Raw genomic sequence first — 113,331 nt, 5'->3', positions numbered from 1 at the left:
CGACGAGCTCGACCGGGCCCAGGAAGGCGGCGGCTTTGGTGGTAGCGGTCTCGGGGGCGGGCTTGGCGGCCTGCTCGGTGGGCTCGGCGGCCTGCTCGGCGGCGCCTCCTCAGGCACGATCGTGCAAAACGGGCTTTCCGAACTGCTGGAGCGCTTCCGCCAGAACGGCCATGACGAGGCTGATTCCTGGGTCGGCACGGGCGAGAACCGCGAGATCGACGACCGCAATCTCGAGCATGCCATCGGCCCCGACGTGCTCGAGACGCTGGCGCAGCAGACCGGCCTGTCGCGCGAGGAATTGCTGGCGCGTCTGACGCGCACCCTTCCCAAGGCCGTGGATGCCTACACGCCGAACGGACGGGTGGAAGCCGCGTAGTTGCGTCTATGAGGTCAGGGCGCGCGCGGTCAGGGCTTCACAGGCACCTGCCGCGTAGCGGTACGGCGTGAAGCCGCGCTCAGGCGTTCCCCGGTCCCGACGTCGCGATGGTGGTGAAGCGGGCGTCGGCGAGGCGCGCCTCGGCCTCGGCCAGCGCCTCGGCGAGCTGGCGCACCTGCGAGGGATCGAGCACCAGTTGCAGCGCCGGCACCGGCTCGCCGGGCTTCGGCTGCTGGGTGCCGATCTCGATGCGAAGCCCCACTTTCTCCGCCCCGAACAGAGCGGTGGTGAAGGCGAGCATCGGCCATACCTTGAGGTGCCCCTTGTCGTCCTTCTCCCAGTCGTCGAACCGGCCCACCATGGCGGGTCTCCCTGTCTTGTCCCGTGCCGGCGCCGCGCGCCGTGTCGGGCGTTTCACTAACACCGACAGGGCCCGCGCGCGACAGGCCGTCCTCAATGGAAGTCGCGCGACTTCGGCATGATGCGCACCTGCCGCGGATGGCCATGGCCGGAGCGCCGGCCGGCCAGCATGTGTCCCGACCGCGGGCGCTCGTCCTGTCCGGAGTCGATTTGCGGGCGCGGCAGGCGCGCTGGGCCGTCGAACAGGCGGGACAGTTCCGAGGAACGGTCGAACACCCGCTCGCCCATCACATGCACGACGCCCTCCTTGCTCTTCTGCACCCGCCCTTCCACCACGACGAGACGCGATCCCATCACCTGCGCGCGGAAGCGCTCGAACAGCCGCGCCCAGAGCAGCACGTTGACGATGCCGGTCTCGTCCTCCAGCGTCATGAAGACCGCGTTGCCCTTGCCCGGCCGCTGGCGCACCAGCACTACGCCGGCCGCACGCACATAGGTGCCGTCGCGCAACGCCGAGACCTCGGCACTGGAAGCGACGCCCTCTGCGGCGAAGACCTCGCGCAGCATCCCCATGGGGTGACCTTTGAGCGACAGCCGCGTGGTCTGGTAGTCGACGGCGATCTGCTCGGGCAGCGGCATGAGCGGCAGATGCGCGTCGGCGTCGGCGCCCAGTTCGCGCGCCTGCGCGGCGGCGAAGAGCGGCAGCGGCGCGTCGTTCGGCAGCCGACGCACGATCCACGCCGCCTCGCGCCGGTCGAGCCCGAGCGAGCCGAAGGCGTCGGCATCGGCCAATTTGCGCAGCGCGCCGACGGGAAGGCCGGCGCGGCGGAACAGCGTCTCGATGTCCCTGACGAAGCCGCCCGCTCTCGCCTCGACGAGCCGTTCCGACCATTCCTCGCTGAAACCGTCGATCTGCCGCAAGCCCAGCCGCAGTGCGAGTGACTCACCGGGAGCATCGCGCTCCAGCGTATTGTCGTGGAAGCTGTAATTGACGTCGGGCGGGCGGATCTCGACGCCGTGCTCGCGAGCGTCGCGCACGATCTGCGCCGGAGCATAGAAGCCCATGGGCTGGGAGTTCAGCAGCGCCACGGCGAAGGCGGCCGGGTGGCGGCATTTGATGAAGGCGGAGATGTAGACCAGCTTGGCGAAGGAGGCGGCGTGGCTCTCCGGGAAGCCATATTCGCCGAACCCCTTGATCTGCTCGAAGCAGCGCTCGGCGAAGGCGCGCTCATAGCCGCGCCGCACCATCCGGCCGATCAGCATGCCCTGGAACTTGCCGATGGTACCGAGATTGCGGAAGGTCGCCATGGCGCGGCGCAGCTGGTTCGCCTCCTCCGACGAGAACTCGGCGGCGACCATGGCGAGCTTCATCGCCTGTTCCTGGAACAGCGGCACGCCGAGGGTGCGTTCGAGAACATCATATAGCTCGTCCTGCCGGTATTGCGGCCCCGGCGAGGGATAGACGATGGGCTCACTTCTTTCGCGCCGGCGCAGATAGGGATGCACCATGTTGCCCTGGATCGGGCCGGGGCGGACGATGGCGACCTGGATGACGAGGTCGTAGAGCTTCCGCGGCTTCAGGCGCGGCAGCATGTTGATCTGCGCGCGGCTCTCCACCTGGAACACGCCGATGGAATCGCCCTTCTGCAGCATGGCGTAGACATCCGGCTGCTCCCTCGGCACCTCGGCGAGGCCGTAGTCGATCCCTTCGTGCTCGCGCATCAGGTCGAGCGCCTTGCGGATGCAGGTGAGCATGCCGAGCGCCAGCACATCGACCTTCAGGAGGCCGAGCGTGTCGATGTCGTCCTTGTCCCATTCGATGAAGGTGCGGTCCTTCATCGCCGCATTGCCGATCGGCACCGTCTCGTCGAGCCGGTTCTGGGTCAGCACGAAGCCGCCGACATGCTGGGAGAGGTGGCGCGGGAAGCCGAGCAGGCGCACCGCCAGGCCGATGGCGCGGGCGACCATAGGATTGGAAGGATCGAGCCCAGCCTCGCGCGCCTGGCTGTCCTTGATGTCATCGCCCCAACTGCCCCACACTGTGCCGGCGAGGCGGGCGGTGACGTCCTCGGTGAGGCCGAGCGCCTTGCCGACATCGCGTATGGCGCTGCGCGGACGATAGGAGATGACGGTGGCGACGATGCCGGCGCGGTGCCGGCCATAGCGCCGATAGACATACTGGATCACCTCCTCGCGGCGCTCATGCTCGAAATCGACATCGATGTCGGGCGGCTCCCGCCGTTCCTTCGAAAGGAAGCGCTCGAACAGGAGCTCGCTCTCGAACGGATCGACGGCGGTGATGCCGAGCACGTAGCAGACGGCGGAATTGGCCGCCGAGCCGCGCCCCTGGCAGAGGATGCGTTCCTTCTCGGCGAATTCGACGATGTCCCGGATGGTGAGGAAATAGGAGGCATAACCGAGTTCGCCTATGAGGGCGAGCTCGGTATTTAGCTGGCCTACCACCTTATCCGGCACGCCCTCGGGATAGCGGATGGCGGCGCGCTGCCAGGTCAGCTCCTCAAGCTTGGCCTGCGGCGTGTAGCCGGGCGGCACCGGCTCCTCGGGATATTCGTATTTCAGATCGCCCAGCGAGAAGTCGATGCGGGCGAGAAAGTTGCGCGTTTCCTCCACCGCCTCCGGCGCATCGCGGAACAAGCGCACCATCTCCTGTGGCGGCTTGAGGTGCCGCTCGGCATTGGCGTCCAGGAGGCGCCCCGCCGCCTCGATGGTCACGCCCTCGCGGATGCAGGTGAGCACGTTTTGCAGGTCGCGCTCGGCGGGGTGGTGATAGAGCACGTCATTGGTGGCGAGGAGCGGCACGCGGGTCTTCGTGGCGAGCGCCTTCAGCGCCGCGAGGCGGCGGCGGTCGTCGCCCTTGCGCACCATGGCCGCGCCGAGCCAGAGCGAGCCGGGCGCCGCCTCGTCGAGCTGCGCCAGCACATCCTTGAGGCCGGCGAGCCTCTTCGCCGGCACGTCGCGCGGCGGCATGAGGATGAGCGACAGGCCCCGCGCATCGGCGAGGAGATCATCGAGCTTGAGGATGCACTCGCCCTTGGCGCCGCGCAGATTGCCGGCGGTGAGCAGGCGGCAGAGCCGCCCCCAGCCGTCGCGGTCCTGTGCATGGGCGACGATGTCCGGCGTGCCGTCGGCGAAGACCAGCCGGGCACCGACGACGAGGGTGAAGGGGGGTAGCTCCGGGCCGAGGCCGGCATCGGCCGCCGCCTCGGCCCATTGGCGAATGAGGCGCGTGACCTCATCCTCCTCGCCCTTCTTCGGCTCTTTCCTCTCCTGCTTCGGCACCTTCCAGAAGCCGGTAAAGCGCTCGCCGATATCCTTCAGCGCCGCATAGGCGCGTACCACGCCGGCTACGGTGTTGCGGTCGGCGATGCCGATACTGGCATGGCCGAGGAGCAGCGATTGCAGCACCAGCCACTCCGCTTTCGACGCGCCGCGCAGGAAGGAGAAGTTGGAGGCGGTGACCATCTCCGCGAAGAAGGGGGGGCTCGCGGAAGTCACGGGAACAGCCCGTGCAGGAACCAGCGCGGCTGGTCCGTCTCGCGGCCATAGAGACCGGCGCGGAACAACCAGAAGCGGCGGCCCTCGCGGTTCTCGACGCGGAAATAATCGCGCGTGGGCGCGGCGGGCGCGCCTTCCTTCTGCCGCCACCATTCCGGGGCGATGCGCTCCGGCCCTTCGGCGCGGGCGACCTCGTGCACCACCCGCCGCCAACGGAAGCGCAGAGGCGGGCCGTCCGGCACCTCGGCCATGGCCTCGACCGGCTGGGGCGGATCGAACAGGGTCAGCGGCCGGGGGAGACTGTCGGGCGGCGCGGTATGCGAGGCCGGCAGATCGCCGGCAGGTACGAGGGTACTGGCGCGGTCGGGATCGTGGGTGTCGCGCAGCATGAAGCGCAGCACCCGTTCGCGCCCGAGCCGCACGGCCAGCCGGTCGACCAGCGCCGCCACCTCCTCCTCCTCGACCGCGCGGCCGTCGAGGCTCACCTGCGCCGGGGTAAGTGCCTCGGCCCGCAGCACGGAGAGGCGCACGAGATCGAAGCCGAAGCCGGGATCGATGGGATCGGCCAGCGCCTCGATCTTCTCGCGCCAGAGCCGGGCAAGTGCGCGCGCATCGCGCGAGGGCCGCGCGGTCTCGACCTTCAGCCGGCGCACCGCGCCGTCGGCGCGGAAGAAGGAGGCTTCGAAGGCCCGCCCGCCCTCGCCGCGCGCCTCCAGCATCAGAGCGAGATCGTCGACCAGAAGCGCCAGCGTGCCGTCTATGTCCTCGGCGCGGGCGATGGGCTCGGGGAAGCGCCGCTCGGCGATCGCCGCCGGCAGCGGCCGGCGCGGCACGATGCGCACATCCTCGCGTCCCAGCGTGCGGCGCAGCCGGGCGAGCAAATCCTCACCGAAACGGGCGGCGAAGGGCGTGCCGGGCCGCGCGGCGAGATCGCCGATGGTCTTGAGGCCGGCACGGGACAGGCCGGTGACGATCTCCTCGCCCACCCCGAGCAGGGCGACGGGAAGCCCCGCCACCGCCTGCGCCTCGCCGCCCGGCGGAACCACCCCACCCTGCCCTACCCGCGCCAGCGCCCGCGCGGCGTCGGGCGTGCCGGCGATGACGGCGAAGGCGCCGAGGCCGTGGCGCTCCAGATGGGCGAGCAGACGCGCGCGCATCGCCGCATCGCCGCCGAAAAGATGGGCGCAGCCGGTGATGTCGAGGGTCAGCCCGTCCGGCGCGTCGAGCGCGACCAGCGGCGTCCAGCGGTCGCAATCATCCGCCACCTCCTCCAGGAAGGCGGCGTCGGCATGCGCGTCATGCTCCACCACCGCGAGGTCGGGGATGCGCGCGCGGGCATCCGCCAGCGTCAGGCCGGGCGCGAGGCCGCGCCGCCGCGCCAGCCGGTCGACGGCGGCGAGGCGCAGGGCGTTCTCCGCCTTCTCGACGAAGACCAGCGGCGCGCGCGCGAGCGGGTCGTCAGCCGGCGCGACGGAACGCGGCAACCTCGCCCCACTTCTCGCCCCGCTTCTCCGCTGCCGGATCCGCTCCAGCCGGTCGGCCGGCAGGAATGGGAACCACAGCGCGAGATAGCGGGGGGAGGTCGCGGAAGGAACGTGTCTCATGGTCCCACTCCAGATTCCATGTGCCGCCCTCGACCGGGCGGGCGCCCTCGCCGCCGCGATGGCGCAGCAAGGTGACGGCGAAGGCCGGGTAGCCGGGCACATCGACGCCCCAGTCGCCATCCAGCGGCGAAGAGACGGCCGGCGCCACGCGCCAGCGCGTCGCCACCGCGGTCGGCGCGGCGCGGGCGGCGGCGCGCAAAAGAAAGCTCGTCACGCCGGAGGCGGCGGCGCGCAGCGACAGGCGCCGGGTGGCGGTGAGGTCGAGCGCCTTGGGCTCGCCCCAGGGCTCGATGACGAGCGCCCCAAGGCCGGGGCAGCGCACCGCGTCGCCCGCCGTCCGCAGCACCTCGACCGCATCCGGCGCCCGCACCAGGATCAGCCGAGATGGGTCGAGCCCGAGCGCGGCGAGGCCCAGCGCCTCGGGCCGGCCGAGCTCGGCCTCGGTGAGGTCCTGCCGTATCCACAGGATCGGCCGAGCCTGCGGACCCGCCGCGCGCAGGGCCAGCGCCAAGGTGAAGCCGGCGGCGGCCTGCAGGTCGGCGCTATAGCTCGCCTGCACCTCGTGCAACGCGCCGCGGGCGAGCGCGATTTGCGCCGGCCCGGCGGCGCCGAGGGAGAAGGAGGAGGCCACGCCAGGCAGGCGCTCCGCCTCCAGCCCGGCGAGCTTCTGCCTCAGCGCGGCGATGTCGCGGACGGTGTCCATGATCGGCGCACTCAAGATCGTTCATGTTTTGTTCTATAGAACGACTCTTTCCGGCCCGAGAGTCAAGACGCCCTTCACCCCTCCCCGGCGCGGAAGGTCCACAGCGCGTTGCCGGCATAGTGCCACAGCACCAGCAGGCCGGTGACCAGCACCTGCGCCGGCAGATAGGGTGCGGCGAGCGGGCCGGTGAGCAGCGCCATCAGCGCGGCGTTGATGACGAGGCCGATGCCGGCGATGAGGAAGAACTTGGTCATCGCCTCATGGTGAGGCTTGGTCGAGCGGAAGACGATGCGGCGGTTGAGCTGGTAGTTGGTGAGACCGCCGACGAGAAAGCCGGCGGTCGAGCCCGCCACCGGCCCGGCAACGCCGCCCTGCACCAGCCCGATCAGCACGGCGTAATGGGCGAGCGTGCCGATGCCGCCGAGCGCGGCAAAGAGCAGGAGATGGCGGGCGCGGGCGACCAGCGCCGGCCACCGGCCCGCCGCCCCGTCCTGCTGCACCATGCCCGCCATGACACGCTCCTTACGGCCAACTCTATGGCTTCGCCTTGGCCACCTGCGGGCCGCCATCCTTCAGCGATACCGCCGGGGCATTCAGGTCGAAGCCGGGAGTGTCCTTGCCGGCCGGCAGTGGCGTCTCGAGCGGTGCATGGCGCAGGCGCATATCCAGCGTGGTGGCAAGCGGGACGCCCATCCGGCTCACCGTCGCATAGGCGAGGCCCGGCGCGTCGTCGCAGCCGGTGTTGCGGGCGGTCATGAGGAAGTCGGCGGCGTCCCAGTCGTCGACCATGTCGAAATCCGGCCCGAGATAGGTCGAGGCCTGCACGTCCTCGGCGCAGACCGCCACCTTGTAGCGGCGACCGGGCGGATGGCCCTCCTGTTCCAGGCTGTGGCGCAGGGCCAGCGCCGCCTCGCGCAGGCTGGTCGACCAATAGTCGCCCTCGAACCGGCCCCACGCACCGGCGGTGCCGCCGACGAGCTGGTTATAGGCGACATATTCGTAAGGATGCAGGCGCAGGAAGGTGGTGGCATTAAAGGTGACAATTGCCAGCGCCGCGGTGGCGAAGCCGAGGCCGAGCACGTGGGAGCGCCGCCACAGGTGGCGCCACGCCGCCTGCAGGCCGAGCGCGGCCAGCACCGTCACCGGCGGCAGCACGAAGAGGAAATGGCGGATGCCGTTATAGAGCGGCGGATCGTCGGTGAGCGTGAAGACGATCGGCACGAACACCGCCAGCAGCAGCGGCAGATAGCCGATCAGCCGGCGCGGATGAAGCTGCGTCGCCTGCGTAGTGCGGTGGGCGAGCACGAGCCGCACGCCCGAGACACCCGCCATCGCCAGCGCAGCGAAGAGGCCGAGCAGCGTGATCTCCGGCAGCTTGATCAGCAGATATTCCGACATGTAGGTCGGCGGCACCTGGCCGATCGGCACCAGCTTGCCGTTGAACAGCGTGCTGAGGTCGAAGGTGAAGTTGTTGAACGCCCCCATCGCCGCGAACAGGTTGGTCGGGGGCAGCATCGACCACGGCCAGGCGAGCGCGGTGATGGCGAAGGAGACCGCCGCGGCGGCGATAAGGCGTGGCAGCACCCGCAGCGGCAGGCGGATGTCGCGGAACACCAGCGTCGCCGCCGCGATGGTCAGCACCAGGTAGAACACCCCGAACACGCCGCCGACCCGCAGGCCGAGGGCGCAGCCGATGGAGACGCCGAGCCCGAGGGCGGCGCGCCAGCTCGGCGCCACTGGGAGCTGCACCACGCAGGCGGTGATGAAATAGAGGCTCCACGCCATGGCGGCGGCGAAGGGCACGTCCTTGGTGTGGGTGAACATCGCCCCGCCATACATGCCGGTGAAGGCCAGCATGAGCACGGCGAGGATGCCGGCCTTCTCGCCGCTGAGCAGCTTGGCGAGGCGCCACACGCCGATCAGCCCGACGAATCCGAAACCGGCGGAGAGCAGGTGCCGCCACTCATAGAGCGGCAGCGGCACATAGGGCTCCAGCCCCGCCGCGATCAGGTCGAACAGCCCGCCATAGAGATAGAGGTTGATGTAGTGGAAGGCCCGGTCGTCGGTGAAGCCGCTGGCGTACCAGGCGAGCAGCAATTGCCCGTAGGTGTGCTGCACCGGCTCGTCATTGCTGATGCCGTAGTCGCGGAAGCTCAGCACGATCCACGCGGCGATGACGGCGAACAGGCCGATGCTGGCGACGCGCCCGAGCACCGCGGAGCGCCAGGCGCGCCCGACGAGGAGGGCGGGCCATTCGGCCGCCGCGGGAGAAGCCGATATGCGTGAGATCACGAGGCGAAACCGTCGGGCACGAGCGAGGGGACATGCCGGTCGCCGGCATGAGCGGAAAGAGATTGGGCGGAGGGAGGAAGAGCCGTCGGAGGCGCGAAGCCGACCTCGTCGGCGACGAGGTAGAGCGGGCGGTGCTTCACCTCGGTGAAGATGCGCCCGACATATTCGCCGATGACGCCGAGGCTGATGAGTTGCACGCCGGAGACGAACAGCATGCTCACCATGATCGTCGGGAAGCCCGGCGTGCGCACGCCAAGCACCAGCACCTCGCCGAGGATGTAGATCCCGTAGAGGCCGGACAGGCCGGCGAGGATGACGCCGGCCAGCGACCAGACGCGCAGCGGCACCATGGAGAAGGAGGACAGCCCGTCTATGGCGTAGCGCAGCAGGCGCAGCGTCGAGAAGGAGCTGACGCCGCCGGCGCGCTCGGCCACCTCGAACTCGATCTCCTCCTGACGGAAGCCGACCCAGCTGGTGATGCCCTTCATGAAGCGGTTGCGCTCCGGCAGGGCGTTGATGGCGTCGACCACACGGCGGTCGAACAGGCGGAAGTCGCCCGCCCCTTCCGGGATGTCGACCTCACAGAGCGCGCGGAAGAAATGATAGAAGCCGCGGGTGAAAAGGCGCCGGCCGAGCGGATCGGTGGTGCGCGAGCGGCGCACGGCGATGACCATCTGCGCGCCGTCCTGCCAGCGCTCGATCATCTGCGGAATGACCTCCGGCGGATGCTGCAGGTCGGAATCCATCAGCACGACGATGTCGCCCACCGCGGCGCGCAGGCCGGCGGCCATCGCCGATTCCTTGCCGAAGTTGCGGGCGAAGCGCAGCGCCTTGACGGCGGGATCGCGGCGACCCAATTCCACCAGCATATCGAAGCTGCCGTCGCGGCTGCCGTCGTCGACGAAGATGAACTCGCGCTGCACGTCGGGATGGTGATCCAGCACGGCGCTCAGCCGGGCGTGCAGCGCCTCGAGGCAGCTCGCCTCGTTATAGACGGGGACGACGACCGATATCAGGTGAAGTGACCTTGGGGAAGAATTCGTCATGCTGTCGACGCCAGTTTTACTTCCACACCTGCCGGAGCGGCAGGCACCTTCCTAATTCTTAGGATGATTTCTGCTTCTCAGGAGCGCATGATGACGTATGGTCTGATTGTGATAATTGTTGGGCTCGCCAATACCCGTGTATGAGTACCGCAAATCCATAGTAATTTGCGCCGACGATTACGGCTTGAGCACGGGCGTTTGCGACGCCATCGAGACCCTGATCGAGAAGGGCAGGCTTTCCGCCACAGGCGCGATGACCGGGATGCCCGCCTGGCGCCGCCGCGCCGAGGGGCTGCGCGCACTGGCGCGCGCCCATCCGGCGGATATCGGCCTGCATTTCACCCTGACCGGGCAGCGTCCGCTCTCCCCCGCCAGGGGGCTGGCGCGCGACGGAAGGCTGCCTGAAATCGGCGCATTGGCGCTGCGCGCGCTTGCCGGCGTCCTGCCGCGTCCGGCGATACGGGATGAACTGCGCGCGCAGCTCGACGCCTTCGAGGAAGAATGGGACGCGCCGCCGGATTTCCTCGACGGCCACCAGCACGCGCACGCGCTGCCGGGCATACGCGACATCGTCATCGCGGAATTGAGCGCGCGCTATGCCGGCCGGCTGCCCTGGCTGCGCAACTGCTCGGAGCCGGCGGCCCGGGCACGCCGGCGTGGCATCGGTTTCAGGAAGGCAATTATCGTGGGCACGCTCGGCGCCGGCACGGCGCAGGCCGCGGCGAAGGCGGGCATTGTCAGCAATGACAGCTTTCGCGGGCTCTACGGCTTCATGCCCGAGCCGCCCTATCGCGAGGTCTTCCGCGCGGCGCTGGCCGGACCGGGGGAGCGCATCCTCGTCCACTGCCATCCGGGCGTGGTCGACGAGGAATTGCGCGCGCTCGATCCGCTGCTGGAGCCGCGCGAATGGGAACTCGCCTATCTCGGCTCGGACGCGTGCGGGGAGGATATGGCGGCAGCCGGCGTACAACCGGCGCGCTTCGCCGAGACGGGCGAGAGGTCAGTTGTGCGGGGCTGAGCCGGGCGCGGCCGGCGGGTCGACCATGATGAGGCGACCTTCCTCGGCCTTGTAATAGTACTGGCTGGCGACGAGCCACCCCTTCAGCGGCCGCAGCGGCGGGATGCAGGTGATGAGCAGCACCGGCAGCGTCGTGATCAGGTGGACCCAGTAGGGCACCTGGAACGCGACCTCCAGCCAAAGGCCGAAGATCACCGCCGGAACGCAGACGAAGCAGATGACGAAGAAGGCCGGGCCGTCCGCCGGGTCGGCAAAGGAATAGTCGAGCCCGCAGACCTCGCAGCGCGGCGCCAATGTCAGGAAGCCGTTGAACAGATGTCCCTGGCCGCAGCGCGGGCAGCGCCCGCGTATGCCGCACTCGAAGGGCGAGAGCTTGGGATAGTCCTGGGCGGCGGTCTCGGTCGGGGCGCGGGCAAGCATGGCGGCGTCTCCTGAATGCGATCAATATATGGAATTGAAAGCATACAATGTCAATACAATGAAGTATTGAATGCATATTGACTGTATATTGATGGGGGTGGCCAGACCCGGAGAAAGCGGGTTCTTCGCCTCTCCCACAATGCACCGTCATCCTGAGGTGCGAGCCCACGGGTCTTGCCTACGGCAAGCCCGAGGACAGGCTGCGCGAGCCTCGAAGGATGGTCGCTACAGCGCATCCTGATGAGCATCCTTCGAGGCCCGGCTGACGCCGGGCACCTAAGGATGACGGTCATCGGGATTGAAAGTCTGTCGCGAAGGCACTCCCGTTGCGCTGGCGACTGCGTGCCTGGAACCCCGCCCAAACGTGCATGTAATTCTGTAGTCGGCGGACGCCTGAAGCGTCGTCATGGCCGGGCTTGGCCCGGCCATCCACGCCTTCGGTACATCTCGGCGCATCCGGCAAGTCGTGGATCCCCGGGTCAAGCCCGGGGATGACGGCCCGACCGCGGTAGCGTCATTCCCAAGTTGGCCACGCGCGAGCCCCATTCGGATCGCTTCCCAGCGGACACCTCTTAAGAAAATCGCACACGATCTAATCGCTATCGATCGTTCGCATGGCAGCCATGCGCAATTGTGTATCGTCACCGATTAGATCGTGTGAGATACATATTTCCACACCGAGCCGGCAGTCACCGCCGGCGCCAAGATCCAACGCCTTCGGACCCGATAGCGGGGCGAGGGTCGAAACAAGGAGAGACCGCAATGACCAAGACCAGCACCGCCGCCATCCTGTCGGCCTTCATCTCTCTCGCCACTCTCTCGGGCGCCCATGCCGCCGAGGTGCGCGATCCGGCGGAAGTCGCCGGCTACAAGGCCGCCATCGCCAGCGCGTCCGCCTTCAGGGCGCCCGCCGTCGTCGAAGGCCGCAATGCCACCGTGAGCGCGCGGAGCGGCATCGCCGCCAACGCCGAGCGCGCTATCGAAAACGCCGAGCGTCAGGTCCGCCGCTGACCCGACCGCCGGCGCGGCGCATCGCCCACCGGCTTCCTGAAATCGTCCAGCCCGCAAGGGGCTGATCCCAACGAAGGATTTGCCATCATGACCAAGTTCGCTACCGCCGCCATCCTGTCGGCCATCGTCTCTCTCGCTGCCTTCTCCGGCGCCCATGCCGCCGAGGTGCGCGATCCGGCGGAAGTCGCCGGCTACAAAGCCGCGATCGCCAGCGCGTCCGCCTTCAGGGCGCCCGCCCTCGTCGAAGGCCGCAACGCCGCGGTGAGCGTGCAGAACGGCATCGCCGCCAATGCCGAGCGCGCCATCGAGAACGCCGAGCGTCAGGACCGCCACCGCTGACGCGAGGCCGGGCGGACCCGGCTCCCTCCCCCACCGTGTCCGTCCGTCGCGGCCCGCTCTCTTCCCGGAGAGCGGGCCGTCGCGGTAATGGGAGGGGGCGTTAACCAATTGAGGGCATCGTTCCGCAACGCCGCCATTGGCGATTCGCGCACACGAGTCTTCAGTTTGAGATGAGTAACGTCATTCCGTTCCCCGCCCGCGTCGCGGCGCCCGAGCCCGAGCTCGACATCGACCTGTTCACCGCCGTCGACGTCGCCATACGCGACCTGCGCGACCTGGCCCTGCGCCTGCGTGGCGACGAGACCGGCCATGAGCAGGCCCGCGAATGCCTGGAAATGCTCAGCCGTGCGCTGGAGAGCGCCCGCGCCACCGGGTGAGCCGGGCCGTCAGCCCAGCACGCTGTGGATGACGAAAAGCGACGCCTTCACGAAGGCCCAGACGACGCCGGACACCACGCCGAGCGAGGTGAGCGCGATCGCCATGCCGACGAGGATCCAGATCCCGTCGCGCTCGAGAATGCCCAGCGCCATGATGCAGATGGCCAGCGCCGGCAGCATGTTGCCGAGCGGGATGGGCAGCACCAGCACCACCGACAGGACGAAGCACACCAGCCCGACGATATATTCCGCCGGCGGATGCGCCAGCGCGCCGAGGCGCGGCTGAAGCAGGCGCTCGGCCTTGGCGAGCCAGGGCGTGGCCTTGCCGACGAAGGCGGCGAAATCCTTCCGGGCGATGGAACGCCGCGCGATGATCGGCGGCAGCCAGGGCGATCGGCCGAGCGCGAGCTGCGCCGCCAGGAACACCAGCGGCGCACCGAGCACGGAAGAGGTGCCCGGCGGCGTCGGCAGCACGTTGGGCAGCGCGAAGATCAGCATCAGCGGCCCGAAGGCGCGCTCCTGCATGGCCCTGAGGAAATCGCCCACCGCGATGCGATCGCGCTTCGGATCATTGGCGATCCGGGTCAGCACGTCGGACAGCCGCGACGCGTCGTGCAGCCCGCCAGCCGGATCGGCGTTCTCGTCGGTCGGCGAATTGGACAGCACGGCGGACGCTACTCCTCCCGGGGGGATCACAAGGCGGCCCGTTGCGGAAGGGCCTTCCGCGTCAGATAGGCGCTGAATGTGACAAAGGCCAGAAGGAAGCGGGGGAATACGTCGCCGCGGCGTCAGGTCCAGCTGAACAGGAAGGCGCCCACCGCGATCAGGAGGATCACCACCGCGGCGATCGAGTGCTTCATCGTCCAGTCATGCATCGTCACGGAAATATCCCCCATATGGTTCGCGCCAAGCTGTGGCCCGTGCCGCGCGCGCCGTCAACATGATGTCAGTTGATGCCGCGGCCCGAAGCCTCTAGGAAGGCGCCCCTTCGGGCGCCCTTCGCGGGACCCTCGACTGCGCGGGAGTTCGGCATGGCGTTCTGCGGCCTCGATTTCGGCACCTCCAACACCACGCTGGGGATCTGGCGCGATGGCGCCCCGGCATTGGCGGCGCTGGAGGACGGCAAGGACACGGTGCCGAGCGCCGTCTTCTACGACCGCCGGGGCGTGCTCACCATCGGCCGTGCCGCCATGGCGCGTTATGTCGGCGGCGAGGACGGGCGGCTGATGCGCAGCCTCAAGGCCGTGCTCGGCAGCGCGCTGATCGACGAGAAGACGCAGATCGGCCGCCGCGCCATCGGCTTCCGCGACGTGATCGCCGACTATATCGGCGCGGTGAAGCAGCGCGCCGAGGCCGATATCGGTGCCGAGCTCGACGAGGTGGTGCTCGGCCGGCCGGTATTCTTCGTCGACGACGACGCGGCGGCCAATGCCAAGGCCGAGGACGCGCTGCGCGCCATTGCCACCTCGCTCGGCTTCCGCGACGTCTCGACCCAGTACGAGCCCATCGCCGCCGCGCTCGACTACGAGCAGCGGGTGACGGGCGAGGAGATGGCGCTGATCGCCGATATCGGCGGCGGCACCTCCGACTTCTCCATCGTCCGGCTCGGCCCGGCGCGCCGGGCGAAGGCGGACCGCGCCGGCGACATCCTCGCCAATGACGGCGTGCGCATCGGCGGCACCGATGTCGACCGGCATCTCAGCCTCGGCACGCTGATGCCGCTCATCGGCTATCGCAGCCCGATGAAGCGTCCCGGCCGCGACGTGCCGAGCGGCTATTTCCACGAGCTGGCGACCTGGTCGAGCATCAACCGGCTCTACACCGCCAAGACCGTGCGCGAGCTCAACGAGGTGCGGCGCGAAGCGGCGAAGCCGGAACTGGTCGAGCGGCTGATAAGGGTGATCGAGGAACAGCGCGGCCACACGCTGGCGATGGAGGCCGAAGGGGCGAAGATCGCGCTGGCCGAGACCGCCCGCGCCGAGGTCGACCTGGGCTGGCTGGAGGCCGGCCTGTCGGTCGGCATCACGCCGGAGGAACTGGTGGCGCACACGAGGGCGCTGGCCGAGCGCATCGCCGCGCGCGTCGGCATCTGCCTTGATCAGGCCGGGCTGAAGGCCGACGACATCGACGCGCTGTTCCTCACCGGCGGCTCGACCCGGCTCGTCCACGTACGCGCGGCGATCCGCGCGGCGGTGCCGCAGGCGCGGGTGGTCGAGGGCGACACGTTCGGCTCGGTCGGCACCGGCCTCGCCATCGAGGCGGCGCGGCGCTATGGCGCGCTCACCCGTGCCGCAGGTGGAAGGATTTCGGCCGCGTGAGCATCTCGAAGCCGATGCGCGACAGCGAGGCGCCGCGTCCGGTCTCCTTCACCCCCGTCCAGGCAAGGCCCGGATCGAGATAGTCGCAGCGGTTCATGAAGACGGTGCCGGTCTCGACCTCGCCGCCGATCCGCTCGGCCGCCTCGAGGTCGGCGGTCCAGATCGAGGCGGTGAGGCCATAGACGCTGTCATTCATCAGCTTCAGCGCCTCGTCGTCGTCCTTCACCTTCATGATGCCGACGACCGGGCCGAAGCTCTCCTCCCGCATCACCGACATGGAATGGTCGACGCCGGTCAGCACCTGCGGGGCGAGATAGGGCGTGCCCTCGCGGTTGGCCGGGAAGGCGGCGGGGTCGAGATGGGCCTTCGCGCCCTTGGCCACCGCCTCCGCCGTCTGCCGGCGGATCAGCTCGGCGAAACGGCCTTGAGCCATCGGGCCGAGGGTGGTGGCATCGTCGAGCGGGTTGCCGAGCACGTATTTGCCGGTCAGCGCCACGAAGCTGTCGACGAAGCGGTCGTACAGGCTCTCCTGCACATAGATGCGCTCGATGCCGCAGCAGCACTGGCCTGAATTGTAGAAGGCGCCGTCGACGAGGTTCTCGACGGTGAAGTCGAAATCGGCGTCGGCCCGCACATAGGCCGGGTCCTTGCCGCCGAGCTCCAGCCCGAGCGGGGTGAAGGTGCCGGCCGCCGCGCGCTCGATAGCTCTGCCGCCCTCCACCGAGCCGGTGAAGTTGACGAAGTCGACCGCGTCCGAGCCGATCAGCTTTGACGTCTGATCATGGGTGAGCACGAGATTGGCGAACAGGCCCTTCGGCAGGCCGGCCCGGTCCATCGCCATCTGGAAGCGCTCGCCGACGAGGATGGTCTGGGCGGCATGCTTGAGCAGCACGGCGTTTCCGGCGATCAGCGCGGGGGCGATGGTGTTGACCGCTGTGAGGTAGGGGTAGTTCCACGGCGCCACCACCAGCACGATGCCGAGCGGGTCACGGCGGATATAGCGGGTGAAGCCGGGGCGCTCGTCATGCGGCACGACGGGCGCGAGCGCATCCTCGGCCATGTCGACGACATAGCGCACGCGCTCCTCGAAACCGCGGAACTCGCCGCCATAGCGCACCGGCCGGCCCATCTGCTGGGCGAGCTCGGGCACGATCTCCTGGTTCATCGCCAGCATGGCGTCGAGGAAGCGCAGCACGTAGGCGGACCGTTCCGCGATCGGCACCTTCAGCCATTCGCGCTGCGCCGCGCGGGCGGCCTCCAGCGCCTGCGCCAGCGCTGCCTCGGTGGCCGCCGGGCGACGGACAAGCTCGGAACCGTCGATCGGGGAAATGCAGACAATGTCGCTCATGGTTCACCGCGCACGGTGCCTCGACGGGCACCCGGAATAGTGGAAGGATATAGCCTGGAGGTGACGGATAGGTCTATCAGGAGGCTCGCCCCCTCCGGCGCATGATATTTGCGGTAGCAACGAATCTCGCTTAGGTTACATCGAAAATCGGACTAAATGGTCTTATCCCATCTAGTGGCGTCCTGCCTATCGAACCCGCGTTTCCCGAGCCGCCATCAGCGTGCCGTCGCGAACACTCCCCCAGCGTGGGCTGGCGTGGTCCATCATGAAGCCGAGTAAGACGACGATGCCGCAGCTGGAAGACGAGGTGGACGCTCCGGCCTCGGCCAGCGACCATGTCGAGATGTTCGAGCTGGCGCCGATCTCGCTCTGGCTGGAGGACTTCAGCGGCGTCAAGCAGCTGTTCGACCATTGGCGGGCGCAGGGCGTCTCCTCTCTGCGCGACCATCTGCGCGGCCGGCCCGAGCGGGTGGCGGAATGTTCGCAGCGCATCAAGGTGCTGAAGGTCAACCAGCGCACGCTGAGCCTGTTCGAGGCCGACAGCCTCGACCACCTCGTCGACAATCTCGACAAGGTGTTCCGCGGCGATATGCTGAAGACCCATATCGAGGAGCTGGCGCAGCTCTGGGACGGCTACACCAGCTTCGCCAGCCAGGCCGTCAACTACACGCTGAGCGGCCAGCGCCTCGACATCCAGCTCAAGGGCCTCGTCCTGCCCGGCCATGAGGAGACGCTCGAGCGCGTGCTGCTCTCCGCCGAGGACGTCACCGAGCGCGAGACGGCCCGCCGGCAGGCCGCCCGCGCCGAGGAATATGCGCAGGGCCTGTTCCAGCATTCGCCGGTGTCGCTGTGGGTCGAGGACTTCTCCACCATCAAGCAGCTGATGGACGATGTGCGCCTGCGCGGCATCTCCGATTTCCGCGTCTTCACCGACGTGCACCCGGAATTCGTCCAGCGCTGCATCAGCGAGATCCGCATCATCGACGTCAACCAGCACACGCTGGAAATGTTCGGCGCCGACAGCAAGACGCAGCTTATCGCCGACACGGCGAGCGTATTCCGCGAGGACATGCAGCGCCATTTCCGCGAGCAACTGATCGATCTGTGGAACGGCAAGCTGTTCCACGCGCGCGAGGTGGTGAACTACACGCTCGGCGGCGACGAGCTGCACGTGCACCTGCAATTCTCGGTGCTGCCGGGCCACGAGCACGACTGGTCGCTGGTGCAGGTGGCGCTCACCGACATTACCGCACGCAAGAAGGCCGAGGCCTATCTCGAATATCTCGGCAAGCACGACGTGCTGACCAAGCTCTACAATCGCTCCTTCTATGTCGACGAATTGAACCGGCTGGAGCGGCGCGGTCCGTTCCCGGTCACCGTCATCATGATCGACCTGAACGATTTGAAGCAGGTCAACGACCAGCTCGGCCACGCCGCCGGTGACACGCTGCTGCGCCGCGCGGGCGAAGTGCTGGGCAAGGCCATCGACAAGCCCAACTGCGCCGCCCGCATCGGCGGCGACGAGTTCGCCGTGCTGCTGCCGGGCGTCGACGAGGATGGCGGGCTGGCGGTGATGGAGAACATCACCCAGCTCGTGGTGCTCAACAACCAGTTCTATTCCGCCTCGACGCTGAGCCTTTCGATCGGCATGGCGACCAGCACGCCGGGCGAGCGGCTCGAAGTGGTGGTCAAGCGGGCCGACGCGCTGATGTACGAGGCCAAGCGCAACAGCGATATCGCGCGCTGAACCCGCAGGCTCTCACGCCCCCGCCCGCACCGTCAGATGCTCCAGCTCGGCCATGTGCACGAAGCACAGCTTGTTGCCTTCCGGGTCGCGGCCATAGGCGCCGTAATAGTCCGGCGCGTAGTTCGGCCGCAGGCCCGGCTCGCCTTCGTCGACGCCGCCATTGTCGACGAGGGCCTGCCAAGCGGCATCCACCGCCGCCGGCGATGGCGCGGCGAAACTCACCTGCGTGCCGTTGCCCCAGGTGGCGGGCAGGCCGTTGAACGGCAGCTGCACGAAGAATTGCGGCCAGTGCTGGCCGGGCAGGGTCCACATCGCGCCGGCCGGGCCGCCATCGTCCTCGACATCGACCCGCACGAGGCCGAGCGGGGCCAGCACGGCGTCGTAGAAGGCGGTCATCCGCGCAAGATCCCGCGCGCCGAGATTGATGTGGCTGAACATTGATCCTCCTCATGGCCGGCCGAGCCCGAGCTACACATGTTCTTTCCATAGCGCGTCAGCACGCAAGCAAGGGTCGACAGCGGACCGAATGCGCAGTAAACCGGGCGCCCGGAACTACATGGACTTCCAGTTTGTTCGGAAGTTTCCACTTATATGGATTGTAAATGAGCAATCTCCATCACGAGCGCGTCCTGTCCGTGCACCACTGGACGGACAACCTGTTCACCTTCACCACCACGCGCGACCCCGCGCTGCGCTTCAAGAACGGGCAGTTCGTGATGATCGGCCTCCCGGTCGACGGCAAGCCGCTGCTGCGCGCCTATTCCATCGCCAGCGCCAATTACGAGGAGACGATGGAGTTCTTCTCCATCAAGGTGCCGAACGGCCCGCTCACCTCGCGGCTACAGCATCTGAAGGTGGGCGACGAGATCATCGTCGGGCGCAAGCCGACCGGCACGCTGCTGGTGGACTATCTGGTGCCCGGCCGCCGGCTCTACCTGCTGGCCACCGGCACGGGGCTCGCGCCCTTCCTCAGCCTGATCAAGGACCCGGAGACCTACGAGAACTACGAGAAGGTCATCCTCGTCCACGGCGTGCGCACCGTCGCCGAGCTCGCCTATCGCGAGCTGATCGAGGAGGAGCTGCCGCAGAACGAGTATTTCGGCGAGTTGGTGCTGGAGAAGCTGGTCTACTACCCCACCGTGACGCGCGAGCCCTTCCACAATCAGGGCCGCATCACCGACCTGATCACGTCGGGCAAGCTGTTCCAGGACCTCGACCTGCCGCCGCTCAGCAAGGAGGACGACCGCATCATGCTGTGCGGCAGCCCGCAGCTGCTCGACGACATGCGCGTGATCCTGAAGGACAAGGGCTTCGAGGAAGGCTCGACCACCGAGCCGGGCGACTTCGTGATCGAGAAGGCCTTCGTCGAGAAGTGAGGCAGCCGCGCCTCAGCGCAGGCGCCGGTCCGGATCCCAGCGTTCCTCGTCCGCCCGCGCCGCCTCTTCCGGCGACAATACGCGGTATTCGGCGTCGATGATGGTCGGCCCCGCTTCGGTGCCGGCGCGCTTGCGCCCGCCGAACAGGCGATAGGCGAGGCCGGCGATCACCACGATGGGGAAGACAACGAGGAACACGCTCGCCGCCACCACCGCCAATGCGGTGCCGATGGCCAGCGCAACGGCCACGACGAGCGCCACCTGCCACCAACTCACCCGGCGGACGGTGAAACGCATGCGATCGAAGGGATCGGTCGAGCTCATTGCCTTGGTCTTTCCTCCTCAGCGGCAGCGCCGCGAAAGTTGGATATGGGGAGGCGGGAGCGTCATGCCAGCGGCGGGCGTGGAAAATAGCGGCCTGCCCGCGTAAGGTGAACACCATGATGCTACGCGACGCCGTCGACGCCGACCTGCCCGGCATCCTCGCCATCTACAATTACGCGGTGCTGAACTCGACGGCGATCTGGAACGACACCCCGACCGATCTTTCCGGCCGGCTCGGCTGGCTGCGCGACCGGCAGGCCAAGTCCTATCCGGTCATCGTCGCCGAGGAGGCCGGCGAGGTGCTCGGCTATGCCAGCTTCGGCGATTTCCGCCCCTTCGAGGGCTTCCGCATCAGCGTCGAGCATTCGGTCTATGTGGCCGAGCATGCGCAGGGTCGCGGGCTGGGGCGCCGGCTCGTCGAGGCTCTGTTCGAGCCGGCGCGTGCGATCGGCAAGAAGGTGATGATCGGCGGCATCACCGCCGGCAACGAGGCCTCGCTGGCGCTGCATACGAAGCTCGGCTTCGTGCAGAGCGCCTACATGCCCGGCATCGGCATAAAGTTCGGGAACCGGCTCGATCTGGTGCTGATGCAGAAGGAACTGTGAGGCCACAAAAAAGGGCGCCGCGAGGGCGCCCTTTTCCGTCGTGGATCGATGTCGATCAATACCGATAGTGGTCCGGCTTGAACGGGCCCTCGACCGGCACGCCGATATAATCGGCCTGCTCGGGACGCAGCTTGGTCAGCTTCACGCCGAGCTTTTCCAGGTGCAGCGCGGCGACCTTCTCGTCGAGGAACTTCGGCAGGGTGTAGACCTTCTTCTCGTATTTGCCGGGGTTCGCCCAGAGCTCGATCTGGGCGAGCGTCTGGTTGGAGAAGGAGGACGACATCACGAAGGACGGGTGGCCCATGGCGTTGCCGAGGTTCACCAGACGGCCTTCCGACAGCAGGATGATGCGGTTGCCGGACGGGAACTCGATCTCGTCCACCTGCGGCTTGATGTTGTTCCACTTGAAATTCTTCAGGCCGGCGACCTGAATCTCGTTGTCGAAGTGGCCGATGTTGCAGACGATCGCCCGGTCCTTCATCTGCCGCATATGGTCGACGGTGATGATGTCGCGGTTGCCGGTGGCGGTGACATAGATGTCGGCGCGGGAGAAGGCGTCCTCGATGGTCGCCACCTCATAGCCTTCCATCGACGCCTGCAGGGCGCAGATCGGATCGACCTCGGAGACGATGACGCGCGCGCCGGCCTGGCGCAGCGAGGCGGCCGAACCCTTGCCGACATCGCCGAAGCCGGCGACGAAGGCGACCTTGCCGGCCAGCATCACGTCGGTGCCGCGGCGAATGGCGTCGACCAGCGATTCACGGCAGCCATAGAGGTTGTCGAACTTTGACTTGGTGACGCTGTCGTTCACGTTGATCGCCGGGAACAGCAGCTTGCCCTGCTCGGCGAGCTTGTAGAGCCGGTGCACGCCCGTGGTGGTCTCTTCCGAGACGCCCTTGATCGACTTGGCGACCTCGGCGAACCAGCCCTTCGGCTTCTCGGCCAGCAGCTTCTTGATCAGGGCGAAGAAGATCACCTCTTCCTCGGACTCCGCCTTGTCGAGGAACGCCGTGTCGCCGTTCTCGGCGCGCAGGCCGTGATGCACGAGCATGGTGGCGTCGCCGCCGTCGTCGAGGATCATGTTCGGGACACCGCCGCCGTGCCAGTCGAACAGCTTGGCGGTGAAGTCCCAGTATTCGGTCAGCGTCTCGCCCTTGAAGGCGAAGACCGGCGTGCCGGCGGCGGCGATGGCGGCGGCGGCATGGTCCTGGGTCGAGAAGATGTTGCACGACACCCAGCGCACATCGGCGCCGAGCGCCTTCAGCGTCTCGATCAGCACCGCGGTCTGGATGGTCATGTGCAGCGAGCCGGCGATGCGCGCGCCCTTCAGCGGCTGCGACGGGCCGTATTCGGCGCGGATGGCCATCAGGCCCGGCATCTCGGTCTCGGCGAGGTCGATCTCCTTGCGGCCGAAATCGGCGAGGCCGATGTCCCTGACGATGTAGTCGCTGGCGATGGCCATGTGCGGCGTCCCTTCTGCCTTGGCGCGCAGCTCGCGCGGATGAGCTTGCCGGGTGATAGCAGCCCGGCCAGGGAAACACAATAACGATATAAAGATGTCTTTATGTGACAGTCGCAGCCTATGGCGCGAGGTTTATTCGCCCTCGCCGAAGCGGTCGGCGACGAGCGCGTCGAGCGCCTCGAGCGCCGCCTGCGCGTCCGGCCCGCTGGCCTCGACCAGGATGCTGGTGCCGGGCGCGGCGGCGAGCATCATCAGCCCCATGATGGAGGTGCCGCCCACGGTCTCGCCGGCGCGGGTGACGCGCACCTCGGCATTGAAGCGCTCGACCGTCTGAACGAACTTGGCAGAGGCGCGCGCATGCAGGCCACGCTTGTTGAGGATGGCGAGTTCGCGCCGGACCGCGGTCATCGTCACGGTCATTTCCCCGCCAGCACGCGGCTGGCGATATTGATGTATTTGCGCCCCGCCTCCTGCGCCTGCGCCACCGCCTCGGGCATCGGCACCTCGGCGCGCACGGTGGCGAGCTTGACCAGCATGGGCAGATTGATGCCGGCGACCACCTCGATATCGGGCGAGGTCATGACCGAGATGGCGAGGTTGGAGGGCGTGCCGCCGAACATGTCGGTGAGGATGACGACGCCCTCGCCGCTGTTCACCGCAGCGACCGCCTCGACGATGTCGAGGCGCCGCCGCTCGATGTCGTCATCCGGACCGATGGTGATCGTCTCGATCTGGGATTGCGGTCCCATCACGTGTTCGAGCGCGGCACGGAACTCGCTGGCAAGGCGTCCGTGCGTTACAAGTACGAGGCCTATCATCCTGCTCCGCCGCGCGCCCATCCGGCGCGACTTGCACATTCTTTTGCGGGGGCGCCCAAGATCGCCGATCCGCCCGCCCCCTTCGCGGGGCGCACATCATCGTTGCACCGCACACGAATGGCAAGTGCCGCTGGGGAAAAACCGTCGACACCTTGCCGTGGGCACCCTGCGCTTGCCACGCACATCCTTGCTCAGCTCAGGGCCGGCCCGGTGAGCAGCAGCGCCAGCACCTGCTGCAGCGGATCACCCCCGGTAAACACCGGCAGGCGTTCGATCTCCACTCCCTCGATCTGCGTGCGCAGCGCCTCCGGTGGCGGCAGCCGGGCGGCGTCCGGCGCCCCGAGATCGACGACAAGGTCGACCGCCGCCTCGGCAAGAGGCGGTAGCCGCCTGAGGCCGGCGCCCCTTATCTCGATAAGGCCGGCGAGATTGTGCGGCGCGGCGGCGAAAAGCCGCGTCCCGCGCCGCGTCAGCACGACGCGGTCATCGGCAACCAACTCTGCCGGCGGCACGAGGCCGGAACGGCCGGCGAGGATCAGCGCGAAGGCGAGATGGGACTTTCCGGCGCCCGACGGTCCGCGGATCAGCACGCCCTGCGCGCCCACCCGCACGCAGGAGGCGTGAATGGTGGCGGCCGGTGGCAGCTCGTCTGCCATCTCAGCTTGCCGGCAGGCGGACGATGAAGCGCGCGCCGGCGGGCTTCTCCGCGGGAGTGGACGCGCCGGCAGATTTGCTCTTCGCCTTCGACCGGACCTTCTTGGCCTCGGTCGGCCGGTTCTCCGCCCAGATCCGCCCGCCATGCGCCTCGACGATCTGACGCGAAATCGACAGGCCGAGACCGGAGTTCTGGCCGAAGCCCTGCTCCTCCGGCCGGTCGGTGTAGAAGCGCTCGAAGATACGGGTCAGCGCGTGCGGAGGGATGCCCGGCCCGTCATCGTCGACGATGATCTCCACCGCGTCGCGGTGGCGCCGGCAGGTCACGCGCACCTCGCCGCCCTTGGGGGTGAAGGAGCGGGCATTGTCGATCAGATTGTTGATCACCTGGCCGAGCCGGGAATCGTGGCCCGGCACGATGAACTCGTCGCTCGCGCCCGGCGCATGCTCGAAGGCGACCGACACATGCACGCCGTCGCCGCGCACCACGTCATTATGGACACCGGTGACAGTGTTGAGCAGGCGCACGAGGTCGACCGGCTCCGATTCCTGGCGCTGCAATTCGGCGTCGAGCCGCGAGGCGTCGGAGATGTCAGTGATGAGCCGGTCGAGCCGCTTCACGTCGTGCTGGATCACTTCCATGAGCCGCCCGCGCGAGGAATCGGTCTTGGCCAGCGGCAGCGTCTCCACTGCCGAGCGCAGTGAGGTCAGCGGGTTCTTCAATTCGTGCGAGACGTCGGCGGCGAAGCTCTCGATCGCCTCGATGCGCGTATAGAGCGCGTCGGTCATGTCGCGCAGCGCGCCGGAAAGGTGCCCGATCTCGTCCGAGCGGCTGGTGAAATCGGGGATCTCGACGCGCGAGCGGGTACGCCGGCGCACCCGCTCGGCCGCGTCGGCGAGCTTGCGCACCGGGCCGGCGATGGTGCTGGCGAGCAGCAGCGACAGCACCACCATCACCACCATGGCGACGATGAAGACGCGCACGATGACGAGGCGCTCGGCCGCCACCGCCTCGTCGATCTCGCCGCCCTGCGTCGAGAGCAGCAGTGCGCCGAGCACGGCGCGGAATCGCTGCACCGGCACCGCTACCGAGACGATGACCTGTCCGCGGTCATTGACCTGCACGGCGCTCGACTTCTGGCCCAGGAGCGCGGCGGTGACCTCGGGATAGCCCTTGCCGTTGTTCGGTCCGAGCTCCTTGTAGAGCGGTAGGTCGCCGCGCTCGAACCACATCTTCATGGCGTTCCAGCCGCGCTCCATCCAGCTCGGCTTGGGCGCGTTGGGAGCGGGCATGTCGAAGCGCAGGATTTCGCCGCGTGAATAGAGCGAGCGCGAATCCAGCAGCAGCGCACCGTCGCGATCATAGATGCGGGCGCGCGTGCCCGTCGGCTCGACCAGGCGCTTCAGCACCGGGGCGACGCGCTCGGGATTGATCGGGAATTCGAGCGGCGCGAAGCCTTCCTCGCCCGGCCCATAGCTCTCGCCGGCCTGCAGTTCGAGCAAGCGCTCGGGATCGATGGTGATGGCGTTGGTCTCGACCTGCGCCGAGGCGGCGATGGCGCCGGCGATGATCTCGCCCTGCACCAGAAGGCTCTGCACGCGCGCGTCGATCAGCCCGGCGCGGAACTCGGACAAATAGAGAATGCCCGACACCAGCGCGCCCATGCCCACGAGATTGAGCAGCACGATGCGGCGGGTGAGGCTGGAAAAGCTCTTGAAGGCGACGAAGTTGCGCACGCGGCGCAGCGCGCCGAGCACCCCCGCGCGACGCTCCGGACCGGAGGCGTCCGCCGTCTCCTCGGGGCCCGTGTCCAGCCGGTCGTCCTCGGCCGCGACGCGGGTCGATTCGGGGTCGAGCAAAGAGCCGCTACTCCTTGAAGCGGTAACCGACGCCATAGAGCGTCTCGATCATCTCGAAATTGTCGTCGACGACCTTGAACTTCTTGCGAAGCCGCTTGATGTGGCTGTCGATGGTGCGGTCGTCGACATAGACCTGGTCGTCATAGGCCGCATCCATCAGCGCGTTGCGGCTCTTCACCACGCCGGGGCGGGTGGCGAGCGCCTGCAGGATGAGGAACTCCGTCACGGTCAGGGTGACGTTCTCGCCCTTCCAGGTGCAGGTGTGGCGCTCAGGGTCCATGCGGAGCTGGCCGCGCTCCAGCACCTTGGCGCTGTCGGTCTCGCGCGGCAGGGTGCCGTCCTTCGGCGCGACGCGGCGCAGCACCGCTTTCACCCGCTCGACCAGCAGGCGCTGCGAGAACGGCTTCTTGATGAAGTCGTCGGCGCCCATCTTCAGGCCGAAGAGCTCGTCGATCTCATCGTCCTTGGAGGTGAGGAAGATCACCGGCATGTCGCTCTTCTGGCGCAGGCGCCGCAGCAGCTCCATGCCGTCCATGCGCGGCATCTTGATGTCGAAGATGGCGAGATCCGGTGGATTGGTCTTGAAGCCGTCCAGCGCCGTCGCGCCGTCCGTGTAGGTCTGGATCCGGTAGCCTTCGGATTCCAGGGCAATGGACACGGAGGTGAGGATGTTGCGATCGTCGTCGACGAGAGCGATGGTCGGCATCTGCGCACTTTCCTGTTCGGCGGCGGTACACGAGGCGGTGAACCGTGCCGGCGTGGCCATAATGTGACACGCAAATCGATTCAACCGAAAATAGCGCGATTCAAGGCACATAGCCAATCCGGCATTCCCACCGCTTGACGCTGCCGCCGCACAGGCTCACCTCTCAGGCGTGCAGTGCGGAGGTGAATACCGTGTCCTCGATCGCCCAGCCTTCCAACGATTTCGATCCCGTCGCCACCGTGAAGCGTCTCGTACGAGAAACGCAGACCGGCGCGCTCGCCACCCTCGACGAGGATGGCGGCCCCTATGCCTCGCTGGTGCAACTCGCGACGCTTCCCGACGGCGCGCCACTGCTCCTGCTCTCCAGGCTCGCGCGCCACACGCGCAACATCGGGCGAGACACGCGTGTCTCGCTTCTCGTCGACGAGAACCGGGCCGGCGATGAGCTGCAGGGCGCCCGCGCCGGGCTCAAGGGGCGCATCGCGCGCCTCACCGAGGAGGACGACATCGCCACCGCGCGCCGCCGCTTCCTGGCGCGGCATCCCGACGCGGCGGGCTTCGCCGGCTTCTCCGACTTCGCCTTCTACCGCGTCGAACTCGACGGCGCCCATCTCGTCGCCGGCTTCGGCCGCATCGTCGACGTCGATGGGGCGGCGCTGCTGACCGAGACCGTCGGCGCTAGCGAAGTGCTCGAGGCGGAGGAGGACGCCATCGCCCACATGAACGCCGACCACAAGGACGCCGTGCAGCTCTACGCCATGCACCTCCTCGGCACCGGTCCCGGCAACTGGAAGATCGTCGGGCTCGACCCCGAAGGGTGCGAATTGATGAGCGGCACCAGCGTGCGCCGCCTCGGCTTCGGCCGGCGCATCTCCAGCACGCGGGAGATGCGTGAGGTTCTGGTCGAACTCGCTGCGAAAGCGCGCAGCGTCGCCATCTGATCAACGTGCGATGAGACCATTGAAGGTGCGCGGATAGGTAGCGGCGGGCGCGCCGTCACGTTTTCGTCACAGAATGGACCCGGAATCTCAGCCAAATTGCCCGAGTGGGCTCCCAAGGTGACGCTGGTTGTAATGCGTCAGGAGGGAGCCGCCTTGAACCAGACCGGCACACGAAACGAAGACCACGGCGCCGAGGCGATCGGGCTTTCCGGCACCGGCCGGGTGTTCTGGAACCTGTCCGAGCCCGTGCTGTGCGAGCGCGCCGTCGCCCGCGGCGAGGCGAGACTTTCGGTCGACGGAGCGCTGGTCGCCGTCACCGCCCCCCATACCGGCCGCAGCCCGGACGACCGCTACATCGTCCGCGAGGAAGCGACCGAGGAGTCGATCTGGTGGGACAATGCCAACGCCCTGACCCGCGAGAATTTCGAGACGCTGAAGACTGACTTCCTCGCCTATGCGGGCGGGCGTACCCTGTTCGCGCAGGATCTCGATGCCGGCGCCGACCCGGCCCAGCGCATCGGCGTGCGTGTCTTCACCGAGCATGCCTGGCACGCCCTGTTCATCCGCACCATGCTGCGTGCCCCCGAGACGGCGGCGCTGGCTGGCTTCACGCCGCAGCTCACGCTGGTCTGCGCGCCCGGCTTCAAGGCTGATCCGGAACGTCACGGCGTGCGCTCGCCCACCGTCATCGCCTGCGACTTAGCGCAGGGCCTCGTGCTGATCGGCGGCACGCTCTACGCCGGCGAGATGAAGAAGTCGGTGTTCAGCTATCTGAACTACACCCTACCCGAGCGCGGCGTGCTGCCCATGCACTGCTCCGCCAATAGGGGCAAGGACGGCGACGTCGCCGTGTTCTTCGGCCTGTCGGGCACCGGCAAGACCACGCTCTCCGCCGACCCGGCGCGGGCGCTGATCGGCGACGACGAGCATGGCTGGAGCGACAAGGGCGTCTTCAATATCGAGGGCGGCTGCTACGCCAAGACCATCCGCCTCTCCGCCGAGGCCGAACCCGCCATCTATGCCGCCTCGCGGCGCTTCGGCACGGTGCTGGAGAACGTCGTCCTCGACGGCGAGACCCGCATGCCGGACTTCGACGACGGCTCGCTCGCCGAGAATGCCCGCTCGGCCTATCCGCTCGACTTCATTCCCAATGCCCGCACCGACGGGCGCGGCGGCCTGCCGAAGAACGTGGTCATGCTGACCTGCGATGCCTTCGGCGTCATGCCCCCGCTCGCCCGGCTGACGCCGGCGCAGGCGATGTACCATTTCCTTTCCGGCTACACCGCCAAGGTGGCCGGTACCGAGGCCGGGGTGAGCGAGCCCAAGGCGACCTTCTCCACCTGCTTCGGCGCCCCCTTCATGCCGCGCCATCCTTCCGTCTACGGCAAGCTGCTGGGCGAATTGATCGCCAAGCACGGGACCGAATGCTGGCTGGTCAACACCGGCTGGATCGGCGGGCGCGCCGGCATCGGCAACCGCATCCCGATCGAGACCACGCGGCGCCTGCTCGACGCAGCTCTCTCCGGCGAGCTGGCCGAGGTCGAATTCCGCACCGACCCGCATTTCGGCTTCGCCGTGCCGGCGGCGGTCGAGGGCGTCGATGCGCGCCTGCTCGATCCGGCGCGCAACTGGCCGACCCGCATCGACCATGCCATGACCGCCCGCAAACTGGTCGGCATGTTCTCGGCCAATTTCGTCCGCTTCGAAAAGGCGGTCGACGACGAGGTCCGTGCGGCCCAGCCGGGTATGGCCATCGCGGCGGAATAGGGCGACACTCACCGATCCTCGCCTGAGCGGAGGTCCTCGATGTCCCCGAAGATCACTGGCCTGACCGGCAGCGCCCTGGCGCTGGCGGTGGCCCTTGCTGTTGTGCCTGCCTTGCCGGCCGGCGCGCAGGCCGCGACGACGGTCACGTTCCTCAACCCCGAAAAATACCAGGACGGTAACCTGTCCTGGGGGCCGGTCGACCAGCGCCTGACACTGGAAGGACTGCAGCGCATCATCCAGCGGTTGGCGCGCGAGCGCCTGCCGGCCGGCTACGAGATCGACATCGCCGTGCTCGACCTCGACCTCGCCGGCAAGATCAACCCGATCCGCTCGCGCACCGGTGAGCTTCGGGTGATGCGGCAGGACACATGGCCGTCGATGAAGCTCAGCTACACGCTGCGCCGCGGCGGCAAGGTGGTGGCACGCGGGCAGGACACGCTGCGCGCGATGAACTACCTGCTCGACCCGGCGGCCGTCCGCTCGGGCGAGCCGCTGGCCTTCGAGAAGGCCATGCTCGACCGCTGGTTCCGCACCCGTTTCGCCGGCCTCAAGGCTGGCCGGCTGGCCAGCTGATCAGAGGAAATAGAGCCAGGTCAGCAGGGCGAAGCAGGGCAGGAGAAAGATGCCCGACCACGCCATGTAGCCAAAGAAGCTCGGCATGGCGACGCCGCGGCTCTTGGCGATGGCCAGCACCATGAAGTTGGGTGCGTTGCCGATATAGGTCAGCGCGCCCATGAACACCGCGCCGGCCGAGATCGCCTCCAGCGTCACCGCGTGCGTCGTCATCAGCTCCTGCGGGTCGCCACCGGCGAGGTTGAAGAAGACGAGGTAGGTCGGGGCGTTGTCGAGGAAGCCGGACAACAGGCCGGTCATCCAGAAATAGCCGGCGTTGAACGGATTGCCCGCCTCGTCGGTGACCATGGCGACGAGCGGCGACAGCGCGCCCTCGGAACCCGCCTTCAGGATCGCGATCACCGGGATGATGGTGAGGAAGATGGCGGCGAAGAGCTTGGCGACCTCGCGGATCGGCTCCCAGTCGAAGCCATTGCGCTCGCGGATGAATTCCGGGGTGATGCGGATCGAGACATAGGCCAGCACGAGCAGCGCGACGTCGCGCACGATCGAGGGCAGCGGCACATGCGTGCCGAGTATGTCGAACTCGATGCCCGGCTGCCACAGCGCGCTCATCAGGATGGCGGCGATGACGCCGGCGAGCAGCGGTAGGTTGCGCCGGCCGCGCAGGCCGAGCCGCTCGGTCTCCGGCGTCGGGTCGACCTTCGCCGGCAGCCCCTCCTCGCGGGCGTAGAAATAGCGGTCGAGCAGGTAGAACACCCCGAGCAGGATCGCCGCGATCACCGCGGTGTCGTGGAACAGATACTCCGTCGTCCAGAAGAAGCTCACGCCCTTGAGGAAGCCGAGGAACAGCGGCGGGTCACCGAGCGGGGTCAGCGAGCCGCCGATGTTCGACACCAGGAAGATGAAGAAGATGACGGTGTGGGCGTTGTGGCGTCGCTCGTCATTGGCGCGCAGCAGCGGGCGGATCAACACCATCGAGGCACCGGTGGTGCCGATGAAGCTCGCCAGTACGGTGCCTATGGCGAGCAGCGCGGTGTTCACCCCCGGCGAGCCCTTGAGATTGCCGGTGAGCAATATGCCGCCGGAGATGGTGAACAGCGTGAACAGCAGGATGATGAAGGGGATGTATTCGAGCAGCGCCGCATGCGCGACCTCGTAGACCGCGAGGCCCGAGCCGAAGACGGCGATGAAGGGCACGAGGAAGGCCAGCGCCCAGAACAGCGCCACCTTGCCGTAATGATGATGCCAGAAATGGCCCGCCAGCAGCGGGATGACGGCGATGGAGAGCAGCATGCCGACGAAGGGCAGGCCCCAGAGAAGCGGCAGGCTCGCGCCGTCGATCCCCTTGCCTTCCGCCGCCAGCGCGGGCGACGCCGCGCAGACAGCGAGCACCGCTACGGACAGGACGATACGGGCGGCGGCTTTCGTCGTCGTCATCAGGCTCCCCCAGCGGCGCATTGCTTTGTTTGTTCCCCGGTTAGCAACGCCCTCCCCCAGTGTCGAGCAAAACCGGTCGCCCCTTGTACCGATGTGATCGAGCCGCAGCACGGCTCCTTCACGCAGCGCTTGGCGCGCGGCGCAAGGCTGCGCTATGCCGAATGCAGGAGCCGGGCGTTTTCGCCGGCCACGAGGATGCCATGCCCCGCGCCGTCGCCGGCCCCGAAATCGAACGCCTGATCCAGCTGCTTGCCCGCGTGCCGGGGCTCGGGCCGCGCTCGGCGCGGCGCGCGGCGCTGCACCTGATCAAGAAGCGCGAGCAGTTGATGAGCCCGCTCGCCAGCGCCTTCGAGGAGGTCCTGGGCAAGATCTCCACCTGCCGGGTCTGCGGCAATATCGACGTGCGCGACCCTTGCTCGATCTGCGTCGACGAGACCCGCGACCCCACCCTGCTGGTGGTCGTCGCCGACGTCTCGGACCTCTGGGCGCTGGAGCGCGCGGGCGCGATTAACGCGCGATATCATGTGCTCGGCGGCACGCTCTCGCCGCTCGACGGTATCGGGCCCGAGGACCTGAACCTGAAGACGCTCATCGAGCGGGCGCATGACGGCACCGTCAAGGAGGTGCTGCTCGCGCTCGGCGCCACCGTCGACGGCCAGACCACCGCCCACTATGTCACGGAAATGCTTCGCGATTCCGGCGTGGCGGTGACCCGCCTCGCCCATGGCGTGCCGGTCGGCGGCGAGCTCGACTATCTCGACGAGGGCACGCTGGCGGCGGCGATCAAGGCGCGCACCAGCCTCTGAGCGAGGTCGCCGCCCCCGGCTCCACTACCGCCTCACGGCCCCTTGGCTGCCAGCTCGCGGAAATGGCCGCGCGCCTGGAGCCAGGCGAGCAGGGCGAGCCCCGGCAGCGCGGCGAGCGCCGTCACCGCGAAGAAAAGCACCCACCCGGTCTCCTGCGCCACGAAGCCGGCCGAGGAGGCGAGGAAGGTCCGCCCCACCGCGGCCAGCGCGGTGAGCAGGGCGTATTGGGTGGCGGTGTGGGCGCGGTCGCCGCAGAGCGCGGAGATATAGGCGACGAAGATCACCGTGCCGATGGCGCCGGTGAAGTTCTCGACGATGATGGTCAGCGTCAGCGCGCCGAGATTCACCCCCATCCAGGCCTGCCAGGAAAAGGCGAGGTTGGAGGCCATCTGCAACAGGCCGGCGATCCACAGGCTGGTCGACAGCGGCAAGGCGCGGGCGATGAGGCCGCCGGCGAAACCGCCGATCAGCGCCGCGGCGAAGCCGACGCCCTTGACGATGCCGGCATAGGCCGCCTTGTCGAAGCCGATGTCGATGACGAAGGCGCCGGTGAGCACACCGGCGAAGGCGTCGCAGAACTTGAACAGCACCACGAAGAGCAAGATGGCGATGGCGCTACGCCGCGACAGGAATTCGCCGAAGGCGCCGACCGCGGTCTGGCCGATGCGCTTGAGGACGTTCTCCTCATGCTTGATGACCGGCGCGCCCTCCGGTTCCTTGGCCAACAGCGAGGCGATCAGGCCGACCACGACCATCGCCGCGGCGGCGAGATAGCCATAGGCCCACACGTCGCCGCGGGCGACGCCGATGGCCTCGAACCACGCCACCAGCAGCACCACGCCGGCGCCCGAGGCCAGCATGCCGACGCGATAGGCGGCGACATAGCCGGCCATGCCGGCGGCCTGCTCGCGCGTTTCCAGGCTCTCGACGCGGAAGGCGTCGACCACGATGTCCTGCGTGGCGGAGGCGCAGGCGACGAGGAAGGCGCCTAGCGCCACATGCCAAGGGAAAAGCACCGGGTCCTGGAAGCCGAGCCAGACGATGGCGACCGCCAGCAGGAGCTGCGTAAACACCAGCCAGCCGCGCCGCCGGCCCAGCCAGCGCCCGAGCAGAGGCACGTCGAGCGCGTCGACCAGCGGTGCCCAGACGAACTTGAAATTATAGGGCACGCCGACCAGCGCGAAGAGGCCGATGGTGGCGAGGTTCACCTTGGCCTCGGCCATCCAGATGGTCAGCGTCGCGCCGGAGAGCGCCAGCGGCAGGCCGGAGGAGAAGCCCAGCAGGATGACGATGAGCACCCGCGGGCGCAGATAGACCGCGAGGCTGGCGAGGAAGCCGTCATCCTCGTCGCGGGCGGGCGCTTGTGGGCGGGCGGTGTCGGTCATGGGGCATCCATGGCGATTCGGGCGGCGTGGGTGCCTATCTCTAACCCGCCCGGCGGGCCGTGTCGCGAGAGCGCCCTACCCCTTCCTCTTCTCCGCCGCCGGCTCCGGGGGCAAGGGAATCACGTCGACCGCGACATGCAGTTCCTGCTTGCCGGAGCCCAGCACTACGCCCCCGATGGGTGCGACGTCGGCATAGTCGCGGCCGACCGCCAGCACGACGTGGTCGGTGGAGACGATCAGCGCATTGGTCGGGTCGAGCCCCTGCCAGCCGATCTCCTCGCCGCACCACACCGACACCCAGGCATGGGTGGCGTCGGCGCCCTGCAGGCGCTCCTGGCCGGGCGGCGGCTCGGTGCGCAGGAAGCCGGAGACATAGGCGGCCGGCAGGCCGAGCCCGCGCAGCCCGGCGATCATGATGTGCGCGAAGTCCTGGCACACGCCGGCGCGCATCTCGAAGGCCTCGATCGGCGGGGTCGAGACGTCGGTGGCGCGGGGATCGTAGGTGAACTCGGCATGCAGCCGGTTCATCAGGTCGATGGCGCCGGCAAGCATGGGCGCGCCGGGCGGGAAGCTCTCCGCCGCCCAATCGGTGATGGGGCCGGCGAGCGGGACGGCGGGGCTCGGGAAGAGGTGATGCGCTGGCGAAGCGGCGGAGAGGTCGAGCCAGGCGGCGGCGGCCTCGCGCACGTCTTCCCAGCTGGGGCCACTCGTCCCCTCGACGGGTACGGGAGGCTCCACCTCCACCCGTGCGCGGGTGTGGACGCTGAACTCGGTGTGCGGCGTCTCGATGCGGATATGCACCACGCGGTTGCCGAAGAAGTCGCGCGCCTCGGTCCATTCCACCGGCTCGGGCTCGACGCTGACATGGCTGGCGACGACGCGCTGGGTCACTCGGTCGACCGGCACCATCCGCAGCACATGCCGCGCCACGGGCACGAGCGAATCGTAGGAATAGGCGGTGGTCTGGTGGATGTCGTAGATCATGCCATCAGATCCCAGGGCGTATCCACCGGCTGGCGGTGGATGAAGTAGCGCTCGGCGATGTCGTTGGACAATTCCATGAGCTGGGTCTCGACCTCGCGCAGCCGCTCGTCGTCGAACTCGGCAGCGTCGAACGCCTTCATCGAGGCAGCGAGCCGGGCAGCGAGGCGCTCCTCCGGCGGGGGCGGCTCGTCGCCGAGATGGCCGGGCAGCACGTCGAGATGGTGGACCAGCGCGTCGATCTGGAAGGCGAGCGAGCGCGGATTGACCGGGTCGAGCAGCACGAGATCGAGCACTGGCGCGCGGCTTTCCACCATCACATAGCGCGAGCGGTAGGTGATCTGGCTGTCGCAGAGCTCCAGCAACACGTCGAGCGTGCCGGCAGTCGGCGCCTCGCCCAATGTGCGGGCGAAGCGGCAGGTGGCGATGCCGCGCTCGATGCGCCGGCCGAGATCGAGGAAGCGCCAGCCGGCGAGGCGGTTCATGTTCTCCGAGGCGAGGCCAGAGAAGGCCGCGAGCGCGCGCAGCGCGCGGTCGGTGCGCTCATAGGCGTCGGGCTCGGCGCTCGCCGCCGGCACCGGCTCGGCCAGCATCAGGGAGAGGTCGGCCAGCGTGCGCCAGGCATCGGGAGAGAGGCGGTCGCGGATGACCGACGCGGTCTGGCGCGCGGCCTCGATGAGGTTAGGCAGCGCGCCGGGCAGGTCGCGCCGCGACATGGCCGCCAGCACATGGCGCACCGGCTTGGCGCGGGTGACGTCGTCCGGCGCCGCTCCCCAGGCCTGCAGGAGGTCGAGCAGCTTGGCAACCGAGGCTCCGCCGCCCTCGGCGGTGGAGGAGAGCCGGCCGGCGAGGGTACGTAAGAGGCGCAGCGTGCCCTCGGCGCGCTCCACATAGCGGCCGAGCCAGAAGAAATTGTCCGCCGCGCGGCTCGGCAGCGGGCCGGTCTGGCGCTTGATCTCGACCTTGTCGGGCGAAGGCAGCAAGGTCGTTGGCTCGACGGGGGCGGCGTCCAGCACCCAGACATCGGCGGAGCGGCCGCCGCTCTGCATGGTCACGGCGCGGGCGTCGAGGCTGTCGGAGACGCGGCAGAAGCCGCCGGGCATGACGGTCCAGCCATTCTCGCCGGCGGCGACGAAGATGCGCAGGATGAAGGGGCGCGGTTCCAGCCGCCCGTTGCGCCAGACCGGCGTGGTGGAGAGACGCACCGCCTCCTGCCCGACGATGTCTACGCCGCGGGTGCGAATGGCGGCCTCGACCGCGGCGCGCTGCTTGGGATCGAGGTCGGCGCCGATTACCGGGCCGTCGTCGAGCACGCCCGGCAACGGGCGCTGGAAGGCGGGGGCGATGACGAGGTCGTCGAACTCGTCGAGCACGCGCGCGCGCTCGGCCTCCTGCCCGCACCACCAGGTGGCGATGTTGGGCAGGATCGGCTCCTCGCCGAGCACATGGGCGCCGATGCGCGGCAGGAAGCCCATCAGCGCCGGCGCCTCGACCACGCCGGCGCCGATGGCGTTCGCCACCGCCACGCCGCCGGAGCGGATCGCCTGCATCAGGCCGGGCACGCCGAGCTGCGAGCGCGGGTTCAGTTCCATCGGATCGGCATAGTCGGCGTCGAGGCGGCGCAGCAGCACGTCGACGCGCTTGAGGCCGGCGACGGTGCGCACATAGACGACGTTGTCGCGCACGGTGAGGTCGTCGCCTTCGAGCAGCACGAAGCCGAGATAGCGGGCGAGATAGGCGTGCTCGAAATAGGTCTCGTTGAGTGGGCCGGGGGTGAGCAGCCCCACCCTGCCCTCGCCCGAGCGGTCGAGCTTGGTGAGCCCCACGCGCATCGCCTGGAAATAGCCGGCGAGGCGCATGACGTTGAGCGAGCGGGCGAGGTCCGGCAGCGCGCGGGCGATGGCGAGGCGGTTCTCCAGCGCATAGCCGGCGCCCGACGGCGACTGGGTGCGGTCGGAGAGCACCCACCAGCGCCCGTCCGGACCGCGGCCGATATCGGCGGCGTAGACCTTCAGGAAGCTGCCGCCATGCGGATCGACCCCGACCATGGGGCGCAGGAAGTCCGGATTGCCGGCCACCGCCGCGGCGGGCAGCGCGCCCGAGCGCATGAGGTTGGCCGGGCCGTAGAGGTCGGCGAGCACGGCCTCCATCATCTGCGCGCGCTGGATCAGCCCGCGCTCCAGCGCCCGCCATTCCCTTGCGTCGATGACGAGGGGGAGGTGCGAGATCGGCCAGGGTCGCTCGCCGCCGTTCGGGTCGTCATAGACGCGGTAGAACACGCCGGAGCGGTAGAGGTGGCGGTCGGTGGCCTGGAAGCGGCGGTTGACCTCGTCGACGCCCATCTCGGCCAACGCCGCTAGCAGCGAGCTCCAATGCGGGCGCACGTGCCCCTCGGCGTCCACGAGCTCGTCATGGACGCCGGGCAGCGGCTGGTATCCCGCCAGCAGGGCTTCGACCGCTTCCTCCTCGAAGCGGCGCGTGAGCGCCTGCGGCTCAGTGCGAGCGGCCATGGCTCCCTCTCGGCGCGCGCATAGGGCGCCGTGTCAGATCCGTGCCGGGCGCCGCAGGTCGAGCGTCGCCGGGAATTCGGCGGACGCCTCCTCGGGCGGCACGAACAGGTAGCCGGGAGTGTGGCCGTAATCCTGGAAGCGCGCCAGCCGCCGGGCCTGCGCCTCGTAGGAATTCACCGGAAAAGTCTCGTAGTTCCGCCCGCCTGGATGGGCGACATGGTAGACGCAACCGCCCAGCGAGCGGTTCGACCACAGGTCGACAATGTCGAAGGAAAGCGGCGCGTGCACGGGGATGGTGGGGTGCAGGCCCGAGGCCGGCTGCCACGCCTTGAACCGCACGCCGGCGACATATTCGCCGAAGCGCCCCGTCGGCAGCAGCGGCAGGCGGCGGCCGTTGCAGGCGACGACATGGCGGATCGGGTTCAGCCCCTCGACGCGGACCTGCAGGCGTTCGACGGACGAATCGACGAAGCGCACCGTGCCGCCGACGGCGCCCTCCTCGCCCAGCACGTGCCACGGCTCCAGCGCCTGACGCAGCTCCAGCGTCACCCCGCCATGCTCGACCTGGCCGAAATAGGGGAAGCGGAACTCGCGCTGCGCCTCGAACCACATCGGGTCGATGTGGTAGCCGGCGCGGCCGAGGTCGTGCAGCACGTCCATGAAGTCGGCCCAGACGAAATGCGGCAGCATGAAGCGGTCGGCGAGCGCCGTGCCCCAGCGGGCGAGCACGCCTTCCTGCGGCTCGCGCCAGAACCACGCAATGAGCGCGCGCAGCAATAATTGCTGGGCGAGCGACATGCGCCAGTCCGGCGGCATCTCGAAGGAGCGGAACTCGACCAGGCCGAGCCGTCCCGTCGGCCCGTCCGGCGAGAACAGCTTGTCGATGCAGATCTCGGAGCGGTGGGTGTTGCCGGTGACGTCGGTGAGCAGGTTGCGGAACAGCCGGTCGACCAGCCAGGGTGGCGGCGCCTGCCCCTTGCCGGGCGCCGGCACGTTGGCCATGGCGATCTCCAGCTCGTAGAGGCTGTCGTGCCGCGCCTCGTCGATGCGCGGCGCCTGGCTGGTCGGCCCGATGAACAGGCCCGAGAACAAATAGGACAGCGAGGGGTGGCGCTGCCAGTAGGTGACGAGGCTCTTCAAGAGGTCCGGCCGGCGCAGGAACGGGCTATCGGCCGGGGTGGCGCCGCCGACCACCACATGGTTGCCGCCGCCGGTGCCGGTGTGGCGGCCATCGATCATGAACTTCTCGGTGCCGAGACGGGAGAGCCGCGCCTCCTCATAGAGGTCGCGGGTGATCTCGACGCAGGTCTTCCAGTTCGCGGCCGGATGGACGTTAACCTCGATGACACCCGGATCGGGCGCGACGCGGATGACGTTGAGGCGCGGGTCGACCGGCGGCGTGTAGCCCTCGATATGGACGGGGAGCTTCAATTCGGCCGCCGTCACCTCGACCGCGGCGAGCAGCTCCAGATAGTCCTCCAGCCGCTCGGTCGGCGGCATGAACACGCAGAGCCGGCCGTTGCGCGGCTCGATGGAGATGGCGGTGCGCACCGCGCCGGAGCCGGTGAGCACCTGGTCGACCTGCTCCTGCTGCTCCTCGTCGGTGGTCACGCGGCGATAGAGCTGGTGCAGCGTCTCGGCGTCCGGCAGGTCGCCGGCGATGGATGTCGGGTCGGCGGGGTTCACATAGGGGTAGGCCGCGGGCGGCACCCAGGGCAGGGCCGCCAGCGGCAGGCGGAAGCCGACCGGCGAATCGCCGGGGACGAGGAACAGCTTGCCGCGCCGAAAGCGCCAGCGCTCGCTGACCCAGCCGCGATTGGCGCGCGCCTGCCAGCGCTGGACGGGCAGCACATAGCCGCTCGGCCGGCCGAGACCGCGCTCGAAGACGCGGGCGATGCGGGCGCGCGCCTCGGGGTCCTCCAGCTTGGAATCGAACGGGTCGACATTCTCGGGAAGGTCGTTCTCCTTGAGGATCCAGTGCGCCGGGTCCTCATAGGCGGGAACGGCGAAGCTCGAGCCGATGCCCAGCCGCTCGGCGAGGTTCTCGGTGAAGACGCGGGAATCCTCGGTGGTGGCGCCGGCCAGGCTCTCGGTGGCGATCAGCTCCGGGTCGCGCCAGATCGGCTTGCCGTCCTTGCGCCAGTAGAGCGAAAAGGTCCAGCGCGGCAGGCTCTCGCCCGGATACCACTTGCCCTGGCCGTAATGCATCATGCCGCCGGGCGCGAAGCGCTTCCGCAGCCGGCGGATCAGGTCGTCGGCGCGCATGCGCTTGGTCGGGCCGACCGCGGAAGTGTTCCACTCGGCGCCCTGATAGTCGTCGATGGAGATGAAGGTCGGCTCGCCGCCCATGGTGAGGCGCACGTCCTGCGCGGCGAGATCCGCGTCGACCTTGTCGCCGAGCGCATCGAGCGCCGCCCAGGCCTCGTCGGAGAAGGGCAGCGTCACGCGCGGCTTCTCGGCGACGCGCGTGACCTTCATGTCGAACTCGAACTCGGTCTTGGTGCCCTCCGCCGCCGAGAACCCGCCGGTGATCGGCGCGGCGGAGACGTAGTTCGGCGTGGCGCAGAGCGGCAGATGGCTCTCGCCGCACAAAAGGCCCGAGGTCGGGTCGAGGCCGATCCAGCCGGCGCCGGGCAGGTAGACCTCGCACCAGGCGTGCAGGTCGGTGAAGTCGACCTCGGTGCCGGTCGGGCCGTCGAGCGCCTTCACGTCGGGCTTGAGCTGGATGAGGTAGCCGGAGACGAAGCGGGCGGCGAGGCCGAGCCGGCGCAGGACCTGTACCAGCAGCCAGCCGGAATCGCGGCAGGAGCCTGCGGCGAGCGAGAGCGTCTCGTCCGGCTTCTGCACGCCCGGCTCCATGCGGATGAGGTAGCCGATGCGGTTCTGGAGCTTCTGGTTGAGGGCGACGAGATAGTCGACGGTCGGCGCGCCTTCGGGCGGGCGCACCTCCTCGACGAAGGCGTCGACGAGCGGGCCGCCCTCCTCCAGTTCCAGATAGGGGATCAGCTCCTTGGCGAGCTCGGCCGTGTAGGCGAAGGGCAGCTTCTCGGCATATTCCTCGATGAAGAAGTCGAACGGGTTGTAGACCGTCATGTCGGCGATCAGGTCGACCTCGATGCGGAACTCGGTCGCCTTCTCCGGGAAGACGAAGCGCGCCATCCAGTTGCCGAACGGGTCCTGCTGCCAGTTCACGAAGTGGTTGGAGGGCGTGACCTTGAGCGAATAGCTCTTCACCGGTGTCCGGCAATGCGGCGCCGGGCGCAGCCTGATGATCTGGGGGCCCAGGGCGACCGGACGGTCGTACTTGTAGGCCGTGACGTGATGCAGGCTGGCGAAGATTGTCATAGGCACCAACTGACAGGCAGGATCGGCTCCGCGCGATACCGCTGCCGCGCGGCGCCCCCGGGACGCGACAGCGAGGAGGAACGCAGGAATCGTGCCGCGCGGATGCGCGGGGTCCCGAGCCTGCCTTGCCCGTGATCGTCGCGGTCGGGAACTGTATCCAATCCGCGGCGAACGCCTAGGGAAACATCACGGGGTTGCCGCAATTGCAGGCGCCCGCGACCGCCGGCTGGCTTACGGCGCCGGGCTCGGCTCGCCACCCGCTTCGCTCGCGGCCGGCGCGGACGGAGCCTTGCCGTCCTTGCCGCGTGCGCGCCATTCCTCGAAGCGCTGCAGCACGGTGTAGAAGGACGGCACGAACAGCACCGCGAGGCAGGTCGAGGCGAGCATGCCCGAGAACACGGCGATGCCGATCGACTTGCGCGAATTGGCGCCGGCACCGGTAGCGAGCACCAGTGGCAGCACGCCCAGGATGAAGGCGAAGGAGGTCATCAGGATCGGCCGGAAGCGCAGCCGCGCCGCCTCCACCGCCGCGTCCATCAGCTCCATGCCCTCCGCCCGCTTCTCGCGGGCGAATTCGACGATGAGGATGGCGTTCTTGGCGGAGAGCGCGATCAGCAGGATCAGGCCGATCTGGGTGTAGAGGTTGTTGGCGACGCCGAGCCCGGTCAGCGCGCCGACCGTGCCGAGAAGGGCGAGCGGCACGGCGAGCAGCACGGAGAGCGGCAGGACCCAGCTCTCATACTGGCCGGCGAGCACGAAATAGACCAAGAGGATGGCGAGGCCGAAGACGTAGTAGACCTCGTTGCCGACCACCTTCTCCTGGTACGACATCGCGCTCCAGTTGAAGCCCATGCCCGGCGGCAACGTGCTGTCGGAGATCTGCTCCATGATGTCGAGCGCCTGCCCGGAGGAGAAGCCGGTGGCCGGAGCGCCGAGGATGGTCGAGGCTGGGTACAGATTATACAGTGTGATCAGCGGCGGGCCGAGCGTCGGCTTCACCTCGGCCAGCGTGCCAAGCGGCACCATCGTGCCATCCGGCGTGCGGATCTTGAGGTTGAGGATCTCCTCCGGCGTGCGGCGATAATCGGCCTCGGCCTGGATATAGGCCTGGAAGGTCTGGCCGAACCGGTTGAACTGGGTGACGTAGCTCGAGCCGACATAGCCCTGCACGGTGGAGAACACCTGGCCGACCGTCACGCCCAACGTCTCGGCCTTGATGCGGTCGATGTTCAGCTGGAGCTGGGGCACGGTCGCGCGGAACGAGGTCGAGAGCCGCTGCAGCGCCGACTGGGTCGAGGCGTTCTGCACGATGGCCTGGGTGAAGCTCTGCAGCTCGACGAAATCGAAACTGCCATTCTTGGACTCCAGCATCATCGTGAAGCCGGAGGCGTTGCCGACGCCCTGGATCGCCGGCGGCACCAGCACGAAGGTGGTCGCCTCGTCGACCTGCTGAAGCTCCTTGTTGAGCGTCTCGTAGATATAGAGCAGCCCCTGCCCGGCCTTGTCGCGCACGCTCCAGTCCTCGAGGATGACATAGGCGACGCCGCCATTGGGCAGGGTGGCGTTGTTGTCGAGCACGGAGACGCCGGAGACCGCGACGACGTTCTTCACGCCCGGCGTCTTCATGGCGATCTCGGAGACCTGCTGCATCACCGCCTCGGTGCGCTGGAGCGAGGCGGCGTCGGGCAACTGCGCCCCGATCAGCACGTAGCCCTGATCTTCCGTCGGCAGGAAGCCGGTGGGCACGCGGGTGAGCCCCCATATGGCCACGCCGATCAGCACCAGGCCGACGAGAGTGACGAACCCGGCCGCATGGACCATCCGGCTGATGAGGCGGGCGTACCAGTGCTCGGCGCGGTCGTAGACGGCGTTGAAGCCGCGATAGAAGAAGTTGCGCTTCTCCGGCGGCACCGGCGGGCGCAGCCAGAGCGCGCACTGCGTCGGCTTCAGCGTCATCGCGTTGATCGCTGAGATGAAGGCGGTCGCGGCGATGACGAGGGCGAATTGCTGGTAGAGCTGGCCGGTGAGGCCGGGCATGAAGGCGGCCGGGATGAACACCGACATCAGCACCAGGGTGATGCCGATGATCGGGCCGAACAGCTCGTCCATCGCCTTCTCGGCGGCGAGCCGCCCGGGCAGCCCCTTCTCGATGTGCCGCGCCACGCCCTCGACGATGACGATGGCGTCGTCGACCACGATGCCAATGGCGAGCACGATGGCGAACAGGGTCGACAGGTTCACCGTGAAGCCCATCGCCGCCATGGCCGCGAAGGTGCCGATGATGGTCACCGGCACGGTGGTCGCCGGCACCAGCGTCGCGCGCCAGTCCTGCAGGAACACCAGGATGACGATGAGCACGAGGATGCCGGCCTCGAACAGCGTCTTGTACACCTCGTTGATCGAGGCGTTGACGAAGACGGTGGTGTCGAACGGAACCGCGTAGGCGAGGCCGGGGGGGAAGGCCTTGGCGAGTTCCTCCATCTTCGCCTTAACCTCGCCGGCGACCTGGAGCGAATTCGCTCCCGGCAGCGGATAGATGCCGAGCGAGGCCGATGGCTTGCCGTTGAAGGTGAAGACCTGGCTGTAGGTCTGCGCGCCGAGCTCGACGCGGCCGACGTCGCGCAGGCGCGTGATGCGCCCGCCATCGGCATTCGAGACCTTGACGATGATGTTCTCGTAGTCGGCGGCGTCGTTGAGCCGCCCGTCCATCACCAGCGTGTACTGGAAGTTCTGCCCCTTGGGCACCGGCGGCATGCCGACGACGCCGGAGGCGACCTCCTGGCTCTGCTGCTGGATGGCGCTGATCACGTCCTGGGGCGTGAGCTGGCGCGTCTGCAGCGCGTCCGGATCGAGCCAGACGCGCATGGCGTACTGGCCGGCGCCGAGGATCTGCACATTGCCGACGCCCTGCAGGCGGGCGATCTCGTCCTGCAGGTTGATCACGCCGTAATTGGCCAGGAACAGGCTGTCGTAGCGCTCGTCCGGCGAGTAGAGGGCGACGAATTGCAGGACGGCGGTCGACTTCTTCTGGGTGGTCACGCCCTGCAGCTGCACCGCCTCCGGCAGCGAGGCCATAGCGATCGCCACGCGGTTCTGCACCAACACCTGCGCGAAGTCCGGATCGGTGCCGATGGCGAAGGTGACGGTGAGCGTGTAGGTGCCGTCGCTGGCGCTGGTCGACTGCATGTAGAGCATGCCTTCGACGCCGTTGACCTGCTGCTCGATCGGCAGCGCCACCGTGTCGACCAGGGTGCGCGCGCTGGAACCGGGATAGAGCGTCGTCACCTGCACGGTCGGCGGCACGACGTTGGGATATTGCGCGACCGGCAGGGTGATCAGCGCCACACTGCCGATGAGCACAAGCACCAGCGCGAGCACATTGGCGAGAACCGGCCGTTCGATGAAGAAGCGCGAGATCATGTTACGGGCCTTCGGTTCGGGCGATCCGGTTCAGGCGTTCGTCGGTCAGTTGGCGGGCTTCGGCGCCGCAGCAGGCGCGGCCGGCGCCGGAGCGCTGGCAGGCGCACTCGCCGGCGCATCTGCCGGGGCGCTGGCGGGCGCCGCGCTGGCCGGCGCCTCCTCCGGGTCCACCTTGGAGCCCGGCGTGGCGCGCAGGATGCCGCCGACCACGACCCGGTCGTCGTCCGCAAGGCCGGATTCGATCACGCGGTACTGGCCCTGCTTCTGGCCGATGGTGACGATCTTCTGCTCGACCACATTGTCCTTGTTGACCACCAGCAAGTAGCGGCCCTGCTGGGCCTGGCCGATGGCGGTGTCCTCCACCAGGAAGGCGTCGGGGATCCTCTGGACCGGGATGCGCACGCGCGCGAACAGGCCGGGCAGCAGCGACAGCTTCTCGTTCTCGAACACGCCGCGCACCAGCAGCGTGCCGGTCGCCGGGTCCACTTCCGGCGAGACGTAGTCGAGCCGGCCCTTGTGCGGGTAGTCGTCGCCCTCGTTCTGCAGGCCGATGTCGATCTCCACCTGCTTGACGTCCTCGACGGTGCGTCCCTCCGCGGCGAGCGTCTGCTTGATGCGCAGCACCTGGTTCTCGCTGAGGCTGAAATAGGCGTAGATCGGGTTCATCTGCACGATGGTGGCGAGCTTGGTCGGCTGGCCGTTGCCGACGAGCTGGCCCACATCCTGGAGATGACGGGTGACGATGCCGTCGAACGGCGCGATCACGGTGGTGTAGCCGTAATTGATGGTGGCGATCTCGATGCTCGCCTTGGCGGCGTCGACCGAGGCCTGCGACTGCTCCATCGCCGCGCGGGCCTTGTCGACGGTCGCTTGCGAGGAGAAGTCCTGCTGGCCGAGCGTCTGCTGGCGCTGATATTCCGCCGAGGTGTTGGTGAGCTGGGCGTTGGCGGAAGCGAGCTGTGCCTTCGCCTGGTCTAGGTCGGCCTGGTAGGTGTCCTGCTGGATCAGGAACAGGCGCTCGCCCTTCTTGGCCACCTTGCCGTCCTGGTAGTCGATCGACATCAGGAAGCCCTCGACGCGGGCGACGAGGTCGACCGAGTTGATGGCGGAGGTGTTGCCGGTGAGCTCGAGATAGCGCGTCACCTCCTGCTTGAGAGGCTTGGCGACCGTGACCTTGGGCGGCGGGGGAGCGACGTACTGATTCTGTTCGGAGCAGGCCGCGAGCAGCAGGGCCACCGCCCCGATTCCGAGCAGGCCGGCTCCCATGCGCCGCCGCCCCGCCAGACATACGCTCGGCCCCATCCCGTTCCCCTATCGTCCGTGATCCCCGCCGTCGGACTATACAGTCGGCGGGTGGGTTGTCTAGCAGCAACTATTTGTGTGTATTGATGAATATAGTCGTGACGGCATGATGAAATTTTGACGACGAGCGGCGGCCCGGCGCCGCAGAATCACCCGCCACAGGAAGCTCTTCGACGTGATGACCATTGCCGTGTGCAAGCACAGTGCCGCCGCCCGCCGGGTCGCCGCGCCCCTGCCATCGCCGGCAACCACGCGCACCGAAGTTTCCGCAGCGACGGCGACGCCTCGTCTCGACTTTTGCCGCGCTTGCTCTAGGCTGCCGCGCGCGGCGACATCTCTGTCAGGACGACGGCCCGGCTGCCGCCGACGGGCCGCATCGGGGCGCTTCATGTATCTCGTCGCACGGCAGGCGTTCGCCCTGCTCGCGGTATCGACCCTCGCCACCGCCGCCTATACGGCGGAGACCGGCCTCACGCTCCAGCAGGGCGACATCTTCACCAACGACGTCGGCACGGTGATGGCCGTTTCCGTAGTCAACGGCACGGCGAACACAGTCGGCTCGGTCGCCGTCAACTGCGCCTTCACCGCCGGCGGCAAGGCAGTCGGCTCAGCCGGCACCACGATCTACAATGTCGTCGCCGGCGAGAAGGGCCAGGACCAGGTCCACCTCATGGGCGCCAAGGCCGACGCCGCGAGCTGCACCATCACCTCCACCACCGCCCCGGCGAACTGAGGGAGCGGGCCGAGGGGGCCCGCTGCGTCGCCCGGAGCGCCGGGCGGCAGATCGCGGAGCCCGACGGAAAAAGGCGCCGCCATCCTTAGGCGCGAGCGGAGCGAGCCTCGAAGGATGAATTTCCGAGGTGCACGGACAAGCATCCTTCGAGGCTGGCCTTCGGCCAGCACCTCAGGAAGACGGTCAGGTTTCAGGTTGTCCGCCATCCGCCGCGCTGGTTGGGCCGACGGACCGGACTGCTCGGGATTTGCCGCGATCACGCCGGCAGGTCGGAGGGCTAGGAGGGCGAGCAAAGCCGGACGCGCCTGTGGAGGATCGCGGCGGAGGAGACGAAACACGTCATCGCCTTCCGCGACGGCTTGCCAGCGTGACGGGCTTCGCTATATTCCGCGCCTCTTCGACGGGGCGGCCTCGCGGCCGCTGCCGGCCGAAGCCGCCGGGCCGCAGGCCCGCGGACGGAGGGGTGGCCGAGTGGTTGAAGGCGCACGCCTGGAAAGTGTGTATACGGGAAACCGTATCGCGGGTTCGAATCCCGCTCCCTCCGCCAGCCGACTTCTCCTAAGCTATTGTCATCGCACAGGAATCGTTGCCAGCGCTTGACTCTGGCCGTGCGAGGTGTCCAACATCGCGTCCAACAATTTGACCAACACGACACGGTCGGAGGGCGGGATGGCGAAGGAAATCACAGCACGCGCACGGTTGGTTGCTGATCGGTTGGACCTGCAGACCAACGCCAAATTCGAAGGCGTCTCCGTTGAGGAGGCGATGCTGCTCCGTCAGCTGTCCGACGAGGTGGAACGGCTGCGCGAGGTCGAGCGCATCGTTGTTGAGCTTTGCGGCATGTGCGCCGCGGCTGGCGTGACATCGCCCTTGGCGGCGCGCCCCACGTAATGGCGCGAGTTCGCTACCTCACGCGGCGTTCCGGGTTCTGGGTCTACGCGCGCCGTGTCCCGCTGGAGGTCGCCGATCGCGATCGGCGCGGAGTCGTGAAGGTATCGACCGGAATCCGTATCGCTGATGACCCGAGAGGCATCGCTGCCGCCAAGGCAATCGCGCGCATCGACGCGGACCACCAGCTGTACTGGCGTGGACTTGCCGCCGGCGACACCGAGAACGCATCAACGACCTATGCGGCAGCGCGCGCCACGGCGAGGTCACTCGGTTTCGAATACGTGCCTGCGGCCCAGCTGGCCCGTTTCGCGGACGTCATGCCCCGCGCGGCAGCGCTCATGGACAAGCCCCTCGACGAAGGTACAGCCAAGGCTGCGTTCGGTTTGGTCGGAAAGCCAGAGATGAGGCTCTCAGGGCTTTTCGAGGAGTATGAAAAGCTTTCGCGCGCGTCGCTCGTGGACTTATCGCCGGACCAACTCCGGAAGTGGGGGAACCCGAAAAAGCGGGCCCTGGCCAACCTGATCGAGGTCATCGGCGACAAGGCCATTGCCGATATCACCCGGAACGACGCGCTAGATTTCCAAGGGTGGTGGCAGGACCGAATATTGTCCGAGGGCGTCGAGATCGCGACCGCGAACAAGGACGTGGGCCACCTTAATCGAATGTTCCGCACGCTGGACCAGCGGCACCGGCTTGGTCTCGAAGCCGTCTTCGCTCAGTTGCGCATCGACGGAGAACGAACGGCCAGTCGAGCAGCGTTTGAGGCGAAGTTCGTGCAGGACAAGATTCTTGCCGACGGCGCTCTCAGCACCCTGAACCCTGAGGCGCGGCGAGTGCTGTACCTCATGGCGGAGACGGGCCTGCGGCTGTCAGAAGCGTGCAATCTCACCGCTAACCGCATCATCCTGAAAGCCAAGGTGCCGCACATCCAGGTGCGACCTGACGGGCGTCGGATGAAGACCGAGCAAAGTGAGCGGGACGTGCCGCTGGTCGGCGTGGCGCTGATGGCTATGAAGGCGCAGCCAGAGGGCTTTCCGCGCTACCGCGATAAGGCAGCTAGTCTGTCGGCGCTCGTCTCGAAGTTCTTTGAGAATAACAAGCTGCGACCGACGCCGCAGCACTCGGCCTATTCGCTGCGCCACACCTTTGAGGATCGATTGACGGCGGTCGAAGCTCCCGAAAAGCTCATCGCCGCCTTGATGGGGCACAAGTACTCCCGCCCAAAATACGGCGCTGGGCCTAGCTTGGAGCAGAAGGCGACTTGGTTAAGGAAGATCGCCTTCAAGCCGCCAGCCTCCGTGTAGCTGCGATATGGCGAGCCCTCTCGACCGCACTTCCGCGCACGCGGCGCTGCTCGAGTTCGCGCTCGACTATAGAGAAGAACGGGACAAATTCATCACCTAGCTCAACCACGCACTCGGCGAGGAAGTCTCGCGCGCGTTCGACTTCAGCGTCAGTCCACTTGCGGTTGTCGTTCAACGGCAGGCCCCTATTCGCTGGGGTGAGCGGTGCCCGAAGGCGGCGTCGGCGCCGTCACGCGGCGCCAGGTAGTGCTAGGTAAGTAGTGTTCCAGCGCGAAAAGTGCGCGTCGAAATCGTCTAGATGTGCCGCGCTGTGAACAGGTTTGTGGTGCTGGCGCCAACGGTAGCTGTGCATAGCGAGGCACATGCAGAGGTGAAGCAGCACGGGAGTCGGAACCCACTGCTATATTAGTACGCAGATCGGAAGCGGCGCGCAGACGTCACTTCGAAGCCGCCCCTTAGGGCAATCCATCCTCCGCATTGGAGGCCTTCCATTGAAAGTACTCAGTATCCACCCGGCCCTGCCAGGTGGGGACGCACTGGCGCGCTTTGACGTCGAGTTGCCAGGCCGCCTTCGTTTGTTCGGCCTGACGTTGAAACGAACCCGCACCGGCGAGCTCCGCGTGTGGCCGCCCAACTGTGGCGGCCGGCACGCCGCTTCGCTTCACCCTGAACTTGCACTCGAGATCGCGCAGGCCGCTATGGCCGCGCTTGGGAGCCGTGCGCCTCATGATCGCAGCTAAAGATATCGACCACGAGCAGCAGCTGCGTGCCGCGTGGATGAAGTTCCGGCCCTTTTGCGAGAAGCTGGTCGGAGATCCTGTCCTCGTGCCATTTCAGCACGGCGAACCGGACTGGGATGGCACCGATCGGGATACACTTACGAAGGTATCGTCCTGGGCCGATCTCACGGTCTCGGATATCGATCGTCTCGCCGCCCTGACGGATGGGTTCGGCCGCTGGATTCAGACCAGCGACGACATCAGCATCGTCACGCTATGGCGCGATGGCACGCCAGAGGTGGTGCAGATCGAAGGTCGCACGAACGTCGCCGCGCTGGATCTAATTCAGGATGTCATCGCCGGCAACGTAGTGCTGGACGAGGCCGAAGCCCTGAAGAGGGAGCGCCTTCGCGAGCGGCTTGAAACCCTCCGCGCACAGTTCGGGGGTGAGATCCGTGCCGGGCATGACGGCCGGCCGTGTCTCTTCGGCGCCGACTTCGGCGGGCGCCTTGGCCAGTTCTGGATCTCGCCGGGAGGCAGTGAGCACTTCTTTTCAGCGCACCCAGAGCCCGATGATGACGACGAGCCGGACGAAGAGGAGCCCGCGTCCGCTGCGCCAGCACGGGCCGCGAACGACAATGCCCCGCTCGGCGCCATCGACGCGGAAACCCTTCTAGGCCTCGATTTTCCACCCGTGGAGTACGTCGTGCCCGGATATGTCACTGAAGGTCTCACCATCCTTGCCGGCCGCCCGAAGCTGGGCAAGTCGTGGATGGCACTTGGGATGTGTGTTGGCGTGGCTTCGGGCGGGCAAACGCTCGACGTCGACTGTGAACCCGGCGACGCGCTCTATCTTGCGCTCGAAGACAACCGGCGCAGGCTGCAAGATCGCTTGAAGGTCGTGCTGCCCCGCCACCAGCGGCCCGATGTCCGCCGCCTGCAACTCCTCACCGAGGCGCCGAAGGTGAACGCCGGCCTGCTGCAGCGTCTGGATCAATGGCGCACATCGGTTGCCGCGCCGAAGCTCGTGGTGGTCGACACCCTCAGCATGGTCCGCCCGCCGAAAAGGGCGAACCAGGACAGCTATGCCGCCGACTATGACGCGATCTCGCCGCTACAGAAGTGGGCCGGTGAGCACCGGCTGGCCGTCGTCGTGGTGCACCACGTTCGGAAGGCCGAAGCCGATGATCCACTGGAGTCGGTGTCGGGCACCAACGGCCTGACAGGCGCGGCCGACACAATCCTGGTTCTAAACCGCACGACCGACGGGCCGAAGCTCTATGGCCGCGGGCGCGACATCGAGGAATTCGAGAAAGCGCTGCGCCTCCAGGACGGGCGGTGGTCGGTGCTAGGCGACGCCGATGACGTAAAGCGATCCGAACAGCGCAAGCAGATCCTCGGCGTGCTGCAGGAAGCTACGGGCGCCATGACGCCAGCGGAGATCGCGAAGGAGACCGGGACTCTGGTCGGCAGCGTGAATTATCTTCTGCGTGCGATGGTCAAGGCTGGAGAGGCTGAGAAGATCGGCTATGGCGCCTACAAGATGCCGGGCCGATAGCGCTCTATACACCCCCCTAAGACCCCTCAGACTCCCAAGTCTTAGGAGTCATAGGACTCTTGGGGGGGGGAGCGGAAACGGCAATTCGGCGACAATAATTACTCACCGGATTAAAGCCACCGCTCTCTTATCATCGGGAGAAGTTTCTCATAGATACTAATGGGGCCATGGGTCAATATAGTAACTGATTCACTGTCTTTCATTTCAGCAAATGCGACACCGGAAAATAGGCGCTTGGAAAATTTTATGCCATCGCCTGCCTGTGTGAAGCAAATGTTCCAAAACCCACCTCCGCTGGTTCCGGCGAACGATGATGGCAACTTACCGTCTGGCCCTGGCAGTGGCTGAAACTTCAAATAATCATAATCATATATAGAATATCTATCGGTAATATTTCCAATGTTAATCAATCCGTTAAAGGTCGTGACGCCATAGTTAGATTTTTGAGGGCCAGGAGTGGTGCGCTCATCCACGACACCGCACAAAACTGAGGTCGAAGGCGTCTGATAACCAACTCTCTGGTACTCATCCGATTGGATGTCCATGTTCAAAACAACAGAGTGCAGTTTAATATCTTCCTCGTATTCCAGAGGAATCTTAACGAAGCCAAGATCTGGCCCATGGTATGGGTGGCTTTTGTAATCTTCGCCAATCTGAAAAAATTCAACGACATTTCGCTTGAACTTAAGTCTTTGATATTCGCTGGGCCGTACTGGAAAAAAGCACAATCCAAACTCGTCGAGTTCTTTAAGTACTTCAACTACATGACCGCAAGTTATAACACCTAGAACCGATCTATATTTTATTAAAGTCCCGGAACCAAGCGACGAAGCTTTCGTCTGCTCCAGTTTCACCCAGCCGACGGTACAGCGTCCTAGCCGAGCTTCGAGCAACTGGCCAACTTCATCCGTTTCCACTCCAAGCCTCCCAGAACTGCCAACGAGTTTGGCGTCAGCATTATACCGAAGCGGTGTGGCAGTTACATGGGGGGCCTCCAAACTCCGTGCCCCCCGCACCAGGACCGGCCGGGGTCCGACAGTATCTGGTGTTTTGCACGACACAATGCATATTATGGATTTATGGCGGCTCAGATTGATGTTTTTATCGATAGTTGCGCTTGGAATGTGCTGTACGATCACGGCGTAGACGTTGCGAGCGAAATGCAAGCTCATAATATTAGATTGGCCGTGAGCCCTGAACTACTTATAGAGGTCAACGCCATTCCAGACACGAAATCTAAGCTTCGTGGCTTTATATTGAATAATATCGATGGGTGCCATGAAGACCTAATTTTTGGGTTTGATGTTCCAAGCGTAACATTCGGGCAGCGCCGTTGGGGAGGCTTCGACAACGGGAGGTGGGCTACTCGCGACGAGCGCATCATCCACCAGACCGAACAAGCAATGGGCCGGTCAAGACGACCACATGGACTTAGAAAACACGAAACTGATGCGGGCTTGGCCGGGCGCGCCTACCACTCCGTCGTGCTCTCAACCGCACACCAAGCTGCATCTGTTCCGATGAAGTTGGTAGATAAGTCGCGCTCCAACATCCTCATCGTCGAAGATTATATTGTTTCTGGGCAGCGGCTCGGCGACTTCATCGCGTCCCGCATCGGGCGCCTGTTGGGCGCATCGCATGATGCTGCTGCCACCCGCAAGAAAAAGAACTCATAGGTCATCGTGGCGGGGGGCACCCTCAATCTCTCCCGCCGTTTTCCCTACGACCGGTCGCTGCAATCGCGCGTTAAATCCCGCAGGTTTTCATGTTTATTTTTCGGTCCGTCTGAGCAGAAACAACCACTTAACAGCCGCCGACGGTAAAAACCTGAATTTCCGATTTTGCGGAAAACATTTCGTACGGAGGGCCGCCGGTCGGGGATCTGATGGTGGGCAACCCGTGGACACCCCCTAGGGGTACGCCGAACCCTGCCGCCCCGATTTCCGCCTACCGGTCGGCTCCAGCAGCGCGAACGCTAATACAGGTATTTCGACTCACGCGTGCGCAAGCGCGCGAGACGATTCCTGTGCACACCGGAGGGGTTCCGCACGAAATCGACCGGCGTTTTCCCGCGAAAACAACACTTACAGGTCAGAAGCCCCCGCGGAGACGGGCCGGCACTTGGAGCTCGCCATGACCGCTACCGCACGACGTGCGCGCCAAGACGCGGCTCTCGCCGCCAACGACAACACCCGCCGACCCGGCCAGCACGAGTGGCCGGCACGGGACCGGCTGGCGGCCAGCAGGCTGTTCAGCACGCCATCAGCGAACAACACCGCGCTCCACGCTCTCCTGCGCTTCCGGCAAGACCTGGACGCCGTGGCCGGGCGGGAATATTGGGCCGCGTTCGGTGACGATGCCGGTACGGACGAAGACACCGGCTGGGGCTATGGGCGCGACATGGTCCGCGAGCGCGTTACGGCGGAGCACTTGGTGGCGCTGCATCTAACCGGATCGCTGGAGTATCGCACCGTCGGCGGCCATCGGCAGGTGGTGGAACGGGATGGCTGCCGGATCTTCGAGATAGAGGACCGCCTCCGCGGCGAGCGTGGTCCTGCTGCCCCTATGCATCCGCCGACGGTGGCTCGCGAGCTAGCCAGCCGCTACGCGGGCGCCGCCTGGCCGCGCGACGCCAGCAAGCCGACCGACATTTTTATCGGCGCGCAAATGCGCCGCTGCCACGAAGACCGCGCTGCCGCCAGTCCCGAGGATCGACTGCTTCGTGCCGCGTTCGCTCGGCGGACGCTGGCATTCATTCGAGGCGGCATGCCGGCCGGCTTGTTCAAAGTGCTCGTCGACATTGCTGACGGTGCGGGCGCCGAAGAAATTGGGACTGCTCGTGGCCACAGCGACAAGCGAGCATCCGCAGTGGGCACGGAGCTTATGCGTGTCGCCCTCGAAGGTCTCGTCGAGTGCTACAGCGAATATGACGACGCTGCCGCAGCGTAGGTGCACCCAAAATCGTGCTAGTAACCTTTGTAGGCGTGGAGCTTTGGCGAGCTCCTGTATCCCCAACTGTAGCCCGGCTTCGGCCGGGTTTTTTTCGCTTCATCATCCGCAACTCACAAGGATTTCTCGTTGCGATGTCTACTTTGAACGAAGCCATCGACGTCATAGAGCGTCGACTGGGCTTCCCCTCCAGTCGTGCCCGCACCGTGGCGCGTAGACTGCAGGAGGCCGGCATTGTGCCGTCAGGGGCACCCGGCTTGCCGCCTGAAGTCGGCTTGCGCGGCTTCGTTTCGCTGGTGCTTGCGCTGGCGACAGACGCGCCACTGCACCTCGTGGCATCAGCGGTTGAGCAATATCGCGGCCTCGGGCTGCCCGGTCACAGCGTCGGCGGCATGCCGGTTGAACTGGCCGAACGTTACGCTCCGGCCGGCGTCCACCTCGACGCGCTCGCGGCCGGTGTTGTCGCTGGTGATCCTGGCGCGGCGCCGCAGATCGACGTTGTCGGCAACTGGCCGGAAATCACGTTGCATTGGCCCGACGGCACCTTCGACCGCTTCCGGGAAGCGGACGCGCTTCCTGGACACTGGGGCGCGAGCAATCATCGCAAATCCATCACTATCAACGGCTCGGCGTTCGCCGCGGCCATTGGCGACCTTTTTGGGAAGTGACCATGGCGAAAGCAACCACCACCGACTCCGCCTACCGCGTCCCGCCGCTCACCAGCGTGCCGGCCTACGCCGCGCTCGCGGCCAAGCGGGCCGAGATGCAGGATCTGCAGACCGCTTCCCGGCGGGAGCTTCGCAAGCTCGAACGTGAACTGACCGAAACTCCCATGCCAGCCCTTCGTGCAGGCGTTGCGGCGCTCCTCGGCGAGGCGACGGTCGAGCAGAGCGGCGTGCATGAGCGGATCGCCGATCTCAAGCGGACCGACCGCGACGCTACGGCGGCTCTCACCGTCATCGATCAACGCCTGCGCGAGGCCCGCAGCAGCGCTAGCCGCGTCGTGTGCGACGAGGTCCGGCCGGAGTACGCCCGGCGTGTGGCGGCTCTGTGCCGCGCGCTCGAGGCGCTCGCGGCGGAACGGAAGGCCTATGACGATCTGAGGGGCCAGCTGGAGGCGGAAGACATCGCCTGGTCGACGCTCAACCCGATGAGCCTTGGGTGGCTCGGCAATCCCGTCGACGGTGGCCACATCGGCGTGTTCCTGAAGAGCGCGCGGGAGGCGGGTTATTATGGCAACTGAGCGCGCCGACGCTAAACCGGCAAAGAAGGTCCGCAAGATCACCGTGCGCGGCAAGGCTTTCAGCGGATCGGACAAGGACCCGATGGCCATCGCGCTGTCGCTGCGGAGCGACGAGATGGCGAAGCGCATCGCCCGCCTTGAGGCTGCGGAGCGGAAGGTGCGCGGTGGCAAATGATCTAGAGCGCCGCGCCGAAGCGGCGCCTGAGACCAGCGGCAACTTCATCACCGGCCATGCCGCCCGCTTCAATAGCCCGGCCATCATCGCAGGCGCCTTCCGGGAGTTCCTGCGGCCCGGCTGCTTCAGCCGTAGCCTACGCGAGACGCCGGACGTGCTGGCCCTCCTCCACCACGATCCTGGCCGCATTCTGGGGCGGGTGTCTGCAGGCACATTGCAGTTGCGCGAGGATGCCCAGGGGCTGCGTTTCGAGCTCGAGGCGGACCCGTCCACCCCGGACGGGCAGACCGCCATAGGCACCGTCTCGCGTCGGGACATCAAAGGGTGCTCAATAGGCTTTCGCGTTGTCGAGGAAGATTGGGACACCGATGGTGCTGGCTTTCCGGTGCGCACCATCCTCGACGTCGATCTCCTCGAGATGAGTCTGGTCGGCTGGCCCGCTTACGAAAGCACCAACGCCGAGATGGTGAAGCAGCGCAACGCCAACGGCGCCGCTGAACGTCTCCGCCGGAAGGCCGAGGCAGCGATGCGACTGCGGGGGATTCTATGACCGGGCGCTACCAATTGCGCCGGTCGCTCCCCAGACAATAGCCGACGAGCACCCCGGCCAGCGCCGACATTACCATCGCGGGAATGACGTCGACTCGGCTCGCCACGGCAGCGTTGCCGGCCGTGTAGGTCTCGACGGCGCGCTCGCCGGCCTGGCCCAGCGTTTCCTTGGCCGTATCGGCCGCTGCTCGCGCCCTGTCCGCGATGGTCTCGTTAGCCACCAGGGCATCCGCGCTCGACGGCGCGCCTTGGTTCATTTTCCTGATGTCGGCCATGGGCTTCCTCCCAGATGTGTGCGCATCAACGCTCCTGCACGGCCGGCGTTCCCCCATTTTTACTGGAGGGCTCATGCCCGACAATCTCACGTCGCTCCACGCGACGTTGCCTGCGCTCGTGCGCGAGCGGCTTCTCGCCGGTGACGATGCCGTCGAAGTTGGCCGCGCCTTGATTGCGGCCGGCACCGCAGCGCTGGCTGGCGCGCTTGGCGCCAGGATAGCCTGCCCCGTCGCCATGCTGGTTGTTGCCGAGGCCGCGGAGGTGGCGGATGGCAAATGATCTTGAGGCGCTGGTACTCACGCTGTCGGCCGATACGCGCCAGATAAAGCGCTCGCTCGACCGGCTCGACCGCGACGTAAACCGCAGCGCGACGAACATCGAGAAGCGCTTCGCCGGCGCGAAGAGGTCGATGGACGTCTTTGCAGCGTCGGTTTCCGGTGCTGGCCGCGGCCTGCTTGCCAGTCTTGGGGTGGGCTTCGCCGCGCAGGACTTCCTGAAAACGGTTCAGAGCGTCGACAGCCTTAGGGCCAGCCTTAAGGCCATCACCGGCGGCTCCGCGGCAGCCGATAGGGAAATGAAGTTCATTGGCGAGACGGCGGATCGTCTTGGGTTGGAACTGCTCTCGGCCGGTCAGGCATATTCGTCGCTGCTGGCGGCAACCCAGGGCACCAATCTCGCCGGCGAGGAAACCCGCAGCATCTTCACCGCCGTCGCTGGGGCCATGTCGGCGCTCGGCAAGAGTGCGGCCGACACCGAGGGCGCGCTGCAGGCCGTGCAGCAGATGGTCTCGAAGGGCACGGTTCAGGCGGAAGAACTCCGCGGTCAGTTGGGTGAGCGCCTTCCCGGCGCATTCCGTATCGCGGCCGAGTCGCTCGGGCTGACGACGGCCCAACTGAGCAAGTTGCTCGAGAAAGGCGGTCTCGCTGCTGATGATCTTTTGCCGCGTCTCGCGGACAGGCTGAATGAACTGTACGGCTCCGATCGACGCAGCACGCTTGTGACCGAGATGAACCGCCTGAATAATGCGGTGACTGAGCTATATACAACAATTGCTGACGTCGGCGCCCTCGGCCTTGCAATTGACGGACTGTCCAGTCTTCGCGACATCGTAAAGGAAATCAGCGTTTACACTGGCCTTATTGGCAACGGTCGAATTGGTGATGCTTTGGCGCTGGACGCTGACTCCGTCGCCCGCATGCGCCTCCGCCTTGGCCAGGGCACATCGCTCACCAACGCTCAGTCTGCCGAGTGGGACAGTGCCTTCGGCATGTCCGGCGGCGCGCCCACAAAGGTGACCGTAAAGCCAAAGCCGGCGTTCCAGCCCTCTGGTGGCACCAGCAAGGAAACGCTCGACGCCTACGAGCGCATGACGCGGATGATCCAGGAGCGCACGCAGGCGCTTCAGTACGAGACGTCGGTTCAGGCCACGCTCAATCCGCTGGTGAACGACTACGGCTTCGCGATGGAGAAGGCCCGCGCCGAAGCGGACCTGCTCAACGCCGCGGAGCGCGCCAAGATCGAGATCACGCCGGAGGTCCGGCAGAACATAGACGCGCTGGCGACGGCCTATGCCGAAGCCACGGTTGAGGCCGAGCGGCTGCGTGAGCAGCAGGAATATCTCGTCGGCCAACTGGCCGACTTGAACGACCTCGGCAAGGACGTGCTGGGCGGGTTCATCAGCGACATGCAGAACGGCGTGTCGGCGGCCGAGGCGCTGTCGAACGCGCTGGCCAAGGTCGGCGACAAGCTGCTCGGCATGGCGCTGGACGGCCTGTTCAACCCCGTCGGCAGCGGTCCTGGTGGGCTGCTCGGCTCGCTCCTGGGCTCCTTCGGCGGCTCCAAAGCCGTCGGCGGGCCGGTCAATGCGGGCCAGATCTACCGCGTCGGCGAGCGCGGCCCGGAGATGTTCGTGCCGGACGTGGCGGGCCGCATCGTGCCGAACCACGCCATGGCGGGCGGCGGGAGGGGTGGTGCGATGGCGGTGACTTACGCGCCCCATATCACCGTCGAGGCGGGCGCCTCCGCCGAGGCTGTGGCGCAGCTTCAGCGGGTCCTGGCGGAAGACCGGCGCTCGTTCGCGAGCCGTACCGTTCGCGTGGTTCAGGATGCACAGCGGCGGAACGTGCGCGTCTAGGGCGGCGACGCCTGTCCTAAACGCCGATAAGCGGGCAACGCCCGGAGCGCGAATTCCACCAACTGGTCTTCGTCCTCTTCGCCAGCGTTGGCTGCCTCGATGAGCGCGAGGGCCAGCACGGTGCGAAGCCCGGCACCATTGGCCTCGATTCCATAGCTGACCGCCACGTCCTGCGCCCTCGCCAGGCATCGATCCAATTTGGCTATCGTCGCTGGCTCCAGTTCCAAGTTCCGAAAGGGCATTTGAGCCTCCCGAAAATGCACGACCGGCGCCGCATGTAGGTGCCCCCAAGCGGCGCGCAAGAGCCGCTCTCCTTCCCCCTCATCCATATTTCGAACCGCGCCCCCAGCGGCGCCAAGGATTCCCCATGCCAAACTACTACAACACCGGCACCGTGTCGGTGGCCAATGGCGCCACGACTGTTACCGGCTCCTCGGTGCTGTGGAGCGACCTGCTCGCCGGCGACACGCTCGAGCTCGCCGGTCAGCGGGTAACGATCGCCTCGGTGACGGATACGACGCACTTCGAGCTTGCGACGGCTTGGTCCGGCACCACGCAGAGCGGCGCTGCATATCTGGTGCGCTTCGACGCCCCCTCCCGCTTCACCTCCGGCTACCTTGCCGAGCAGGTGCGCGCCCTTGTGGCGCGTGCCGGCATTCTGGAGGCGGCCCGTCCGAACTACGAAGTGCAGAGCCTCGGCGCCAACACGCCGCCCGGCTCGCCCGTCACCAATGACATGTACGTCGTGGGAACCTCCCCGACTGGTGCGTGGGCCGGCCACGCCAACAACCTAGCGCAGTGGACCGGGTCGGCGTGGCTGTTCACGGCGGCTGACCATGGCATGTCGGTGGTCAGCGTGGCGACGGGCGATCTTTACGTCTGGAACGGCACGTCGTGGCTGGCCTATGTCGCGCCCACGTCGTTCATCCAGACGCTAATGGATGATACGACCGCCGCCGAGGCGCGGACCACGCTTGGTGCAACGGCATTCCGGGCCATGGGCACGCTGACCGCAGCCGCGGGCTCGTTCGCCAGATTCACCGGCACAGGCGGCGCCGACGCCGTCATGCAGGCCATAGCCGGCACGGTGAGTCAGAGCGGCGGCACGCCGACCGGGGCGCTGTTTGAGAAGGGTTCGAATGGCTTGGGCGACTTCATCAAGTTCGCCGACGGCACCATGATTTGCTGGGCTACGTTCACGACGCGCCAGGTCAACATTGCCAGCTCTGCTGTTATCGGCGGGTTTCGTTCGGCTGCAATCACGCCGACGTTCCCGGCGGCATTTGCCGCAGCTCCCGCCGTCGTCACCTTTTCGACGGGTGGCACGGGTAGCGGCGGCGATGCAGTGGGTGCGGCTACCACAGTCAACAATACGCCGGCTACCACGGCGAGCGGTTTCTCATTCTACCTCGCCGCCTCGCAGAACACCGCCGTGGCCGCCTGCGGGTATGTTGCCATCGGTCGTTGGTTTTGACGGCCGGCCGCCGGGCTCGATGGCGTGGGGCTCGGCGGTTATAGTTCCCTTTTTGTTCTTTTCCAAATAGGCTCACTTCTTAACCACATTGACTCAGCATGTTGCTGGGTAATGGAGGCCGCCATGGCTGAAACTTCAATCGAGTGGACGGACGTCACGTGGAACCCGGTGGCCGGCTGCAGCATCATGTCTGCCGGTTGCACCAACTGTTACGCGATGCGCATGGCGGCCCGGTTGGAGGCTATGGGGGTCGAAAAATATAAAGGCCTGACCCGAAAGAGCGGCGGCCGCGCAAAATGGACCGGTAAGCTCAATCTGGACTACGGCGCGCTAAAGGCTCCCCTTAATTGGAGCAAGCCGCGGCGGGTCTTCGTGAACTCCATGTCCGACCTTTTTCATCCCGATGTACCTGCCGCCTTCGTCAAGGAGGTGTGGTCGGTGATGGCCGATACACCGCGGCACACTTACCAGATCCTGACCAAGCGACCCGACCGGATGGCGGAGATTCTCCGCACCGACGGGTTCGATGTCCTGCCCAACGTCTGGCTTGGGACAAGCGTAGAGGATGACCGCGTTCTTCATCGCTTAGATGAACTGCGTGAGGTTCCCGCTGCTGTTCGGTTCGTGTCGTACGAGCCGCTAATCGGTTCGGTGGCGGGCGGAAGCTTACGTGACATTCATTGGGCGATTGTCGGTGGCGAGTCAGGCCCCAACGCTCGCCCCATGGACCCCAAATGGGTCGACGAGATTTTCGACCAATGCACCGACGCTGATGCGGCGTTCTTCTTCAAGCAATGGGGTGGAAGGAACAAGAAAGCGACGGGCCGGGTCTATCGCGATCGAGAATGGGATGGCTTGCCAGAATTGAGGATATGACCGGCTATTTTCTTTGCAAGGCCGATAGCCTTCGGGTCTTTGTTAGATAGAGCAAAATACAACGAAAATATCTGAGGTCGTCGAACTGGTGGAAGGGCGAAGGGCTCTAGAACCATTGGAAATATGGTTCTCAGCCGCCGGGTAACATATCGCTCCAAACCGGCAACATCCGCGATCCTCTGGCGTTCGTGCTTGCTCTCTGTTCCAAAGAGATCGGTGAACACCTCCTCCCGCTGATATAGCTCTGACTCCCATTCACTCGTGCCCAGCATCCGGGTAATTGCAGCCCTCTTGTGCTGATCGATTCCGGAAATGTTGCGAGCGGCTTGTCGAAATAGCCCTGAAAGGGAGAAGAGATACCATACGTCGATAGCACCCGTGGCCGCTATGCATTCAAGCGTCTTCCAATCGACATTCATCCCGTAGGGATCCAGAAATATGACTGCCCTGGTGCCACGCCAGTCTGCGAGGTGTAGCTGGCTTTGAATAATATCGTTGGCGTCTCCCTGTAGAACAAATATATCCCGTTGAGGATGCTGCTGCCTTAGTTCCATGAGCGCATCGTAATGCTTCTTTCTTTGCTCCATAAAGATGAGTCGATCAAAATGGGGCTGAACATCAAGAGCTATGCGTGCCGATCCGCGCTTCCGGTCGACGGTTTCCTCCTTCGCCTCACCAAACATATTGGCATCTGTCGCACCGATCCTTATCGTTCGGGAGCCAGTCCCTGCGAAGGCGTCGATATACCAGATGCGAGGAAACTTTCCGCGTAGCGCAGTTGCAAAAGCCTGGATGTACTCCTCGAGGAGGCGTAGCTTCGTCTCTGTGACGTCCTCGGACCCAAATTCGTGACTGTCATCTACTTCAGTCATCGGGCGCTCCCAGCGATTCGCTGAGAATACCCGGACAGCACTATGGTAGTCGACAAGAACTCGCTCATTGGCGCTAGAGCGCCAGGAGCCGCCACGCCAGCCCCTGGCGCTACGGCAAGATGGAGCGCACCGTCTCCCCACGATACGCTCCATCTCCACAGACATGACTGTCCGCGGCCCGCCTTGCGGCAAGCGGCCGGAAACTACAGATGCCGAGCATGCCGTAAGGTTGCCGTAGAATGAAGAAGTAGTAACGGTAAGGGGTGGCCGATCTGCTCTATGGCTTTGCAAGCCGTTATTTCCCCTCACCGCCGCTTTTGCGCCGCGTACCCCACAGCAGCGCCGATCGCCGCGCCCGCGCCAATGCACGCGGCCGAGTTATCGAACGCGACGCCGAGCACGGCTCCAAACCCGATGCCGATAGCGATGCCTAGTGCCATTCCGTGGGGATAAGAGCGATGGAGCGGGATGGTCAAGCGACTAGCAGGGCGCCTAATACCCTAAGTCCGTCCGCCTGCCCGTACCCTCCACCATTCTGCGCTGCCACTTCAGCGGGTCTTCCCACCACGGCAGGTCTCGCCACGCCTGCGGCACCGGCAGGGTGTTGATCGCGTCGATGAGCGGCTGCTGCGGCACATGGGTGTAGTGCCGGCTCATGTCATCCACCGCGTGGCCGAGGATCTGATCCTTGATGTGCGGGTGCACGCCGTTCACCACTAGCTGGGTCGAGACGGTATGTCGGCCCGTGTAGGGGCTGATGCCATTGATGCCGGAGCGGCGACGGGCGCCACCAACGGACGATTTCAGCTGACCCCCGCCCTCATCCTTCGGCGTGTACGGCTGCCCTTTGGGACTACGGAATACGGCACCGGCTCGACCGGCGAGCGCCTGGAACAGGGGTACGAGGAACTCATGCATCGGCACGCCCCGCGGCTCTCCCGTCTTGGTACTGAGTAGGGTTATCCATCGCTCCTCGACGTTGACGCTCGCGGCATCTAACCCGAGCATCTCGATCGGCCGCATGCCGGTGTAGAACAGCGCCGTCATGAGCATCGCCGGTCCAGGCGACATGGCCGCGACGAACTCTACAGCGCGGTCGTAGGACGTGGGCACGGTGCCAGCGCGGCTGACAACCCGCCGAACTAGCGTGCCTTGCCTGGGCTTCCGTGGACGAGCCCAGGTTCGGGAATGCACCCACTCCTTACGCGCCGCGAAATTCCAAATTGCGATGAAGGGCGTGTAGAACTGCCGGTTCAACGTTTCGCTTGTGACCTTGGGATAGATCTTCTTAGCGGCCTCGTCGACAACGTCTTGGCGGAGCGTTCGCGCCCGAACGCGGCCGAGCTTACTCACGATTGGTTCGATGAAGCGGGCCGAGGCGCCGTCTGCGAGGTATGCGTCAGCGATCTCCTTGAAGGTTCGGTCCCGGAGGCTGCGGATGTCGGCCTCGATTTCCCGAAGCCGCTTCTTTGCGTGCTGCAGCTCCGTCTCTTTGGTCGAGCGGATAATCGTGGTGCCCAGGAGAGTGCCGCGAACGTACCAGTTCGGGGTGCCCGCACGGCGAACCAATTTGAGCGCCACAATAGCCTCCTTAATCGAGAGGCTCTTGAAGTTAACGACGTTCCGCTTCCGAGCAACAGAAGGGAGTGGTCGTAGGTTCGCAAAAATGCGGCTTGTGCACAGGCGCTCCCGTTGCTTCGCAGCGCACAACGCAAAACAGCCGCCCGACGTAGGGCGGCGCTTGCGCAAATCAAGAATCGGTAGCAACGTGGTCCGTGGGCTTGAACACCCGGACCGAAGATATGGCCACTCCCGTTTGGCGACGGTGAGTAGCTGAAGCGCGAAGCCTCTTGGCGGAGGCTGGACGCATGCGGCGCCTTGGCGGGCGACCGAACCTGGCCATCAGTATGGCCGGGAGCGGTGCGCCATGTCCAGAGGGTAATACCTTAAAAGCGCAACGGCCTGTCTCTTCGGCAGGTGTTCAACTCCCGGCTGCCTGGTCTGTCACCAGGCGCGGCCTTGAACAGCCGATACCGAAGAGACCAACACCATGACCATCCACACTCCCACCCCCCGCCTTGTCGATCGCGCCACCGAGACCGAGGTCCGCATCATTTGCGAGCGCCAGATCGCTGCCAAGATTTGCGGCATGCTCCCGGCGGACGAGAATTCCGCCCAGCGCATCCTCGCGAACGCCAGCAAGATGTTCGAGCAGTTCCTGTCGCTGGAAGCGGTTCGCGCCGACTGGGTGGAGGGCTGATCATGAACCTTCAGACCCGCACCGACATCGACCGCGCCATCGAGGCCGCGTGCGACATGCACGACCTGCGCGCCGGCCAGACCGGCACCATCCGCACGCCGCATCAGCCGAGCTACGACCAGCCGGTCGACCAGCCGCCGATGGAGCTCACCGCCGAGGAGGACGACAGAACCGTTCCCGCCCTCGCGGCCGACTACTGGCGTCGCCGCGCCGAATGGCTGCCCCTAAAGGCGCGCTGGGAACCGATGCACACTGTGGCCCTTAATGCCGCCGAGGCCGTCATTAAGGTGCTCGCAAGCACCACCGGCATCCCACCGGGTTGCGGCAGTGGAGCATTGTGGAGGCAATCTCCGACGCCACCGGCGCGACGGCTGCCGGCCGGGACGACAGCGCCGCCGAGGAGCGCATGAACGCAGTGCTCGGGCGTCTCATCGATCGCCCTGCGGCTTCGCTGCCGGAGTTGGCGATCAAGATCAAAATCGCGTTGCTCGAGCTTCACGACATCGAAGACGCCAGCGCCGTGGACATCGCCGAAGCCGATTGGCCGGTGCACGTTTGGACGCGGATCTACCAGGACGTGGAGCGGCTGGCCGCCACCGCGTGAGCACCCAACCCCATTGCCGCCGCGTATTGTTCTCCTCCGCGGGCGGCGATCATCGCCAGTTGGACGGGGTCCCCAGCAGGTGATGCAGCCCCGTCGCCCTAACCGGCGGCGGGGTAAAATATTTCTGCAGCCCTCCATGTCCAACATAGCGTCCAACATTATGCGGCACATTTGGGCCTAACATCGTTGATTCTAAAGAATTTTTTGTAGGGTTCGAATCCCGCTCCCTCCGCCATTCAGTCTGCCGCAATCCGCCCCGCCTTGGCTTGAGCCCGCAAATCCCGCGTGTCTGCGGGTTTCCCGGCGTTGCATTTCTCTCTGTGGTACGGAATTGGCGCTCTCAGGGCGCGGAAATAGCGCTTTCTCTCTCGGCCGAATTTTCCAGTACGGAATTTCCCGCCGCGCGACTTAGCGGGTGATGCTGATCTGGTGCAGCGCGCGCTGGGCGGACCAGAGTGCGGGAACGGCATCGGGAGCGCGCAGGCTGTCGAAGGTGAGAGCGACAGGCGCGGTGCCGGAGATGATCTGCTGGACGATCGCAGGATCAAGGAAGGCGAGACGCAGCACGCGGGTGACCCAGGATTCGGTCACGGCATTGGCGGCGGCGAGGTCGGCGATGCGCAGCTTGGGATCGGCCATGAGCTGCTTCCACCATTCGCGAGCCGTGGCGATGACCTTGAGCAGACGATCGTCGGTCTGAGGGAGAGCAGCGTTGCCGTTCGGCAGAACGAGACGAAGCGCGAAGCTGGCGCGCTTGAGCTTGACCGCTATGGCGATCTCGATCGGCTGAGCATCTTCAGCCGAGGCATTGATGTTCAGTGAAGCAGCTATGTTGTTGCGGTCGAGCTTGATGGTGATGCCATCGGGTCGGACTTCGATGCGTTCGACCACACTGGCGATCAGCTGTGCGATGGCGGGGTGATCAGCACCGCGCAGGACGGCCACCGTGTCGCGGCAGATGGCGATGATGTTGCTGATGCTGTCGGGAAGCGAAAGGCCCGGATTGATCTGCTCGATCAGCGCGACCGGATCATCGAGCCGCTCGGCCAGGCGGGCGCAGACTAACTGCTCGATCTCCGCTGCCGGAATACGCAGTCCGTTGGCTTTGGCATCCTTGCCGCCCAGCTGCAGATCGCGGCTGACATAATAGCGGTAGCGCCGGGCGCCCTTGCTGGCGTGGGAGGCAACAAGCGGCTGTCCATCCCCATCGACCAGCTTGCCGACTAGCAGGCTGCGATGCGCGGCCGACCGGATGTGGCGCTCGCCGGTGCGCTGGTCCTTGAGCTGTTGCTGGACGGCGTCCCAGACCGGCGGATCGATGATTGCCGGATGCAGGCCTTGATGGAGCACGCCCTTGTGCTGGATACGGCCGATATAGATCGGGTTGGAGAGCAGGGCATAGAGCTCGCCGCGGCCGAAGGGCCGTCCCCCATGTTCCTTGCCAGCCTTCGAGAGCCGGAGGGGCTTCGCGATGCCGCGGCGATCCAGCTCGTCGCAGACAGCGCGGACGGTGCCGAGGTCGAGATAGAGCTGGAAAATCGACCTCACGAGATCGGCATGCTCCTCGACGATGGCGAGGCTGCGGCCATTCGGTTCATAGCCCAGCGGCGGGGTGCCTCCCATCCACATGCCGCGCGCCTTGGACGCCGCCAGCTTGTCGCGAATGCGCTCGGCGGTGACCTCGCGCTCGAACTGCGCAAAGGACAACAGCATGTTCAGCGTCAGCCGCCCCATGCTGGTAGTGGTGTTGAAGGACTGGGTGATGGAGACGAAGGAGGTGCCGGTCTTGTCGAGCGCTTCGACCAGCCTGGCGAAGTCGAGCAGCGAACGGGTCAAACGGTCGACCTTGTAGACGACGACGATGTCGACCTTGCTCGCTGCGATATCCGTCAGCAGGCGCTGGAGCGCGGGACGCTCCAGCGTGCCGCCGGACAAGCCGCCATCATCGTAGCGGTCCTTCAGCAGTACCCAGCCTTCGCTGGCCTGGCTCGCCACATAGGCCGAGCAGGCACCGTATTGCGCGTCCAGCGAGTTGAAGTCCTGCTCCAGTCCCTCCTCGCTCGTGACCGCGTTGACGCGGCGCGATGGCACCGCCTGTATCAATGTGAATCCAGCATTCCGCCGTCGAGGACTCCAAAACTGGTTAATCGCTCACGCGGGCTGCGCCGGAAGCGGACCTCTCGAACCTCTGCAGGTGGTCACTTCAGGACGCCGCGTCGGTTAATCACGACCGCCGCTTTGACTGGTCTGACGCCAAAGGCCGCCATTCCGCATACGGCCCCGATTGCGCCGTTGCGCTGGTCTTGGGTATCTCCCGCGGCGATGACCGGCTGGGGGTGGAAACGGGACATCACGCTTGGCGCGGCGGAGCGGGCGAGAATGCTTGGCCGGATCTTTCGAGCGCCGCACCGAGGTGATCCACGATGGCCCGGACTTTCGCTGACGGCTTCGGTCCCGCTGGAAAGACAGCGTAGACTTCGGCGGGCTCGAGCCGATAGTGGCCCAGCAGTTGTACAAGCTGGCCGCTGCGCAGTTCTTCTCCAGCCATGACGCGGGTCGCCAGCGCGACGCCTAGGCCAGCGACCGCCGCCGCCAGGACGCCGGGCGCCGAGTTGATCCAGAGCTTCGCCGACAGATCGACGGACGTGACGGTGTGACCGTGCGCAAAGCGCCAGCTTTCGCGACCGAAAAAAACGCCCTGCTGGATGATGCAATCGTGCCCGGCGAGTTCAGCGGGAGTGGCCGGCTCGCCGCGTGAAGAGAGATAGGCCGGCGCCGCGACCACCAGCCGCTCGACCTGGGCCAGCTTGCGCGCGCCGAAGGTGGAGTCGTCGAGCGGCCCGACGCCCAGGCGTATGGAGACGTCGACCCCGTCCACTACGAGGTTTTGTCGCGCGTCGGTCATGATGATTTCGACCCGAAGGTCCGGATGCCGAGACAGGAACGGCGCCAGCGCCGGGATGACCGCTCGCGCGCCATAGAGCACCGGCATGGCGAGGCGGACGACGCCGTGCAGCGAGTCGACCCCTCGGGTCGCCTGCTCAGCCTCTTCCATCTCCGCCAACAGATATCTCGCACGCTCCAGGTACAGGGCGCCGGCTTCAGTCAGGGATATGCTGCGGGTCGTGCGCAGCAGCAGCGTCGTGCCCAGCCGCGCCTCCAGCCCACCGACGATCCGTGATACCGAGGGCTGCGACAAGTTCAGCTCGCGCGCCGCTCGCGAAAGGCTGCCTCCCTCGGCCACGCGCACGAAGACGGTCATTTCCTGCCAACGATCACTCATTCGGAATCCGGATATAAGCTGTTCGAATTGGATGGATACACGTCCTTTGGTGGAGGTCCTAATTCCTGTCTCACGGCGTTTCCGCCGCGATCCGAGAATGACCATGACACTCCAAGACAAGCTCGACGCTATGCGCGACGACTTCGAGAACGGACGTTTTCCGCTCGTGCCCACCCGCGCCCAACTGCAGACGATGCAGCGCGCGACCCAGGCGCTGATCGACAGCGGACAGGCCGAGAACGCCTTAAGGGCCGGCGATCGGGCGCCGGAATTCATGCTCCAGGATGCGAACGGCGACAGCGTCAGCTCGCGCGCCTTGCTGGCGCGCGGAGCGCTTGTCGCGACCTTCTATCGCGGCGTCTGGTGCCCCTACTGCAACTACGATCTGCAGGCTCTGGAAGAGGTCCGCGCCGAGGTCGAAGTTCGCGGCGCCAGCCTCGCGGCCCTGTCGCCCCAGACCCTGGCGAACAGCCGAAAGTCACAGCGTGACACCAAACTCGGTTTCCCGATCCTGAGCGATCCCGGCGCCGCCGTCGCCGCCGAATTCGGCCTGCGTTTCGCGTTGCCGAACGACCTGATCGAGGTCTATCGGCAGTTCGGCAACGACCTGCCGAAGATCAATGATGACCCGGCCTGGGTGCTGCCGATGCCCGCGCGCTACGTGATCGGGATGGACGGCATGATCGCCTATGCCGAGGTCAATCCCGACTACACGCAGCGACCCGATCCGGCCGAACTACTGCCGGTGCTCAATGGCCTGCGCGCCCGCACCCAAGCCTGAAATTCAACCACCCAAAACAACGAGTGAAATCAGATGTCGATCAAGGTCTACGGTGACCCCGGTTCGGGAAGCCTGCGTCGCGTCACGTCAGCGGCCGCCGCCATGGGCGTAGCGATCGAACGCGTGAACATCGACCTCTTCAAGGGCGAGAGCCACACGCCAGAGTTCCTGGAGCTGAACCCGCACGGGCTGTCGCCCGTGATGGTGGACGGCGACTTCGTTCTCTACGAGTCTTCGGCGATCAACCTCTATCTCGCTGAAAGGGCGGGAAGCGACCTAGCCGGCGCCACGACGCGCGAGCGGTATGAAATCCTTCAGTGGATGTTCTGGTCGGGCGAGCAGTGGCGAATTTTCGCGACGCTCACCTTCGATGAAGTGCTCGGCAAGCGCTTCATGGGCCTGCCCCAGGACGAGGCCATCGTTCAGCTGGCGTTCGCCAAGATCCGGGCCGCGGCCGCCGTGCTGGACGCCCATCTCGCGGACCGACAGTTCATCGTCGGCGATCGGCTGACGCTGGCCGACTTCGACATTGCGGGCCCCTTCTCCCAGAACGAGCGGACCAAAATCCCGCTCAATGAATTCCCCAACCTGGTGGCCTGGCAACAGCGACTGCTGAAGACCGCGCCGAGTTGGGCCGCCACGAAACAGGAGGTCGATGCCCGCATCGACGGCGCGCTCGACGCGGCCGGCATCGCACTGTGAAGCCTGGCGCCGACGCCTACGGCGTCGGCGCACGTGCGTTCGAACCGAGCCGCGCGGGCCAGCGGGCAACGCCCACATACCCGAGAGGAGAGCTGGCCAACGTCCGCAATGGGGTCGGCTGCAGAACGGCGGCTATCTGCACAGCGACAGCGAACAGGCCAGTCCGCTTCCGGCCCCATATCGGCGTTCAGAAACTCACCTGGAGGGTCGGCTTCTGGCGCACTGACGTCATTGCAGATTCACAGTCCTGGGTGAGGTCGATTTGGTGCCCACCGAAGCTGCGGCTCCGTGCCATTCTCGTAGAGTGCGAGAATCTGCTCACTGGATAGGCGGAGCGTAGTTCTGAAAATGCGGCGTCGCGCGATGCGCGGCGACTGCGTCGGTATCGGCATAGAGCTCATCGAGAACGAACCGATCGGGATCGGTCGGGTCCCGCCAGAGGTCGTAGCGCAGATTGCCCGGCTCCTTGCGGCTCAAGGCGACCATGCCGTCGATCAGGCTTCGGAGTTCTTCGCTCTTGTTCGGCCTCGCGACCAGAATGGCTATGACCTTCACGCGATTGGACATGGTAATGTTCCTTGTCAGAGAGCGGTCCCGGTGGGCCGCCGACGGAGCGTCGCCGGCGGCCATGCCCGTGCTCAGGCGGCTTCGCGGTCGAGATCAAGCGCCTCGACCAGGCTCGTCGCGAGCAGGTGATCCGAGCCTGGGTTCTGACCGGTGATCAGTTCGCGATCGACCACCACATTGGGTGCGAAATCGACCGGGTTGGTCGTCACCTGCCCACCGGCGAGCCGCAGGGCCTTGGGCATGTCGAAGTACAGCTTGCCGCCGAGAAGGTTGTTCTCCGCCGCTGTCTCTTCGCTGGCCGAAAAAACCGTCATCCGGTAGCCGGCGTATGCCCACCCCTTTGCCAGGTCCACGGCCTTCGCCTCGTCGCCGGCGACGAGTGCCGCACGGAATTCGCGGGCGGCGGGCAGCGCCGCGACGATAGCGACCGGGCCATGGCAGAGCAACGCGGTCGGCTTCGCTGCCTCATGGAAGTGGCGAAGGATGATTTCCAGCGCGTCATCCTGCATCAGGTCGACGACCGGAGCGTGGCCGCCGGGCACGAACAGGCCGGCATAACCATCGAGCCCATCATCGATCACGGAGCGCAGCGTGCGCACCTCGTTCATCGAGGGATGGTCGGCATAGAAGCTCCTGGCGCGCGCATAGGCGTCCTCGTCCCCGCCGAAATGCTGCGCGGAGTCCGACGCTTCGTCGATATGCGGCTTGCTTCCGTTCGGCGTGGCGAGCACGACCTCGTAGCCGGCGTCGATCAGGGCCATCGCGGGCACCACGGTTTCATTGAGATATTGGCCGATCGCGGCGGAGCCGCCGCCCTGCAGCTCGATCCGCGTCGCGTTGGAGCCGATCACGAGCACCGTACCCTTGGTCATTTGAGCCTCCGTTGTCTGCTATGTCCGCTGAGGACGAGAACAACATGGCCCCTGGAGATATATTCCAGAACTTTATTTCCTTGATTTCAGATATATCTTCGGCAGTATATCTGATGCGCTACGATCTGAACCTTCTGCCAATCTTCATCGCCCTTATGGAGGAGCGTAGCGTCACGCGTGCGGCAGAGCGGGTCGGCATGACGCAGCCGGCGCTCTCCAATGCACTCGGGCGGCTGCGCACCCTGCTGCAGGACCAGCTGTTCGTCCGTGAGCGCTACGGTATACAACCGACGCCGATCGCCCTGGAGCTTGCCCCGTTCATCGCGGACGCCTTGTCGCGGCTCGATGATGCGGTCATTGGCCAGCAGGACTTCGATCCGGCCAAGGCCGAGCGTCTGTTGACGATCGCGCCGAACGGTTATGTGGAGTTCGTGCTGGTCCCCGCCATAGCGTCAAGGCTCCAGCAAGCCGCGCCCGGCATCCAGCTCAGCCTTACTCCCTACGGCAACGATCTGGTGGATACCGGCGTCGTCTCGGGTACCACGGCACTGGCGCTCGGGCGCATCGTCGATCCGCCGGACAATCTGGTTGTGCAGCACCTGATGGACGAGGGCCTCGCCTGCGTGGTTCGGGCGGATCACCCCGACATCGGCGAGACCATCACTCGCGATCAGTTCGAGCGGCTCAAGCACATCAATGTCGTTTCACCCGGCCGCATGCGCGCCGGGCTATTTCAGGTTCTGGCGCAACAACAGGTCACGCGCGAGGTCGCAATCTCGGTCACCAATTTCTTCGCGGTCGCCGAGATGGTCGCCGTGACGGACCATATCGGAACGCTGCCCAAGCTGATCTGCCACAGGCTCGCCCTTGATCCTCGGCTGAAGGTGTTGCCGGCCCCGATCGACCTCGGAACCTTTCCGGTTGAGATGGCCTGGCATGTGCGCTACCGCCATGATCCGGCCCACCGCTGGCTAAGGTCGTTGATTAGCGATGTAGCGGCGAAGCTCACGGTCGCGGCGTCGGGTTAATTTCGATCCCAACGCTGCGTTCGTCCATGAGGGCGACCAAGATTGGCAGCAGGTTAGGTCAAAGCGCTCGATTTGTAATCTTAAAGATCCTCGCCAGCGAAGCGGAGCGTAGGGAGGATCGGCGTCCCTATTCCTCGACAAGGCTGTATGCGGAGGAGCGCTACTACGCCACGCTCAAGGAGAAGCGAATGGAGGCCAGACTTAAACCAAATGACCTCCGGCCGCGTCCGCAAGCGCCAGGAACCAGTGGGCGTTCAGACATTCGCTCCGGAAGCGCCGTTGAACGCCTCGATGAAGGCGTTGTCGGTGGGCTTTCCGGGACGGGAGAAGTCCAGCGTCACCCCCTTCGTGTAGGCCCACAGATCGAGGTCGCGGGAGATGAACTCGCTGTCCTGGTCGACCCGGATGGTCCGCGGGTAGCCGACCTTCGCGCAGACCCTTTCCAAGGTCGCCACCACATGCTCGGCCCTATAGCTGAAGCGCGGATCGACCACCGGCGAGAAACGCGAGAAGGTGTCGATCACGGTCAACACGCGGATCTTGCGGCCGGTGGCAAGCTGATCGTGGACAAAGTCCATCGCCCAGACATCATTCGGCCGGGTGGCGGGTGCCCGGTCTTCCCGCAGCTTCGCCTTGACCCGAAGCTTCGGCGTCTTGTTGCGCAGCTGCAGACCTAACTCATTGTAGATCCTACGGGTTCGCTTCTGCTTGATCACCCAGCCCTCCCGGCGCAGCAGCACTTGCACGCGCCGATAGCCATAGCGCACTCGGGTTTCGCGGATCGTCTTGATGCGGGCCGCCAAAAGGGCCTGGTCGGGTCGGCAGGACTGGTAGTGGTAGGTGGACCTGTCGAACTCCAGAGCCGCACTGGCCCGGCGGATCGACACCTGCCACTCACCACACATCATGCCGACGAGCTCGCGCTTGCGACCAGGCCTCAGATTTTTCGGCGAATGACGTCCTGCAGTATCTCCCGGTCGAGCGACAGGTCGGCAACGAGCTTCCTCAGCTTCGTGTTCTCGTCCTCGAGCTGCTTCAACCGCCGCATCTCAAGGGGGGCGAGCCCCTCATACTTCTTCTTCCAGTTGAAGTAGGTCGCCTGGCTGATCCCAGCCCGCCGGCAGATATCCGCCACCGGCACGCCGTCTGCTCCCTGCTTCAGGATGAACGCCTTCTGCGCGTCCGAGAACTTCGATGCCTTCATTGTCTTCCGCTCCTCCCAGCCCAGGGATTTTGACGCGGAAAACTCCAGCTTCAAACGGTCCAGTTTTCGGGGATCAGATCAACGTTCGGCGCTCTACCGTCGCAATCTAAGAGCTGACATTTTTCGTCGGGAGTTGCGATGCGCAGCCGAACGCATCGGCGAGCTTTGTAAGGTCGCGCATTGTGTCGTCCGGCAGGCGCAGGCCATCGCGGCGGTCGCACAGGTCATTGCGGGCTTCAAGTTCGCCCGGATAGACGATCTCGTCATATCCCTTTGCCAGCGGCACGGCTTTCAGTTCGGCGATCAACTGTTCCATGCGCTTGCCGAAGGCATCCAGCGACTGGAACGCCGCGATGTTGAGTGCGATGATGAAATGGCCGGTGCCGCCGCGCTTTTTCGCCTGATACGGGCCGGTGACGCCGATGCCGAACGCACTGCCGCTGAGCACGCCAGAGAGCATGTCCATCATCACGGCGATCGCATAGCCCTTATGTTCGGCCATCGGCAGGGTCACGCCGCCGAGCGCCTCCTCGGGATCGGTCGTCGGCTCGCCCGCCGCGTTGATGGCCCACCCTTGCGGGATCGCCAGCTTCTTCTGTCGGGCGAGGTAGATCTTGCCGCGCGCAACCCCCGTATTGGCGATGTCGAGCACCATCGGGGCGTGCTGGCCGGCAGGGGCGGCCCAGGACCATGGATTGGTGCCTACCGTCTTCACTCGCCCGCCCCAGGGCGCCATGGCCGGACTGGCATTGGTCGACAGGAAGCCAACACAGCCGGCTCGTGCCGCCTCCAGCGTGAAGTACATCGCCGTGCCGAAATGATTGGAATTGCGCAGGGCAACGGCACCGACACCGTGAAGTTTGGCGCGCCGGATCGCGTCTTTCATGCCGAAAGCCGTGACGACCTGACCCATGGCGTCCCGACCATCGACGACGGCGACCGCGCCGGCATCGACAACAAGCTCCGGCCGGGCATCGACCTTCACCACGCCCGATTTCAGCCGCGCCACATACCAGGGCAGCCGCATCACGCCGTGGGACTGGTGCCCCCAGAGATCGGCCTGCACCAGTGTATCCGCGCAGAGTTCGGCGTCTGCCCGGTTCAGGCCGGCCGCCATGTAGATCGCCGTCGAGAAGTCGAGCAGCTCGGCGACCTTGATGGTGTGGGAATTGGGCATGGCAGGTCTCAAGCCGTGATCTGTTTCGCCCGTCGCCGACGCAGCAGCACCGGCACGACGACGAGGAGAAGGCCGGTCAGCAGCAGCCCAAGCGAGATCGGGTGGGTGACGAAGACCGAGAGGTCGCCCTGGCTGATCGCCAGCGCACGGCGGAACTGCTGCTCCGCCATCGGGCCGAGGATCAGGCCGACAATGCAGGGCGCGACGGGGATGTCGAGCACGCGCATGCCGAAGCCGATCAGCCCGATGACCCAGAGGATCACGAGGTCGACCAGATTGTTATTGAGCGTGTAGGCACCCATGGTCGCGAAGATCAGGATGCCGGCATAGAGCCAGGGGCGCGGGATCGCGAGCAGCTTCACCCATACGCCGGCCATGGGCAGGTTCAGCACCAGCAGCAGAACGTTGCCGATATAGAGGCTGGCGATCAGGCCCCAGACGAGGCTCGAATTGTTTTCGAACAGCAGGGGGCCGGGCTGAAGGCCATATTGCTGGAACGCGGCGAGCATGATGGCTGCGGTGGCCGAGGTCGGCAGGCCGAGCGACAGCAGCGGCGCCAGCACGCCGGCGGCCGACGCATTATTGGCCGCCTCGGGTCCGGCGACGGCCTCGATCGCGCCATGGCCGAACTCCTCGGGGTGCTTGGAGAGCCGCTTTTCTGTCAGATAGGACAGGAAGGTCGGGATTTCGCTGCCGCCCGCAGGTAGCGCCCCGATGGGAAAGCCGATCAGCGTGCCGCGCAGCCATGGCTTCCATGAGCGTGCCCAGTCCTCCTTGCTCATCCATTTGGAACCCTTGAGATCGTACATCTCCTCAGGCTCGTAACGATGCCGCGCGGCATTGTAGAGCGTCTCGCCGACGGCGAAGAGGCCGACCGCCACCACGACCACGTCAATGCCGTCGAGCAGTTCGGGTACGCCGAGCGCGAAGCGCGCCTGCCCGGTTTGCAGGTCGATGCCTACGAGGCCGAGCGCGAGGCCGAAGAACAGGCTGGCGAGCCCACGCGGCAGGGAGTCGCCCAGCACGGCGGTGACGGTCGTCAATGCCAGCACCATGAGGGCGAAGTATTCCGCTGGTCCGAAAGAGAGTGCGATGCGCACCATCAGCGGTGCGACGAAAGTCAGCGCAACCGTCGCGATGGTGCCGGCGACGAAGGAGCCGATCGCCGCGGTCGCTAGCGCCTGCGCGCCGCGTCCCTTGCGAGCCATCGCGTGCCCGTCGAGCGCGGTGACGATGGAGGCGCTTTCGCCGGGAGTGTTCAGCAGGATCGAGGTGGTCGATCCGCCATACATGGCGCCATAGAAGATGCCGGCGAACATGATGAAGGCGCTGGTGGGATCGAGATTGTAGGTGACGGGCAGCAACAGGGCGACGGTAAGCGCCGGACCGATGCCGGGCAGGACGCCGATCGCAGTTCCGAGCGTCACCCCGATCCCCGACCACATCAGATTGTAAGACGTGAGCGCCACGGAGAAGCCGTGGAACAGGGCGCTGAGCGTATCCATGATGATCTACTTCTGAAGGCCGTCGAACAGCGGCTCGAAAAGCGAACCGACGGGAAGCTCAAGATCCAGACCCAGGTCGAACACCAGAAGGGTGAGCGTCGTCAGCGCCACTCCGATCAGGATATTCGCGAGATAGCGACGGCTGCCGAAGGCGCGCGCCGTCATGACGAACAGCAGTGTGCCCGCAACGATCCAGCCGAGCGTTTCCAGCAGCACGATCTGCAGCAGCAGGCCGCTCGCTACCAGCGAGAAGGCGGGCCAGTCGATCTCGATGCCTTCGGCGTCGACCGGCCCGGTGGTGACGGCCTCAAGCTGCAGCCAAAGGCCGACAAAGATCAGTCCCGTGGCGATCAGGCCGGGGAACAGGCGGGGGCCAACCGTCGTCGCGGCCCCCACCACAGGCATCGTCCAGGTTTCAAAGGCGATGAAGACGCCGAGCGCCAGTACCGCCAGGCCGAAGGCGACTTCACCAAGGCGCAGGCTCTTATCCGTCGTCATCCCAGTACTCCCTGACCGGACTAATGGGTGAGGCCAACGTCTTTGAGCGCCGTCGCCACGCGGACCTGTTCCTGCTTCAGGAAGCTCGCGAACTCGGCGGGCGGAAGGTAGGTGTCGACCCAGCCGCGCTTCTGCAGTACCGCCTTCCATTCCTCGGTCTTGACCATCGCAGCGATCATCTCGGCGAGCGACTTCTTCTCCTCCTCCGAGGTGGACGCATGAACCGCGAGGCCGCGCCAGTTCATGATGGCGAGATCGACCCCGCCTTCCTTCAGCGTAGGGACATTGATGCCCGGCGTGCGCTCGCCTGACGAGATCGCCAATGCGCGGAGTTTGCCTGCCTCGATCTGGCTGCGGAATTCCTCGAAACCGCTGATGCCCACGGTGGCATGGCCGCCGAGCGTGGAGGCGAGCACTTCGCCACCGCCGGCATGGACGACGTAGTTGACCTTCGTCGGGTCGACACCCACGGCCTTGGCGATCAGGCCCACCATCACATGGTCGATGCCGCCGATGGAACCGCCCGCCCACGACACCGCCTGCGGATTGGCCTTCAGCTTGGCGATGAGATCCGCGAGCGTCTCGATGTCCGAACTTTCGGGAACAACGATGACATTGGCTTCGCCCATCAGGCGCGCAAGCGGCACGACCTGATCGAGATTCACCGCCGACTTGGTGGTGATGATGCCGCCGACCAGCGCGAAGCCGAACACCAGAATGCTCGGCGCGCGCTTGCGGCTGGTGATGAACTGCGACAGGCCGACCGTGCCGCCGCCGCCGGCAACGTTCTGGACCTGAACGCCGGAAGCAAGTTTCTTCTCCTGAAGCACGGCCTGAATGCTGCGCGCGAGCTGGTCGTAGCCGCTGCCCGGGGCGCTGGGCGCGAGCAGCTCGAGCCCTTTCACCTCATCGGCGAGAAGCGGCGGCATGCCGATGGTCAGCGTCGAGATGGCGGCAGCGGTGAGAAAGGCAAACTGGCGGCGATCGAGAATGATCATTGTTCCCTCCCAGGGAATATGTGCTTGTTCAGATTGGCGTTTTGTTAGTTGGGAGGCCAGCTGGACCGACCTCCTTCAGCGCGCCTATTTGGCGTCGTGTTCCGCGTCGATGGTGCGGGTATCGCCGGTCGCGACGATGGTGCGGGTCGCGTCCACGGAAGCGTAGGTCCAGAAGATTTTCATCGGCTCGGTTGCCGAGGCGTTGCGGAAATTGTGCGGCACGTTGGCCGCGATCCAGGTTGTCTCCTGCGGACCGAGATGGTGCTCGACGCCGTCGAGCGTTGCGATGGCATGGCCTTCCAGTACCATCACGCTCTCTTCGCAGTTGTGGGTGTGGGTCGGGATTGACGCGCCACCTTCGAAAGCGGTGATGCCGTTGATCAGGCTGGTCGAGCCGATGCGGCGTGTCACGAGCGGCACGGTGCGTGCGCCGCCACCGCGCTCGCGGGGCTTGATCTCGGAGGGACGCAGCACCGCGCCGGTCGGACGAGTATCTGTCATTTCAGGCTGCCTTCACGGGACCGACCCAGAGGGTCTTGAGGTTCACGAATTCGCGGATGCCGTACGAACCGAGCTCCCGGCCATAGCCGGACCGCTTGATGCCGCCGAAGGGCAGGCGGGGATCGGACGCGACCATGCCGTTAATGAAAACGGCACCGGCATCGATGCGTCGTGCGAAACGCTGCGCCTGCTCGACATCCCCGGTCCAGAGCGCCGCGCCGAGGCCGAACTCGGTGTCGTTGGCGAAACGGATCGCTTCTTCCGGCCCATCGACGCGGATGATGGCGGCGACCGGGCCAAAGGTTTCCTCGCGGAAAGCCGCCATCTCCGGCGTGACATCGTCGAGGACGGTGGCCGGATAATAGAAGCCCGGTCCGTCGACGATCTGACCGCCCATCCTGAGGGTGGCGCCGGCGGCGATGCTGCGCTCGACCTGATCGTGAAGCGTGGCGCGCAGATTGGCGCGCGCCATCGGGCCAATGGACACGCCCTGCTGGAGCGGGTCGCCCATCCGGAGTGCCGCGGCATGGCGGCAGAACGCCTCCACGAAGCTGTCTGCCACCGCCTTGTCGACGATGAAGCGCTTCGCGTTCACGCAGCTCTGCCCAACATTCACATAACGCGCCTTCACCGCCATGGCGGCGGCGGCCTTCACGTCGGCATCGGCGAGCACGATGAAGGGATCGGAGCCGCCGAGCTCCAGAACCTGCTTCTTCAGTGCCTTGCCGGCCTGCGCCGCGACGATCGCGCCGACTTCGGTCGAGCCCGTCAAGGTGACGGCGGCGATGCGGTCATCCGCGATGAGGCCCGCGACGGAACTCGGCTCGATGAGCAGCGTGCGGAACAAGTCCTTGGGACAGCCCGCCTCGCACATCACCTCTTCGATGGCCAGCGCACAGCCCGGCACGTTATTGGCGTGCTTGAGAATGGCGCCGTTGCCCGCCGCCAGCGCCGGCGCCGCGAAACGGAAGAACTGCCAGAACGGGTAGTTCCACGGCATGATCGCCAGCACGACGCCGAGCGGGTCGAACACGACAGCACTGTGAGAGGCGGACGAGGCGATGATTTCATCGGCGAGGAAGACTGGCGCTTCATCGGCATAGAAGTCGCAGTTCCACGCACACTTCTCGATCTCGCCTTCCGCCTCGACCAGCGGCTTGCCCATCTCCTTGGTGATCATCCGGGAATAGGTTGCCTTGTTCGCCCGCAGCGCGCTCGCCATCCGTCGCAGCAGACCGGCGCGTTCGAAAATGGGCACCTGCCGCCATGCCGCCTGTGCGGTCGCGGCGTTGGCCAACGCGTCTTCCACTTCCTGCGCGGTGTGGAGCGGATAGCGCGCCAGTTCGGCGCCATCGGCGGGGTTGATCGATACGAGCATTTCGGAACCGTCAGTTTGAACGTGGAACTCAGGCGGCCCGACCAGCGGCTGACGAGCGTGTAATGGCCGCGCGCACTGCGTCGGTGAAGGCTTCCGTGGAGAGCGTGCCGCCGAGATCGGGGGTACGGGTCGCGGGATCGACAAGGACTTTGCTGACCGCCTGGTCGAGTGCCGCCGCAGCGTCGATCAGCGGCTTGCTGCCATCACGGCGTCCACGCCAATCCAGCAGCATGGCTGCGGAGAGCATGAGCGACGTCGGATTGGCGATGCCCCGGCTGGCGATATCCGGTGCCGAGCCGTGCTGTGCCTGCGCCACGCAGACGCCGTCGCCGATGCTGATGGACCCGGCGAGGCCGAGGCTGCCGCAGAGCTCGGACGCTTCATCCGAGAGGATGTCGCCGAACATGTTGGTGGTGACGATGACGTCGAAGCTGTCCGGCGTGCGTATCAGATGCGCGGCGGTGGCGTCGACGATCAGCTCTTCGAGCGCAACGTCCGGATAGTCGGCCGCGACTTTGCGCACCTCGCGCAGGAACAGGCCGTCGGAAAGCTTCAGTACGTTCGCCTTGTGAACCGCCGTGACCTTCTTCCGTCGCCCACGGGCGAGTTCGAACGCGGCGCGGGCTACCTGCCCGGAAGCGCGCGCAGTAATCTTGCGCACCGAGAGCGCCATGTTCTCGTCCGGCATGAGCTCGCCGGTGCCGGCCGCCATGCTGCGGTCGGAGTAGAACCCTTCCGTATTCTCGCGCACGATGATGAGATCCATCGGCCGGCGAAGAATGCTGAGATCGCTGAGGGAGCGGCAGGGGCGGATATTCGCGAACAGCTCGAAGCGGGTGCGCAGTTCGCCGGAAGGGTTGATGCTGCCTTCCTGCCGTGACGGGTACTCGTAGTGTGACACGGGACCGAGCAGCACACCATCGGCGGTCTGGACACCATCGATAATGGCGCCCGGCAAGGTCGTGCCTTGCTCGCGCAGCGACTTCAGTCCGATGTCGGCCTCGCTCCAGCGGACATCGACGGCGCAACGATCGTTCAACACATTGAGCGCGCGAAGCGTCGCGGCGGTGATCTCAGGCCCGATTCCATCACCCGGCAAAACGAGCAGCTGCACCGCCATTCCTCCCACATCGCTTGGTCTTTTATTTTGTTGAAATACCTCATAGGGTCATTTTTGGCACTTTGCAAGCCAAAAATACCAAATGGGATTTATGCCTTGGGCGGTCTATGGCAAAAAGGGGCCCGAAGGATTCCACGGCGATGCAGATCACACCCCTGACCCAACAACTGGCGGCCCAGATCGCCGAGCACATTCGCGCCGAGCGTCTGGAAGAGGGAGCGCACCTCACCGAGCGCGGGCTGGGCGAACTGTTCAAGGTCTCGCGCTCGCCAGTGCGGGCCGCGCTCAAGCTGCTGGAGAGGTCTGGGATCGTGCGACCGGGCGAGCGCGGTGGTTTCGTAATCGCCCGGCCGGACGCGGAGAACTTCCACAAGATCGATCACGTCCCGAACTATGACGATGACCAGATCTATCTCGATATCGCGGATGATCGCGTATCTGGTCGGCTACCTGATCGCGTCACCGAAAACGAGCTGTTGCGGCGCTATAAGCTCACGCGGGCGCGGCTGGCTCACATTCTTCGGCGCATGGCGAACGAAGGATGGATCGAGCGTCTGCCCGGCCATGGCTGGGAATTTCTGCCGGTGCTGACGTCACTTCAGGCCTATGAGGACAGCTACCGGTTCCGGCTATTGATCGAGCCAGCGGCCATCCTGGAACCGCGCTTCCTTCTCAACCGCCCGGTGCTGGAGCATTGCCGCGACCAGCAGCAGTGGCTGGTCGACGGCGCGATCTATGAAGTGTCGGATGCGCGGCTTTTCGAGCTCAACAGCGGGCTGCACGAGGCCATCGTCGAGTGCAGCCGCAACAGTTTCTTCATCGACGCGCTCAAGCGGATCGACCGACTCCGTCGCCTCATCGATTATCGGCAGATGCTCGATCGTGACAGCGCCCGCGGTCGATGTCAGGAGCATCTCGTCCTGGTCGATATGTTGCTCGCCGGCAAGCGCGTCGAGGCGGCGGAGTTCATGAAACAGCATCTCGAAGAGCTTAGCACGCTGAAGGTGCGTGCCCGCAATACGCAACCTGATTCGGAAAAGCACATGGCGCTTCGAGGCCGGTCGATCTCGTCCTAGGCCAATTAGCCGTAAGTGCCGTGGTCTGACCCCGAAAACTGAAGCCACCGTTCCGCTCTCGGCCCCACACCGTTCGCGCGACCCGGTCTATAAGCAGGCCCCAAAACCGACGTTCCCACGGTCCGCTGCGGGCCAGATTTTTTGCCACGGTCGCTCGTCGGCAATATGTCCGCTTCTCGTTTGAAGTCCCCCAATAGCGAATAGTCCGCCACCGGCCCTGAGCAGTAGCGCCCCTCGACGTTTGGCCCTAGGCCAATCAAGGCCGAGGAGAACTCACATGGTGAACCGCCCCGCGTTTTCTAGACGCCCTCGGCTTTGGCTTTGTGCTGCCGTTCGAACTCGATGGGCGACAGCATCCCGTTGCGTGCGTGCTTCCGGGTGGGGTTGTAGAACATCTCGAGGTAATCGAACACGTCCCGGCGTGCCTCGTCGCGCGTGCGGTAGACTTTGCGGCGGATGCGTTCGCGCTTGAGCAGGTTGAAGAAGCTCTCGGCCAGGCATTGTCGTGGCAGTTGCCACGACGGCTCATGGAAGGCTGCAGATCGTGGTGTTTCAGGAACGAAGCCCACTCCATGCTGATGAACTGGCTCCCCTGATCCGAATGCACCAGCACACGACCCTTGCCGTACCATTTCTTCCACTCGTAAAGCGAGTACTTGCTGATCCCCAGCCGCGCAGCCACCTCCGCAACCGGATAGCCCCGCTCGGTGATCTGAACGACCGCCTCGCGCTTGAAGTCCTCGGTGAAGTTCGCTTTGCCTATCGGGCGCCTCCTTGCCTCAAATTTAGGGAAGAAGGCGTCCAGAAATCTAGGGGCGGTTCACTCGGAATCATACCCCCTCAACAGACAAAAACGGCAGGCTTCGAATAGAAGCCTGCCGCTATATTGCTGTGCGCCCTTCCGATATGGACGGCGCTGGCTTCAATCGCGAACCGCTACACTTGCCATCAGCAACCCGCCGCGGGGCCTGTCATCGTTGAAGGCGAATGCCGGCTTCACTCCGAGCTTCACATCCGCTGCCCAGAGCCATCGTGAAAGAGATGGGACTGTCCCGGGTATGGGCTAACGCGAATGGTTTCACCGGGAGTGAAAGCGAGCCGCTCACGGAACAAACAGGTGATGTCTTGTCCCGCCACGCCCCGCTCATCGAGCAGGCTCGCGACAACGAGTATCTCCGAACCTGTCGGCTCGGTTACGACGACACGCGCAGAGATGCCGGATGTATCAAGCCGCATATGCTCGGGCCGAATGCCAAAGCTGACATTCTGCCCGTCCTGAACACCACGAGCCTCTGGTAAGGGAAAGTGGATACCGTGAGCGATTTCGACACGGGGGCCGCCCTGCAATCCGACCTTGCCCTTGATGAAGTTCATCGACGGTGACCCGATAAAGCTGGCCACAAACTGGTTTGCAGGACGGTCGTATAGATCAAGCGGCGCTCCAACTTGCTCGACAATCCCATCGCGCATGACCACGATCTTATCAGCCATTGTCATCGCCTCGATCTGGTCGTGCGTGACATAGACCGTCGTTGTCTTGAGCCTTTGGTGCAGTGCCTTGATTTCGGCCCGCATCTGAACGCGCAGCTTAGCGTCGAGGTTCGAAAGAGGCTCATCAAAAAGGAACACCTGCGGGTCGCGTACGATTGCACGCCCCATCGCCACACGCTGGCGCTGTCCACCGGAAAGCTGACGCGGATAGCGGTCAAGCAGATGGGACAGACTTAGGATCTGCGCAGCACGCTCAACACGCTGTTTGATCTCATCTTTTGGCGCTTTCCGCAGCTTGAGGGAGAAGGCCATGTTCTCCGCGACGGTCATATGCGGATACAGCGCGTAATTCTGGAACACCATGGCGATGTCACGATCCTTGGGCGCCACGTCATTGATGACGCGGCTGCCAATTCGGATCTCGCCACCCGATATATCTTCCAGGCCAGCGATCATCCGCAGCAAGGTTGATTTACCGCAACCGGACGGACCGACGAGAACGACAAACTCTCCGTCTTCAATATCAACGTTGACGCCATGGATTACCTGAGTAGATCCATATGCCTTTTTAACTTCCTTGATCGTGACGTTTGCCACGGCGTCCTCCTATTGTTTTTTGTCGGCGATGAGCGATGGCAGCTTTACGTCAAGCTTACGTATTTTTTGACTGTGTAGCCTTCCAAACCCTCAACGCCGCCCTCGTGCCCGGAGCCACTATCTTTAACGCCTCCCATTGGCGTCTCGGTAAGCGCCAAGGAAAGGCTGTTCACAGCGACCATGCCCGCCTCCAGAGCCGCGCTGGCCGCAAGCGCCGTCTGCGTGCTCTTCGTGAAGACATAGGCCGCAAGACCGAACGGTAAGGCGTTGGCTCGGCCGATGACCTCGTCAAAACTGTCAAAGGCGACGAGAGGCGCGATGGGACCGAATGGCTCCTCTGTCATGACACGCGAATCGTCGCTGAGGCCGCAAACAACCGTAGGCTCAAAAAAGAAGCCGGCGTTTCCCGAGCGTGAGCCACCACAGAGAACATCGGCGCCGCGCGTCCGGCAGTCGTCCACAAACGCCTCCATGGCCGACACTCGCCGGGCATTTGCCAAAGGACCCATTGTCGTTTCGGGGATGAGGCCACTTCCGAGCCGGATACGTGCGGTTTCAGCGAGAAACGCGTCGAGAAATGGCTTTTCAATGCCTCGTTGGACAAAAAACCGGGTCGGCGCGATGCACACTTGGCCCGCGTTGCGGAACTTGCCCGCGACCAGCGTTTTCGCGGCGGCCACAGGATCCGCATCGTCAAACACGAGGACGGGTGAATGCCCTCCCAGCTCCAACGTCGCACGCTTGAGGCCACCCGCAGCGAGAGTAGCGAGATGCCGGCCGATCGGGACCGAACCCGTGAAGGAAATCTTGCGAACGATCGGGCTGTTGATCAGGTGTCCCGAAACTTCGGCGGGTATGCCAAAGACGAGGTTGGCAGCTCCTTTTGGGATGCCGGCCTCTTCGAAAGCCCGCAGGATCTCGACCGCTGTACCCGGGGTTTCCTCTGAAGCCTTGACGATGACCGTACAACCGGCCGCCAACGCCGTTGCCAGCTTCCTCGCTGGGGTAGTTGCGGGAAAGTTCCAGGGCGTGAACCCCGCCGCCACACCCACGGGCTCCTGGATCATGAGCTGGCGGATGTTGTCACTTCGGCCCGGGATGACCCGGCCATAAGCCCGGCGCCCTTCCTCTGCCGCCCATTCAATGATGTCCGCGGCAGCATCAACCTCCGCGCGCGACTCGGTGAGAACTTTACCCTGCTCCAGCGTCATTATGCGGGCGATGGTGTCTCTGCGCTTTCGCACAATGTCGGCGGCATCGCGCAGAATCCGTGCCCGATCATACGCTGACACCTTGCGCCACGAGGCAAAAGCGCGGTCCGCGGCAGCAAGTGCACGATCAAGATCCGCTCCACTTGCATGCGGAAGATGACCCAATGCCTCTCCCGTGGCTGGATCGATCACCGCCTCCAAGACATCGGCGTCATAAATCCATTCCCCGTCGATGAATAATCCCAGCTGGGTATACATCGGCTGTTTCCTCGCTGATCTCTTCAGGATGCCGCGCGCAAATTGTTTTGTGACTGCGCCTCACGGAGCAGATCAGAGGCCTTCTCGCCAATCATGATTGAAGGCGCGTTGGTATTTCCTGAGATCAGCGTTGGCATGATGGACGCATCAGCGACCCGAAGCCCAGAAACGCCATGAACCCGAAGTTTGTCGTCGACGACTGCGTCCGGACCGTGTCCCATCATGCAGGTGCCCACGGGATGATAGACCGACATCGCCTTTGCCTTCAGGAAGCTGAGCAGATCCTCGTCGCTCTGAACGTCCGGTCCAGGGTCGCGCTCGCACTTTATGAGTTTGGCCAGAGGTTGGGTCTGCGCGACCAGCCGCGCGACACGCAGGCCAACTGCGATCGTTTGCCCATCTCGAGGATCGGTCAGGTACCGCGGATTGATGAGCGGAGCCGCCAAGGGATCGCTCGACTGAATCGTCACCTCGCCGCGAGAGTATGGCCTCAGCTGACAGACGGTAAGGGTAAAAGCAGAGAAGGGGTGCAACTCCGGCCGATCTTTACGGTCGGTCGAGAAGGGATACAGGTGAAACTGCACATCGGGGCGAGTGAGATCTGGCCGGGTGCGGATAAAAGCTCCCGCAAGGCCCGCCCACCATCCCAGCGGCCCCTTGCGGAACAACGCATAATCGAGACCCATTTTGATCTGCCGGGCAAAGCTGGCCAGGTCGTCGTTGATGGTGATCTTGCCGCGAGTCTCAAACAGAAGCCGTGCCTGCAGATGATCCTGGAGATTGGCGCCGACACCTCCGAGATCTTTCACTACGTCGATGCCATGACGCTTCAGAAGGCTGCCCGGGCCTACGCCTGACAATTGCAGGATCTGGGGCGACTGGATCGCGCCTGCAGCCACGACGATCTCGCATCGAGCCCTTACGGTGATATCCCTGCCATCGCGGCGGAACACCACCGCATCGGCATGCAAACCATCAAAAAGAATACGGGTTACGCGGGCTTCGGTGGCAAGCGTCACGTTCCCGCGGCGAAGTGCCCGCGCGAGGAAGGTCCGGGCGGTACTCTTGCGGAGGCCGTTGCGGGCGGTTGCCTGGAAATGACCAATGCCTTCCTGCTCGGCGCCGTTGAAGTCATCATTGCGTGGGATTCCAGCCGCCACACCTGCTTCAATGAACGCATCAGCGATCAAATGCGGCTCTCGCAGGCTCGAGACTGGCAGCGGCCCTTTTACACCGTGCCAGGCGTTTTCGCCGCGTTGCTGGTCTTCGCTGCGTCGAAACAGGGGCAACACATCTTCATACCGCCACCCCTCGTTGCCGAGATCATGCCAACCGTCATAGTCCTCTTTCTGACCCCTGACATACAGCAGCCCGTTTATCGAGCTTGACCCGCCGACGACCTTGCCACGCGGTTGTGCAATACGTCGCCCCTGCATACCGGGCTGGGGTTCGGTCTCGAACATCCAGTTGACATTGCGGTTGAAGAAGGTCCGTCCATACCCCAACGGGATATGGATCCAAATATTCCGGTCTTTGCCGCCGGCCTCAATCACGAGGACGGAATGCTTGCCGTCCTCAGAAAGCCGGTCGGCCATGACGCACCCTGCCGACCCTGCGCCAACGATGATGTAATCGTAAGTCTCTTTTTCCATTTGGCTGCTCTGTTCAGAACATGCGCGCCACAAACGACGGCGCTGATTCAGTTGGCCAGTCCGCTCGTCTGGAAGCCGCGAACCAGGTACTTGCGCCCAAACAGCACAAGAAGCAGTCCGGGAACGGCAAGCAGGAAATTGGCGGCCTGTATGACGGCCCAGTTGAGCTCTGTTTGCTGGACGAAAAGGCTCATCGCGATCGGCAAGGTAAAGTTTTTGTCGTCGCGGATAAGCATCAGCCCCAGAACGTAGTCGTTCCATGACGCCGCAAAAGCGAAGATAAAGACCGCAGCCAGCGCCGGTAATGAAAGAGGCACCATGACCAGGAGAAAGACCTGAAATCGGCTAGCGCCATCTATCTCCGCCGCCTCTTCGTAAGACTGAGGCAAGGACTGATAGAATTGCCACATAAGCCAAAGCCCGAATGGGAGGCTGAGGGTGATGTGTGCGACAGCAAGTCCCCCCAGGGAATTGATAAGCCCCATCTTCTGAAACATGGCGAAGAAGGGGATACCCAAGAGAACCTCGGGGAACATGTAGGAAAACAGCACCACCTTAGCGATGAGCGCCTTATGGGGCAGATTTCCCCGAGCCAGCGCGTAGCCTCCCAATGCACTACAACAGACGACGAGAATGCTGCTGATGAGGGCTACCTGCAGGCTGTTAAGCGCGTTGGTCGCAAAACTAGTGGAATGAATAAGTTCTGCGAAGTTGTTGAGCGAAAAACCGCGCGGCAGGAGGTGGGGATTGTACACATCCTCGGGCCGCTCCAGCGCAGACTTAAGTATCCAGTAGAACGGGAAGGCGGCGGGGATCAGATAGAGCCCAATAAGGACCGTCGGCAGAATGGAACGTCGCGTGCTAGCCACGAGCGACCTCCTTTTCTGGCTGGAATACGCGGATGTAAATGATTCCGAACACCAGCAAGATCATGAAAATGATAGTAGATGCCGCTCCGGCAAGGCCATAGTCATTGTTGCCGAAGGCCTGGACGTAAGCGTATAGCGGCAACGTGGTAGTTGACCCCAGCGGCCCACCCGATGTGAGAAGCCAAATCACATCGAACCGATTGAACATCCAGATGCCGCGCAGGAGGATGACCAGCAAGATCGACGCCCGAATGATGGGGAGGGTAATGTAGATGAGCTCCTGCCACCAATTCGTGCCATCTACTTTGCCAGCCTCGTAAATACTAGAGGAAATGGTGCCGAGATTAGCTAGAATAACCAGCACGACAAACGGCGTGAACTGCCATACGCTCGCCACCACTACCAGTGACATTGCAAGTGCACCGGAACTTGTGAACTCTATAGGTGCGCCTACCAGCCCCCATTTCATCAACATGACGTTGAAGATACCGTTGAGGCTGTCGGTCATCCAGCGCCAAACGAGGGCGGTCGTCACTGTTGGGATCATGTAGGGCATCAGGACGAACGTCGTCGCGGCCGCATGTCCGTACCTGAAGATCAGGATGGCGATGGCAACTCCGAGAACCACCTCCAGAACGGTGCAAACGACCGCGTAGATTGTGCCGATCAGCAGCGCCCGCCAGAAGGCTTCGTCGGCAAAGGTGTCGACGAAGTTGCTGAGGCCAGCATAGGTCAGGCGTGCACTGAACGGCCCGCTGTTCGTAAATCCAAGGATGATCGCCCAGGTGACCGGAACGATCATCACCGCAAGAAAGAGGCCAGCGACCGACACGAAAGCAACCGTCGTAAAGTCGGGTCGCCGCCATTTTGAAACGGAAAGATTCGTCATGCCGTCAGCCGTTTTTCAGAAGTGACTTGGCTGATTTTGCCGCCTGCTCGATGGCTGCATTGGGATCGCCGCCGGCCTGAATGACCGTTGCCAGCATCTTGTTGTAGACCGTGCTGGTGTAGATCCGCGCGCGCTGCCAGGCAGCCTTCTTGCCGTTGAGGTCATAGACCGGATTGCGCGCCACATCCCACGAGGCTTCCACCACCTTGGCGATGTCCTGATGGTCCCGCACGAACGGGTCCTGCTGAAAATCGCCGAGGAACGCCTCTTTGGTCGTCGGCAGCACGTGGAGAGGGATTGACCAAAGATAGTCGAAGTAGCGACGCCCTTCGCGCAGATAGACGGCTATGGCTTTCGCGGCTTCCTTATTGGGCGCGTTGCGGAAGACCATGAAGCCTTCGGCCGAAAGGCGATTTGCAGGTGACTTCCCATAAGGCTGGACGAACGGTTTTGTGAACTGCGCGAGAGCGGGATTATTCTGCGCAACCACGGAGTACAGACGCGAGCCGATATAATCGGCCATCGCGACCTTGCCCGAGGCGAACGAATTGATGATGTCGCCCCAGGTAAATCCGGCGCCACTTGGCGAGAATTTCGACATTGCTGCCAAGAAGCGAAGTGTATCGGCAAGGGCCGCCCTGTTGTCACCTTCGGCGAACAGGATATTCCCGTCGTCATCGATGAAGTTCACGCCATTCGAGAACGCGTAGCTAAACAGCGTGCTAACCGGCTGGTCGCCAGTTTCATTGGAGTTGACGACGTAACCATACTGTCCGTTGCCCGTCAGTTTAGCAGCTGCGGACTGAAACTCGTCCCAGGTCTTCGGCGGAGTAAGGCCAGCCTTCTCCAACAGGTCCGAGCGATACCAGCTGTAGGTGAACTTCACGCCCATCGGCACGAAAAAGTCCTGTCCGTCGAGGCGAGCGCGCCAACGGTCGGGAAGGTTCTCGATCTTGCTGACGATCGACGTTACCGGCTCCAGCAAACCCGCATGGCCGTAGAGAACCGCGTCCTCCAGATCGAGGTTGACGAGATCGGGCGCCGATCCGCTCTGCAACATGGACGATACCTGCTTGCGCACGGCTTCCGGCGACGTGAAGAGCACATTGATCTTCAGTCCAGGATTGGCTGCCTCGAGGGCCGCGACCAATTCGCCGGTCACCTTCTTTGTCGTCGGAAGCGCCTCATAGGTGAGGTAGCTGACGGTGCCGGTGAGGCCGGCGGCGAGGCTCGCACGCGGCAAGCCAAAGGCAGCGGAGGCTCCGCTGGCGATCGCGAGTCTCAAGAACTCCTTGCGGGATAGATTCATGGCGTTGCTCCCTTCGTTTTGTTTGATTTTGATCGTTAAGACCTAGGGGCGGGCTCAGGATTTCGGTCTGAGCACGCCACCCTTCGTGAGCGGCTGGACAAGGTCCTGGTACAGCGCGAGCCAGCCGGCTTTTTCTGTCGAGCGAAAGCTCGGCAGGGCCGAAAGGCGGCGCTCGACCTCGACTGCATCGACGAGCAGATCGATGCGACGCGCCTGGATGTCGATGATGACCTCATCCCCATCACTGACCACGCCGATCGGGCCACCATCTGCGGCTTCGGGCATGACCTGTCCGACGGTCATTCCGCGGTTGAGACCGGAGAGCTGTCCGTCCGTGATCACTGCGATATCCTCTCCGAGATGCGCCCCATTCACGGCGGCGACGAACCACGAGGCCGAGGCGACGCCAGGCCCCCCGCGTGCTCCTAGCCCACGCAAAACGATCACCTGGCCTCCGGTGATCTCGCCACGCCCAAGCGCGGCAAGCGCGTCCTCCTGAGACTCGAAAACACGACACGGGCCCTGGAAAACGTCCTTCTTGCCACTGCCGAGTTTCATAATCGCGCCTTCCGGCGCGAGAGTACCGCGCAGGATAACCACTGACGGTCCGGGCGCCGCCGGGCGATCCATCGTTCCGACCACGGTGTCAGCCTCTATCCTCACGTCCGCCAGAACGTCGCGGACCGAACGACCGGAGACGGTGATGGCATCACCCTGCAAAATAGGCTCGAGCCGCTTCATGACCGATAGCGTGCCGCCTGCACGCTCGAGATCCTCAATGCGTCCCGGCCCATTGGGCTTGATCGCACACAGCAGGGGGACGACTGCGCCAAGCTGGTCAATGAGACGATAGACGTCGACAGGCACCCCCCCCTCTTCAGCGACAGCCTGGAGGTGGCGCAGCATGTTGATCGAGCCCGACACCGCCAGACCAACGGCAATGGCATTGGCGAAAGCACCAGGCGTGAGGATGTCCCGCGGTCGTAAGTCCTCGGCCACCATGCCGACGATGCGGCGCCCGGCAGCAAAGGCCATCTCTCGCATACGCGTTCCATAAGCCGCGACGGGAGCGCTCCCCGGCAAGGTCATGCCTACCGCTTCGGCCATAATGTGCATGGTGTTGGCTGTGCCCATGCCAGCGCACACGCCCGGGCTTTTGACGGCGACTTCACAGAGTTCCTCAATATGACGAATGCTCGTGCCGCCCGTTGCGAGCTCGCCTACGGACTCAAACACGTCTTCAATGTCGACCGGCTCATCGTGCAGACGCCCGCACGCCTGATAGCCTCCGATAACGAGCAGCGAAGGAAGGTTGAGGCGGGCGGCGGCCATCATATGGGCCGGCGCCGTCTTGTCGCAGCTGCTCAGGCAAACCATGCCGTCAAGCACGGCACCCTCGACAGCAACCTCGATGTCGTTAACGAGCAGGTCCCGCGTCGGCATCAGATAACGTCCGCCGCGTCCTGCGCCGGTGATGAAATCACTCGGAGCGGAGGTGCGCACCTCGAAAGGAATCCCGCCGGCTTCGCGAATTCCGTCCTTAACCAGGGCTGCCACTTCATCGAGATGGCTGAAGCAAATCGAAAGCTCTGATGACGAGTTCACCACCGCGATCTTCGGCTTCAGCATGTCGGCGTCGCTCAAGCCGAGAGCCCGCCATTGCGCCCGGCGGATCGCCCAGCGGGTGGTACCGGGATCGAAATTGGATCTCAGTTTCTTGGTCATGACACGACCTTTTCGGCTGTCGCGGTGATGGATTGGACGGCGTGAGCTCCTGCGATCGCACCCTGCTTTCCGAGCTGGGCTTGGAGCTTGCCAATGTCGAGCTTGCGGAGATCTGGTGCGTTCGCGCCCGCTAAGACGGCCTGAGCTGCTGCAACACCTGCGGCTTCGCCGAGCGCCATGCATACTCCGGCGACGCGCATTGAAGCGTGAGCATCATGGGTTGCTGACGCGCACCGGCCCGCCACCAGCAGGCCGTCGACGTACGCCGGCAGCATCATGCGATATGGCAGCTCATAGAAGGTACCCGGTTTAAGGAATACCCAGCGGGTGGCCCGACCGGCGCCATGTTCCTCTACCGGCCAGGCGCTGCAGGCGATCGAATCCTCGAAACGCGCCTCGCCAAGAACATCCTCCAGCGTCAGTCGGTAGTCCCCGACAATCCGCCGGCTTTCGCGCACACCGATCTCGGCACCCACATCCGCGATGTACGCATTCTCGTATCCCGGCACGAAGCGACGGAATGCCTCCAAATAAAGGCGCAGCTGACGCCGGCCTTCCATCTCTGCCTCGGTCAGCTCTGCCGTATTGAGGGGATCAGGCGAACGACCGTCTTTCAGCACACGTGTGATGTTGAGGTGCATGGAACCGGGGTGAGGTGAGAACATGCCTCCCGCCGTACGCGGTAACGGCATCCCAGCCGCCACAGCCTCCTCCAAGAAACGCCGCAGCTCATCACGCGTCATCCGCGCGGTCCGCTCTGTATCGACACCGCCAAACCTGAACATAGTTGTGGGTGCCTGGATTTCTGCGGGGTCGTGCTCGAATTCGGCCCCCGCGAGAGACGCGATGTCGGCGTTGCCGGTACAGTCGATGATTACCTTCGCAAGGCAGGCCCATCGTCCGTCGCGGGATTCAAAAATGACGCCGTTGACGCGGTTTTCCTCGCAGACGACGTCTACCGCTTGAGAGTGGAAAGCGACACGGAGCTGCGCCTCGCTCGCCATCTCATCGCCGACGAGTTTCGCTATTGTCGGATCATACGGAAGAGACGCCGTTTCCAGCCAACGAAGCGGCCCCTTTGAACCGCCAAGGCGTTGCATCCGCTCGACAAACTCACTCGCGAAGCCCGCAACTACGGGGATCACCTCCGTCGGGGTTACGGCGTAGAGGCCGCAGATGCTGCCGAGAGTTACCATGGAGAGCGTGCCCCCCAGATAGCCATTGCGCTCGACGAGGAGCACATCCGCACCGAGGCGGCGCGCTGCTACGGCGGCTGCCATTCCCGCCGCGCCGCCGCCGACGACGAGCACGTCGGCGGTATGACGAACCGGAGTGATACGAGCCGTTTCTTCGATGATCGCCATAGGTTTTAAGCCTGCTTTCAAGCTGCCGGCCGAAATCCGGCCGTCGACCCGCGCACCATGAGGTCGTTAGGCAGCACTTTGATGGAGTGTTCGCGCATCACGCCGGTGATGCGGTCCTGAAGCAGCGAGACGGCATCCGCCGTCATACGCGTTAGTGGCTGCCTGACTGTCGTCAGGTCGAAGGCGGGCCACGCCGACATCTCGATATCGTCGTACCCCACAAGCCAGAAATCGTTCGGGACATTCAGTCCCCGGGTCCTTGCCGCATCACAAGCGCCCAAGGCCAGCACGTCGTTGACGCAGAAAATCGCATCCGGCGCGTCGGCGAGATCAAGCAATGCGCTCGCTGCTGCGAAGCCGTTTTGATGTGAAAACATTGGCGCATCGACACAGCAACCCGGATCAAGGGCCACACCCAAAGAGGCAAGCCCATCCCGGAATCCGGCCAAGCGATCGCGGATTGTGCTGGCCACCGCAGGCCCCCCAATAAGGCCCAAACGGCGACGCCCAGCCTTAACGAGGTAGTCAGCGACCTGGCGCCCGCCATCATAATTGTCACTGCTGAGTTGATCACAGGGCCAGCCCTCGACCACGCGATTGATCAGAACAACCGGGACGTTCAACTTCAATGCGTCGTAGAGCTGTGACGAGTTGGTCGTTGCGGTGGTCATGATGATGCCGTCGACCAGACTCTCTCGCGCTGCCGACAACGCGTTCATTTCATCAGCTTCCGAGGTGCTCCACACCATCATTCGCAAGCCGGCCTCGGCCAGGTGCTGACCCAAAATCTGCAGCATTTGAGGATAAAGGGGATTGGCGAGGCGGGAGACGACCACGCCTATATTGCCGGTACGATTGGTCCGCATGGCTCGCGCCATTCCGTTGGGCCGATAGTTCAGCTGGCGGACCGCGGCCAACACCCGGTCCCTTGTCTCGGGCTGCACACTGGGGTGACCAGAGAGCACACGAGACACCGTGGCCTGAGACACCTTGGCGAGCCGGGCAATATCTCGGCTCGTCGCGGGTTGTGAATTCGTATTCATGCGACGATGACCTTCGCGCCAGGTACCCATTGGTTGTAGGATTTCTAGCATGAATACGAATTCATGCAAGAGGGTCGCTTCGCCGATCACCTGATTCGGCATGCCGATCAATCAAACTCCGTCGTCCCGGTCGATGTCCTCGGTTCCTCACCACCCCCGAGCCCGAACGGAATATCCCCCGCCAGCAGCATGTCCTTGCTGAGCCGGCCGGCATCCTTGAGCGCCTCCATTTCCGGCAGGTCGCGCAGCGTGTCGAAGCCGAAGTACGCCAGAAACGCCTTGGTACTCACATAGGTGCAGGGCGCGCCCGCATCGAGCAGACCGTCGGCAAGCTCAAGCGCTTCAAGCGGGTCGCCCTACGCTCCGAAAAGACCCAACAAAACTCCGCGGCAGTCGTTGCTCTCGCTGCAACCTTTGAACCGCCCCTAGATTTCTGGACGCCTTCTTCCCTAAATTTGGAGGCAAGGAGGCCACCGTTGGGCAAAGCGACCTTCACCGAGGACTTCAAGCGCGAGGCGGTCGTTCAGATCACCGAGCGGGGCTATCCGGTTGCGGAGGTGGCTCGCGAAACCGACCTCAAGGCGGTCTACGCCAGACACATCGGTGCGCTCTTCATGTTCAGGATCTGTGCTTCGAAAGTCGCATAAGAGGCAGTATGGAACAGAGGTCTGGCGTGGAGACCTATGAAACGCTGCGGCATTGCCACTCGAGATACGGTTAGGCGATCGTCTTGACGTGCTCCGCGCCGCATGTCGGCCGTCAAACCTACGTTGGCCTACTTCCAAAAGCGCACACCGCCTATCAACCGTCCAAGCGCCAGCCGATTGCTTCCACGTAACGTTCGAATTCCGCCCGATCTGCCGTCCAAGTTTAGCGTAAACTGGCGTAGTCATGCCAAACGTGGCGTGGAATCGACATGCCTGGGTCTTGATCCGTTCTCAGCCGAACGCCCGGATTTTGAGCGGAATGCAGCGTCTGCTTAAGGTGCGTGTCCACCAAACCGGCAGTGGCTCATCGAACGAGGCCTGCACGTGACCGACAAGACGTCAGCCGAGATGCTGAAGACACATATTGCTGGCCGTCTCATCGCTGACGGCGGCCGCCACCCGTCCAGGGACGTCATCGTCCAGATATTTGCGCGAAATTCCGTCCAGGAAAGCTTCATCGTGCCGGCAGTTGCCGAGCCCTTGATCGTGTGGATACTCAAGGGATCTGCGACGGTAGAGGAGCGCGACATCGGCGGCAACTGGCTTGCCAGCGACGTGAAGGCAGGTGACTTCTTCCTTACCGATTCCGACGAGCCCTATGAACTGCGCTGGCGATCCCACGACGGGCTGCCCTTCGAGGTGATGCACCTCTATCTCGGACTCCCGCTGCTCGCCCGCGCGACTCAGGAGATTTATGGAACGGTCAGCCGATTGACCCTGCGCGATGTGTCTGGGGTGAATGATGCTGAGTTGAGTCCGCTGATCGAGACGCTGGCACGCGAGATTTCGGGCCAGACTCAGCCGAGCGCGCTGCTACTTGAAAGCGTTGCGCAGGCTGTGTCGATCCAACTGGTGCGGCGCTACGTAGACCCTCAGCGCTCCACCGTGCGACGCCGGAGCGCCATTCCGGCCTATCGTCTGCGGCGAGTGACCGACCTGATGCAGCAGACCCTAGCGAGCGAGTTCGATCTCGGTCGTTATGCGCGCGCAGCGGGGATGAGCGAGGCCCATTTCAGCAGGCAATTCAAGCGGTCCACCGGGCTTACACCCTCGAAGTATTTCATCGGGATGCGGATGACGGTCGCGCGCCGACTCCTGCGTGAGACTGATCGGTCGATCATCTTGATTGGGATGGATATCGGCTATTCGAGTCCGAGCCATTTCTCACAGGTCTTTCGCAAGGAAACGGGCGTCTCCCCCGGAGACTATCGCGGCAGATAGCATGGTCGCTCGCACGACATGCTCCTTATGAGCAAGACTCCGACAGGTTCGTCGATCGCCCGAGAGAAGGACGCGCGGCCCGATGGCATATCGGTTTCACGTCGTCGAGACGGGACCGGCTCGCCTTTGGGGTCGGCGATCTCGGCCAATTTCCGGTGATCCCGTCAGGAGATATCCCATGTCGAACATCGCATCGTCAGTGAATGAAGTTGAGGGCAAGGTCGCCCTCGTGACGGGGGCTGCCAGCGGCATCGGGCGCGCCATCGCAGAACTGCTACATGCCCGCGGCGCCAAAGTGGTGGCCGAGGACATCGATCCCGCCGTCGAAGAATTGAAGCGGGACGGGCTCGTGGCTTTTGTCGGCGATATTACCGTAGACGGCACGGCCGAAAAGGCGGTCGCGCTCGCCGTCGAGACCTTCGGCGCCCTAGACATCCTCGTGAACAATGCAGGCCGCATCCTCTACAAGGAACTCGTCGAGATGACGCGTGACGACTGGAACTGGCAGATGGATACGAATGTCACCGGCGCCTTCCTGCATTCGCGGGAGGCCGCGAAAGTGATGATGACGAAGAAATCGGGAGCGATCATCAATATCGCCTCCTACGCGTCCTATTTCGCCTTTCCGGGCATTGCGGCGTACACGGCATCGAAGGGCGCCCTGGCTCAATTGACCCGTACCCAGGCGCTTGAGGCAATTCAGCACGGAGTTCGCGTCAACGCGATCGGCGTTGGCGACGTGGTCACGAACCTCCTCAACCATTTCATGGAAGACGGCCGCGGCTTCCTCGCCGAGCACGGCGCCAAGGCGCCAATCGGCCGTGCGGCCGATCCCGCAGAGATTGCCGAGATTGTCGCCTTCCTCGCTTCGGACCGTGCGAGCTTCATCGTCGGCTCGGTAGTGATGGCCGATGGCGGCATGAGCGTCGCAATCGGGTAACGCGCGCGGCGGGTCCGCGCCGCGCGGAACCGCATCCGGCCGCGGGAAGTTTCGCGATCGTTCTGCTGGATGGGATTTAGGCGCCTCTTGGCCACATCCACATTCGTGGCGCTTGTGCGACATCGACCGTGTCCGGTTCCTGTGGCAGCTCTTGGAGGTGAAGCGTACGTGACACCACTGATCCGGTGTGCTCGAAACTCGCTCGATCGGATGCATTGTGAAGTTGCGTGACGATCACAAACGAGCGATTCCTACCGCCCCCTATTGCCGTCCCCTCTCATGTTCAACGGCAGAAAAATTCTTGCACGATCAGGACATTGCACCGCCGAGTGGGTTGCTCCACAACGATCACGATCGAGGCGACCGCCGCGGCGGATCCCGCCATAGATTATCCTCGCTACATCGATGGTGAGCGCCGCGCGCCGCCCGAGGATGTCGGCGGTATTCCGGGCTTTGAAATCTTCCTCGAAGCCATCGCTGATCCGAACCAAGAGGAGCATGAAGACCTCATGCGCTGGTACGGTGCGCCATTCGATCCGGCTCTCATCGACGAGCAACTCATCCGCGCCCGCATCGCAAAGCTCGCCCGACGCCGCGCCATCGGAAAAGCCGCGTTCGCCAGCGCCAGCTCTCGTTGCCGGTCTCGATGATGTCGCAGTGATGGGTGAGCCGGTCGAGGAGAGCCGTGGTCATCTTTGCATCGCCGAAGACGGTAGCCCGTGATGATCACACTGGTGCGCTCATAGAGCTTGCTCAGCAGGTGGAACAGCAAGGCGCCGCCCGAGGTGCTGAACGGCAGGTAGCCTCGCGCGCTGGGCAGATCAGTTGTCAATGTAGAGGTTGGGCCGCCGAAGACAGGTGCCGCCTCCAATGTCCGGTCTTCGGCCGTGGCTGAAAGGCCGCTTTTGACCGATACCGTTGCAAAAGTCGGCTCTGGGCTCGACGTATAACCTTGCCCGGTTATCCTCGGCGCGTCGTCCGTGAGCTATCTCGTCCGCTCTTCGTCGATCATCGTCTCGACGGCGCCGATGGTGACCTCCAGGTCCGCAATCTTGCGCAGCGCGTTGTCGGAGGGGACAGTGCCCGCCTCGGCGGCAGCCTTGATGAGTTCGCGTTGTGCCAACACCAGACGGGCGCGAAGGGCTTCGAGTTTTTCGGTCATGACGGTCGATTAACGTAGCGGACGGCGACAATCAACGTCACGGGTGTCCGACCTGACGCAGAGGCCTTCCGCTACAGTCCCGCTGCCTTGCGGAGCGCAGCATTGATGCGATCCTGCCAGCCCGGTCCATCGTCTTGGAAATGATCAAGCACATCCCGGTCAAGCCGGATGCTCACCATCTCCTTGGCACCCGGCAACTGGGGCGCCTTCGGGCGCTCGCCCGTTGCTGGAGGCTTCGTGGTCGCGGATTTGAATGCAGCTTCAGCGGTGTCGCGAGCGGAACCGGAGAACCGGCGAATGGGAGGACGACTCATGGCACTGACCTAATATTGTCCCGTGACACTTGTCGAGATCGAACGTCCAAGCCTGAGCCCAGCATAGACCTGCATCACGTTATCGCGCCTGGGCTGCGAAGCGCTCCAGGAGACTTGCGGCGGTCCGGACGTCCCCCGCAGTGCCGCTCTGGGCGGCGCGGGCGAGGTAGTCGATCGTCGAGAGGACGAAGATGCTTTGTCCGTTAGGGTGAAGGTGGCTACGCATCTCATGGTAGCCGTCGAGCAGCGTCCGCAGCGTCGTTCCATCCTGAAGATGGATCGGCCGCGGAAACCGCGTTCTCCAATGCTGAGCGGATATCATGTCGGCAGCACCATCTTTCACAAACGCTGGTTGCGCAAGACATTTCCATATCATCGTGGCTGCATCACTGCGCCAGTCGACGCCAGGAGCCAGCATCAAGGCAACAGGCAGAGGATCGCCAGCGGTAATGACTTGGGACGAGAGGCCCATCGCCGTGATCGTCGGCCCCCGCACCACCGTGCAACTTGACGGCCTGCTAGCGGGCGTTGAGATCGTGTTGGCCGATGACGTGCAGGATCGGATCGACGATATTGTGCCGCCGGATGTGACGTGACTCCAGTCGAGGGGGCGGCGGCCTATGTGCCACTGAGGATCACACCCACATCCCTGTGCCACTGTCCGATTCAAGAACGAGCAGAGGCCTGACGTGAGCGTGAACGCCCGGGTTTCAGCCTTCCTCGATCATCTCAAGCGCGCCTTTCCCAACGGGACGGCTGACGAGCTCGCCGCCTATATCGGTCGGTGATTGTCGCCGAGTATGGGAGCTCTGCGCGCGAGTAGCTATGCGCAGCAAACGACGCTGGGATCGGAGCAGCCGCGAGCTCAAAGCAGCCTCTCGCCAGCGTTCTCGGGCGTCGTAAATCACTGGATGCCGAGTTGAAACGGCAAAGGGTGCCCCGCCACGCGCCATAAGCGCGACATGCCGCCTCCTTTCAGCCTGCGGCAGGCAGCCGCGTTAGCAGATTAGCTCAATCGCCCTTCGGCACCTTCAGCAGCTCATCCAGCACATCGTGGGGATTGAAGCCAATGATCTCTGCAAGCTCAAGAAGCTCGATCACGTCGATCCGACGCTGACCGTTCTCCATATTGGTGATGAGCGGCTGATGACGCCCTAACCTTTTCGCGACATCGGCCTGCTTCATATCCGCCTCCCGCCGATACCGCTCAAGCAGTTCCGCGAGACGTTTATGGCGGCCGGAGCGAAACGAGCTGGGCATGGCGAGCCGGGGCGGGAAAGACCGGCTCGTTGCGTAGGCGCATAGACAATATATTCAAAAATCGGATATCTAATTGTCGGATATGACTGGACTTGCCCTGGCACAGGAGCGACCTGTCGGGTCCTGTACCGGATCGGCAGAGGGCATGATGGCTGCGTCCACGTTCTTCTTTATCCTCTTCATTGCGCTGATAGGGACCCTACTCTCGGGCGTCGCGTTTCTGATTTTCGGGCGGTCGCCACTCAGAGCGGCCAAATGGCTGGTCCCTTTGGGCCTGATGGTCCTGGTGGGTGCGGGATGGAAGCACGACGCTCGACCCGTCGCAGCACCTCCTCACGGCTCAGACGAGGCATGTCGCAAGGACTACAAGAGCTGCGCTTCACAAGAACAATTAGTGGATATCTACGAGGGGATGACGCAGGCGCAGACAAGTTGCAAACGGGCCGCAAGAAAGCTGGCGCGCTTTGGCGATGCTGACATCCCATTCTTCGCCTTCGGGACCTATTTTCCCTATGAGGGATCCGCCAAGAGCGGCAAGATCAGCCTCATTGAGGAGGATGCGCGCTTCCAGAATGTTTATGGCGCCATGCAGCGCGTCAAACTTAAATGCTATTACGACCTCGAGACGCGCGAGGTGGTGGAGGTAACAGCCTCGACTGATTGAGCAACCCGAAGTGGAGCGGAGAGAGGAGCGGCCGAAACCATAAGGGTAATCTTTCCGGGCGATGCGGTGAGGGACGTCCGCAGACGCCCCATCACCGCGACGTATCAGCTTCGCCGTGTGATGCTCCGACGAGGAATTTCCCGACGGATCAGCTCTCGCTCCCTTGCGGTGCTCAGAGTGAGGTAGTGCAGCGCCTGCGAGGTGCTGTCGACCTGATCGTCGTGACGCCCGTTCGGAAAGGCGAGCAGTTCGCTGATGTAATCAGCGAGCCATGGCGCTTCCTCAGGAACGTGCACTTGCCCGGCTTCGAACCGTGCCGACTGGGCGAGAAAACGCGCCTCCTTATCGAACCTGGGCCTCATTTTAAGGGCGCGCAACTCGCCTGTGCTGCGCAGATCTTGCTCCATGGCTCGGCCAAGCTCGGTGTCCTCGATTAACGTGGCGTCGGCCTCGTAGCGCCGGTGGAGAGCGAGTATCTGGCGCCGGAGCTCCGGGCTTTCAAACCGCCCTCGCACAACATCGATCAGGTAGAAGTCGACGCCGCGTGCACCCCATACGGTGCCTACCGACCAGTCACTGGCCTCTCCCAAGGTGGAGGCGGTGTCCCAGGAGACCACCAGGCGGTCGAAGGAAGGTGGCCGGTCATAGCGACGCAGCCACTCGCGGCGGACGAGGTTGCCCTCGGCGGGGATGGGGTTTTGTTGGTACTGCGCCGAGAAGATCAGACTTCCCTGGGTCCGGCGCAATGCCTCGAGCACCTCGAGAGGTTCTCGGTTGGCGTCCAGTACCTCCCCAATCCGGCGAACATATTTGTCCCTGGGGTCAGAGCCTAACGCGAAGGAGCCGGCTTCGGTGGCGATGGCGGGGAGGGAGACGACCTCCCACCCTTCCTTGCGTAGGACATGGCCGACCAGGTCGTCCTCGTGCAGGCGTTGCATGATGATGATGATCGCGCCCGTCTTCTTATCGTTCAGGCGCGTGACAAGCGTGTTGTCGAAGAAGTCGTTCAGGCTGTTGCGTTTGGCGCTCGACAGCGCGTCCATGCCCTTGAGTGGATCGTCCGCGATCATGAGATCCGCGCCGCGACCCAGGATGGCGCCGCCGACGCCCGCCGCGAAGATCGACCCTCGGAGATCGGTGATAAGTTCCAGGCTCCGCTGCCCCCGGCCATCAAGCCGGAAGCGCGGAAACGCCCGCCAGAACCAGGCGCACTCGGCGACGAGGCGGCGATCCTGGCTGAACTTCCTCGCCAGGCTCTCTGTATGTGAGACGCAGATGATGCGCCTCGTTGGATCATGACCGAGCCACCACATGGGGAAGGCGACGCTCGCGAGGAGCGACTTCCCGGACCTTGGTGGCACGTTGATGATCAACCGTCGGATCTCGCCGCTCGCCACCCGCGACAGCATGTAGGCGAGATGCTCAAGGTGCCAGTTCGGCTGATAGACCGTGCCAGGTTCGAGCTCGGCGAAGACCTTCTCCATAAAGGCACAAAGATCTCGGCGAAGAAAAGCGCGGAGCAGACGGGCTTCATCTCTCATCGTCCCCTCCCCCGTTGTCGCGCTTGACGTTCTTTGGGCCACGCTGCGTCGTCGCTGACTTACGCGTTTGACGGTCGAGCGCCCTCTCGATGATGCCGTTATCCTCCGCCGGCAGATCATCTGTGCCCGTCGCTTCCGATTTGCTCTCGCTCCGCTGGGCACGATCGAGGAGGCTGTCGATGGCACGGATATTCCCCTTCAGGCCTTCCCGAGCCAGACAGAGAAGAACGGCCTTGAGTACGGTGACCTTCTTGCGCTTGCCGCCCTCCTGGATCGTGACTTCTTGGCCAAGCACATCATCGAGAACACTACTGACGTTGCGACTACCCTTCCTTCGGCCTCCGGGGTTTCCACTTTGACCAGGCTTAAAGCGGGTCTCAACGGGAGGGCAGCGATAGCTGCCCTTGCCGCTCTCATGCTGCGGCTCACCGATCTTTTGCTGGGGCTTGTTGTTAGTCGCCATGCCCATCACTCCTCACCGATGAGTGTGGTGCTGCGACGAACGCGAATGCGGGTGGCCTTTGGGGCCGCACGCTCCTTGGATAGACGCCTACGCTGGGCCAGCTCGGCAAAGGTCAGTCCCGTTGCCGAGTGGCGGGCTACCCCTCCAGACCACTCCTCCCACCGCCGGACAGCGACGTCGACGTAGTGTGGGTCGAGCTCAATCACCCGGGCCCGACGGCCGGTGCTCGCAGCAGCGATGATCGTGGTGCCGGAGCCCGAGAATGGATCGAGGACGACATCGCCGCGATTGGAGGCGTCACGGATGATGTCGGCGACGAGCGCAACCGGCTTAGGCGTCGGATGAAGCTCAAGTTCTTTGCGCAGACTACTGGCTCCGGGATAGTTCCAGACGTTCGTACGGTTGCGCCCAAACTTGCCGAGCTTCACATTATTGACGTGGCTGGCCGAGGGCTCTTTGAACACGAAAACGAGTTCATGCTGGCTGCGGTAGAAAGACCCCATCCCTCCCGAGCCTTTGTTCCACACGCAGAGATTTTGTAGATCCAGCTTCGCCAGCCTGCCCGCGCTAAGCACTTCCTCCATATGCCTCCAATCCATGAAAGCATAGATGAGAACACCGGGTACACTATAAGCTAGACAGTTGTTGAGATAACTTGCATTGAAAGCCGTAAAGGCGTCAGCGTCCATCTCGCCGACACCAGCGACGAACTCTCGATGCCGACCTGTAGAGCTTACATGCCCATTGATCGCGACATTATAGGGCCCATCACTGCTGACCACGGTGGCGCGCTCGTCGCCCATAAGCTCGCCGAACGTTCCAGAGTCAGTCGAGTCACCACAAATAATGCTGTGTTCATCGAGATCGAAGCGGTCGCCGAATTGTGAGACCGGGCTCCCCCACGAGACTTCGGGAACAACATCGCGCTCGTCTGCGGAAGCTTCATCATCGTCGAGACCAGCAATAAGCCCATCGATTTCAGGGTTTTCGAAGCCTGTAACCGCGACATCAAAATCGACGCTTAGATCGGTGGTTAGAAAGGCGAACTCTTCGGCAAGGAACTTATCGTTCCAGCCGGCACGCTCTGCAATTTTGTTGTCCGCAATGCGAAGCGCGCGTTGCTCGGCTTGGGTTAGATGACTGAGACAGATCGCGGGAATAGAGGTGTAGCCGAGCGACTTTGCCGCGATTACACGCGCGTGGCCCGCGATTAGCGTCCCATCATTGGCGATTGTAACCGGAGAGACGAATCCAAATGTCCGGATTGAATCAAAAATGAGATCAATCTGGTGCTTCGAATGCGTACGAGGATTGTGTTCGTAGGACTTGATGTGCTCAATTGGAATACATCTAATTAGAAGTTCTAGGTTCCGATATTCCTCCGGCACGATTGGAGCATTGGAGACGATCGAAGCGACAGCGGGCTGAACAGGGGGATTGCAGCTCATGGTTGCGGCCTCTGGGCGAGGACGACTTCTTCGCGCCGGGGTCATTCCCGACGCTGAACAATCCGCCTACGGCGCGATTGAACGAAGCCATCCCTCGGCAAATGCCCACGAGTGCGCTGCTGCTAAGGTGACGCGCGAATACTCACCGATTCGGTAAATGGCCGTCAACGGCTCTTTGTGGCAGCCGCGCTCGAAGAATTGCCTCTGCCGCCCCTTGCTAATCACCCTCACAGCAGGGGCGAGTGGAGACGGGTTCGCAGACGACTACGCACTCCGCCATTCAGTCTGCCGAAAACCGTCGCGCCTTGGCTTGAGCCCGCAAACCCCGCGTGTCTGCGGGTTTCCGGGCGATGCATTTCTCTCTGCGGTACGGAATTTGGGCTCTCAGGGCGCGGAAATCGCGCTTTCTCTCTCGGCCGAATTTTCCAGTACGGAATTTCCCGCCGCGCCGTTTAGCGCGCGATGCCGATCTGGTGCAGCGCCCGCTGCCCGATCTACTGCTGAAACGGCGTCAGAACTTCACCACCAGCTCGGCGAAGATGGCGTTCTGGTTGGCGCTGCTGGCGAGCTGGCCGGCATATTTCAGCGCCAGCCGCGTGGTGTCGGACGGCGCATAGGCCAGTTCCAACCCGAGCAGCGCGGCATTCTCGGCGATGGGCACGCCGCCGAGCGCGACTGCCCTGGAGCCGGTGGCGAAAGCGACCGTGGTGGACGGCGTCACGTCGCCGAAGGCGTGCTGCCAGCCCAGCGTGCCGCCGAGCCACACGTCGTGGCCATTGACGGCGAGGGGCAGGCTGAAGCGCAGGCCGAGTGCGGAATAGAGCGCATCCATGTCCGCGGTGGCGACATCGAGCGCCGCGCCGGTGCCGCTCTCCGCGAGTTCGGCGCCATCGACACCGACATAAGCGAGGCCGCCGAAGGGTGTAAGGGTCAGCCGGTCGAGGACGAGGTCGTAGCTGAGCTCGCCGAAGGCCTGGAAGCTGTTGGCATCGTAGTCGCCTGCGGCGCCTGAGGCGTAGCCGGAAAAGGCGACGCTACGGCTGACCGCGACATCGTGCCAGCCATAGGCGGCGCCGAGGGCGAGGCGGGCGGTGCCGAGGCTGCCGCCGGCATAGAGGCCGACATCGTAGTTGTCGCTGTCGCCCGAGCCGTTAGCCTGCGAGAAGGAGGAGCGACTGTAGCCGCCGACAAGGCCGGCGCGCCAGTCCTGGCCGATCGGCGTGTCCAGGCCGAATACCGCGCCGCCGATGGTGTTCGACACCGAGGCGGCATTGCCGTTCGAGGAAGTGTCTCCCCAGCCGCCGAAGCCCTGCACCCAGAAGGACAGCGGCAGCCCGGAAGTAGTGGCGGTGGTCGGGCCGACGGCGGCGGGCTCGCCGGCGGCCTGGCGCAGGCGCGCACCGACGGCGTCGCGCAGATAGGCCGATTGCTGCTGGATCACGCTCTGTGTAGACGCGTAGATCTCACCCGATAGCGCCTGCAGCGCCGGCGTCGCCGTGATCGTGTTCAGCCCGGAGAGGGCGACCACCGCATTGCTCGCCGCGCTGGCGCTGTCGGCGGCGCGCGCCATGGCGAACTGGTTGGAGGTGCGCGCGGCGTTGGTGAAGCTCACCGCGCTGCGGCCCATGGTGAGTTCCGCCGTGGTGGCGGAATAGCTCACCAGCGGTTCGAGGAAGGGGAAGGCGGTGCCGGCCGCGCCGAAATCGGCCGCCTGCACCGACTGGAATTGGCCGTTGAGGCCGCCCGCCGCGCTCAGCAGCGTGTAGCGGCTGCCCAGCACCGGCGTGCCCGGCCCATAGGGCACGATTGCGAGCGTGCCGGCGAGGGAGGCGGTGCCGCCGACGGCGAGGAGGTCGCTGCTGCCGGAAGCACCGATTTCGGCGGCATAGGTCGCACCCGGCGCGAAGATCGCATTGCCCAGCACGCTGAGCGTACCGATTGAATTGCCCGGCGCGACGATGCTGCCGCTCGCGGCCGCCACGGCGCCGATGGTGCCCGAGCCGGACAGCCTTGTTCCGTCCAACAGCAGCGTTGCCGGCAGCTGGCCATTCACCACGAGGGCGCCCCCGGACACGGTCATGATGCCGGAATAGAGATTGGTGCCCGAGAGCGCGAGCACACCGCCCGGCGCGATGGCGACATCCATGTTGACGCCGCCCGACAGCGTGCCGCCGAAGCTGGCGCTACCGAACACCGACAGTCCGGCATTGGTACCGAAGGCGATGCTGCGGTCGGTCGAGAAGCCGTGCAAGGTGACGAGCTGGCCGGCCAGCAGTACGCCGCCGCCCGGCACGCCGAGATCGGCGTCGCTGTCGGCATAGATCGTGCCGAGCAGCACGTTCTGCAGCGGCGCGAATCCGATGCGCCCGTTCACCGCGTCATAGGCGACGACATAATAGCGGAACACGCCGGCCCCGGAATTATAGCCCGGCGTGCCTCCATGGGCGGGATCATAGACATAGACGTTTTCGTTCAGCTTGGTGCCGGCCACATTGGTGAAGGAGATCACGCCCGGGATCGTGGTGGTGACGGTGGAGCCCGGCGCGACCTCCCCGCGCTGCTCGCCGGACGTGCCGGTCTCGAACGCGCCGAGCGCGGCGCCCGTGTCGAACACGGTGATGAAGCAGCCGGGCGAGCCGTTGTTCACCGAGAAGCAGGTGTTGATGGTCTTGGTGTTCCACGCGTTCAGCCCGGCCGGCTGGGTACCGCCGGTATCTGGCTGGAACTGCGACCAGACGAAGCCGGCGGTGTTCTCAGGCGTCAGGCCGACGACGACATGCGGCGTCACGCCGGGATCGCCGAGATCGTTGGAGACGACGATGAAGCCGTTGCCGTAATTGCCGGCCAGCTGGGCGAAGGGGTTGAACACCGCCGCCGGCTCGGCGGAATACGCGACGCCCATCACGCCGTGCTGACCATCCGGCCAGCCGGGGCAGTCGCTGTCGTCCTTGCAGTCGATCTGCGTGACCGCGCCGACGGTGATTGCCCCGGTCGACAGCGCGGTGCTGGCCTCGGGAAACGCGACCGGGGCGGAGACGTAATAGCCCTTCAGCTCGTTGCCGCTGGAATAGCCGTATTTGAAGCTGATTGGCTCGCCGCCGGACATGATGATCGTGCTGTCGGGACCGATGAGGTCGCGATGCAGGTACAGCCCGGTCGAGCCCGTATCCATCAGCACACGGCTCGCCTCGCCGCCGCCGACGGCGACATAGATTTGGTTGCTGAAATGATGCGTGTCCGAGCCGGTATGCAGCGGGATGGTCGCGCTCTCCTGCGCCCGCGCGCCGACGGGAAGCGCGAGCAGCGCCAGCCCGGCAACGCCGCACAGCGCGGTGGACCGCAGCAATGAAGTCGCGCGCGGGGCAGCGCCACGCCCCGCCTTTCGTGGCGAAACGACAGGAATGCTCATTGCCTAACTCCCGTCGGTTCCGCCACCCCTGCGTGACCGACCGGAATATAGTACCGACGAGAGCGCCGGCCGCAAGTGGGAGCCGTACAACTCTATGCACCCCACCGTCATTGCACATGCGGCCTAAGCTCTCGCGCCCGCGCGGTCGATCTGCGTGCCGGGGAGACGGCTGGACCACTCCCCAGCTTCTTGCTCCAACGCGTCGAGCATCTCCGAAGCAAAGCAACCGCTTCACATAGTTCGTAGTGTGTTTGCTTTTCGGTTGCCGCCCTCTGGCGCCGCTCCGGGTCGCAGCGGTCGATCGTCGGATTCTCAGGAACGTCCGATTTCTGGAGCGGAGCCAGAGTCAGATAGTGGCGCGCTGCGAAAAGATCTAGCGGTGCAAGCGCTTTCTCGGGCAGCCGAGAATCTCGTTTGAGAGGGGCATCCCTGGCTCGATCCTTACTCCTGGCGGGCCTCGACCTGCGCGGCCTTCCAGGGCTTCCGGTTCTTCATAGGCCAGCCCTTGGGGACGACGGCGCGGCGGGTCTGCCGGGACGTCAGCACGAGAATCTCCAGCTGTCCGCCGGAGATGCGAAAAGGAAGCGCGTCGACCTGCGCTCGCGGGCGGCCATTATTGACGGATTTGGACTTCTTCTTGGACATTCCCGGTGGCAGCTCTCGTCATGCGGATCGGGGCAGGTCTCACGCCAGCCAGAGCGCGGCCGATGTCGGGACGTCGACCGTGACATGCGTGCCGATCTCGTGCTGGCCCTGTCCGGGCCGGAAGGGCTCGTCGACCGTGATCTCCTGCCCGCCCGAGACGACGCCGTAGCGAATGAGACTGCCGAGGAACTCGCGGCGCACGACCTCGCCCTTCAACGAAGGCACGCTCGTCTTGCCTTCGACGATGCGGGCGACCTGCGGCCGGAAGACCAGCCGGGCACCCGCCGGCACATCGATCCCACTCGCTACCGGCAGCTTCCAGCCGCTCGCGGTCTCGAAGACGCGTTCGGCGCCGCTGCCGGCAATCTTACCCTCGACCACATTGGCGGTGCCGAGGAAATTGGCCACGAACAGGTTGGCCGGGCGTTCATAGAGCTCCATCGGCGTGCCGACCTGCTGCACGATACCGTCGCTCATCACCGCGATGCGGTCGCAGACCGTGTTGGCCTCCTCCTGGTCGTGGGTGACGAAAATGGTGGTGAGGCCGAGCCGCTGCTGCAGGTCGCGCAGCTCGCGGCGCACCTGCACCCGCATCTTGGCGTCGAGGTTGGACAGCGGCTCGTCGAGCAGCAACACCTTCGGCTCGATCACCACGGTGCGGGCCAGCGCCACGCGCTGCTGCTGGCCGCCGGAGAGCTGCGAGGGTCGCCGATCGGCCAGATGGCTCAAGCCTACGATCTCCAGCGCCGCGCCGACGCGACGCTTGATCTCGGCGCGTGGCACGCCGCGCTCCTCCAGCCCGAAGGCGACGTTCTGCGCGACCGTCATATGCGGCCACAGCGCGTAGCTCTGGAACACGAGGCCGACATCGCGCTTCCAAGGCGGCAGGTTGCCGATGTCGCGCCCGCCGACGCTCACCGTGCCGGTATCCGCCGTATTGAAGCCGGCGATCAGGCGCAGCAGCGTCGTCTTCCCGCAGCCGGACGGGCCGAGGAAGGCGAAGAACTCGCCGGCGTGGATGTCGAGGTCGATGTCCTTCAGCACATGGTTGCTGCCGTAGGAGAGGTTGACCCCCTTTATGCGCACGTCGAGCGCCTCGGTGTGCAGCGCCGCCTCGGGCGCGCTCTTCTGGGCAGTGGCGGTCATCAGGCGGCTCCCCGGTTCTTCTGGTTACGGTCGAGGATGTATTGCGACAGCAGCGTGCAGGCGGCGACGAGCAGCACGGCGATGACGCCGAGCGCCGCGCCCGGCCCGCGGCCGGCGGCGGACTGCATGAAGACGTAGAGGCCATAGGCCAGCGGCGCGTCGGCGTTGGACTGCACCAGCATCAGCGTGGCCGAGAGCTCGACCGCCGCCGTGGCGAAGCTGGTGACGAAGCCGGCGAGGATGCCGCCCGTCATCAACGGCACCACGATGCGCCGCACCGTGCGCGCCTTGGTAGCGCCGAGATTCTCGGCAGCCTCCTCCAGCGATTCGGAGATCTGCTGGAGCGCGGCGTAGCAGGCGCGCAGCGCATAAGGCAGGCGTCGTATGGCGAGCGCCAGCACGATGACGATCCACAGCGTCGCCAGCGGCGTGCCGTTCGGCAGGTGAACGCCGAAGAAGGTGCGCAGGTAGCCGATGCCGAGCACCACGCCCGGCACCGCGAGCGCGGCCATTGCCGCCCAGTCGAGCCATTGCCGGCCGACGAGCTTGGTGCGCAGCACCAGATAGGCGATGGCGACGCCAAGCACGACGTCGATGCTGCCAGCGAGCGTGGCATAGATCAGCGTGTTCTTGATGTAGAGCGAACTCTCTCCGAACACCCGGCCGTAGTGGGCGACGGTGAAGCCGTCCGGCAGCGGACTATAGGACCAGATGGTGGCGAAGGAGAGCAGCAGCAGGCCGATATGCGGGGCAAGCACCAGCAGCAGGATCAGGCCGACGACCCCATAGGCGACGGCGCTTTCCCACGGGCGCATCCTGCGGCGGGCGAGGCCGCCGCCGCCGCGCTGGGTGGTGGCGTAGTCGCGGCCCTTGAGTGCCAGTGCCGAGATCCACATGGCGGCTACGGAGACGACGATCAGCACCACGGAGATGACATAGCCCATCGGGTCGGCGATGCCGATCGAGGTGACGCGCAGGTAGGCCTGCGGTGCCAGCATGTCCTTCACGTTCAGCAGCAGCGGCGTGGCGAGGTCGTCGAACACCTTCACGAAGACCAGCGAGGCGCCGGCCACATAGCCGGGCATGGCGAGCGGCAGCACGATGCGCCGGAACAGCCGCATGCCGGAGGAGCCTAGATTCTGCGCCGCCTCCTCCATCGAGCGGTCGATGTTGCGCAACGCCGCCGAGAGGTTGATGAGGATGAAGGGGAAATAGTGGATGGCTTGGACGAAGATGACGCCGTTCAACCCTTCCATGAAGGGGATGCGGAAGCCGAACCAGTCCATCAGCAAGAGGTTGACCGTGCCGTTGCGCCCGAACAGCAGCTGCATCGACACCGCGCCGACGAAGGGCGGCATGATCAGCGGCAGGAAGCCGAGCGTCTGCACGATCACCGCGCCGCGGAAATCGAAGCGCGTGGTGATGTAGGCGAGCGGCAGCGCGAAGACCGAGGCCAGCACCACGGTCGCCGCCGACACGTAGAACGAGTTCCAGAACGAGCGCAGGAACAGGTCGGTGCGGAAGAAGTCGGCGAAGTTCACCAGGGTGAAGGCACCGGTCCCCTTCTCGGTGAAGGCGACATAGATCACCGAGGCGACGGGCACGATCAGGAAGGCGAGCAGGAACGCGCCGATGCCGAGCGCGAGGGCGATCTGTCCCGGCGTGCCGGGCAGGCGCCAGCGCCGCGCGGGCGTGCGGGCAGCACCGGAGAGGGCGAGCGACATGGACGGCGCTCCAATCTGTGCGGAAGGATCAAGCGAAGTAGGGACGCGACCTCGCGGCGGCCGCGTCCCCGGCGTCGGCGGACGTCAGTTGGCGAGCTTCGCCGCCTCGTCCACCTTGGCCTTGGCCTTGGCGTAGTTCTCCTTGGCGAAGGTCGCCCATTTCTGCTCGAGCTCGGCTTGGCGCGCCCCCTTCTCCTTTGAGCCGGTGAAGGCGCCGCGAATGGCCTCGCTGGAGGCATCCGCCTCGGCGACGGGCATGGCGGCGATGAGGTCGCGCGCTTCCTTGATCAAGGCGCGGGCCTGCGGGTTGTCCTTCTTGGCGAGCTTGCCCTCGACCTCGTGGATCGACTTGGTCACGCCCTTGAGGTTGTCGAGCTGGAAGGAGATGAGCTGGTCGAACAGCGTGTCGACGACGTCCGTGCGCGCGCCGGACTTGTCGACGTCGAACAGCGTCATCGAGGCGAAACGCGGATCCTTGAATGGGTTGGGATAGCCCTCGGGCGCCTTGGCATAGACCGCCGGATTGACCGGCAGACGGCGGATGGACGGCTCAAGCAGCACTTCCTGGCCGGCGGGCGAGAGCAGGAAATCGACGAAGGCCTGCGCGTTCTTGGTGTTCGGCGCGTTGGCGACAATGCCGACATTGGCCGGGACCACCGTGGTCACGGTCGGGTAGACGAACTTGACCGGGAAGCCCGAGCCCTGCGCCGAGAAGGCGAAGAAGTCGATGACGATGCCGTAGCCGACCTGACCGGAATTGACCGCCTCCGGCACGCCGAAGGAGCGCTCGGTGATGGTCTGGAAGTTGCCGGCCATGTTCTTGATGGTGGCCCAGCCCTTATCCCAGCCCTCGCCCTGCAGGATCGTCTCGATGGTCAGGTGCGTAGTGCCGGAGCGCGCCGGCGAGGCGATGGCGACGTGGTCGTAATAGGGCGCGGTGGCGAGGTCGCCCCATTCCTTCGGCTCCGGCAGGTCGTTGGCCTGCTGGTAGCGGGTGTTCCACATGATGCCGTAGCCGGAGGCGGCGAAGCCGAAATAGAAGCCGTCCGGGTCGTTGATCGGATAGGCCCCGATCTTGGCCGGGATGCCCTCGGCCTTCGGGGTGTATTTCTGCAGCAGGCCCTTGCCCTTCAGCACCTCGAAGGCGTCCGGCGCCGAGGCCCAGAACAGGTCGACCTGCGGGTTGGACTTGGTCTCGTCGAGATATTTCACGCCCGCATTGGTGTTGCGGTTCTGGACGTCGAGCGTGATGCCCGGATTGGTCTTCTCGAACGCGCCCTTGATCGGGTCGGTGACGTCCTTGGAGAAGGAGGTGACGACCGTCACCTTGCCCTGGGCAAAGGCGCCCGTGGCGGTAAACGAGGCGAGCGCGAGGGTGGCCGCGAAGGCGGCGGAGCGGATCATGGGCATTTCCTCCACAAAGGGTTCTTGGCGGCCGTGAGGCTGCTGCGCCCTGTTTGGCAACGCCCGTGCCAGCGGGGGATCGGAAAGGAAATGCCTATAAATTCAAATGGATGGAAAGACAGGCAGTCCCATGCCGGCACCTTGCATGGGTCGTGCGGGTAACCTTCGGTACGGCCCGATGGGTCAGGACGGTAACATCAGTCCTCAACCCCTGCCCGCTCCAGCCCGTACTTGCGCATCTTGAGGTACAGCGTCTTGCGCGAAACGCCGAGCGCGTCGGCGCTCTGCCCGACCCTGCCGCCATGACGCGCCAGCGCGGCGACGATGGCCTGCCGCTCGGCGGCATCCACGGCGGCGTCGAGCGGAGCGACGGGCGCATCGGCCGGCGCCACGCCGGGCAACTCTTCCAGGCCGAGCACGAAGCGTTCCGCCTCGTTGCGCAATTCGCGCACATTGCCCGGCCAGGGCCGCTCCATCAGCGCCGCCAGCGTGGCGGGCGACGGCGTCTCCGGCTCGGCATCGTGCCGCTCGGCCAGCCTTGCCAGGAAATAACGGAACAGCATCGGCACGTCCTCGCGCCGGTCGCGCAGGGGCGGCAGGCGCACCGTCACCGTGTTGAGGCGGTAGACGAGGTCCTCGCGGAAACGACCCTCCGCCGCCAGGGCCACCAGATCGACCTTGGTCGCCGCCACCACGCGGATGTCCACCTGTATCTCGACATTGGAGCCGAGCCGCTCGACCGAGCGCTCCTGCAAGGCGCGCAGCAGCCGGGTCTGCGCGCCGAGCGGCATGGATTCGATCTCGTCGAGGAACAGCGTGCCGCGACTAGCGTGCTCGATCTTGCCGATGCGCCGCTCGCGCGCGCCGGTGAAAGCGCCGGCCTCATGGCCGAACAGCTCGCTTTCGATCATGTTCTCCGGCAGCGCGGCGCAATTCACCGCGACAAAGCGAGCCCCGCGCCGGCGGCCGAAATCGTGCAGCGCGCGGGCGGCGAGCTCCTTGCCCGTTCCGGTCTCGCCGAACAGCAGCACATCGGTGGGCACGTCGGCGAGCACGGAGAGCGTGTGGCGCACCCGCCGCATGGCGTCCGAGCGCCCGATCAACCGGCCGGCCCAGGCATCGTCCGGCTCGGCGGGCTGGCGCAGCGCGCGGTTCTCCAGCACGAGGCGGCGATGCTGCACGGCGCGGCGCACCGTCTCGACCAGCAGCACCGGATCGGCCGGCTTCTCGACGAAATCCCACGCGCCGCCGCGTATCGCCTCCAGCGCCATCGGCACGTCGCCATGGCCGGTGACCAGCACGACCGGGATGTCGCGGTCGATCTTCGCCACCGCCTTCAACAGCGCCAGCCCGTCCATGCCGGGCATGCGCACGTCGCTCACCAGCACGCCGGGGAAGCCGGGCTCGATCTGCTTCAGCGCGTCACCGGCGCTGGCGAAGGCGGCGGTCTCCAGCCCGTCGAGCTGGAGCGTCTGCGCATAGGCGACGCGCACCTCGTCGTCGTCGTCGACCAGCAGCACGTCGTGGGAAGGGGAAGCGTTCATGCGGCCTCGCGCAGCTCTATGGCGAAGGTGCTGCCCTGCGGCGAGCTTTCCACCAGGATAAGCCGCCCGCCGAAGTCGCGCACGATGTTGAAGGACAGCGACAGGCCGAGGCCGAGCCCCTGCCCCGGCGGCTTGCTGGTGACGAAGGGATCGAACATCTGGGCGCGCATTCCCTCGCCGACGCCCGTTCCGGTGTCGCGTACGTCGATGCGCACATGCGGTCCATCGCGCCGCGCGGAGATGGCGATGCGGCGCTCCCCGGCGCCGTCCAGCGCGTCGAGTGCGTTGGATACGAGATTGACCAACACCTGCTCCAGCCGCACCTCTTCGGCGAGCACCTTCAGCTCCGCCGGGATGTCGCGTTCCAAGACGATGCGCTCCTCGGCGATCCGGCGGGTGAACAGCGACAGCGCCCCTTCCACTGCCGCACCGAGATCGACCGGTCCTATGGCCGGCTCCGGCCGGCGGGCGAAACGCTTGAGGTGACTGATGCTCTGCGCCATGCGGGCGGTCAGGGATTCGATCCGCCCCAAGCTTTCCGCCGCTTCGGCCGGACGCGAGCGCGAGAGCAGCACCGTGGCATTATGGGCGTGCGAGCGAATGGCGGCGAGCGGCTGGTTCAGTTCGTGGCCGATGCCGGCGGCCATCTGGCCGAGCGCGGCGAGCTTGGCCGCCTGCACCAGTTCGTCGCGGGTCTGTCGGAACACGGCGAGCGCATGGGAGAGCCGGTCGAGCTCATCGCCGCCGGTACGCGCCGGCGGCAGGGCAAGCTCCACCGGCCCGCCCTCGGCGATGGCGTCGGCGGCGACGGTGAGCCGCTCCAGGCGCGCGATCAGGCTGCGGCGGACATAGAACCAGCCAACCAGCACGGCGACCACCAGCGACAGCAGCGCGATGCCGAGCAGCAGCCCGCGGCCGATCTCGATTGCCTCGGCCGCCCGCGCGGCGGCGTCGCGCGCCTCGCCTTCGATGCGCCGGGCGACCTCGGCGATGGTGCGGCCGACCTCGCCGACGATCTCACGGTTCTCGGCCAGCAGGCGCTGGCCGTCATCGGCGGCGGCGATCTCGGCGGCGCGCAGGTTCGGCAGGCCGCTCTCTATGTTGGAGAGCGCGACGAGGCGCTCGACGATCTGGCGCACGGTGATGCTGTCGGGCCAGACCTCCAGCCGCTTGCCCTCAACGGCGAGTTCGTCCGCCGCCTCGCCGAGGAAATGGCTGGTCTGCTTCATATCCTCGACCGCGCGCACCGTGGCGACGCGACCCAATATGCCAAC

Annotated in this window: 105 protein-coding genes, 1 tRNA gene and 5 pseudogenes (2 of these 111 running past the window's edge); 42 read left to right on the top strand and 69 right to left on the bottom strand. The window is 65.1% G+C overall.

Translation table 11 applies throughout. The features are described from left to right. Positions 1-376, top strand: the 3' portion of a protein-coding gene (locus tag SNOV_RS21910; RefSeq protein WP_013169164.1) for a YidB family protein. 173 nt of this gene lie to the left of the window's left edge; 376 of the gene's 549 nt are visible here — the last part of the coding sequence; its start codon lies beyond the left edge, outside the window; it ends in the stop codon at positions 374-376. A gap of 79 nt (positions 377-455) precedes the next feature. Here the strand turns inward: SNOV_RS21910 and SNOV_RS21905 are convergent, their stop codons facing one another. From SNOV_RS21905 to SNOV_RS21875, 7 genes are all read right to left on the bottom strand, one after another. Further along, positions 456-737 (bottom strand): hypothetical protein, encoded by a 282-nt coding sequence (locus SNOV_RS21905; protein ID WP_013169163.1) that lies wholly within the window; start codon positions 735-737, stop codon positions 456-458. A gap of 92 nt (positions 738-829) precedes the next feature. Then, positions 830-4,219 (bottom strand): error-prone DNA polymerase, encoded by a 3,390-nt coding sequence (locus tag SNOV_RS21900; RefSeq protein ID WP_187291165.1) that lies wholly within the window; start codon positions 4,217-4,219, stop codon positions 830-832. A gap of 29 nt (positions 4,220-4,248) precedes the next feature. Further along, positions 4,249-5,736, bottom strand: a complete 1,488-nt coding sequence (locus tag SNOV_RS21895; protein WP_013169161.1) for a Y-family DNA polymerase — start codon at positions 5,734-5,736, stop codon at positions 4,249-4,251. Beyond that, complete coding sequence (locus SNOV_RS21890; protein WP_013169160.1) at positions 5,711-6,559, bottom strand: ImuA family protein; 849 nt, start codon at positions 6,557-6,559, stop codon at positions 5,711-5,713. The genes SNOV_RS21895 and SNOV_RS21890 overlap by 26 nt, the downstream gene beginning before the upstream one ends. 74 nt (positions 6,560-6,633) lie before the next feature. Beyond that, a complete protein-coding gene (locus SNOV_RS21885) occupies positions 6,634-7,071 on the bottom strand; it encodes a GtrA family protein (RefSeq protein WP_013169159.1) in 438 nt (145 codons plus the stop codon). A gap of 22 nt (positions 7,072-7,093) precedes the next feature. Continuing rightward, positions 7,094-8,851, bottom strand: coding sequence for an ArnT family glycosyltransferase (locus SNOV_RS21880; RefSeq protein WP_013169158.1), 1,758 nt, complete (start codon positions 8,849-8,851; stop codon positions 7,094-7,096). Further along, positions 8,848-9,897, bottom strand: coding sequence for a glycosyltransferase family 2 protein (locus SNOV_RS21875; RefSeq protein ID WP_013169157.1), 1,050 nt, complete (start codon positions 9,895-9,897; stop codon positions 8,848-8,850). The genes SNOV_RS21880 and SNOV_RS21875 overlap by 4 nt, the downstream gene beginning before the upstream one ends. Positions 9,898-10,033: 136 nt before the next feature. Here SNOV_RS21875 and SNOV_RS21870 point away from each other — a divergent pair, with 136 nt between their 5' ends. Further along, complete coding sequence (locus SNOV_RS21870; RefSeq protein ID WP_013169156.1) at positions 10,034-10,915, top strand: ChbG/HpnK family deacetylase; 882 nt, start codon at positions 10,034-10,036, stop codon at positions 10,913-10,915. On the opposite strand, the gene SNOV_RS21865 is transcribed toward SNOV_RS21870, so the two are convergent. Beyond that, on the bottom strand, positions 10,898-11,335 hold the full coding sequence (locus tag SNOV_RS21865; RefSeq protein WP_013169155.1) for a DUF983 domain-containing protein: 438 nt from the start codon (positions 11,333-11,335) through the stop codon (positions 10,898-10,900). The two genes, SNOV_RS21870 and SNOV_RS21865, sit on opposite strands and share 18 nt — an antisense overlap. 762 nt (positions 11,336-12,097) lie before the next feature. Between SNOV_RS21865 and SNOV_RS21860 the strand changes: the two genes are divergently transcribed. From SNOV_RS21860 to SNOV_RS21850, 3 genes are all read left to right on the top strand, one after another. Continuing rightward, positions 12,098-12,346, top strand: coding sequence for a hypothetical protein (locus SNOV_RS21860; RefSeq protein WP_041782524.1), 249 nt, complete (start codon positions 12,098-12,100; stop codon positions 12,344-12,346). 87 nt (positions 12,347-12,433) lie between these two features. Beyond that, a complete protein-coding gene (locus tag SNOV_RS21855) occupies positions 12,434-12,685 on the top strand; it encodes a hypothetical protein (protein WP_013169154.1) in 252 nt (83 codons plus the stop codon). 170 nt (positions 12,686-12,855) lie between these two features. Continuing rightward, positions 12,856-13,062, top strand: coding sequence for a hypothetical protein (locus SNOV_RS21850; protein ID WP_013169153.1), 207 nt, complete (start codon positions 12,856-12,858; stop codon positions 13,060-13,062). Positions 13,063-13,071: 9 nt separating this feature from the next. On the opposite strand, the gene SNOV_RS21845 is transcribed toward SNOV_RS21850, so the two are convergent. After that, positions 13,072-13,728, bottom strand: coding sequence for an exopolysaccharide biosynthesis protein (locus SNOV_RS21845; protein ID WP_013169152.1), 657 nt, complete (start codon positions 13,726-13,728; stop codon positions 13,072-13,074). 365 nt (positions 13,729-14,093) lie between these two features. Here SNOV_RS21845 and SNOV_RS21840 point away from each other — a divergent pair, with 365 nt between their 5' ends. Beyond that, on the top strand, positions 14,094-15,380 hold the full coding sequence (locus SNOV_RS21840; RefSeq protein ID WP_013169151.1) for an Hsp70 family protein: 1,287 nt from the start codon (positions 14,094-14,096) through the stop codon (positions 15,378-15,380). Here SNOV_RS21840 and SNOV_RS21835 read toward each other — a convergent pair. Further along, positions 15,343-16,728, bottom strand: coding sequence for an aldehyde dehydrogenase family protein (locus tag SNOV_RS21835; RefSeq protein ID WP_013169150.1), 1,386 nt, complete (start codon positions 16,726-16,728; stop codon positions 15,343-15,345). The genes SNOV_RS21840 and SNOV_RS21835 overlap by 38 nt on opposite strands. A gap of 265 nt (positions 16,729-16,993) precedes the next feature. Here SNOV_RS21835 and SNOV_RS21830 point away from each other — a divergent pair, with 265 nt between their 5' ends. Then, on the top strand, positions 16,994-18,475 hold the full coding sequence (locus SNOV_RS21830; protein ID WP_041782522.1) for a sensor domain-containing diguanylate cyclase: 1,482 nt from the start codon (positions 16,994-16,996) through the stop codon (positions 18,473-18,475). Between the two features lie 12 nt (positions 18,476-18,487). On the opposite strand, the gene SNOV_RS21825 is transcribed toward SNOV_RS21830, so the two are convergent. Next, positions 18,488-18,913, bottom strand: a complete 426-nt coding sequence (locus tag SNOV_RS21825; protein ID WP_013169148.1) for a VOC family protein — start codon at positions 18,911-18,913, stop codon at positions 18,488-18,490. 164 nt (positions 18,914-19,077) lie between these two features. Here SNOV_RS21825 and SNOV_RS21820 point away from each other — a divergent pair, with 164 nt between their 5' ends. Beyond that, a complete protein-coding gene (locus SNOV_RS21820) occupies positions 19,078-19,851 on the top strand; it encodes a ferredoxin--NADP reductase (RefSeq protein ID WP_013169147.1) in 774 nt (257 codons plus the stop codon). A 12-nt stretch (positions 19,852-19,863) separates the two neighbouring features. Here SNOV_RS21820 and SNOV_RS21815 read toward each other — a convergent pair whose 3' ends face one another. Next, positions 19,864-20,175, bottom strand: a complete 312-nt coding sequence (locus SNOV_RS21815; RefSeq protein WP_013169146.1) for a hypothetical protein — start codon at positions 20,173-20,175, stop codon at positions 19,864-19,866. A gap of 116 nt (positions 20,176-20,291) precedes the next feature. On the opposite strand from SNOV_RS21815, the gene SNOV_RS21810 reads away from it, so the two are divergent. Next, entirely contained in the window at positions 20,292-20,780 is a 489-nt protein-coding gene (locus tag SNOV_RS21810) for a GNAT family N-acetyltransferase (RefSeq protein ID WP_013169145.1), read from the top strand. A 55-nt stretch (positions 20,781-20,835) separates the two neighbouring features. On the opposite strand, the gene ahcY is transcribed toward SNOV_RS21810, so the two are convergent. From ahcY to SNOV_RS21780, 6 genes are all read right to left on the bottom strand, one after another. Next, positions 20,836-22,242: an adenosylhomocysteinase gene (gene ahcY / locus SNOV_RS21805; protein ID WP_013169144.1), complete on the bottom strand. Its 1,407-nt coding sequence runs from the start codon at positions 22,240-22,242 to the stop codon at positions 20,836-20,838. 132 nt (positions 22,243-22,374) lie between these two features. Further along, a complete protein-coding gene (locus tag SNOV_RS21800; protein ID WP_013169143.1) occupies positions 22,375-22,662 on the bottom strand; it encodes an HPr family phosphocarrier protein in 288 nt (95 codons plus the stop codon). Further along, the gene (locus tag SNOV_RS21795) at positions 22,659-23,060 is read right to left on the bottom strand and encodes a PTS sugar transporter subunit IIA (protein WP_013169142.1); all 402 of its coding nucleotides are present in this window, start codon (positions 23,058-23,060) and stop codon (positions 22,659-22,661) included. The genes SNOV_RS21800 and SNOV_RS21795 overlap by 4 nt, the downstream gene beginning before the upstream one ends. Before the next feature lie 191 nt (positions 23,061-23,251). After that, positions 23,252-23,716, bottom strand: coding sequence for an HPr kinase/phosphorylase (locus SNOV_RS21790; protein ID WP_013169141.1), 465 nt, complete (start codon positions 23,714-23,716; stop codon positions 23,252-23,254). Position 23,717: 1 nt separating this feature from the next. After that, the gene (locus SNOV_RS21785) at positions 23,718-25,574 is read right to left on the bottom strand and encodes a sensor histidine kinase (protein ID WP_013169140.1); all 1,857 of its coding nucleotides are present in this window, start codon (positions 25,572-25,574) and stop codon (positions 23,718-23,720) included. 7 nt (positions 25,575-25,581) lie between these two features. Then, the gene (locus SNOV_RS21780) at positions 25,582-26,280 is read right to left on the bottom strand and encodes a response regulator transcription factor (protein WP_013169139.1); all 699 of its coding nucleotides are present in this window, start codon (positions 26,278-26,280) and stop codon (positions 25,582-25,584) included. A 191-nt stretch (positions 26,281-26,471) separates the two neighbouring features. On the opposite strand from SNOV_RS21780, the gene SNOV_RS21775 reads away from it, so the two are divergent. From SNOV_RS21775 to SNOV_RS21765, 3 genes are all read left to right on the top strand, one after another. Continuing rightward, the gene (locus tag SNOV_RS21775; protein ID WP_013169138.1) at positions 26,472-27,221 is read left to right on the top strand and encodes a HugZ family pyridoxamine 5'-phosphate oxidase; all 750 of its coding nucleotides are present in this window, start codon (positions 26,472-26,474) and stop codon (positions 27,219-27,221) included. A 153-nt stretch (positions 27,222-27,374) separates the two neighbouring features. Further along, on the top strand, positions 27,375-28,988 hold the full coding sequence (locus SNOV_RS21770) for a phosphoenolpyruvate carboxykinase (protein ID WP_013169137.1): 1,614 nt from the start codon (positions 27,375-27,377) through the stop codon (positions 28,986-28,988). A gap of 39 nt (positions 28,989-29,027) precedes the next feature. After that, positions 29,028-29,561: a DUF3016 domain-containing protein gene (locus tag SNOV_RS21765; protein ID WP_013169136.1), complete on the top strand. Its 534-nt coding sequence runs from the start codon at positions 29,028-29,030 to the stop codon at positions 29,559-29,561. Here the strand turns inward: SNOV_RS21765 and SNOV_RS21760 are convergent, their stop codons facing one another. After that, positions 29,562-31,001, bottom strand: coding sequence for a sodium:proton antiporter (locus SNOV_RS21760; RefSeq protein ID WP_041783763.1), 1,440 nt, complete (start codon positions 30,999-31,001; stop codon positions 29,562-29,564). A 200-nt stretch (positions 31,002-31,201) separates the two neighbouring features. Between SNOV_RS21760 and recR the strand changes: the two genes are divergently transcribed. Then, on the top strand, positions 31,202-31,807 hold the full coding sequence (recR, locus tag SNOV_RS21755) for a recombination mediator RecR (protein ID WP_013169134.1): 606 nt from the start codon (positions 31,202-31,204) through the stop codon (positions 31,805-31,807). Between the two features lie 32 nt (positions 31,808-31,839). On the opposite strand, the gene SNOV_RS21750 is transcribed toward recR, so the two are convergent. The 6 genes from SNOV_RS21750 to SNOV_RS21725 form a co-directional block, all read right to left on the bottom strand. Next, entirely contained in the window at positions 31,840-33,192 is a 1,353-nt protein-coding gene (locus tag SNOV_RS21750; RefSeq protein WP_013169133.1) for an AmpG family muropeptide MFS transporter, read from the bottom strand. 75 nt (positions 33,193-33,267) lie between these two features. After that, entirely contained in the window at positions 33,268-34,176 is a 909-nt protein-coding gene (locus SNOV_RS21745) for a transglutaminase family protein (RefSeq protein WP_013169132.1), read from the bottom strand. Continuing rightward, complete coding sequence (locus tag SNOV_RS21740; RefSeq protein WP_013169131.1) at positions 34,173-36,683, bottom strand: circularly permuted type 2 ATP-grasp protein; 2,511 nt, start codon at positions 36,681-36,683, stop codon at positions 34,173-34,175. The genes SNOV_RS21745 and SNOV_RS21740 overlap by 4 nt, the downstream gene beginning before the upstream one ends. Positions 36,684-36,716: 33 nt before the next feature. Then, positions 36,717-40,028: a transglutaminase family protein gene (locus SNOV_RS21735; RefSeq protein WP_013169130.1), complete on the bottom strand. Its 3,312-nt coding sequence runs from the start codon at positions 40,026-40,028 to the stop codon at positions 36,717-36,719. A 231-nt stretch (positions 40,029-40,259) separates the two neighbouring features. After that, positions 40,260-43,448 (bottom strand): efflux RND transporter permease subunit, encoded by a 3,189-nt coding sequence (locus SNOV_RS21730; RefSeq protein ID WP_013169129.1) that lies wholly within the window; start codon positions 43,446-43,448, stop codon positions 40,260-40,262. Positions 43,449-43,493: 45 nt separating this feature from the next. Continuing rightward, complete coding sequence (locus SNOV_RS21725) at positions 43,494-44,750, bottom strand: efflux RND transporter periplasmic adaptor subunit (protein WP_013169128.1); 1,257 nt, start codon at positions 44,748-44,750, stop codon at positions 43,494-43,496. Between the two features lie 388 nt (positions 44,751-45,138). On the opposite strand from SNOV_RS21725, the gene SNOV_RS21720 reads away from it, so the two are divergent. The 5 genes from SNOV_RS21720 (at position 45,139) to SNOV_RS23210 (ending at position 49,955) form a co-directional block, all read left to right on the top strand. Then, a complete protein-coding gene (locus tag SNOV_RS21720; RefSeq protein ID WP_013169127.1) occupies positions 45,139-45,483 on the top strand; it encodes a hypothetical protein in 345 nt (114 codons plus the stop codon). A gap of 457 nt (positions 45,484-45,940) precedes the next feature. After that, positions 45,941-46,030: transfer RNA gene (locus SNOV_RS21715), tRNA-Ser, on the top strand. A 122-nt stretch (positions 46,031-46,152) separates the two neighbouring features. Beyond that, complete coding sequence (locus tag SNOV_RS23670; protein WP_013169126.1) at positions 46,153-46,374, top strand: hypothetical protein; 222 nt, start codon at positions 46,153-46,155, stop codon at positions 46,372-46,374. Next, positions 46,374-47,678: a tyrosine-type recombinase/integrase gene (locus tag SNOV_RS21710; protein WP_013169125.1), complete on the top strand. Its 1,305-nt coding sequence runs from the start codon at positions 46,374-46,376 to the stop codon at positions 47,676-47,678. Before SNOV_RS23670 ends, SNOV_RS21710 begins: the two co-directional genes overlap by 1 nt. Before the next feature lie 726 nt (positions 47,679-48,404). After that, positions 48,405-49,955 carry an AAA family ATPase gene (locus SNOV_RS23210; RefSeq protein WP_013169124.1) on the top strand — a complete coding sequence of 517 codons (1,551 nt, stop codon included), beginning with the start codon at positions 48,405-48,407 and terminating at the stop codon, positions 49,953-49,955. A gap of 110 nt (positions 49,956-50,065) precedes the next feature. On the opposite strand, the gene SNOV_RS23665 is transcribed toward SNOV_RS23210, so the two are convergent. Further along, on the bottom strand, positions 50,066-50,872 hold the full coding sequence (locus tag SNOV_RS23665; RefSeq protein ID WP_144296037.1) for a hypothetical protein: 807 nt from the start codon (positions 50,870-50,872) through the stop codon (positions 50,066-50,068). Between the two features lie 162 nt (positions 50,873-51,034). Between SNOV_RS23665 and SNOV_RS23660 the strand changes: the two genes are divergently transcribed. The 6 genes from SNOV_RS23660 (at position 51,035) to SNOV_RS21675 (ending at position 54,872) form a co-directional block, all read left to right on the top strand. Beyond that, positions 51,035-51,631, top strand: coding sequence for a hypothetical protein (locus SNOV_RS23660; protein WP_144296036.1), 597 nt, complete (start codon positions 51,035-51,037; stop codon positions 51,629-51,631). A 457-nt stretch (positions 51,632-52,088) separates the two neighbouring features. Beyond that, a complete protein-coding gene (locus tag SNOV_RS21695) occupies positions 52,089-52,904 on the top strand; it encodes a hypothetical protein (protein ID WP_013169121.1) in 816 nt (271 codons plus the stop codon). Positions 52,905-53,047: 143 nt separating this feature from the next. Beyond that, positions 53,048-53,572, top strand: coding sequence for a hypothetical protein (locus tag SNOV_RS23655; protein WP_144296035.1), 525 nt, complete (start codon positions 53,048-53,050; stop codon positions 53,570-53,572). Between the two features lie 2 nt (positions 53,573-53,574). After that, positions 53,575-54,147, top strand: coding sequence for a hypothetical protein (locus SNOV_RS21685; RefSeq protein WP_013169119.1), 573 nt, complete (start codon positions 53,575-53,577; stop codon positions 54,145-54,147). Continuing rightward, the gene (locus SNOV_RS21680; protein WP_013169118.1) at positions 54,137-54,322 is read left to right on the top strand and encodes a hypothetical protein; all 186 of its coding nucleotides are present in this window, start codon (positions 54,137-54,139) and stop codon (positions 54,320-54,322) included. The genes SNOV_RS21685 and SNOV_RS21680 overlap by 11 nt, the downstream gene beginning before the upstream one ends. After that, positions 54,312-54,872, top strand: a complete 561-nt coding sequence (locus tag SNOV_RS21675) for an HK97 family phage prohead protease (RefSeq protein WP_013169117.1) — start codon at positions 54,312-54,314, stop codon at positions 54,870-54,872. Before SNOV_RS21680 ends, SNOV_RS21675 begins: the two co-directional genes overlap by 11 nt. Positions 54,873-54,879: 7 nt before the next feature. On the opposite strand, the gene SNOV_RS21670 is transcribed toward SNOV_RS21675, so the two are convergent. Then, entirely contained in the window at positions 54,880-55,146 is a 267-nt protein-coding gene (locus tag SNOV_RS21670; RefSeq protein ID WP_013169116.1) for a hypothetical protein, read from the bottom strand. Between the two features lie 73 nt (positions 55,147-55,219). On the opposite strand from SNOV_RS21670, the gene SNOV_RS21665 reads away from it, so the two are divergent. Beyond that, positions 55,220-55,426 (top strand): hypothetical protein, encoded by a 207-nt coding sequence (locus SNOV_RS21665; RefSeq protein ID WP_013169115.1) that lies wholly within the window; start codon positions 55,220-55,222, stop codon positions 55,424-55,426. Beyond that, positions 55,416-57,281: a tape measure protein gene (locus SNOV_RS22760; protein ID WP_013169114.1), complete on the top strand. Its 1,866-nt coding sequence runs from the start codon at positions 55,416-55,418 to the stop codon at positions 57,279-57,281. Before SNOV_RS21665 ends, SNOV_RS22760 begins: the two co-directional genes overlap by 11 nt. Here SNOV_RS22760 and SNOV_RS21655 read toward each other — a convergent pair. Continuing rightward, the gene (locus SNOV_RS21655; RefSeq protein WP_187291084.1) at positions 57,278-57,448 is read right to left on the bottom strand and encodes a hypothetical protein; all 171 of its coding nucleotides are present in this window, start codon (positions 57,446-57,448) and stop codon (positions 57,278-57,280) included. The two genes, SNOV_RS22760 and SNOV_RS21655, sit on opposite strands and share 4 nt — an antisense overlap. Before the next feature lie 200 nt (positions 57,449-57,648). On the opposite strand from SNOV_RS21655, the gene SNOV_RS22755 reads away from it, so the two are divergent. After that, on the top strand, positions 57,649-58,755 hold the full coding sequence (locus SNOV_RS22755) for a DUF2793 domain-containing protein (protein WP_013169112.1): 1,107 nt from the start codon (positions 57,649-57,651) through the stop codon (positions 58,753-58,755). Positions 58,756-58,878: 123 nt separating this feature from the next. After that, the gene (locus SNOV_RS21645) at positions 58,879-59,631 is read left to right on the top strand and encodes a DUF5131 family protein (RefSeq protein ID WP_013169111.1); all 753 of its coding nucleotides are present in this window, start codon (positions 58,879-58,881) and stop codon (positions 59,629-59,631) included. Here the strand turns inward: SNOV_RS21645 and tcmP are convergent. From tcmP to SNOV_RS21640, 3 genes are all read right to left on the bottom strand, one after another. Further along, on the bottom strand, positions 59,586-60,503 hold the full coding sequence (gene tcmP, locus SNOV_RS23205) for a three-Cys-motif partner protein TcmP (RefSeq protein WP_013169110.1): 918 nt from the start codon (positions 60,501-60,503) through the stop codon (positions 59,586-59,588). The two genes, SNOV_RS21645 and tcmP, sit on opposite strands and share 46 nt — an antisense overlap. Before the next feature lie 305 nt (positions 60,504-60,808). After that, a complete protein-coding gene (locus SNOV_RS24435) occupies positions 60,809-60,943 on the bottom strand; it encodes a glycine zipper domain-containing protein (protein WP_470212080.1) in 135 nt (44 codons plus the stop codon). A gap of 52 nt (positions 60,944-60,995) precedes the next feature. Then, positions 60,996-62,084 (bottom strand): tyrosine-type recombinase/integrase, encoded by a 1,089-nt coding sequence (locus tag SNOV_RS21640; protein WP_013169109.1) that lies wholly within the window; start codon positions 62,082-62,084, stop codon positions 60,996-60,998. A 469-nt stretch (positions 62,085-62,553) separates the two neighbouring features. On the opposite strand from SNOV_RS21640, the gene SNOV_RS21635 reads away from it, so the two are divergent. From SNOV_RS21635 to SNOV_RS21625, 3 genes are read left to right on the top strand one after another with little or no spacing between them, the layout of a single operon-like run. Next, positions 62,554-62,763 (top strand): hypothetical protein, encoded by a 210-nt coding sequence (locus SNOV_RS21635; RefSeq protein WP_013166752.1) that lies wholly within the window; start codon positions 62,554-62,556, stop codon positions 62,761-62,763. Between the two features lie 2 nt (positions 62,764-62,765). Next, positions 62,766-63,173 carry a hypothetical protein gene (locus SNOV_RS21630; RefSeq protein ID WP_013166751.1) on the top strand — a complete coding sequence of 136 codons (408 nt, stop codon included), beginning with the start codon at positions 62,766-62,768 and terminating at the stop codon, positions 63,171-63,173. Then, positions 63,170-63,367 carry a hypothetical protein gene (locus tag SNOV_RS21625; RefSeq protein ID WP_013169108.1) on the top strand — a complete coding sequence of 66 codons (198 nt, stop codon included), beginning with the start codon at positions 63,170-63,172 and terminating at the stop codon, positions 63,365-63,367. Before SNOV_RS21630 ends, SNOV_RS21625 begins: the two co-directional genes overlap by 4 nt. 408 nt (positions 63,368-63,775) lie before the next feature. On the opposite strand, the gene SNOV_RS21620 is transcribed toward SNOV_RS21625, so the two are convergent. Both SNOV_RS21620 and SNOV_RS21615 read right to left on the bottom strand, forming a co-directional pair. Then, a complete protein-coding gene (locus SNOV_RS21620; protein WP_244412817.1) occupies positions 63,776-65,362 on the bottom strand; it encodes a recombinase family protein in 1,587 nt (528 codons plus the stop codon). 355 nt (positions 65,363-65,717) lie between these two features. Then, complete coding sequence (locus SNOV_RS21615) at positions 65,718-66,629, bottom strand: LysR family transcriptional regulator (protein WP_144296034.1); 912 nt, start codon at positions 66,627-66,629, stop codon at positions 65,718-65,720. Positions 66,630-66,753: 124 nt separating this feature from the next. Between SNOV_RS21615 and SNOV_RS21610 the strand changes: the two genes are divergently transcribed. Continuing rightward, positions 66,754-67,431: a peroxiredoxin-like family protein gene (locus SNOV_RS21610; RefSeq protein WP_013169105.1), complete on the top strand. Its 678-nt coding sequence runs from the start codon at positions 66,754-66,756 to the stop codon at positions 67,429-67,431. A 33-nt stretch (positions 67,432-67,464) separates the two neighbouring features. Further along, on the top strand, positions 67,465-68,133 hold the full coding sequence (locus SNOV_RS21605; protein ID WP_013169104.1) for a glutathione S-transferase family protein: 669 nt from the start codon (positions 67,465-67,467) through the stop codon (positions 68,131-68,133). Positions 68,134-68,451: 318 nt separating this feature from the next. Here SNOV_RS21605 and SNOV_RS21600 read toward each other — a convergent pair whose 3' ends face one another. Together SNOV_RS21600 and SNOV_RS21595 are read right to left on the bottom strand one after the other, a co-directional pair. Beyond that, positions 68,452-68,700, bottom strand: coding sequence for a putative quinol monooxygenase (locus SNOV_RS21600; protein WP_013169103.1), 249 nt, complete (start codon positions 68,698-68,700; stop codon positions 68,452-68,454). 71 nt (positions 68,701-68,771) lie between these two features. Next, positions 68,772-69,572 (bottom strand): type 1 glutamine amidotransferase domain-containing protein, encoded by an 801-nt coding sequence (locus SNOV_RS21595; protein WP_013169102.1) that lies wholly within the window; start codon positions 69,570-69,572, stop codon positions 68,772-68,774. A 113-nt stretch (positions 69,573-69,685) separates the two neighbouring features. On the opposite strand from SNOV_RS21595, the gene SNOV_RS21590 reads away from it, so the two are divergent. Beyond that, the gene (locus SNOV_RS21590) at positions 69,686-70,600 is read left to right on the top strand and encodes a LysR family transcriptional regulator (RefSeq protein WP_013169101.1); all 915 of its coding nucleotides are present in this window, start codon (positions 69,686-69,688) and stop codon (positions 70,598-70,600) included. Between the two features lie 222 nt (positions 70,601-70,822). Here the strand turns inward: SNOV_RS21590 and SNOV_RS21585 are convergent. The 8 genes and pseudogenes from SNOV_RS21585 to SNOV_RS21545 all read right to left on the bottom strand — a co-directional run. Beyond that, a pseudogene (locus tag SNOV_RS21585) lies at positions 70,823-71,804 on the bottom strand (IS3 family transposase); the annotation flags it as partial. A gap of 106 nt (positions 71,805-71,910) precedes the next feature. Further along, on the bottom strand, positions 71,911-72,981 hold the full coding sequence (locus SNOV_RS21575) for an Ldh family oxidoreductase (protein WP_013169098.1): 1,071 nt from the start codon (positions 72,979-72,981) through the stop codon (positions 71,911-71,913). Between the two features lie 8 nt (positions 72,982-72,989). Continuing rightward, positions 72,990-74,486 (bottom strand): tripartite tricarboxylate transporter permease, encoded by a 1,497-nt coding sequence (locus SNOV_RS21570; protein WP_013169097.1) that lies wholly within the window; start codon positions 74,484-74,486, stop codon positions 72,990-72,992. Positions 74,487-74,492: 6 nt separating this feature from the next. Continuing rightward, positions 74,493-74,984 carry a tripartite tricarboxylate transporter TctB family protein gene (locus SNOV_RS21565; protein ID WP_013169096.1) on the bottom strand — a complete coding sequence of 164 codons (492 nt, stop codon included), beginning with the start codon at positions 74,982-74,984 and terminating at the stop codon, positions 74,493-74,495. A 20-nt stretch (positions 74,985-75,004) separates the two neighbouring features. Continuing rightward, positions 75,005-75,982: a Bug family tripartite tricarboxylate transporter substrate binding protein gene (locus tag SNOV_RS21560; protein ID WP_013169095.1), complete on the bottom strand. Its 978-nt coding sequence runs from the start codon at positions 75,980-75,982 to the stop codon at positions 75,005-75,007. Between the two features lie 84 nt (positions 75,983-76,066). After that, entirely contained in the window at positions 76,067-76,483 is a 417-nt protein-coding gene (locus tag SNOV_RS21555) for a cupin domain-containing protein (RefSeq protein WP_013169094.1), read from the bottom strand. A 1-nt stretch (position 76,484) separates the two neighbouring features. After that, entirely contained in the window at positions 76,485-78,005 is a 1,521-nt protein-coding gene (locus SNOV_RS21550; RefSeq protein ID WP_335328976.1) for an NAD-dependent succinate-semialdehyde dehydrogenase, read from the bottom strand. Then, positions 77,890-78,975 carry an isocitrate/isopropylmalate dehydrogenase family protein gene (locus SNOV_RS21545; protein ID WP_013169092.1) on the bottom strand — a complete coding sequence of 362 codons (1,086 nt, stop codon included), beginning with the start codon at positions 78,973-78,975 and terminating at the stop codon, positions 77,890-77,892. The genes SNOV_RS21550 and SNOV_RS21545 overlap by 116 nt, the downstream gene beginning before the upstream one ends. Positions 78,976-79,121: 146 nt before the next feature. Here SNOV_RS21545 and SNOV_RS21540 point away from each other — a divergent pair, with 146 nt between their 5' ends. After that, positions 79,122-80,057 carry a GntR family transcriptional regulator gene (locus tag SNOV_RS21540; RefSeq protein WP_013169091.1) on the top strand — a complete coding sequence of 312 codons (936 nt, stop codon included), beginning with the start codon at positions 79,122-79,124 and terminating at the stop codon, positions 80,055-80,057. A 299-nt stretch (positions 80,058-80,356) separates the two neighbouring features. Here the strand turns inward: SNOV_RS21540 and SNOV_RS21535 are convergent. From SNOV_RS21535 to SNOV_RS24190, 12 genes and pseudogenes are all read right to left on the bottom strand, one after another. Further along, positions 80,357-80,676, bottom strand: a pseudogene (locus tag SNOV_RS21535) (IS3 family transposase); the annotation flags it as partial. A gap of 18 nt (positions 80,677-80,694) precedes the next feature. Next, positions 80,695-80,820 (bottom strand): annotated as a pseudogene (locus tag SNOV_RS24425) (transposase); the annotation flags it as partial. Between the two features lie 245 nt (positions 80,821-81,065). Beyond that, the gene (locus SNOV_RS21530; protein ID WP_013169090.1) at positions 81,066-82,145 is read right to left on the bottom strand and encodes an ABC transporter ATP-binding protein; all 1,080 of its coding nucleotides are present in this window, start codon (positions 82,143-82,145) and stop codon (positions 81,066-81,068) included. A 44-nt stretch (positions 82,146-82,189) separates the two neighbouring features. Further along, positions 82,190-83,614, bottom strand: coding sequence for an NAD-dependent succinate-semialdehyde dehydrogenase (locus SNOV_RS21525; RefSeq protein ID WP_013169089.1), 1,425 nt, complete (start codon positions 83,612-83,614; stop codon positions 82,190-82,192). A 23-nt stretch (positions 83,615-83,637) separates the two neighbouring features. Beyond that, the gene (locus tag SNOV_RS21520; protein ID WP_013169088.1) at positions 83,638-85,266 is read right to left on the bottom strand and encodes a GMC family oxidoreductase; all 1,629 of its coding nucleotides are present in this window, start codon (positions 85,264-85,266) and stop codon (positions 83,638-83,640) included. Positions 85,267-85,313: 47 nt separating this feature from the next. After that, the gene (locus SNOV_RS21515; protein ID WP_013169087.1) at positions 85,314-86,135 is read right to left on the bottom strand and encodes a carbohydrate ABC transporter permease; all 822 of its coding nucleotides are present in this window, start codon (positions 86,133-86,135) and stop codon (positions 85,314-85,316) included. Next, positions 86,128-87,024, bottom strand: a complete 897-nt coding sequence (locus tag SNOV_RS21510; RefSeq protein ID WP_013169086.1) for a carbohydrate ABC transporter permease — start codon at positions 87,022-87,024, stop codon at positions 86,128-86,130. Before SNOV_RS21510 ends, SNOV_RS21515 begins: the two co-directional genes overlap by 8 nt. Before the next feature lie 4 nt (positions 87,025-87,028). Continuing rightward, positions 87,029-88,333 (bottom strand): ABC transporter substrate-binding protein, encoded by a 1,305-nt coding sequence (locus SNOV_RS21505; RefSeq protein WP_013169085.1) that lies wholly within the window; start codon positions 88,331-88,333, stop codon positions 87,029-87,031. Positions 88,334-88,387: 54 nt separating this feature from the next. Further along, positions 88,388-90,058, bottom strand: a complete 1,671-nt coding sequence (gene ilvD, locus SNOV_RS21500; RefSeq protein WP_013169084.1) for a dihydroxy-acid dehydratase — start codon at positions 90,056-90,058, stop codon at positions 88,388-88,390. Next, positions 90,055-91,422 (bottom strand): FAD-dependent oxidoreductase, encoded by a 1,368-nt coding sequence (locus SNOV_RS21495; RefSeq protein WP_013169083.1) that lies wholly within the window; start codon positions 91,420-91,422, stop codon positions 90,055-90,057. The genes ilvD and SNOV_RS21495 overlap by 4 nt, the downstream gene beginning before the upstream one ends. 17 nt (positions 91,423-91,439) lie before the next feature. Next, on the bottom strand, positions 91,440-92,567 hold the full coding sequence (locus SNOV_RS21490; protein WP_244413035.1) for a LacI family DNA-binding transcriptional regulator: 1,128 nt from the start codon (positions 92,565-92,567) through the stop codon (positions 91,440-91,442). A 5-nt stretch (positions 92,568-92,572) separates the two neighbouring features. Then, complete coding sequence (locus SNOV_RS24190) at positions 92,573-92,755, bottom strand: hypothetical protein (protein ID WP_041782513.1); 183 nt, start codon at positions 92,753-92,755, stop codon at positions 92,573-92,575. 186 nt (positions 92,756-92,941) lie between these two features. On the opposite strand from SNOV_RS24190, the gene SNOV_RS24420 reads away from it, so the two are divergent. The 4 genes from SNOV_RS24420 to SNOV_RS21470 all read left to right on the top strand — a co-directional run bounded on the left by SNOV_RS24420 (position 92,942) and on the right by SNOV_RS21470 (position 95,983). After that, positions 92,942-93,112 carry a transposase gene (locus tag SNOV_RS24420; RefSeq protein WP_417872121.1) on the top strand — a complete coding sequence of 57 codons (171 nt, stop codon included), beginning with the start codon at positions 92,942-92,944 and terminating at the stop codon, positions 93,110-93,112. 384 nt (positions 93,113-93,496) lie between these two features. Next, complete coding sequence (locus SNOV_RS21480) at positions 93,497-94,393, top strand: helix-turn-helix domain-containing protein (protein WP_013169081.1); 897 nt, start codon at positions 93,497-93,499, stop codon at positions 94,391-94,393. A gap of 178 nt (positions 94,394-94,571) precedes the next feature. Continuing rightward, positions 94,572-95,333 (top strand): SDR family NAD(P)-dependent oxidoreductase, encoded by a 762-nt coding sequence (locus SNOV_RS21475; protein ID WP_013169080.1) that lies wholly within the window; start codon positions 94,572-94,574, stop codon positions 95,331-95,333. Between the two features lie 329 nt (positions 95,334-95,662). Next, the gene (locus SNOV_RS21470; RefSeq protein ID WP_244413033.1) at positions 95,663-95,983 is read left to right on the top strand and encodes a plasmid pRiA4b ORF-3 family protein; all 321 of its coding nucleotides are present in this window, start codon (positions 95,663-95,665) and stop codon (positions 95,981-95,983) included. Here the strand turns inward: SNOV_RS21470 and SNOV_RS23195 are convergent. From SNOV_RS23195 to SNOV_RS23190, 3 genes and pseudogenes are all read right to left on the bottom strand, one after another. Beyond that, positions 95,892-96,138, bottom strand: a pseudogene (locus SNOV_RS23195) (ATP-binding protein); the annotation flags it as partial. The gene SNOV_RS21470 and the pseudogene SNOV_RS23195 overlap by 92 nt on opposite strands. Positions 96,139-96,318: 180 nt before the next feature. Continuing rightward, positions 96,319-96,495 carry a hypothetical protein gene (locus SNOV_RS23900; protein ID WP_013169079.1) on the bottom strand — a complete coding sequence of 59 codons (177 nt, stop codon included), beginning with the start codon at positions 96,493-96,495 and terminating at the stop codon, positions 96,319-96,321. A 71-nt stretch (positions 96,496-96,566) separates the two neighbouring features. Next, a complete protein-coding gene (locus tag SNOV_RS23190) occupies positions 96,567-96,809 on the bottom strand; it encodes a BrnA antitoxin family protein (protein WP_013169078.1) in 243 nt (80 codons plus the stop codon). 449 nt (positions 96,810-97,258) lie between these two features. On the opposite strand from SNOV_RS23190, the gene SNOV_RS23185 reads away from it, so the two are divergent. Further along, a complete protein-coding gene (locus tag SNOV_RS23185) occupies positions 97,259-97,405 on the top strand; it encodes a hypothetical protein (protein WP_210160637.1) in 147 nt (48 codons plus the stop codon). A gap of 99 nt (positions 97,406-97,504) precedes the next feature. Next, positions 97,505-97,597 (top strand): annotated as a pseudogene (locus SNOV_RS23645) (LysR family transcriptional regulator); the annotation flags it as partial. Positions 97,598-97,820: 223 nt separating this feature from the next. Here SNOV_RS23645 and SNOV_RS21460 read toward each other — a convergent pair. Then, a complete protein-coding gene (locus SNOV_RS21460) occupies positions 97,821-98,069 on the bottom strand; it encodes a helix-turn-helix domain-containing protein (RefSeq protein ID WP_013169077.1) in 249 nt (82 codons plus the stop codon). A gap of 145 nt (positions 98,070-98,214) precedes the next feature. On the opposite strand from SNOV_RS21460, the gene SNOV_RS21455 reads away from it, so the two are divergent. Beyond that, complete coding sequence (locus SNOV_RS21455; protein WP_041782507.1) at positions 98,215-98,733, top strand: hypothetical protein; 519 nt, start codon at positions 98,215-98,217, stop codon at positions 98,731-98,733. Positions 98,734-98,837: 104 nt separating this feature from the next. On the opposite strand, the gene terL is transcribed toward SNOV_RS21455, so the two are convergent. From terL to SNOV_RS21405, 10 genes are all read right to left on the bottom strand, one after another. Beyond that, positions 98,838-100,274: a phage terminase large subunit gene (terL, locus tag SNOV_RS21450; protein ID WP_013169075.1), complete on the bottom strand. Its 1,437-nt coding sequence runs from the start codon at positions 100,272-100,274 to the stop codon at positions 98,838-98,840. Next, positions 100,264-100,737: a DUF5681 domain-containing protein gene (locus SNOV_RS23895; protein WP_013169074.1), complete on the bottom strand. Its 474-nt coding sequence runs from the start codon at positions 100,735-100,737 to the stop codon at positions 100,264-100,266. The genes terL and SNOV_RS23895 overlap by 11 nt, the downstream gene beginning before the upstream one ends. 5 nt (positions 100,738-100,742) lie before the next feature. Further along, entirely contained in the window at positions 100,743-102,185 is a 1,443-nt protein-coding gene (locus SNOV_RS21440; protein WP_013169073.1) for a site-specific DNA-methyltransferase, read from the bottom strand. A gap of 511 nt (positions 102,186-102,696) precedes the next feature. Further along, entirely contained in the window at positions 102,697-105,531 is a 2,835-nt protein-coding gene (locus tag SNOV_RS22750) for an autotransporter family protein (RefSeq protein ID WP_049785768.1), read from the bottom strand. A gap of 504 nt (positions 105,532-106,035) precedes the next feature. Next, positions 106,036-106,239: an NUDIX hydrolase gene (locus SNOV_RS21430; protein ID WP_013169071.1), complete on the bottom strand. Its 204-nt coding sequence runs from the start codon at positions 106,237-106,239 to the stop codon at positions 106,036-106,038. Between the two features lie 39 nt (positions 106,240-106,278). Then, positions 106,279-107,385: an ABC transporter ATP-binding protein gene (locus SNOV_RS21425; RefSeq protein WP_013169070.1), complete on the bottom strand. Its 1,107-nt coding sequence runs from the start codon at positions 107,383-107,385 to the stop codon at positions 106,279-106,281. Further along, positions 107,385-109,109 (bottom strand): ABC transporter permease, encoded by a 1,725-nt coding sequence (locus tag SNOV_RS21420; RefSeq protein WP_013169069.1) that lies wholly within the window; start codon positions 109,107-109,109, stop codon positions 107,385-107,387. Before SNOV_RS21420 ends, SNOV_RS21425 begins: the two co-directional genes overlap by 1 nt. Before the next feature lie 84 nt (positions 109,110-109,193). After that, positions 109,194-110,513, bottom strand: a complete 1,320-nt coding sequence (locus tag SNOV_RS21415) for an ABC transporter substrate-binding protein (RefSeq protein WP_013169068.1) — start codon at positions 110,511-110,513, stop codon at positions 109,194-109,196. Positions 110,514-110,710: 197 nt separating this feature from the next. Further along, a complete protein-coding gene (locus SNOV_RS21410) occupies positions 110,711-112,057 on the bottom strand; it encodes a sigma-54-dependent transcriptional regulator (protein WP_013169067.1) in 1,347 nt (448 codons plus the stop codon). After that, positions 112,054-113,331, bottom strand: partial view of an ATP-binding protein gene (locus tag SNOV_RS21405; protein WP_013169066.1) — the 3' portion only. It continues 666 nt past the right edge of the window; the window shows 1,278 of its 1,944 coding nt (coding positions 667-1,944); its start codon lies beyond the right edge, outside the window; the stop codon is at positions 112,054-112,056. Before SNOV_RS21405 ends, SNOV_RS21410 begins: the two co-directional genes overlap by 4 nt.

The organism is Ancylobacter novellus DSM 506 (assembly GCF_000092925.1).
Taxonomy (GTDB): domain Bacteria; phylum Pseudomonadota; class Alphaproteobacteria; order Rhizobiales; family Xanthobacteraceae; genus Ancylobacter; species Ancylobacter novellus.
The sequence above is the reverse complement of the archived record's forward strand: the minus strand, read 5'-3'. Positions and strand labels throughout refer to the sequence as shown.

What these genes read in the sequence shown, in the direction of transcription:
- SNOV_RS21555 (WP_013169094.1), bottom strand. Translation starts at nt 76,483, where the DNA reads ATGACAGATACTCGTCCGACCGGCGCGGTGCTGCGTCCCTCCGAGATC.
- SNOV_RS21745 (WP_013169132.1), bottom strand. Translation starts at nt 34,176, where the DNA reads ATGATCTACGACATCCACCAGACCACCGCCTATTCCTACGATTCGCTC.
- SNOV_RS21570 (WP_013169097.1), bottom strand. Translation starts at nt 74,486, where the DNA reads ATGGATACGCTCAGCGCCCTGTTCCACGGCTTCTCCGTGGCGCTCACG.
- SNOV_RS21605 (WP_013169104.1), top strand. Translation starts at nt 67,465, where the DNA reads ATGTCGATCAAGGTCTACGGTGACCCCGGTTCGGGAAGCCTGCGTCGC.
- SNOV_RS21735 (WP_013169130.1), bottom strand. Translation starts at nt 40,028, where the DNA reads ATGACAATCTTCGCCAGCCTGCATCACGTCACGGCCTACAAGTACGAC.
- SNOV_RS21840 (WP_013169151.1), top strand. Translation starts at nt 14,094, where the DNA reads ATGGCGTTCTGCGGCCTCGATTTCGGCACCTCCAACACCACGCTGGGG.
- SNOV_RS21760 (WP_041783763.1), bottom strand. Translation starts at nt 31,001, where the DNA reads ATGACGACGACGAAAGCCGCCGCCCGTATCGTCCTGTCCGTAGCGGTG.
- SNOV_RS21565 (WP_013169096.1), bottom strand. Translation starts at nt 74,984, where the DNA reads ATGACGACGGATAAGAGCCTGCGCCTTGGTGAAGTCGCCTTCGGCCTG.
- SNOV_RS23185 (WP_210160637.1), top strand. Translation starts at nt 97,259, where the DNA reads ATGACTTGGGACGAGAGGCCCATCGCCGTGATCGTCGGCCCCCGCACC.
- SNOV_RS21635 (WP_013166752.1), top strand. Translation starts at nt 62,554, where the DNA reads ATGACCATCCACACTCCCACCCCCCGCCTTGTCGATCGCGCCACCGAG.
- SNOV_RS21625 (WP_013169108.1), top strand. Translation starts at nt 63,170, where the DNA reads ATGAACGCAGTGCTCGGGCGTCTCATCGATCGCCCTGCGGCTTCGCTG.
- SNOV_RS21885 (WP_013169159.1), bottom strand. Translation starts at nt 7,071, where the DNA reads ATGGCGGGCATGGTGCAGCAGGACGGGGCGGCGGGCCGGTGGCCGGCG.
- SNOV_RS21790 (WP_013169141.1), bottom strand. Translation starts at nt 23,716, where the DNA reads ATGGCAGACGAGCTGCCACCGGCCGCCACCATTCACGCCTCCTGCGTG.
- SNOV_RS21750 (WP_013169133.1), bottom strand. Translation starts at nt 33,192, where the DNA reads ATGACCGACACCGCCCGCCCACAAGCGCCCGCCCGCGACGAGGATGAC.
- SNOV_RS21670 (WP_013169116.1), bottom strand. Translation starts at nt 55,146, where the DNA reads ATGGCCGACATCAGGAAAATGAACCAAGGCGCGCCGTCGAGCGCGGAT.
- SNOV_RS21875 (WP_013169157.1), bottom strand. Translation starts at nt 9,897, where the DNA reads ATGACGAATTCTTCCCCAAGGTCACTTCACCTGATATCGGTCGTCGTC.
- SNOV_RS21850 (WP_013169153.1), top strand. Translation starts at nt 12,856, where the DNA reads ATGAGTAACGTCATTCCGTTCCCCGCCCGCGTCGCGGCGCCCGAGCCC.
- SNOV_RS21410 (WP_013169067.1), bottom strand. Translation starts at nt 112,057, where the DNA reads ATGAACGCTTCCCCTTCCCACGACGTGCTGCTGGTCGACGACGACGAC.
- SNOV_RS22760 (WP_013169114.1), top strand. Translation starts at nt 55,416, where the DNA reads ATGGCAAATGATCTTGAGGCGCTGGTACTCACGCTGTCGGCCGATACG.
- SNOV_RS23210 (WP_013169124.1), top strand. Translation starts at nt 48,405, where the DNA reads ATGATCGCAGCTAAAGATATCGACCACGAGCAGCAGCTGCGTGCCGCG.
- SNOV_RS21820 (WP_013169147.1), top strand. Translation starts at nt 19,078, where the DNA reads ATGAGCAATCTCCATCACGAGCGCGTCCTGTCCGTGCACCACTGGACG.
- SNOV_RS21795 (WP_013169142.1), bottom strand. Translation starts at nt 23,060, where the DNA reads ATGATAGGCCTCGTACTTGTAACGCACGGACGCCTTGCCAGCGAGTTC.
- SNOV_RS23670 (WP_013169126.1), top strand. Translation starts at nt 46,153, where the DNA reads ATGGCGAAGGAAATCACAGCACGCGCACGGTTGGTTGCTGATCGGTTG.
- SNOV_RS21890 (WP_013169160.1), bottom strand. Translation starts at nt 6,559, where the DNA reads ATGGACACCGTCCGCGACATCGCCGCGCTGAGGCAGAAGCTCGCCGGG.
- SNOV_RS21615 (WP_144296034.1), bottom strand. Translation starts at nt 66,629, where the DNA reads ATGACCGTCTTCGTGCGCGTGGCCGAGGGAGGCAGCCTTTCGCGAGCG.
- SNOV_RS21420 (WP_013169069.1), bottom strand. Translation starts at nt 109,109, where the DNA reads ATGTCGCTCGCCCTCTCCGGTGCTGCCCGCACGCCCGCGCGGCGCTGG.
- tcmP (WP_013169110.1), bottom strand. Translation starts at nt 60,503, where the DNA reads ATGACTGAAGTAGATGACAGTCACGAATTTGGGTCCGAGGACGTCACA.
- SNOV_RS21730 (WP_013169129.1), bottom strand. Translation starts at nt 43,448, where the DNA reads ATGATCTCGCGCTTCTTCATCGAACGGCCGGTTCTCGCCAATGTGCTC.
- SNOV_RS21905 (WP_013169163.1), bottom strand. Translation starts at nt 737, where the DNA reads ATGGTGGGCCGGTTCGACGACTGGGAGAAGGACGACAAGGGGCACCTC.
- SNOV_RS21725 (WP_013169128.1), bottom strand. Translation starts at nt 44,750, where the DNA reads ATGGGGCCGAGCGTATGTCTGGCGGGGCGGCGGCGCATGGGAGCCGGC.
- SNOV_RS21695 (WP_013169121.1), top strand. Translation starts at nt 52,089, where the DNA reads ATGACCGCTACCGCACGACGTGCGCGCCAAGACGCGGCTCTCGCCGCC.
- SNOV_RS21460 (WP_013169077.1), bottom strand. Translation starts at nt 98,069, where the DNA reads ATGCCCAGCTCGTTTCGCTCCGGCCGCCATAAACGTCTCGCGGAACTG.
- SNOV_RS21540 (WP_013169091.1), top strand. Translation starts at nt 79,122, where the DNA reads ATGCAGATCACACCCCTGACCCAACAACTGGCGGCCCAGATCGCCGAG.
- SNOV_RS21815 (WP_013169146.1), bottom strand. Translation starts at nt 20,175, where the DNA reads ATGAGCTCGACCGATCCCTTCGATCGCATGCGTTTCACCGTCCGCCGG.
- SNOV_RS21865 (WP_013169155.1), bottom strand. Translation starts at nt 11,335, where the DNA reads ATGCTTGCCCGCGCCCCGACCGAGACCGCCGCCCAGGACTATCCCAAG.
- ilvD (WP_013169084.1), bottom strand. Translation starts at nt 90,058, where the DNA reads ATGACCAAGAAACTGAGATCCAATTTCGATCCCGGTACCACCCGCTGG.
- terL (WP_013169075.1), bottom strand. Translation starts at nt 100,274, where the DNA reads ATGAGAGATGAAGCCCGTCTGCTCCGCGCTTTTCTTCGCCGAGATCTT.
- SNOV_RS21765 (WP_013169136.1), top strand. Translation starts at nt 29,028, where the DNA reads ATGTCCCCGAAGATCACTGGCCTGACCGGCAGCGCCCTGGCGCTGGCG.
- SNOV_RS23190 (WP_013169078.1), bottom strand. Translation starts at nt 96,809, where the DNA reads ATGAGTCGTCCTCCCATTCGCCGGTTCTCCGGTTCCGCTCGCGACACC.
- SNOV_RS21525 (WP_013169089.1), bottom strand. Translation starts at nt 83,614, where the DNA reads ATGTATACCCAGCTGGGATTATTCATCGACGGGGAATGGATTTATGAC.
- SNOV_RS21810 (WP_013169145.1), top strand. Translation starts at nt 20,292, where the DNA reads ATGATGCTACGCGACGCCGTCGACGCCGACCTGCCCGGCATCCTCGCC.
- SNOV_RS21475 (WP_013169080.1), top strand. Translation starts at nt 94,572, where the DNA reads ATGTCGAACATCGCATCGTCAGTGAATGAAGTTGAGGGCAAGGTCGCC.
- SNOV_RS21835 (WP_013169150.1), bottom strand. Translation starts at nt 16,728, where the DNA reads ATGAGCGACATTGTCTGCATTTCCCCGATCGACGGTTCCGAGCTTGTC.
- SNOV_RS23660 (WP_144296036.1), top strand. Translation starts at nt 51,035, where the DNA reads ATGGCGGCTCAGATTGATGTTTTTATCGATAGTTGCGCTTGGAATGTG.
- SNOV_RS22755 (WP_013169112.1), top strand. Translation starts at nt 57,649, where the DNA reads ATGCCAAACTACTACAACACCGGCACCGTGTCGGTGGCCAATGGCGCC.
- SNOV_RS21510 (WP_013169086.1), bottom strand. Translation starts at nt 87,024, where the DNA reads ATGACGAATCTTTCCGTTTCAAAATGGCGGCGACCCGACTTTACGACG.
- SNOV_RS21780 (WP_013169139.1), bottom strand. Translation starts at nt 26,280, where the DNA reads ATGCCGACCATCGCTCTCGTCGACGACGATCGCAACATCCTCACCTCC.
- SNOV_RS21490 (WP_244413035.1), bottom strand. Translation starts at nt 92,567, where the DNA reads ATGCCGAATCAGGTGATCGGCGAAGCGACCCTCTTGCATGAATTCGTA.
- SNOV_RS21455 (WP_041782507.1), top strand. Translation starts at nt 98,215, where the DNA reads ATGATGGCTGCGTCCACGTTCTTCTTTATCCTCTTCATTGCGCTGATA.
- SNOV_RS21520 (WP_013169088.1), bottom strand. Translation starts at nt 85,266, where the DNA reads ATGGAAAAAGAGACTTACGATTACATCATCGTTGGCGCAGGGTCGGCA.
- SNOV_RS21645 (WP_013169111.1), top strand. Translation starts at nt 58,879, where the DNA reads ATGGCTGAAACTTCAATCGAGTGGACGGACGTCACGTGGAACCCGGTG.
- SNOV_RS23900 (WP_013169079.1), bottom strand. Translation starts at nt 96,495, where the DNA reads ATGACCGAAAAACTCGAAGCCCTTCGCGCCCGTCTGGTGTTGGCACAA.
- SNOV_RS24435 (WP_470212080.1), bottom strand. Translation starts at nt 60,943, where the DNA reads ATGGCACTAGGCATCGCTATCGGCATCGGGTTTGGAGCCGTGCTCGGC.
- SNOV_RS21595 (WP_013169102.1), bottom strand. Translation starts at nt 69,572, where the DNA reads ATGACCAAGGGTACGGTGCTCGTGATCGGCTCCAACGCGACGCGGATC.
- SNOV_RS21430 (WP_013169071.1), bottom strand. Translation starts at nt 106,239, where the DNA reads ATGTCCAAGAAGAAGTCCAAATCCGTCAATAATGGCCGCCCGCGAGCG.
- SNOV_RS21680 (WP_013169118.1), top strand. Translation starts at nt 54,137, where the DNA reads ATGGCAACTGAGCGCGCCGACGCTAAACCGGCAAAGAAGGTCCGCAAG.
- SNOV_RS21685 (WP_013169119.1), top strand. Translation starts at nt 53,575, where the DNA reads ATGGCGAAAGCAACCACCACCGACTCCGCCTACCGCGTCCCGCCGCTC.
- SNOV_RS21740 (WP_013169131.1), bottom strand. Translation starts at nt 36,683, where the DNA reads ATGGCCGCTCGCACTGAGCCGCAGGCGCTCACGCGCCGCTTCGAGGAG.
- SNOV_RS21800 (WP_013169143.1), bottom strand. Translation starts at nt 22,662, where the DNA reads ATGACCGTGACGATGACCGCGGTCCGGCGCGAACTCGCCATCCTCAAC.
- SNOV_RS21825 (WP_013169148.1), bottom strand. Translation starts at nt 18,913, where the DNA reads ATGTTCAGCCACATCAATCTCGGCGCGCGGGATCTTGCGCGGATGACC.
- SNOV_RS21830 (WP_041782522.1), top strand. Translation starts at nt 16,994, where the DNA reads ATGAAGCCGAGTAAGACGACGATGCCGCAGCTGGAAGACGAGGTGGAC.
- SNOV_RS21860 (WP_041782524.1), top strand. Translation starts at nt 12,098, where the DNA reads ATGACCAAGACCAGCACCGCCGCCATCCTGTCGGCCTTCATCTCTCTC.
- SNOV_RS21415 (WP_013169068.1), bottom strand. Translation starts at nt 110,513, where the DNA reads ATGATCCGCTCCGCCGCCTTCGCGGCCACCCTCGCGCTCGCCTCGTTT.
- SNOV_RS21900 (WP_187291165.1), bottom strand. Translation starts at nt 4,219, where the DNA reads ATGGTCACCGCCTCCAACTTCTCCTTCCTGCGCGGCGCGTCGAAAGCG.
- SNOV_RS21710 (WP_013169125.1), top strand. Translation starts at nt 46,374, where the DNA reads ATGGCGCGAGTTCGCTACCTCACGCGGCGTTCCGGGTTCTGGGTCTAC.
- SNOV_RS21720 (WP_013169127.1), top strand. Translation starts at nt 45,139, where the DNA reads ATGTATCTCGTCGCACGGCAGGCGTTCGCCCTGCTCGCGGTATCGACC.
- SNOV_RS23895 (WP_013169074.1), bottom strand. Translation starts at nt 100,737, where the DNA reads ATGGCGACTAACAACAAGCCCCAGCAAAAGATCGGTGAGCCGCAGCAT.
- SNOV_RS21855 (WP_013169154.1), top strand. Translation starts at nt 12,434, where the DNA reads ATGACCAAGTTCGCTACCGCCGCCATCCTGTCGGCCATCGTCTCTCTC.
- SNOV_RS21505 (WP_013169085.1), bottom strand. Translation starts at nt 88,333, where the DNA reads ATGAATCTATCCCGCAAGGAGTTCTTGAGACTCGCGATCGCCAGCGGA.
- SNOV_RS21440 (WP_013169073.1), bottom strand. Translation starts at nt 102,185, where the DNA reads ATGAGCTGCAATCCCCCTGTTCAGCCCGCTGTCGCTTCGATCGTCTCC.
- SNOV_RS21600 (WP_013169103.1), bottom strand. Translation starts at nt 68,700, where the DNA reads ATGTCCAATCGCGTGAAGGTCATAGCCATTCTGGTCGCGAGGCCGAAC.
- recR (WP_013169134.1), top strand. Translation starts at nt 31,202, where the DNA reads ATGCCCCGCGCCGTCGCCGGCCCCGAAATCGAACGCCTGATCCAGCTG.
- SNOV_RS21610 (WP_013169105.1), top strand. Translation starts at nt 66,754, where the DNA reads ATGACACTCCAAGACAAGCTCGACGCTATGCGCGACGACTTCGAGAAC.
- SNOV_RS21495 (WP_013169083.1), bottom strand. Translation starts at nt 91,422, where the DNA reads ATGGCGATCATCGAAGAAACGGCTCGTATCACTCCGGTTCGTCATACC.
- SNOV_RS21425 (WP_013169070.1), bottom strand. Translation starts at nt 107,385, where the DNA reads ATGACCGCCACTGCCCAGAAGAGCGCGCCCGAGGCGGCGCTGCACACC.
- ahcY (WP_013169144.1), bottom strand. Translation starts at nt 22,242, where the DNA reads ATGGCCATCGCCAGCGACTACATCGTCAGGGACATCGGCCTCGCCGAT.
- SNOV_RS21665 (WP_013169115.1), top strand. Translation starts at nt 55,220, where the DNA reads ATGCCCGACAATCTCACGTCGCTCCACGCGACGTTGCCTGCGCTCGTG.
- SNOV_RS21590 (WP_013169101.1), top strand. Translation starts at nt 69,686, where the DNA reads ATGCGCTACGATCTGAACCTTCTGCCAATCTTCATCGCCCTTATGGAG.
- SNOV_RS21630 (WP_013166751.1), top strand. Translation starts at nt 62,766, where the DNA reads ATGAACCTTCAGACCCGCACCGACATCGACCGCGCCATCGAGGCCGCG.
- SNOV_RS21575 (WP_013169098.1), bottom strand. Translation starts at nt 72,981, where the DNA reads ATGCCCAATTCCCACACCATCAAGGTCGCCGAGCTGCTCGACTTCTCG.
- SNOV_RS21560 (WP_013169095.1), bottom strand. Translation starts at nt 75,982, where the DNA reads ATGATCATTCTCGATCGCCGCCAGTTTGCCTTTCTCACCGCTGCCGCC.